Origin of the sequence: Paenibacillus lautus NBRC 15380, assembly GCF_004000945.1 — a bacterium.
GTDB lineage: Bacteria > Bacillota > Bacilli > Paenibacillales > Paenibacillaceae > Paenibacillus_AQ > Paenibacillus_AQ lautus.
This window is the reverse complement of sequence record NZ_BIMF01000007.1, coordinates 115,344-230,686: the sequence shown is the minus strand read 5'-3', so window position 1 is coordinate 230,686 and position 115,343 is coordinate 115,344. Positions and strand designations below refer to the sequence as shown.

Sequence of the window (115,343 nt, the reverse complement as noted above, 5' to 3'; positions counted from 1 at the left end):
GCGAGGACCATGCCGGTCAGCCCCATCACTATAGCAATGATAGCCCCTGCTCGCCCGGCGCCAGTGCCGAAATCACCAGTGAATATGGACAGATGCACCCCAGCGTAGGCTATGACGATCACCCCCAATACCATGGCAACGATGGCCCCGTTTCGCCCACCGTTGCCAATACGACGGACGGAGCGGACCAAAGACAGCCCACCGATGACCGCGCTGATTAGCCCCATCACCGCGTCCATCGTTGCCCAGAGTCGCCCAGAGGTTAATCCGTACACGACATTACCGTTGGTTGCTTCAGCAGAGGCAATAGTTGGAACAGCAAGAAATGTACAAAGTATTATGAATGAAACTAGCTTCATTTTCATTTGTTAATGACTCCTTTTTGTTGTTTTTTCATTATTTGCCTGGATGCTCGAATAGTTCATAGGATTACCTGCTGGATCATCTAGTAAGATTTGCTTACCACCAAAACCTGTGGGAATATCATTGCGGCAAGTTCTTCGCTGTCGTTGATCACTAGCACTGTCGTGCTTCCGTTCTACTCAAACGTTATGGATTTGCTGGATAAATCCACACCCCCTTAGCGTCAAATCCGATCCTCAAGATTAATTGTTCTCTTTCTTCGCGGCTATTTCTCTCCTTTCAAAGCCAGTTTACACAACAAATGTCGAGAACTTATGCAGATCTTCCACTCTTTGTGTGGATTTCTTTAAGAACCTACCTATTCACGGTATAATTTTCGGTAAGCGGTATGAACTCGAATGGAAGCAAACTAAAAGGGAAAGATGTGATGGGAATGGAACCGAAATTGTTGCTTGTGGAGGACGAACCCGGCATGCTGGAGGAGATGCAGACCTATTTGCAACGTGAAGGGTTTCGGGTATTGACCGCCTGTACCGGCAAGGAAGCGCTCGCGATTGCCCGGTCTGAACAGCCAGATCTCGTCGTGCTTGATTGGATGCTCCCTGAGAAAAGCGGAATCGACGTATGCCGCGAAATAAGGCAAAGCTCGCATTGCGGCATTATTATGGTCACTGCCCGATCGGATGAATCAGATAAAATCGTCGGTCTGGAAATCGGCGCGGATGATTATTTGACGAAGCCCTTCAGCTTGCGCGAGCTCGCATCACGCATCAGAGCTTTACTTCGCCGCTTACGCGGACCAGAAGACAGGTCGATGTTCTTAGAAAGAGACAACTTGATCATTTCCGAAGCCAAATGCCAGATATTCAAAGACGGTCAGGAAATCCAATTGACACCTACCGAATTTAAAATTCTGTTCACACTCGCGGGTCGTCCCGGCATTGTCTTTAGCCGTTTGCAACTATTAAAGGCTGCTTTGGAGGATGAGTACATGGGATACGAAAGAACGATGGATTCCCATATCCGGAATCTTCGGCGCAAACTGGGAGACGATCCTACCAATCCTCGATATATTCAAACGGTATATGGTTTCGGTTACCGATTCGGTGAACGTTCATGAAGATGACGGTCCGCATGAAATTATTTGCCTGTATGGGACTGCTCGTGCTCATTGTAAGTATCACTTTCTCCCTGACAACGCAGGTTTACACAGGCGGCTTGATCGATAAATTTCAGAGGGAACATATCGATACCCGCTATTTGAGCGCCACGCCCGAAGAGCAAATCGAAATTTTTAAATCCTATTTCCTTGACAATGTGCAGTTGAACGCATTGCTTAATGTCACGCACGGCGTGCGCTTGTTTTTTTTTGTTACGATCGGGTTGATTTTCAGTTTTTGGATATCGGGGGTGTTGACCCTCCCGCTTAAAAAACTAACAGCCGCCATAGAGCGAGTGGCCCAGGGCGACCTGAACGTCAAAGTACCTGTAGACACGAAAGATGAGTATGGGAAAGTCGCCCAAACGTTCAATGTTATGACATTGCGACTGCATGAAGCCGAAGAAGCCCGCAGGCGATTGGTGGCCGATGTTGCTCACGAGCTTCGCACGCCGCTCTCCGTTATGCAGCTTAAACTGGAAAATTATCAGCAGGCCGGTCATCCTGTCCCGCCGGAAATGCTGCTTCGGCTTCACGATGAGGTAATCCGGCTCAGCCGGCTTGTGAACGATCTTCATGAATTGTCGCTCGCCGAATCGGGCCGGTTGTCGCTCGAACGCAAACCCCTCGATCTGACGGTACACCTAGAACGAATCGTGGACGACGTGAAATACGAAGCTGAAGAAAACGGATTGGAAATATGCCTCTATACGATTTCAAGACCGGTTATCGTGATGGCCGATGCGAGACGGATTACGCAAGTTCTCATTAATTTGCTTACTAATGCGATTCGTTACACGCCTCGTGGAGGGAAGATTACGGTTGAAATCGAAGACCGGGTCGTTGATCGGAGTGTGTTCTTTGCATGTGTCTCGGTGATAGATACCGGTATCGGAATACCGACAGAAGAGCTGCCCCACCTATTTGATCGATTTTACCGAGTTGATGAAGCGCGCTCGCGGCATACAGGCGGTACGGGGCTCGGATTATCCATCGCCCATCATTTTGTAAAAGCCCACGGCGGTTTCATTCGCGTTGCGAGTCAGCCTGATGAAGGTACTATATTTACCGTTTTTCTGCCTTCAGGCAATGGTATTTACTAAAGTTGATAACCCTTGTTCTTGATGTTCGTTTAAGTTACCAAATCTTTCAATTTACTTTGGGTCTGTGTTAGCCACGCTGGTGCCGGGCTAATTTAGCCAATTTCCCTCTGATCACAATGCAACGCATGGTTATCGCAAGTTTTTCGTTTGCTGTTCCATCTTTCGGCCAAGCAGCAACTTTCCGTTCAGGATCCCAAAGCATTCAATGCATAAAGGGAGCTGAGCCTTGAGGCTGCTCCCTTTATCGGTTTAACTAACTCCTATTAGTTATTTGAGAGATTATTTATTTACGATTCCCTTAAGGTCTGACATGAGACCTTCAGATGAATGACTTCCTCTTCCATCAAAAACTTAGGAATTCGCTTATCCAATTTAGGCTCACGCAGTTTAAGTGAAGGGTAGTTAGGTAAATAGGTTTCTTCATATGCAAATCGGAATAAGGATCGCACAAAACGGATGCGGTGTCCTAAGCTACTCGGCTTCAAGCGACCGGACTGCTTCGCTAAGTATTCCTTCAGCAGATTCAGTGTGATCTCAGAGATCTCGCTCCTCTTGAGTTGCTCCTTTCTGTTCAACATTCAGGTCACTTAGCCTAAGTTATGCAAGAAATCATAAATGCATATTTTCACTCCCTGGTCCCTTTTTAATTTTAGTTGCAAATTTGGGGTAATTGCTGCGTTATCCTGTTTAAAAGTTTAGCATTCACAGTCGGGTCATTTGCTTAAGAACATCACTGCTATAAGCGGAAATCTTCGAAGGTTCTTTCATATAGAAGGGTTTTAAAGGCTACTGACGAGCCTTCGCCAAAGCATTGGGTGATACATCACGTTGACTTACCAACGATTCCTCTTTATAATTCGGACATCGAGAGCCAAGGCGATCCCCGTTCGGTTATCGATTTTAAAGAAAGCATTCGAAGTAAAAGCTCAGTGCTGATTCAAAAGCCTTTTTCGATTGCAGGTGCTCCGATCAGTGGGGGACAGCACTGTCACAAGCCCAGGTGAGACAGACACTGCTTGCCATGAATGCCTCTACGATGCCGGGTCTGAAAGGTTCTCAGCGGCAGCATTTTATGAAAAACTGAATGAAATCGCCGGGGAATTGGAAGACGAATCAACGCTTCGCCATCTGGAAAGATTTCTGACAGCTTTCGAAGAATTGATCTTGGACTTTAAACAAACTCAAAAGGAAAGATGTGAAGAAATTATGATTAAGCAGAAAGTATATTACGGTAAAGATATCGAGGTAATGTTTAATTCGGAGGTATGCATTCATTCCGGTATTTGCGTAAAGGGCCTCCCTGGTGTTTTTGATTTAAGCAAGCGTCCTTGGGTTGATCCCGATGCTGATACTACGGAGGCAATTGCCCGACATATTGACACATGTCCAAGCGGAGCACTGACGTATAGACGTCTGGACGGTGAATATTCAACAGAGAAAGAGGGATGAACATGCATATTGTAGAACATGATACCGCTAATAAAAGATTTCTTATTCGAGATAACGGCGGCGTTGCTGCGGTGATGACGTATGTAATCTCAAGTCCGGAGCTTTACATTATTGATCACACTTTGGTCGAAGATGCTTACCGAGGTCAAGGGCTTGGCGATAAGCTTATCAAAGCTATGGTGGAATACGCGCGGGAAAACGGTATTAAGATTTTACCCTTATGCCCGTTTGCCAAGGGACGATTTGAACGTATCTCCGAATACGCGGATGTTCTCAATAAATAATCACTAATAATAAAATTATGACAATAATACGAGAGAAGAGCCTAAGAGTACGAGATTTCTTCGTTCCTCTCAGGCTCTTCTTGATTGCCAGCAGGCTCATTATGTTGCCGCGTAGAAATCCCATCACATCCATATGTACTTTTCATTGCAAACGCTGTAAGCTGAGCCGCGCGGTGAATTTCAACAGCGTAATCCGCAGGGAGTTCAAAGATGTTCTCGAAATGTTGATTAGGAACAACAAGAACATGTCCTTTATTGTTTGGCCACCATTTGCTCGCTATAAATGCCGTTACCTTTTCATTCTGATAGATGATTTCCTTTTGTTTTGTTCCCTGATTAGGTCGCTCGATACCCCAAACACGACAAAATGGACATTCGTAACCTTCGGGCTTATGTGAAAATGATGCTGGCATCTTTTACATTCAACTCCTTTCATATTTCTCCAACCAGCTATTAGACGCAGGCAACTTCTGTTCGTTAACGGTATTCTGCCCGTTTGTTCAGCAACGAGAAACCATCTACTTCGAAATACATGTTTGATGTTTGATTCTAAACTCGGGCTTATTTACGTAGTCCGCGTAGTTTACGGCTCCGTTAAACTCCAAATAAGCCTGATAGCGAAAGCGAACACTTGGCTGTGTAATCAAATCGAGAACTCTATCCTTCGCTACCCAACGGCTGTCGGTTGTTTCTTCAGAGAAAGATAATAATTCCCCACCAATAGGCTGACATACGAAATCAATTCCAACTTGCGTAGGAACATCAGTCACGCCGTCATACCATTTCTGTATCCCTGTATTCGAATAGACACCAACTAAACTGCCAACAGAAACATCCATTCCGCTTTCCTCTTTGATTTCACGAATCAAACCATCTATCAGATTTTCTCCAACTTCCACTTGTCCACCAGGGTAAACCCAACCACCGTCACGAGTTTTTACTAAAAGTATATTTCCTTGCCCATCTTCAACAAATCCACCAGTGGCTACGATATGCGTTGGAAATGGCATATTACGACCTCCTTATGCAGTAACATTTGTATATTTATTCCACATCCTCCTCGCACTTCCTGCCCGTTAGCTTAACAGGCTGCCGATGTAGAATAACTTTAGATTAGACAATCATCTAATCGGATAAGTGTGCAAGTTCTTGTCATTTTCGGCAAAGTAACCGAATTCTTGTCATTGAGTTAGGACAAGAACTCGATTACTTATAATAAAAACTGCAATTATTTGCTTTCATTTAGCTGGTTGTTTGCTCCCAAAAGGGGCCAAATTGACCGATATAACCTCAATGATTATGCCCAACTGATAACGAGTGCCGTAGCTTTCAATTTTTCTTGCGAAAAGCCCTGTGTGTCCACTTCATTTAACCGTTTAAGCAGAAGTCGATGATGATCCTGATGCATGGCATTTTCAAACATCGCCTCAAACTGCTTGTCTCCCGGCAAACTACATTGTTGAACCAGCAAAAGAAAATCGAATTGGGTTTGAATAAGGATTCGCAAATTGTCCGCATTGCATCTTGTTTCTTCCTCAGGATAGAGTAATAGCTACAGGACCTATCCCGGCAGTTCTTTGGCTCCGTTCATCACTAAGGGCATAGTCTGTTCAACGAATGATTCCGCACTTATTAGACGCCCCTCATTGTTCCAAACGTAAGCCGCCCCATACATCCCCCAACTTAACATGATAGAAGCTGTATTTATTAAGAATTGCGCGTTTGGACTCGATAGCATCTTGTCTTTGTCTATAAAGGAAAGAAGTATCGTTTGAATTTTTTCCTTTATTTGAATTTCGAATACAGCTCCAAGCGATGAATACCTTCTTTTGCACATAGTGCTTAGACTCTTGTGAAAATCGCATACACCCAGAAAAATACTCTGAATGGTCTCTTCATTTAATACTTCGTGACCGCTTATTCTACGATTTATGATGGTCATAAATGATTCCATTAGTCTGGCCTCAAGAATTTCGAATTTATCTACAAAGTGCGCATAAAAAGTCGCTCTGTTAACAGTAGCCCGCTCTGCAATATCCCTAACGGTTATCGATTCAAAGTCTTTTTCTTGAATTAACGAAGCAAAAGCGTCTTGAAGGAGCCGCCGTGTACGTATCACACGAGGATCAGCTTCATTCTTTTTAATTGTCATGGTTAAAATCTCCCCTAATAAAACGACATTATAGAAATGGTGTTGTCTATACAACGGTTTATAGTTATTGATGATTGCGTACCATTCGGTTGGTATTATAACATATGAATACAACAAGTGTTGTTCAAACAACTAATGTTGTATTGAAACAAAAAGCAGAATGCCGCTTTACCAAAAGGAGGAGAGAACCATGTCGGTTTCACAACCGTCGCAAAACGATAGAGCACCAACTTTTTTTTAATGTTATTCGAGAACGCCGGTCGGTTCGTAGCTATGATCTCGAGATCAAGATTTGGCGGGAGGAATTGACCGAAATATTGCGGCAAGCCACGCTGGCTCCTTCAGCCGCTAACTTGCAGCCGTGGCGGTTTCTCGTTATCGACTCACCGGAGCTGGAGCAGAAACTGCTTCCGATTGCATTCAATCAACAGCAAGTGGTCGAGGCTTCGGCTTTCATTGCGGTACTCGGAGATTTGGAGTGTTATAAATTGGCCGAGAAAATTTACGGAATGCCGGTCAACGAGGGTTACATGCCTGCAGAGACAGCTAAATCGTTCGTGGAACGCTATACCGGCATGTATTCGAGCATGCAGCCCGAGGCCATCCGCCAAAAAGTTTATACCGACAGCGGGCTAGTATCGATGCAACCCATGCTTGTCGCCCGCGCTAAAGGCTATGACACGGTACCGACAGGCCGCTTCGATAAACAAAAGTTCATGGAAGCTTTCCGCATATCAGAACGCTACGTTCCGATTATGCTGATCGCCATCGGCAAGGCGGCGAAGCCCGGTCATCCAACGGTGAGGCTGGCAGTCGATGATGTAGCACTTTAACGAAATGCCTAAGGAATAACAAAATGTAAAAGATTGTGGCACCCGCATAACAACGGCGAGTTAAGGTCTTTTACAGGTTCTAAGCATCAGATTCTATCAAGGCGTCGTACAGCTATGTTATCTGGATGGTGCTAGATTCGATTTGGCGAAGGTGCAGATTATGTTGGATGGAGACCCTGCCTGCAGTAGATAGAGCCGCTGAACAATGCTATGAATTGGCTGAAGCAGCGAGGAGCCAGTCAACAAGCTGGGGGCTTCTTTGATTTGGTAATTACAATTAACCAATATATGAGTATATGCTGATATACGCACAAAGTTCGATTTATATTTATATTTCGATATTTTTAAAAACATAGTTATTTAAAACACATCAGGAGAGTGAATTATGAAGAGCACATGGAAAATTTACGTTCTAGCCTTAGTCAGCTTTTTAGTTGGAACATCCAATTACATCATTTCCGGGATATTGGACAAGATCGCAGAGACGTTGGGAACAAGCGTCGCGGCAGCAGGACAGCTTATTACAGTCTATTCCCTGGCCTATGCGGTCGGTACGCCTATTTTGATGGTGCTGACGGCCAAAATGGACCGGCGTAAGCTCCTCCTTTATTCGCTGGGCCTCTTTATTGCCGCAAATCTGCTGACTTTTATATTACCTGGCTTTGGTCTCTTCATTGCCGCGAGAATCATTACGGCGTTAGCCGCCGGGGTGGTCACCGTTAACGCGCTCAGCATCGCCGCCAAAATCGCTCTGCCAGGCAAGCAGGCCAGCGCCATCGCCAACGTCACCATGGGCATTACCGCATCGCTCATCATCGGCGTCCCGCTCGGCAGAATGGTAGCCTCGGCTTTTGGCTGGAAAGCGGTATTTCTGGCCATCGCAATTGTCGGGGTCATCGCCATGCTTGTGATTGCTGCGGTTATTCCACGTATGCAGGGCGACAAGCCTGTCCCTTTGATCAAACAATTTGCTTTGTTAAAAAAACCTCAGGTTTTGGTTGCTTTAGCGATTACTTTTTTCTGGTTGGGAGGATATTCCCTCGCCTATACCTACATATCCCCTTTTCTGCTAGAGGTGACTCATTTAAATGAATCATTGATTAGCGCAGCTCTGTTCGTGTTCGGCATTGCCAGTTTGATTGGCTCGAAAGTCGGCGGATACAGCGCGGATAAACGAGGCATTATATTCACGCTCGTTTCAGGTATGGTGCTTCACGTCATTTCGTTGATTTTGCTATCCTTAGTCGGACAGTCGGTCATTGCCGTTTTCGTCATTTTGATCCTCTGGTCTTTTGCCGCCTGGTCATCCGCTCCGGCGCAGCAATTTAACCTGGTCAAGCTTGTTCCTGAATCCTCGGGCGTCATGTTGAGCTTGAACAGTTCCATGATGCAGCTTGCCATGGCTGTCGGCGCAGGAATCGGCGGGCTACTCGTTAACCGTGTTTCTTTGGCATCCATTACCTGGTTCGGGGTACTCGGCGTACTCATCGCCATCATTGCCGTGTTTGTATTGTCCAGCATGGCATCACGGCATTCGGCGGTGCAGTCACCGAATTAAGGGTATGCTAAACATGGAATATTTGATAAAGGACTCTGCTCACTAAGTTGATTTTTCGGATCTTATCCATCCGAGAACTCTATCCTTCGCTACCCAACGGCTGTCGGTTGTTTCTTCAGAGAAAGATAATAATTCCCCACCAATAGGCTGACATACGAAATCAATTCCAGTTAGCTTAATCCCTTATATAATGTTAATTCAATATAGGTCTAGTCACAGTAAACGTAGTGTGCTCAGGTATGCCAGATAACACCACAAACGGAAAACGGCCATCTCCGCCCCATCGGACGGAAATGGCTGTTATGACTATGACGGTACCGGGGCGCCTTTGCCGTCAGTTCACCTTCGCGAGTTTCGTGCTGCGAACCGATGCCGCAGCGTATACGACGAGCGCTGTCCAGATGAGTGCGAAGCCGACGAGCAGAACCGGCGAGACCGATTCCTTGAACACGAATACGCTCAGTAACAGCATGATCGTCGGCCCGATGTATTGTACGAAGCCGAGCGTGGACAGCGCCATCCGGGCGGCCGCCCGAGCAAAGAAGAGCAGCGGCAGCGCCGTTACCACACCGGAAAGAAGCAGTTGGACGAACATGGACGCAGGCAGCGTCCATGCCGTCGTCTTTCCCACGGCGGCCAAATAGATCCAGTAGGCGAGCGCGAGGGGCAGGACTACAGCCGTCTCCGACAGCAAGCCTACAGAAGCGTCTTGTACGATCTTCTTCTTCGCGAGGCCGTACAAGCCAAACGACACGGCCAGCGAGATCGCGACCCACGGGAACCGCCCGTAGTCGATGGCGATGATGAGCACCGCAGCGCCAGCGATGGCAATCGCGAGCCATTGGCCGCGGTTTGGCTTCTCACGAAGGAAGACTACCGCTAGCAGCACGTTCAGCAACGGGTTCAAATAATAGCCGAGACTTGTTTCGACGACATGGCCGTTGTTGACCGCCCAGATGAAGATGAGCCAATTAGCAGCGATCAGCAGTCCGCTTGCGGCGAGCGACAGCAGGAGCGAGCGGCTAGCCGCAATCCGCTTCATGTCACCCCAGCGGCGCTGGATGGCGACGAGAATACCCATGAAGACGAACGACCAGACAACCCGATGTGACAGAATTTCACCTGCCGGGACATCGTCAAACAACTTCCAATAAAGCGGGAGAACCCCCCACATGATATACGCGATAATAGCGTTGACCAACCCATTGTTCATAATCGATTCCTCTCTTCTCGCTACGATGTCTGAACGAATTATACGCCTCGATCCTCGCTTAAGTAAAGGAAATAATTGTTCCGCTGGCAGGCAGTCACGCTCTTGCTCGATTTTGAGCTAGTACACGTTAGTTAACCCATGAGTTACTATTTCAGAATCATTTTAAACTCAATAGCTCATCACGGAGTTCGTAATAAGAATCATTCCATCCCATCTTCGAATAAAAGCGTAATCCTATCAATCCATTATAATATTTAGCACCAATTAATCTCTCTTTAAAATTCGGTATGGTAATACCCATTTCTTGCTGAACATTTTGGTATATTTGGACCACATCGAGATTCAAGTGTGTTTTGATGTGCCAGTCTAATGTTGCAAGATCGATAAGAAAATCTCCATATTTGCCATTGCTATCAATGACTCCAGTTATTCGTTGCCCATCAGATAAAATGTTGTACTGGTGGAAATCACCGTGAATAAAGTAACGATATGGTTCATTGTAGGTAGAATAAGCTAACAATCGGTTGTAGAATTCATCAAACACATCTTTCTCTAGACAGGATGTTTTGAATAAGTTGTGCCAGCCTTCCCAGAAGCTATCCGCTTGTTCTTCAGCATAGGTAGCAATAATATGTTCTCTCCAGGAATTATAAGTACCATCACCACTAGAATTTATCATCCCGTATCCTTTTGTTGTTCCTAACTTTACCTGGTTCATTCGTGTTAGAATCTGAATGACCTCCGGAAGCATTCTCTGTTGTTGCTCATATGTGCAACTGTTCAGAATCTGTCCGGCTATCTTTTCAGAAATCAAGTAGTTCAATGATTTAAAATTCCCTAGCTCCATACAGCGAGCAGACGGAATTCCGTGTGAAGATAAGAGGTTTGAAATAAATTTTTCTGTTTCAAAACTCCCAGCTATATCGCAGAATTTAATTATGTAATCCTTGTCAACAAAAGTGAAGGAGAATACAGTGCTTATATTCCCACCTTCTAATGGCGTTATTGCAATTATATCTGAACTAAAATGCTTACGTAATACAACTTTCACTTCTGAAATTTCTACTGTTGCTTTTTTGTACGCAGCCATCTATTTCAATCCTTTTTATATTCGTCTCTTTTCTTACATATAACGTTTATGAAAATCATCTCATTTTGTTACTATTAAAATATAGGCAAAGTATAATATCTGCCCGTTAGCTTACCGGACCCATGTTATCGACATGAATCAATCCATGTTCATATAAAATGATTCGAATTCAGCAACTGAGTCGAACTTGTTTAAAGATACACCTTCTGTTCTAAGGTGATTCTCTAACTTTTCTATAAGCTGCAGAACTGCAATTCGCAACGGTTCGAGATCTTTGGGATCCAGAAACGAAGTGAGATCTGGGTACCCGAAGCGATAATAGTATTCCCGATACTCCCCCAAATCGAAAATACCAGGCCAACGTCCTTTTTCGGCTGCGTATAAAATACGTGCCAAACCATCTTGTACACCTGTAGCAACGAAAAACGCGGTTTCATAGTGGCCTTTTTCGCAAGCGGTTAGGAGTTTGTTAAGCATTCCTTTTTCCTCTTCGTAGTATCCCTTCATCCAATCTTGGTAGGAACGTAATCCTTTGAGCTTGTTTCTTCGTTCTGAAATTAGATGAAGAGTGTCAAAAGTCAATTTCTCGCAAGCAGACTTGATTTCATCTTTAGAATGGCTGAACATCATTGTATCAAGATAAAGATCCAGTTGCTCAGGCTTCATTGGGAGATTTTTGACTTGTTCGCGATAATGGCCCCACATGCGTGTATAGTAAGTTTGGTTTAACAATGCAAGAGATCTAAAAATGTTAGCGGCAATTTCTTGTCCCAGTATCCGACAAAAGGATAAATCCATGGAGTCTTCGGCAAGTCGGAACTTCATCAAGCTAGTAAAACAATCGCGCACTACAACCTCAGCTCTGTTGATCAATGTTAGCATGTTGGACGGCTCCCCCATGGAAGATATGGTCTCGCGGAGTTTCATGAATTTCGCTAGGTCTTCTTCTGAACGCACATACAGTAGTTCACAGTCCGCAATAATGGTCGTGCTCCAATCTTCAGAGGTTGACATCCTTTCAGCACGATCCCATCCGATAGGCCAGAAATCAAAACTAATACCGTCGATTATAAACTGTAATTCCACTTGATTTCCTCTAGGTGTGGCCGGAATGAAGAAAAAGTCTAAATCCGATCGTTCTGTCGCCCTCCCCTGCAAATATGATCCGTAATATCCGACAATCGCAACATCCTGGGGGTAATGGGTCTTAATATGCTTGACAATGATATCAGCTACGGCAAAAACATCAACCATCATAGAACCTCCTTGTTCGTACGTCCTCTTTAATTATGTGATAGGGAATACTGGTCAAGGCATATGTTGATCGTAACGCTCATTCTAGTGCTGTACTACAAGATTAGGTTGTTATCCAGTAAGTGTAAATGGAAAAGATAATTATAAACAAATAGCCCTTGATGTTCTCGTGTGATATGCCCCGTATTGTAAAACCTTTGCATTATTCCTCTTGTTGAAACTTTTCAAATTCATTTTTCAACCAGTGTTGATTCTGATCAATTGACCACAACTGTATTGCCTCAACCATTTCCCGCATAAACATAAGTACCCATCCATGTTCGCAACTTGTACTCAACTCGGGACAAGAACTTGTACCGATAAAACAAAAAAGCCGCTAAAATAGCGACTTTCAATGGAACTATGTTCTTGTCCACCGACAGTTCTTGTCGTCTTAAACCAGTTTTCTATAAAACTGCGACTGTTACAACCTAAATGGCGCATATTTTTACAACAGCAGCCGGCAAGTATTTGGCTGCTGTTGTTGTAAGGTGCTTTGTATTCAGGTCAATTAAATCAACTTGATGATTTTGTTGGACGTCAATTATTCTGTGGGATGGTGTTCGGTTATGTCCCCAAGAAGAATCACCCCCTACCGCTGAACCGTTTGATCGCTTCCTCGGTCACCGGCTGGAAGAGGTTAATGAGGTTGCCGTCGGGATCACGGAACAACACAGCACGGTTCCCCCACGGCATCGTGGTCGGTTCCTTTACCCACTCGTCGACAAACGGCTTCAAGCGCTCGTATTCGGCATCGACATCGTGGACGCGGAACTCGAGGATGACAGTGCGATTATCGGCCGCCACTGCGGAACCAATGCCGAACAGTGGCACCGTCTGGGAGTGACCGATCGCCAGGGTGCACGATGGCACAACGAGTTCGGCAAAGGCAGCCGCGGGACGTTCCGCCGAAACACCCATAACTTTCTCATAGAATCTAACAAGACGATCCACATCGTCGGTAATGATACGTACAGAAGCAAAATTCATAAAATACCATCCTTCCTATAATAAATGATACAGTACCATATCATTTTTTGGGCAAGAACAAGCTCTCCACCCCATTATGTTTACTTAATCGATAATAAATTAACGCTACTGACAACGGTATGTCAGTAGCATTTTAACATTTTAGAGTATTCTCTCTGCTAATGTTGATACCCGCCCCGTTGACGCATGCACCTGTTTTCGATGCGAGCCCCATTTCATCCACCTGCAGACCGCTCTCTTTCAGACGTCAGGCCAATGATTGCCATTCCGCTTGACATGGAATTGCACTCGTCCTATCATCGGTACCACCCTAAAATTCCTGGTGATCATAGAAGAAAAACCGCCTTTGATTATGCGGCTGGATTGTGTGTTCCTCTATTGTTTCCCGTTAGAATTCCTGTAAACCAAAAAATTTGGTAATTGAACAAAAGTTACCCCATCCATAAATCATCATAAAGTCCCCATGATCCCATAGTTTTAACACAGAATAGGTACCTGGCGGTAGTGTAAACGACCGAATCTCCAAGGGTTGAATCTCCTCAGCATTTACCTCAGTCGGGAATGTTATCAAGTTCTTGTCATTGTGTTTTAACAAGTACTTGATAACATAAATATAAAAAGCCGCATAATCAGCGGCTTCTAATGATACTATGTTTTTGTCACCCGAGACTTGTCCTCCGACTCAATATGCTAAGGCTGATATTGTGTAGTGCCGTATATTGGTTTCCTTTGCGTGCCAAAGGTTTTACAGCAACCCTAAATTGATAAAAGGCGCAAAAATACCGGAGAGCGCTTGGGTGCGCCCTCCACAAGAAATGAACTCCATTAAATAAAAAAAGTCCGCAGCATAAAGCAGACTTTTCCTCTAATATGAATATGAAACAGCATTAGAAACGGACTGGAAGGCTCACCAAAGATCGCAGGGTGCTGTAATGATATGTCAAGTCCTCTGGTTTAACGTCAAGACGCAGGTTGGGAAAACGCCGCAATAGAGAGCTGAACGCGATTTGCCCCTCCATGCGGGCAAGGGGCGCCCCTAGGCAAAGATGGATTCCTCTACCAAAGGCCAAATGATCGATCTCTTGTCTTGTGATGTTCAGCCACTCAGGCCCGTCAAATCGGCTTGCATCCATATTCGCTCCGGCCAGCGAAACCACGACCATCTCGCCTTTTCGAATTTGTGTGCCATGTATTTCGATATCTTCAACCGCGACCCGGCTCGTTATCATGATCGGACCCGCATACCGCAACAGTTCTTCAACCGCAGCGGGCATAAGGGCCGGTTCCTCCTGAAGGAGCCGTATTTGTTCGGGATGTTGAAGCAGCGCCAGGGTTCCGTTACCGATCAGATTCACGGTCGTTTCATGTCCTGCCGTAATGAGCAGCCATATGGTGGAGAGCAGCTCGTTCTCGTTGAGCTTATCTCCCTCGTCGTAAGCCTGGAGTAACCCACTGATGACATCGCTCCCGGGGTGCTCTCTCTTTTCGGAAATCAAAGATTGAATGTAGTCAATAAACTCCTGAAGGACTCCTTGAACTAAACTTTCTTGGCCGGGGTTTAGCGCAGCCCGGGCCAGCTTGTGGGTCCACTCGCGAAAACGTGCCTGATGATGGCCGGGGATCCCCAGCATCTCCGATATCACGATGATAGGCAGCGGATAAGCAAAATCCGAAATGAGTTCCATCTTGCCCCGGGTGGCTACCTTATCCAGCAGCTCGTCGGCAATTTGTTGGATTCGCGGACGAAGCTCTTCAATCATACGGGGCGTAAATGCTTTGGAGACCAAACGCCGCAGCCGGGTATGATCGGGAGGATCCACCGTGAGCATATTGGGCATATTCTTGAACCATTCAAGCAATTCATTGACGGAGCTGTTCTGGGGTGAGGCTTTTTGCTGTGAAGAGTACTTTCGCCGATCCGAGAGGAACCGGGGGTCCTTTAAAATTACCGAGACATCCTCATACCGAAAGGCTACCCAAGCTTCGCCCATGCCAAAAAAGTCATCAAGCCGATAAAGTCCTTCCTGATGTTGTGTCAGCTTTTGGTAAAACGCATTAAAATCACGCATTGTGTCCGGCGACACAAAATCGTTGCTTGTTATGCCTTTCACGGCTGATCACCTCTTTACTTTAGTTTTCCATACCGAATCGGATCATGTCACAAAAAGCGTCCAGTTCCTTCATAAGGCTGCGGGTATAGGTTTCATCAATATGGTTCATACCGTTCGTCTCCTCCAGAAACTTCGTTTCGAAATGTCTGGTAACGGCCATGACGAGCTCGAATGCATGCTTGCGGTTTATGCCTTCGCGAAGCGGCACCTTGTCGAAAAGCCTTACGAGCATCGCTTGACGGGTTTCGCTGACCTGACCGTACTTATCCTCGACTTCCTCCTTCAAGCCATCGGGTGTGGCATAAAATGCTTCAAATACTAACTTCCATTCATCAGAATGCTCTCGAAAATAGTCGAGCTTCGCATGGCTTAACTGAGAAATGGCTGTAAAAAAATCGGAGTGTTCCGTCCACTCATCGTAATGGATGACGGTTCGGACTTTCTCAAAGCAGTGGTCAACTAAGCTAAGATACAGTTTCTTCTTACTCGTGAAATGATGAAAGATCAAAGCTTTGGAGATACCAGCAGCTTCCGCCAACATTTCCGTTGATGTATTCTTGTAACCGTTGCGGGCAAACACGGATAAGCAGGCTTGCAAAATCTTTTCCCGTTCGTAGAGCTGTATCGGCAGATTCATCACCTCTTTTTGAATTTGCTGACCAATTGGTTAGTAAGATCATACAGAATGCTGACCTGTCGGTCAATATAAATGAAAAAAATCCACCTGCTGAGAGCAGAAGGATTTATTGAGGTTATGGTTCAATGTCCTCAATCTCAATCATCATTCCTGACCGATAGAAGGATTTCACTATCCTTTTCTTTTTGTCTTTCACTTCACTTTTTTTAAGTAGAATTACGTATAATCAGCGAAGTCTTGTAGGTTTTCGCGATAGGAGCAGATCGCATCCCCTTCAATCTCCGGGTAAGACAATCTGTAACATCCCTGACCATATCGGGAATACAATTGGTTAATGTGGTCAGTTCCGGATTCGTCATCAATCCCACAGGATGGTTATCAAATCCGATGACGGACATTTCTTGAGGCACGGATATCCCCTTTTGCTTTGCTGCTTTCAATAAACCTGTAGCTACAAAGTCACTACCTGTTATCATTCCATCCGGCAATTGTTCAGAAGTAAATAATTGTTCTCCCAAGGCATAACCATCTTCCATCGTCACCAGACCCGTATAACATTGTGATTTCGTACACTCTAGGCCGAATTGTTGGTGAGCCAGTTGAAACCCGTTCCATCTTTTCTCTTGCAATAGTGTCAGGTGATCCATACAGAAAAACAGATGACGGCGCCCCTTGGACAGCAAATATGCTGTCGCTTGAAAGACCGCATCTTCTTCATCCAATCGAAAGACATCGAGAAACTCTCCGTCCATCGCTTCGTTGCATATGATTCCAATGTAAGAACCTATATATTCTTTAATTTCTCTCTCCGAGAAATGGGAATGAGCAATAACCACGGCATCCATTTCTCGACGTAACAATCGGGTATACACATCAAGTTCATGCTCGCGGGATAATTCGGTCTGATAGATGACAAGTTGATACCCCATTGAGCCTAAAGATCGACTTAATGCACTAACAAGCTGACTGAAATAGGGATGCTCCACATCCGGGACAAGCACACCGATATGATTGCTTGCCTGAAGACGCAACTGAACCCCCTGCGTATTGCGGACATATCCCAGCTCCGTAATGGCTTTCTGGACTTTTTGTCTGCTTTCAACAGATACATGTGGATGGTCGTTTAACACACGTGATACCGTCGACTTGGAGAGACCGCTTACACGTGAAATATCAATTATGGTGGGCAAAATTAACACCTCATCTAAAGTATTGACCTGGGAACGTTCCCTGCAACTATGATATCGTTAACAAACTGTAGGAGGAGTCACACTCATGGAAGTCATCTATACCCCCGCTGTAACCGAATATCTGATATTGTTTGATTTTGACGAAACGTATTACCCGCATGAATGTTTGCCTGAACAACTCAACATGGTGTACGAACTGGAACAATACCTCCAGCAGCTTGCCAGAAATCATCAAGTAAAGATAGCTTGGGTCACCGGAAGCAGTGTTCAGCAAATACAAGCAAAAATGAAAATAGCCGGTATGATGCAGCTCCCCCATTTTATAGCGAGCAATCTGGGCACAGAGATGTGGGAAGTCGAGCCTGACGGAAAACTGGTCACTGTTCCTTCATGGGCAAAAATTATAAGGGCATCCGGATTCTCTCGAAGAGATGTAGAAGATTTAATTAGCGAATTAAAATCAACATTCAACATCGTCCTTCACGAACAGACTCAATTTGGTCAATCCGGATATAAAATGAACTACTATTATTATCCGGTATCAGCAGCCAGAACCCAATATGATATTAGTATCATCAGGCACCTGGCTGCAAATTACGGGATCGGAATTAATATCAATATTTGCAATCCCAAGGCGGGTGATCCGGAGCACGCATATGATGTCGATTTTATCCCCGCAGGAACTGGAAAGAAAGCGGCTGTGCAATTCCTGATGGATTATTGTCAGGTACTCCTGTCCAAAACATTGGCCTTCGGTGACAGTGGAAATGACATCGAGATGCTTCGGATGGTTGCCCATGGATATCTTCTCCAGAACGCAACGGCAGAGGCAAAGTCATGCCACAACAACGTTGCCCCTTATCCTTACGCCGAGGGAATTTTGCATGTATGCAGAAATTTTTTTGGGGAGTAATTCATATTATGGCGTTTGCTCAGCTATTGTACAATACAAATACCGCCGCTTTCGTTTATGGAGAAGGGCGGTAGTAAGAGCGATGAGATCATATCTATAGTAAGCATCTGCCTGTCTAAACGCAAGCTGTCCATAATTTCAAATCAGCCTGCAGCCCCTGTATAAGAAACAATAGGACCCCAGCTATATTTAGCCGATCTAAGTCCCGGTAAATCGTGCGAACCGGCACTTCAAAGCGAATCGCTAGATCTTGCACACGAACTCTTTTTCGATTCAATAACAAAATAGTAATAGCCATAAGATTTTCAAGATTCATGAATGATTCCACCGTTTCTCTTCGTCATCCTTTATACAGACAAGTTGCACAACAAGCGCTTGTTGTCCGGGGGATCGTGAATGGATTCGTTTGTTTTTAATTTTCTACACAAAAGCCACCTGCCCGTTAGCTTAATGAAATTGTATGGAAATATAGTTAGATACTAATCTAATCGGCACTTGAGATGTCCCCAAGTTGCTGTTGCTTAAAGCTTGCTCGTTAATTTAATGAAGGCAGCCGATCGTTCTGGCCGGCTGCCTCCTTGTCTATATTCAACTAACGTTCCCGTTAGCTCTATGATCATGTCAGTCTTTCTTCTAATTCGAACTTCCACTTCATTTATACGATAGCGGCGCTATTTAGCTGCAGGCTTTTCCGGCCTGTATCAGTTCCAAATTCTTCTCTATCTCACCGTCAATCGCCGCTTCCCATCCGTTAGGAATTTGTGGTTTGTTAATGAGGTGGAGCATGGTGGATATGTCGGCAAGCTTGGATAGCGCGTACCATTCCTCGGGCAAAGGTTCTCTCGCCTTAAGGTTGTAGCCTTCCCGGAACGCGGCAACGGTCTCTGCGCCGATATAGCGCTCAACTTGCGTCCTTGTCCTGAAAAATTTGCCTATGTCATAAAAGACAGGCGCCGCAAAACAGTATTCGTAATCGATAAAACAAGGATCCAATGAAGGCGTGATCATAATATTAGAGAAAATGAAATCGCCATGCGAGAACACATGCTTGTCAGCAATCCTCTCTACCAATGCGGTGTGATTCGTTAGGAATTGCAAACACTTCTTTTTCGTTGAAGGTTGAATGTGGGCCCCTGCATGACCGTTTAGCAGGGTGTAAAATTGGCTCTCGAAGGATTCAAGATGTTCCGCGATTTGCATATACTCGTCTAACAGCGCCATATGCGGATATTCGGTTTGATGCAGTAAAGCAAGCGAACTGCCGATTCGATGCAAGACATGGTCGGGACATCCCGCGTTCCCTGCAATAAAATCCCCTAGAGTTGAGCCCTCAATAAACACCATGATTAAGTAAGTGAAAGGGACAATTTGCTTGCTGTCATCGAAGAAGAAGATCTCAGGGGTACGAATCCTTGCTTTCGCATACTGGTAGGCCGTTACTTCGATTCGGCTATGGTCGTTGTTCGTGGGATAAATCCTTAACACATATTTGCTACCACCTTCTGTCCGTACAGCATAATTGCTTGTGCTCATGCCTTTAGTCAAGGGCGAGATCTGGGTAATGACTGCCTTGGGATCGAAAGCGGTGAACAGCCTTCTTACTATGTCTTCGTTGAGCGCTTGAAAATCAAACAATCTTGCCGAGGCTTTCACCGCTGGCCACCTCCTTCTCAATTTCTAACCTTTACTAGTGTGACAACGACTTCGTCAATGAACTATCGTTCTCCTTTAGTTCAACAAAAACGCAGCCGAGCGTTTCGCCGGCTGCTGTCGTGTTGCTGAAATATAGTTCCTCGATAGTTTAATCAATCGTCGTAGTCGCTATTGAGCTTTTAATCTCCGTTTTTTGGACAGTATTACATAGCCTAATGAAACAAGGACTCCAAGCCGCTTTGAGGCAGATTCCAACCGCAATTATAAGCGTTCATTAATTCTGATCAACAATTCCTTTAAGGTTTGCTTCTCCTCTTCGGTAAGAACTTGAACGATTTCGTCCTCTACCTTTTGGAAGGAGTCATTAAAGTCTTCTATCAATTCAACGGCCTTTGGTAAAACATAAATATTTTTTTGTCGTTCATTATTGGCTGGGATTTTACGCTCGATAAATCCTCTTTGCTCAAGACCTTGAAGCATACTTGTAATGCTAGCCCCGCGCAGATGAAACCGATCGGCAAGATCCCTCTGAATTAATTCAGTTTCTTGATTCTCGTAGATATAGCCAATTATTCTTCCTTGTTGAGCGTTTAATCCTAACTCTTTTATGCTATCGTCCGCTTTTTTCTTTAACTTAAGGCCAATAATCTGAAACAAATCCAGATAAGGCGTATCCTTGCGAGGTTTCATGATCGTACCTCCCCATATTGTTAGAAAACTAACTGTAAGTAATTAAACTATACAGAGATCCAACTTTCGTGTCAAACAAACATTAGTTTGTTGACTGTTTGTTATCTAACAGTTATACTTCAAATTGTTTAACAGCAAACACTTGGGAGGAATTCAAATGGAGAAGGTAGCTCAAAATGCTGCGTTAGAACAAGTTACGGCGATTACAAATGTACGTATCTTTGATGGAGATCAAATTATTACGCCCAGATATGTTGTCATTAAGGGGGAGTACATTATTTCAGTGGGCGGAGATCTTCCGGCCGATGCAACGATTATAGATGGAGAAAATGCGACTCTAATGCCTGGTCTAATTGATGCACATGTCCACACTTCAATCGGAGGATTACGAGATGCCTTAAAATTCGGTGTGACAACGGAACTCGAAATGAACGGCGATTTTACTAAAAGAGGGCGCGAGATTCAGTTCAAAAATGTGAATGACGTCGCAGACGTCCGTTCTGCTGGCACAGCGATCACCGCTCCGGGAGGACACCCGGATGAATTACTGCCGGATGGAGATGAAATACCGGAATTCGTATTAAAGGAACTAGAGAAGTTATCGGAGGAAGACCGGGAAGCGATGTTGGCTGCATACGCTCACGATCACGAAGAAATACCGCAAGTGACGACGGTGGAAGAGGCAATTAAACATGTGCATACTCAAGTGGAAAATGGAGCCGACTATATTAAGATCATGATTGAAGAAGGAACGGTCATGGGTGCACCTGGCCTGCCTGTTCTTAGCGACGAGATTCTGAAAACAGCCGTGATAGAAGCCCACAAGTTCGATAAGTTGGTCATCGCCCACGTCTTGACGGCCCGTTCATCGCAAGAAGCCATCGACTTTGGAGTCGACGGTTTGGGCCACTTGTTTATCGACAGACCCGAGTATACATCCGAGTTAGTGAGGTCCATAGCGGATTCAGGTGCTTTTGTTACACCGTGCTTGGTGTTGAATTCATCTATTATTGGAAATCCTGCATCTGAATTGGCGAATGATCCGCGTGTTCATTCCAAATTAAGTCCGGATTGGATCGATATATTGAACTCCAGTTTCAATACGTTTCCACAAGGCAATATGGAGAACAGCTTTAAGAATGTGATGGACCTTCACCGTGCCGGAGTTGATATTCTGGTAGGGACGGATGTCGCTCCGGTTCCCGTTCCGAATCTTGGCGGCCTTGCTCATGGAGCCAGCGTCCATCATGAAATGCAATTGCTGGTGAAGGCCGGGTTCACTCCGATAGAAGCGCTTCAGTCGGCTACCGCGAAACCAGCCCGCTGCTTTGGTCTTAACGATCGCGGCCGTATTGCCGAAGGTGCGCGAGCTGACCTTGTACTGGTCAATGGCGATCCGACAACCAATATCTCGGATACCCTATCCATTAGAGCTGTTTGGTTAAATGGTGTGCAAAAACTGAGTTAATTTTTCTACTTTTGTAATATTAGTTTAAAATACTTTTGTGGCAGGGCACTCTACTTCGAGGAGTGCCCTGCTGTTCGTCTTAGTAATTAAACTGCCCGTTAGCTTAATGGATTAATATGGGGATAAGTAGTTAAATACTTATCTAATCGGTAATCGGCTCAAGTTCTTGTACTTTTCGGCGATAAAACAAAAAAAGCCGCTAAATTAGCGACTTTCTATGGGACCATGTTCTTGTCCCTCGAGAATTAATCTCCCTTTACTTCATTATCGTTCGGAATTAATTCATACAAGGCACGAACATCACAACCGATGGAATCGGCGATCGAAATGGCAATTTTGAGTGGCATCACTCTTTTGTTTTCAATAAAGTCGTAAACGCGTTCCGGTTTAAAAAGCAAGTCTTTTGCCAGCCATTCCGCTGACTTTCCGGATTCCATCAATCGTTCATTCAGTAAGCAACGTCCTAGTTCAAATTTCAAGAAGCGATGACCTCCCCATAAGATAATCTTTAACCTTAAGCGTTGTCCATTGCCAGCATGGATATACTTTATAAAGGGCCCCATAACGATGAAGTCCCCCATGCGTCTGCCCAATTTTGTTGGGCGAGTTCCATCGCCGGGCTATCGTTTCCCGTTAGTTTAATGATCCATCCAATGAAAAAGGAAGCAAGTCTATAAGATTTTTACGGCGTTGGCGGCATAACTACGGCTCCATTCGCCTTGCCGTCAAGGCCTAGAACTTCGATTTCATCAAGGAAAACCCAGACGTTGACCGGGAATTCGACCTTGACGTAGCGGGCGTATACTTTATCGGCTCCCGCTTTCCCCGGCACGCCGTCTGCTGACCCGCTCCATCTCACGAATTCAGCAGAGGCAGCATCTTGTGCCGGTGGCGGAGAAACGGTTGCGAGCGTGCTCCAGGTTTGACCGTTCGTTGATACGGAAAAAGCGACGTTCTGAGGGAAATAGATGCCGGGTCCTTGATCCTGAAGAAAATGGGCTCTGATTGATCCGATCGATTTGTTGCGGCCCAAATCCAAAGTGATGGTGCGGCTTCGTTCCTCAGGGTAGGCGCTTCCCGCATGACCCTGCCACTGCTCGTTGCTGAAATCCGTTCCGCCGAATAGGCCGTTCGTCAGTTCATTCCCGGAATCTGGATAGTTGCTGTTAGGCGGTTGCGAAATGGTATAGCTAAGACCTTGAGCCAGATTGCTGAGGCCCCAGTCGTCAGACCAAGTTTCCATGAGAACTTGGGCATAGGTATCAAGCACCGTTGCCGCCGGTGCCGAAATCAACCCTTGCGCTTGCACGGCCGGGTCGTGAATGTGTGCGAGGAAATCCTGCATATACGTTACGGCGTCCTTCGGCTTGTTTTGCTCCAGAAGCAGCTTGATGTTCTGCAAACGATACAATAACTCATTGCCAAAAACCGAAATGATCTCGTTCGACGCGATATAACTCCGTACAAGCTCCTCCATTGTCTCCGGCATCGGGCTGCTGTCAATCGTGTACGTTCCGTTCAAGAACTGGTACAGCCAGTCGTACATTAAACGCAAGCTTGGGTCCTTGCTAACCCCTAAGTTGTAAACGGCATTATTGCCTTGGTAATACGCTCTAAATCCATTCTGCATCAAGCCGGTTTCAACACCGCTGTTCAAGTATTCGATATAACGATCGCGGAATACGCTGTCCGTCAGCATCCGGTCATCGAACTCAAGCTCGATCGACATCCCATATTGCTTGGCCAGGTTCGCGGCATCCTCCAAGCGGTCGGAATCCATTTCGCCGAAGAAATAGTTAGGCTGAAGCGCCACGGCATCAAACCCTACCTCTTTCCACATAAAGCTTTTATAAGCCAAAGAGTGAGGAATCCAGAAAAATTTCAAGTTCATGTCATGAACTTTGCCGCTTACAGCTTTGAGCAAATCCGGGCCCGTATCGCTTGTGCTGATTTGTTCTTCCAGCCAGTACATGCCGACAAGCTCCAGATTGGAATAGTCCGCCTCTTGCCATCTTTGGCGGACCTGATCCAGCCACCACTGCATCGCTTTTATCCGGTTTTCGAGCGCTCTCTCTTTGCCGACAACCGAGTCGTTAAAGCTTTCGGATACCCCGTCACCGTCAACGTCGCCAAAGTCGTTTACGTATTCCCCCGGGTTCGGAATCATGAGCACAACCTTCATTTTATGATCAGGCTGGTTCAGCTTGGCCCCGACTTCCACTGTAGCCTCATTCAACTGCTGCATATCCCCCGCGGCTGCGAAGGTTTTGTCCAAATACCAGTTCCAGTCCTCCAGGATCGTTTGTCCGACGCCGAAGTCACGGCCGGCAGGCGAAGCCAGTCCGAGATATAATATCCCGTCAAAAAGCCAGTCGACAGGCTCGCCATCTTGATTTACATAACTGATATTAGGGATAATCCGTTCTTTGTTCCAATCACCCAAACCATCTGCATATTGTCCGTTATACAGCAGATTCAGGTTCCGAATACCGGCTGTAGCTTCTCCCGGCTCCAAAAAACGAGGCTGTTCGGCAGGAACCTTTACCGCCCCCTGGGCCTTGCCATCCGTCCCTATAATTTCGATTTCGTCAATGTATTCCCATTGCGAAGGATGCATCGTAAAGGTTACTTTAACATAACGGGCATAAGCCAGCTTGCCGTCCGTATTCCCGCCTTTGATTCCATCCCGGCTGCCGTCCCATTCAAAGCTCTCCTCTCTTGGCGGTCCTTCCCCCCAGAGCAGCTGGGTCGTGTTATGGGAAAGCAGTCCCCAATTTTCTTTATCGTCGGAAACATACATCGATACCGTCAAAGGTACGAGGATCGAGTTGGTAGGATAGTCTTGAAGAAAGTGAGCTGTAATCTTTCCGACTGACTTTTCCTCAGCGAGATCGAAGACGACTTCGCGCGTTTTTCCACGCACATGCCCTACCCATGCCGGATCATTCATATCCAATGTGCCATATTTTCCGTCCGTGAGCTTGTATCCGTCATCGAGATGCGAAGCTTCCGGAGCTTCAGACCATTCATACGGGAGGCCGGCCGCAAGATTGCGGAATTGCGTCTCCTCCACTGCCGAAGATGCTGCCGTCTGGTTTGTATTCGGTGCTGATGGCGCCTGGTCTGCAGCTCCCGCCTGCGCAATATTCACTGTCGGAACAAGCGATTTCGCCTGCACCGCAGAAACCGGGGCCATCAGCAATACCACTGCCATGAGGACGGATCCCCATTTCTTATTCGAAATCATCTCGGGTCAACTCCTTTTTTTAATCTCGAGTGTAGAAATACCTGAATTCCTTACCTGCTTTGTGATGAATACCTGAATGGATCCCCCCTTTCACGAAAATCAGGCCAAGCCATTTTTGGAATCGCTTTCAACAATTAAAAAATTCTCATTCCCCATTTCCTTTTTTTGCTCGCGAACTTGTGCGGCATCCGGGGTACTCACTTTCCAAGCCCGGACGCCGCGGATGTCCGCCATCAATACGGCGCAGCAAGTGATTCCGTTCAATTTGGCCTATCCCACATCGTTTTGCAGATTTCTACAATTAAACGCCCGCTTCTTCCTTGTGATACATCTCGGTCAGCTTTATGCTTCTGCCTTGCTGTAAACGGGATCGTTCGGAAGCGAAGGCAATCAAATGGCTTTGCAAGGAAGCTGTAGCCGATGTAAGGCCTTGGGACGGGTTGCGATCGAACTTATGTACATTGTTGAGGAAGGAGCTCACCATACGCTCATCGCCTCCGCCGTGGCCGTCTCCCTGCACGCTGCATTTAATTTCAATCTCTTCGCCCGTCGCATAGCGGTACAGCGTAAATGAGCCCTTATCCATGTCGCCAATGATCTCTCCCTGCGTGCCCATAATCTGCACACGGCGAGTTGCGCTCTGAGTTAATCCCGACATAATAAAGTTAGCGTTGGCACCGCTGGCAAATTCCACATTGACGACCTGATGGTCGACAACATTGTTATCGCAGCGATAGACGCAGCGGCCGAACGGTCCTTCCTTAAGCGCCCGGATAATGCCTTCCTGTGATAAATCATGCGTCATATAGCGCGCCCAATGATCGGCAGGTTGTTCCAAATACATTTTAATCGCTGAAAAGGCACATTCCCTCTCGGCTTCGCAACCGTCGATGCAGCGGTCCGTTGCACCCTCCGGCGCGTTCTCGGCTTTAAAATGCAGCAATGAGCCAAAGGAGCTGACCGCTGTGCACGGCTCATCCATCAGCCAGGAGATGAGGTCCAGGTCATGGCAGGATTTAGCCAAAATCATCGGGCTTGTTTCCTCGGAATTCCGCCAATTACCGCGTACGTAGCTATGAACCATATGGTGATAGCCTACGTTTTCGGTCAGCTGAATGGTTCCGATGGCACCCAGCTCCCCATCCTCGATGCATTTCTTGATGCCCAACCAGAATGGGGAATAGCCAAGCACATGCGTGACCACCAGCAAACGCTTATGCTTAAGAGAAGCTTGCTCCAGTTCTATGCATTCCCGCATATTCGGTGACATCGGTTTCTCCAGCATGACATGGTAGCCAAGCTCCAGCGCTTTCAATGTTGGTATATAATGCATCCGATCAAGCGTGCAGATGATCATCACGTCGGCTATTTTTCCCTGCTCGAATGCTTCTTCCCAAGAATGATAAACATGCTCTTCAGCGATTTGATGAATCTCTGCAAAACGTTGTCTGCGTTCATCATCCGGCTCGGCTACGGCAACAAACTTCAGCTCATTCGGAAATTTTTCCGCATACGGTCCATAAATGTATCTTCCTCTACTGCCTGCGCCTAATAGTACAGCCGTTAATGTTCTCAATGTTAGTCCCCCTTGCATATACAATTGCATCATATTTTCATTGTAAGGGGTGACTCCGCGCATCAAAATAGATCATTGCTTACATTCCATATACATTTATTGACCTTGCTGCATTGTTTCGGTTCGGGCCGTCCGAAAATCCTGCGGCGTCATATCATTTTGCTTCTTAAAGAAGCGGATAAAGGCAAGCGCTGAATTGTAGCCGAGCTTGGCGGCAATTTCATTGAGCTTCATGGATGTATTGAGCAGCATGTCCTTTGCAATGACATTCCGGTAATCATTTACGTATTTAGACAGTCCGATTCCGGTTATCTGCTTGTAAAGCCTTGATAAATAGGATGGATTCAAGCTGACATAATCCCCGATCGCGGTTAGGGATATATCATCCGCAATATGCTCCTCTATATAACGATGCACCTTATTGACGACCTCCGCCGGCAGCTCTGTCCCTCGAATCGCATTCCATTCAAAAAAGCAGTCCGCGATTTGCCAATAGTATGGAATGAGCTCAGTCCATGAAGCGGTCTCCTCCTGACGGAACAGCATATCCAAATTAATCTGGGTATTCATATAGTCTCGGATATCTTTATTTTTGTGCAAATGCGCCAGAAATACCGCAGATAGGAAATGGTACAACTCCACCTTGCGCTCATAAGGAGTATCCGGATCGTTCCAGACGTCTGTCAATTCAACAAATAGATGATTAAACTGCTCGCGGTGATTATTTTCAAGACAGCTCATCAGCAGCTGTACGCGAGCGTGAAAAAAGCTGTCATGATAGCTGTTCGCCTTCTCTTTTTCTTCGGACTTCTGAATATCTTTATCGGTCATGATGACCTCATGGAACAAGCCATGTCCTTGCATAAGACCGTATTTCATCGCATGAAAACGATCCGACAGCCGATTCCATGGGACAGCCTCGCTGCCAATAAGAAAAGATACGGAGAGGCTCAGCAGCTTTTTGCTGGTCGCCTGGATCGTCTCCAAATTGCCGCTCACATAGCGGTATGCCCTAGTCCATTCCATCGTACCGGTATCCGCCGTTACTTCCGGGCCGGCTTTAGGCTGGAAGATCCATACCATTTTGTTCATGTCAAATACGACGGAGAAGCAGCGCACATGGGCGGATAAATACTCATCGCCGATATTTTGCAGAGCGTAAGCGAGCAAAGCCTTGTCCGGCGCCGTGAACATTTCCTTCCAGGCATCGATCCGGCCAATCAGTAAATAGACAGGCAGCGATGCGTCGAGCGGAATGTCCATTTCCGCAAAAGCTTCCCGAAGCTGCTGTCCCGTCATCGTCTTGCCTTGAAATAAGCCCCAAATATATTCCTTCTGCAAGGAAGGCATCGCTATTCTCATTTTGGACTGGGCACGCAAGATCATTTGAGCCTGTCCCTGTTCCTCTTCAATTTCCTCTATCGCCCGTTCAACGGTATGAATGATCTTCTCGTCGCTTTCCACTTTCAGCAAGTAATCAAAGGCGCCAAATGTAAGGGCGTTCTTCGCATAGTGAAAATCATTGAAACCTGTCAATAAAATAACTTTGCAAGCCGGCCACTGCGATTTGATTTCCTGCAGCAGCTCAATGCCCTCTATCCCGGACATCTTAATGTCCGAAATCACAATGTCCATCCGGTGATGTGACAGCACCTCAAGCGCCTCTTCGCCGGAATAGGCTTTCATGACCTCAAGCTCCAAATGCTCCGTCTTCTCGAACAAATCCAGAAGACCATCGACAATAATCGGCAGATCATCCACGATTAATAGCTTGTACATGGCGATTCCTCCTTAGCTCATGCTCAGTTTAATAATAGCTTGAAGCCCGCCAAGCTCAGAGCGTGATACGTCAATTCCATACTCTTCTCCATAACGAAGCTGAATTCTGCGATGAACATTAAGCAGGCCGGTTGACTCCTCCATCTGGTTGGTTGAATAACGCAGCCTCTTGCCAAGCGCTTCGATCTCCTCATCCGTAATGAATTCGCCGTTATCTTCTACATAAATGTACAAAGCATCATTTCGCAGCTTGCTGTGCACCCATAGCTCGCCCGTGCCGCGCATATTGCCGAGGGCGTACTTATAAGCATTTTCAATAATAGGCTGCAAAATCAATCGGGGGACTTCAATCGGCTGGGCTTCGACTTCAAACAGCACGTGGATGCGATCCCCGTAACAGATCGACTGCATCTCCACATAAGTGCGGGAATGCTCAAGCTCCATCTCCAGCGGGATGTCGTCATCATGTTGGCGAGTAATGAATTGAAAATATTGCCCGATGTACAAACAGAACTGGTAGGCTTTTTCCTTCTGGTTATCGGATTTAATCAAGCGGCAAAGCACGAAAAAGCAATTATATAAAAAATGAGGATTGATTTGCGATTGCAATCTTTTCAGCTCCGAACGCTGATTGCGAATTTGCTGCTCATAATTTTCCTCAATCAATGTTTTCAAAGATTTCACGGTATCGTTAAAAGCCTGGTATAAATAGCCGAACTCATCCTTCCTGCGGTCGATCAAGATCGGCTCCAGCTCGTTTTGCTGCATGCGCCGGAAGGAACGCACCAGCTTGATCAACGGACGGTATATTAACCGAATTAAAAAATAGGTAAAGAATAAAAAAATAAAAACAGCAAGCGCGCAAGCCCACCAAAACAAAGCTTTATATACCTCGAGCGATCCGAGAATCATCTCTTCCGGTATGCTCGTTACCATGTATGAATTCCATAGGCTGGAATATTTGAATACGGTTAGATATCGCTTATTTTTATAATGGATCGTATCATAGCCTTCATCCATTTTCGCCGCCTGCTTGTCAAAAGCCAGCTGCTTCATCAGATCATGAAAATCAAGGTCGGAGCCGCTATTGAATTCCCAGCCGCGCTCCAGATTAAACAATACGGTCTGGCCACCCCTGCTATTGCCGATTTGCGCTAAGGTTTCTTTCATTTTGCCGGTTGAGAGCTCTACGCCTACCACATAGAGCGGGTCCTTTTTGCCTGCAGGGTACTGCATCGTTATAAACAGCCGGTCCTGCCAATAAATAAAGGGCTCCGTATAAAGCTTCTTGTCTGGCTGCATCGCTTCATATTCTTCCGCATCCAGATTGGTTTCAAAGCTGTTGCTCAGCACCGTTCGCTCGATATGCGGAATGTACGCCTTCGCCTCGCGAATGAACGGACTGGAATTTTTCATTAAATCCAAGCGGTGCTGAATATCCAATATTTTATACGACCGCTCATAGGAGTTCATCTGCTCGCCTGTCGCCGCCACTTCCATTAAATCCCTGTCCATGACGTAGTTAGGCAAATATCGGCTGATCCGGTCTGCTTCCTGATCCAGGGAGTCTAAATAAAACCGCGTCGTATTTAATATCGAATCGGATATTTCACTGCGGATATGATCGGCCCCTTGCTCATTCATCATCCAGGTAAATGCCATAAGCGGCAGTAAGGCCGCCAAAAAGGCAGCCATTATTTTTCTGAATATAGAGGAATCCTGTAAAAAGAATATACTTTTCATCGTTTGTTCTCCTGTGCCTGAGATCTACGACCTTCCTTGTCTATTCTTTTACACTTCCCATTACAATGCCTTTGATGAAAAACCGCTGCAAGAATGGATAGACAATAAGAATCGGGAATGCCGCTACGAAGATTTGTGCAGCCCTGCTTGTACGGTCAGACAGCTGGAGCATGAGTTCCACATTTTCTGATTTAAGAAATCGAAAATCCATCTTAATAATAACGGTTTGCAAGAAGGTTTGCAGCGGGTAATTTTCCGGATGATTCATATAAAGCATGCCATCGAACCAGCTATTCCAATGCCCTACCATCGTAAACAGCCCTGTTGTCGCCAGTGCGGGCAACGATAGCGGAACATATATTTTCCAAAGTGTTGAAAAATGCCCGGCTCCGTCGATCCGTGAAGCATCCTCAAGCTCTCTGGGCAAATTGCGGTAAAAGTTCAAAAGCAGGATGACGTTGAACACGTTAATCGCCATAGGAAACACCAGTGCTCCGAGAGAATCAATAAGTCCCAGGCTTTTAATCGTCAAATAGGTAGGAATGAGTCCGCCGTTGAACAAAATCGTAAATACGAAAATCCAGGCATAAACGGTTCTTAGACGAAACGTATGGCGATCCTTGGATAAAGGATAAGCCGTAACAATCGTTAACAGCATGCTTAATGCCGTCCCTACAACAACCCGTTGAATAGAAATGCCAAAGGCTCTTACATATTCAGGCTTGCCGAACACGTTATCATAAGCCGCCGTTGTAAACTCTACCGGCCACAGCGCAACCTTGCCGGCTGCCGCCGCCGAACCCGAGCTAAAGGAAATCGCCAAAATATGAATAATCGGCATTAAACATAAAAAAGATATAAACGCAAGAAAGATAAGATTGCAAACTAGAAAAGCCCTTCTTCCGAATGACGGTTTAATGACCATGTTGTGTCTCCTTTCTGAATCACCGACTTTTCCGCTACTAGAAAATACGGTAATTCGCTAGTCGGTAGGCGAGTACGTAGGATACGGAAATGAAAATAAAGGATACGACGGATTTCAATAAGCCGACAGCTGTGGCAAATCCGAACTGGGCTTGCTGTATCCCCATGCGGTAGACGAAAGTATCGATGATATCCGCACTTTCATAAACCGGCGCGCTGTACAGGTTAAATATTTGATCAAATCCGGCATTCAGCACATTGCCGATATTAAGCGTAAGCATAAGAACGATGATCGGCATCATGCCCGGCAGCGTCACGTGAAGCGTTTGTTTCCAGCGGCCCGCACCATCGATTTCAGCGGCTTCATAAAGCGTAGGATTGATTCCTGTTAGCGCCGCCAAATAAACAATGGTCCCAAATCCAAATTCTTTCCATACATCGGAGATAACCATGACATAAGGAAACCAGTTATTGTCGCCAAGAAAGAATATCGGCTTGACGCCGAACCATCCAAGCAGCTGGTTCAATATGCCGGAGGAGGGAGACAAAATATCGACCAAAATACCGCTCAGCAGCACCCAGGATAAGAAATGGGGCAGATAGACCAGGGTTTGAAACGTTCTTTTCATCCATTCTCTGCGCAATTCATTCAACAAAATAGCAATGGTGATCGGCACGAACAAACCGGCAACGATTTTCATTACGGCAATATATACCGTGTTAAAGAAGATACGGCCGATATCCGGATAATCCATTAACAGCTGGAAGTTCCTCAATCCGATAAACGGGGAGCCGAACAACCCTTTATTCGGCACATATTTTTGAAATGCCATCATGATTCCTGACATCGGAATGTAACTAAAAAGAATAATAAAAGCCAAACCCGGCAGCAGCATCAAATGAAGCGGCCATTCCTTCTTCCACATGCGCGTCAAACTCTTCATATCTTCACCTCGCTGATTCACTTATCTGTTGTGCATTCCTTGCCCAAGAACCTGATTGTTCTTGAAAAAAGGAGGGATTGCATCGATTCAATCCCTCCTTTGCGCTGCAGATCCTATTGAAGCGATTTATACCACTCGTTCACTTCTTTCGTGATTTCATCGCCGCCAAGCTTCTTCCACTCTTCAACGAATGTATCGAACTCGTCTACGGATACTTGGTTCATCATGATTTTGATGAATATTTCATCACGTTTCTTCGTTAAAATTTCTTGACGGTCTGCCATTGTCGGCGTAGGCGCGCCGTAGAATTTGTTTTGCAGGTATTGCTTTTTCTTTTGAATTTCTGGAACATGAGAGAAGGCACCATTAGGACCGGAGATTATATATTCCCACCACATGCTCGTATCGCCTTCAACGTATTGCATGGCACGTGCATAACGCGTTTTTTGGTCTACTGTCTCAAGTATGCTTTCGTCTTTGTTTTCAATGGCTTTAGGCAGAATTTCGCCGTTATTGTCAGACTGTTTGCCTACACGAAGCGGGTTAAGCAGCCAGTAGTTGTTGCCTTTTTCCACAGGGTCTTTGCCATACGTGTATACCTTCTGCTCTTCTGTCGGATGATGGTCAACAACGATCCATTGGTTCAGCAAACGGATTACGCCTTCCGGATGCTTGGCTTTTTTAGAGATCACATAGTACTCGTCAACGCCAAGGCCAATTTGATTCAATGTAGGCTTGTTATCGATTGAAGGGATAGGGAATACTCCCCATTCTTGGACAACCTTTCCGTCTTTCACAGCGCCCTGCACAAGCTGCGCAGGTGTCCAGGAAGCGCCAAATACCATGCCGATGCTGCCGTCGTAGATAAGCTCAGCGGCTTTTTCCGAATCTTTGACCGCAAACTCAGGATCGATCAGCCCTTTTTTGAATAGGTCTTGCAGCGCTGCAAGCGCCTGCTTCATCTCAGGCTGGATATCACTGTTCATCAAACCGCCGTTCCCGTTTTCCATCCAGATGTTTTCATAGGCATGATAGCCGTTTAAGAACGCTCTCAGACCGGTAACGCCTGTCTCGGTACTAAAAGGATTCTTGCTGACCGCAATTCCGTAAGCTTGTTTGGTGCCGCCTGGATTCTTCTCTTTGAACGCTTCGGCAATTTTAATGAAATCATCCATGGTCTTAGGCTCAGGCAAGCCAAGTTCCTTCAACCAGTCCGTACGAACGAACAAGAATTGATAGTTGAATGGATTGTATGAGCTTGGAATGCCCATCATTTTCCCGTCGATCATCGCTGTTTTCATTTGCATGCCGCCGTCCATGGTCAGAAACTTTTTCGTCTCTTCCGTAGCATGCTGATCATAAATCTCTGTCAAATCCATAATCATATCCGCTTCCGTTAGCTCTTTAAGCTGTGCAGCGTTTACAAGCAAGAAATCCGGAAGATCGTTTGATGCGATCGCAATTTTTACTCTCTCTTTAAATTGGCTAACATCTGCAATCCACTTGTTTGTAATTTTGACACCGATATCTTGTTCATAAGCGTCATAAACTGAGTTTTTGTCGAAATCTTCACCTTCGTCAAATTTCAAGTAAGGATCGCTTGGCGAAACCGTTGAAACCTCAATGATATCATCGCTGTTTCCGGTGCCTGTTGTTTGGATCGGTTCCTTGGAATTTCCAGGTGGTTGGTTTGGCTCAGACGACGTTTTGAAGCCGCAGCCTGAAATCGCCAATGCAAGCGTCAAGGAGATCATGACAAGTGCCTTTTTGCTATTCAAATTTTACCCCTCCGGTACATTTCGTTTATTTTTTTGATCCAAATTGTACTGCAGTCTTTCATAATTCCAGTATAGAAAGAAGCCCTCCGCCGTTCTATATACTAGTCTTTACTTTCGTATACACCTCTTGACACCAGGCAAAATTACCGTGATTGACGTATACATCGGCGGCGTTTACATTTCATTTAGAAACCCCTCAACATGTATGTATGAAAGTAAATAACAGTATCTGGTTGAAGGCATGCCTTGTCTATATACTTAGCATATAAATTCATGTTTGTCTGGAGGCGTTGGATCATAATGAAACTTCATATTGCCTATGACCATCCCATTGCTATCAATGCTTTCGAATGGACACCTGCCACTTATCGGCAGCCGCCTCATGTGCACGCAAGTCTGGAGATCGGCCTCTGTTTAACAGGCAAAGGCTATTTTTACTTTGGCAACAAACAATATGCAGCGAAACCTGGCGACTTATTTCTGGTCAATAATGAAGAACGGCATATTGCCCAATCTGCCCCCGACGACCCGAGCCGCTATCTTTTTATTAACTTTGATCCCGCGCTGCTGCTAGCGGAGGAGCCCGGTCTGCTGCTGCCATTCTCCTATCGCTCCACTCATTTTTGCAATCATATTATGGGCGGCTCGCCCCTCGCCACACAGCTTACGCCTTGGGTGCTGGCTATAGCGGAAGAATTGCGGGAGAAATCCCCGGGTTATTTGGTCATGGCCAAAAGCGCGCTCATTCAGCTGTGCGGCCGTCTTCTTCGACATTACACCGGTTTGCTGACCCATGATGAGCGTCATCATATGGTACATTCCGTTCGCCAGGCGCAATCGCTGGCCGCTTTGGTCGAGCATCGTTACCGCGAGCCGGTTAGCTTAGGGGAATTGGCTGATGAACATGGTTTAAGCGTCTCGCGCGTGAGCCGGGCATTTCTTGAAACGACCGGTTATCGTTTCTCGGAATATGTCTCCCTGCTGCGTATCCAGGCTGCCAAGCGGGAATTGGCAGGAACGGACAAAACGGTTGCCGATATTGCATTCGAATGCGGCTTTCAAAGCTTGCCGACCTTTTACCGCGTTTTTAAAGAGACTGTCGGTCTGTCTCCGGTCCATTATCGGCAATCTATGGGGATTACGGAATGGAGCAAAAAATGAGAATATTGCTTTCCTAATTTGAGAAGCCATTGACGGCAGTGCTGGTTATAATCAAGGCATATGTTGATTTCATGTATTTCAGGAGGGCAACCGTGATGACGAAATGGATTGGACTCAGGGAAATAGTTAGCGACGAAATAAAACAGCGCGGAGAAGAAGGCTGTCATGTAGAGGGGATGACCGAACGTCTGGAAGCAGCCGGCACAAACGAAGCAAAGCTTATGGAAGTATACCAGGCATTAATGGCTCTTGAACCACGTGCGGATTTCAAGTATATCGAGCCGTCGGAATTGGAAGCCATTCGCGCCGAACGTCCGGATGGACCGAGAATCCTGTCCGGAAACTGGGATGAACTTAAATGGCAGGATAAATTTCATGGTGCATGGCTTGGCCGTTCGGCTGGTTGTGCGCTCGGAAAACCTCTCGAAGCTCCTTCCTTCATGCAAGGCTCCGGCGGAAGACCCGGCTGGCACAATGTTAAGTTGTGGTTCGAAGGCGCAGGGCAATGGCCGATTCGCCACTATACACCGGGCGAATCAACTGCAGAAGCCGAATACGGTATCGAGATCGCAAGGTGGAGCAGCTTGGCCAGCTGCCGGGAAAACATACGTTATATGGAAACAGACGATGATATTCGATATACCGTTCTCGGCCTGCTCATGCTTGAGGAACGCGGATTTGATTTCAACTCCTGGGATGTGGGCAAGCTGTGGCATCGTCATTTGTCCTTCGGGCAGGTATTCACGGCTGAAGCGCAGTCCTATCTTAATTTCGCTCGTGTCACTTCATATATTAACGGCGATCGGCCAGACGACTGGGAGAAACATATCCACTCAGGACGTTCGTATTTGAATCCCTACCGCGAATGGATCGGCGCCCAAATCCGTGTAGACGGCTATGCATACGGTGCTGCGGGCCAGCCCCAGCTTGCAGCCGAGCTTGCTTGGCGGGACGCTTCCTTCTCCCATGTGAAGAATGGTATTTACGGCGCCATGTTTTGCTCGGCTATGATTGCCGCCGCATTCGTTGAACGTGATATGAAGCGAATTGTTGAAATCGGATTAAGTGAAATTCCGAAACACAGCCGTCTTGCAGAAGATATCGCGTTAGCGGTCAACATCGCTGAGGAAACGGAAGACGCATTAGAATTGGTGAGTACAATATGGGAAACGTTTAAGCACTATCACCCTGTTCATACCAATAATAATGCTGCATTATGCGCGGCTGCGCTCATTCATTCCGGAGGCGATTTTGTGAAAGGCATGACGACAGCCGTACTTGGTGGCTGGGACACCGATTGCAATGGCGCCACCGTCGGTTCCATTCTTGGCGCATCGCTTGGAGCGGCGGCGCTTCCTGAGAAGTGGATCTTGCCGCTAAACGATACGTTGTATGCCGATGTCAGTGGCTTCCACCCCATTGCCATCTCCGAATGCCCTCAAAGAAGCTATCGTGTCTTCCGAAAATTACAGCATTAAAATGATTAAGGATGAATGGAGTTGGAGGGGGCGGCTAACCCCTTCCTCTCCGTCGAGTAGCCAGAAGGAGTTTCACCTTTAGGCTCTCACGGAACCGTACGTGAACCTCTCGATTCATACGACTCTTATCATTCAGCCAATCACGGTGTTTATCATTTATCCATTCTCCTATCATCGTATAGGCCCCCCCCTATTTGAAACGAGAGACGAAGCGGCGTTGCCAAGGCGTCTCAACAGCACGTGGAGTGTAGTGCTGCCGAATATAGTCGACAGCTTTATGATTTGGTACTCCATCAATCACAGCGAGACAGGCTAGTGCAGTACCCGTTCGTCCAATCCCTCCCCCACAGGCGATTTCAACCCGTTCAACTTCAGCCCGAGTCCATGCTTCGCGAAGCGCGTCAGCGGCTGCAACCTTGTTTTTTGGCAGCCAGAAGTCCGGCCAAGGAATCCAGCGGCTTTCCCAAGTAACGGGCGCTGGTTGTTGCCCGAGCAAGTAGAGTGCGAAAGTGGGTTGAAGCCCTTGGGGAAGTGGATGTCTTAGTGCTCGGCCGCGGACGAGTCGACCTGAAGGAAGGCGCAACACACCTGGCGATTCGGGGTTCCATGTATCATTCATAATGTCACTCCCCTAAGGTAAAATATTCCTTATTTGATCCCGCTTATTATTTTTTTCAAAGTTGTTTTCTCTTCTGCATCATTATCTCAAGAATCAGGATAACTGCTTCTTTCTTAAGAATTAATAAGTGACACGTTTGATCACCAAAATACTTTCATCAAACAGTCCACTTGTCATTAGATGGGATGGACGTTTGGAACGAATTTCTGGATCAGGATGTTGTTCAGAACCAAATGTAAACTCTACAGGCTGATTCCCTTTAACTTCTACAATGACATCCAAACCTTGTTTTGGAATACCTGCTTGTTTGTAATAAAAAGTTTCCATTGATTTAGGTATGGTAAAGGATTCTTCACCAACCTTTATTTTTTGAGCGCGACCACCAGGTATAGACAGGTACATGTTTTGCACATCTGTTGCACCTGTGAATCGAAAATGAATGATTTTATTCCCTTGTTTTGTCTCTGTCTTTACTAGCTTTATTTGTGGCATTTGATAGTTTCGTGCAGGTGCATTTCCTACCCATGCTTTTTTATCATAGTTAAACGGTAAAATAGATTTTATATTGGATGTATTCGTTGAGGCTATATATTTCTTCGTCCAATCATCTGGCGGTTGGGTTGTAATCCACTGTGCTTGTTTTTTATCCTGATCCACGACATAGAATAAGTTACTATCTATAGGTCGATCTGCGCTTGGGTTAGCTCTGAAGAAACTAATCGATAATATGACTACCGCGATTCCTAACAGGGTATAAGGCACCCACTGTCCTAGTCCGAATAGCTGTTTACATTGCATGAACAACAAAGCTAAGAGCCAAACCAAAAGTAACATGAGATATGGTACAAGACTGACCGGAAAAAAGGTAAAAAGTAACTTGAGCAGTGGGACGAACAGGACCACTGGCAAGAAGGATATAAGGGATAACATCCATGGATTGCTGATTATTTCATCCATTTTATTCTTCCATACTACCCACCCAAGTATCAGGAGTGATACAAGCAAAGGCCAAGCAAACAGATAGCTAGCACCAGGTAGAAATTGTGTTAACAAGATGAGAAATATGACGCCAAGAAAAATCGCGGATAAAGTCATTTCCCATTCATTTACGGTACGGAATTTCCGCCAGATAAGGAAACAGATTGATGCAGTGATTAACAGAAATGCCCACTGATAATAAAGGCTGTCATATATTGCGCCACTAAATAAGGTCATTTTTTCAGCCCAAAGTGCGTTTACACCCATCCAAATCAGTACCGTTGCGAGGATCGAAGAAATGATAGCTAACAGGATAGCTAGCAAACTAATTCCTAACCCTTTGTAAGTGGCGCACTTTTTCTTTACTGCAAAGATCGTAACCATTGCAAATAAAAGCAGAATCAGCCCTGTAAGGGGATAGACCAAGTAATAAGAGTAGGAAATGACTACTCCAAAAAAGTTAAAATAAACGGCATTCTCTTTCTTAATATCATTTAATTCCAATTGACCGAAGTGCCTAGCCATTGTTAATGCGTTTTGCCCTTGGTGCTCTAACGAACGTATATCTAGGTGTTTGACATCATCACGTGGTGTATGGTATCCGGTCCATCCATCACCATAAGCAAAATTCAATCCGGGTATTTTATTTTCATTGGAAACCGTTAAATCCGAGTCGTTTGGCATGATTTCAAAAAGATTACCTAGTAAGGATGAAGTGACAGGATTGGGTGCTGCTTTGGCAAATTCTTTGACCATCCAACCGTTTTGATCACTGGTTTGGAACATGATAGACGGACCACTTGTTCCTCTAGCCTCGAAATTAATGATGAGATCCATTTTTTGTTTATGATTTGATTTCGTCCAGAATTCCTTGGCTCCCATTAATCCTTGCTCTTCGCCATCTGTAAACACAAAATAGATATCATTTTTTAAAGGAGGACCTGATTTTAATACACGTATGGTTTCTAATAAAGCAGCTACTCCGCTTCCATCATCACTAGCTCCTGGTCCTTGTTGAACAGAGTCATAGTGTGCAGACATCATCATTGCATGATCACTGCTGGTACCTTCAAGTTTACCAATCACGTTGTACATATCTCCACCCGTTAACATTTTTGGGTATAGAGAAGCATGATTGGAGTGTTCTATTTCTGGTTTTAATCCCATTAATTTTAGTTGTTCAACAAGGTAATTTCTTACTTTTTCATTTTCTACTGATCCGCTTGGATGGGCAGTCTTTGCTATGTGGTTTAAATGTTGGACAGCACGATCTGCCGAGAAATTTCTCGAGATATCCGCCTTCTTATCTGGGCTTGGTGGAACCATGGTATAAAGGCTGATGAAAGCAAACAAAAATATAAATGATATTATCGTAATAGCTTTAAGATTTTGATGATTAGTCATGATTAATCCCTTCTTATTGTTATTGGTTTGCCTTTGTACATGCGATTTCGAATGAACCAAATTTTTTTGCACACCTCATTTACAGGGTTGTAAGTATCATACGGAAAAAGAAAAAAACAAAACAATGGTTTATCTTACATTACCTTACTTTACTGTAAGGTAGGTTATTTAGAAAAAAGTACAAACTGTCGTCCCTTTGCCAATTCGGATGAGATCCGCGTAAAAAAAGACAACCCTAATGGGCTGCCTTCATTCAATCGCTATGAGACTTTTTAAATCGGGACATGAATTTGTACCCTTAATGCTGCAATTTTTCACCCGATCGATTTTATTTTCCCGGTGTAAAGTTAATTTTCATAGCTTGTGCCATTAACACAGGTAAATCTGTATTTTGATGCAGACCTCTAAAGAGATCAGCACCCGGTCCAAATGCGTAGAGCGGAATATCTACACCTGTGTGATTATAGCTTGTCCATCCTATATTAGCCCGTTCCGAGATCACTTCATTAATGGCGATATCCGGTTTTTCTGCGGATTTAATCTTTTGAACCTCTGCATCGGTAAGATCAAAGGTTGTATATTGCTTGACTACCTCTTTTACGTTACTGCGGGTTGTATTCAGCTTCGTTACCATAAAATCGCCGGTAGCCGTTACGTTGCGAAGGACTTCTAGTTTCACATCTCCCTGACCATAGCCACCAACTGCCATACCGCCTGTATCATGGTCGCCTGCTACAACAATTAAGGTGTTTTTATCCTTCTTAGCAAATTCCAATGCTGCTTCCAATGCTTGCTCGAATGCTTCCGAATCTTTCATTGCCCACGCTGCATCATGATCATGGCCTGCCCAATCAATTTGGCTTCCTTCAACCATTAGGAAGAAACCATCTTTATCCTTGTTAAGAACCTCCAATGCCGTTTCCGTCATTTCTCTTAGGCTTGGCTGATTGGTCGTATCACGATCCAATTCCGGTGCCAAGGCATCTTCAGCAAACAAGCCAATTAGTTTATCAAACTCTTCAGCTTTACCTAAGTCATTTTTGCTAGAAATATACTCGTAGCCCTTTTCTCCCGCCTGCTTTAGAAGCGATTCAGGGAAATACTTCTTTCCTCCGCCCAGGATGACATCCACATCATTATCAATAAGTTGGGGTGCGATCCCCGCCTCATCCGCACGGGTAGCCACGTGTGATGCGAACACAGCCGGTGTCGCATGTGTAATCGTTGAAGTTGCAACTAATCCAGACGCTTTACCTTCTTCTTCAGCGGTTTCAAGAATCGTTTTCAGCTCTTTACCTTCAGGGGAAGTGCTGATCATTCCATTATTTGTTTTTACTCCGGCCGCAAATGCTGTTCCAGCAGCGGCTGAATCGGTGATCTCAGAGTTTGCAGAATAGGTACGGTGCATACCCACCAGCATGGAGTCCAAAAGGGTTTCTTCACCCTTAAACCAACGGTAATTGGTTGCATAGGAAGCGGAAAAACCATCGGGAACCATGAAGATGACATTTTTAGCTTTGCCTTTATCATTTGAGTTGGCTTTCGCATGTGATAACGGCAAATGAGTCCCGGCAAAAGTCCCTACCGCGATTACAGAAGCTGCCGCGATCATTACTACATTCTTTTTGAATTTGTTCACTATTTACCCTCCCTATATATGAATTCCAATTTAATATAACTCTTAAATATAAACTCAGTATTCTTGAAGTGTAAAATATCCAGGGTACTTAAAATAAAAAAAACCGCTGATTTAGCGACTTTCAATGGGATCACGTTCTTGTCCCTCGACATCATCCCTTAACCGCCATCCCTTGGTATCCGTTGTATCCCATTAGTTGAACAAAAGCAGCCGATCTCGTAGACGGCTGCCTTCTCTTGTCTTCATCATTCAGGAGGTTTTTCGTACCGCGAACCATAATTCAACATAATTAAGGCCATTTCTGCCTCCATAGACTTCGAATTCCATCCCATCGACCTGCTCGTATCCTGCTGTTGGAAGCCATTCTGAATAAAAACGGTGGTATAACGACTCGATGGAATCATTAAATTGATCCCATGTAAACAGTTCTGATGGGAATATAGCCCACGTATGTGAAGGGATCGTGATTTCCAAATATCCATCCGTTTTACTGGAATCGCTTTTAAATGAACATAGCATATACGGAAACGTATCATTTTCGGTTTTTCGATAGCTGCACACTGCATGCACTTTATACAAATCCTTACTCAGATATACAGGCAATTCACCCGCATTGGAAGTGAGTCTCTCTACCTCCCCATTGGCATGGCATTGTTGCCATAACCCCCCCGGGGTAGTCGGTCCATCGCCATCTCCGCTTGTTTGAAACACTCTTTCAATGCCAAATACTTGAAAAGATTCCTTGGTTTCGATCCGATAATTCATCGCCTCAACCCCTTTGATTGAAATAAGAAAGGAAAGCCGTGGATAGGCTTTCAACGCGACGCTTTCTTGACGAGCCGTAGTTGGATTGACACCATGCATCGATTGAAAAGCTCTTGCGAAAGAAACCGGTGAATCGTAACCGTACTTAATGGCAATATCAATCACTTTCGTATCGCTATTCAACAAATCAATCGCTGCAAGAGTAAGCCGTCTGCGTCGTATATATTCCGCCAGTGTAACATCCGTAATGAAGGAGAACATTCTTTGAAACTGATAAGACGAACAGCAAGCTTGTCTTGCTATCTCCGTCAGGTCGATTTGTCCAGATATATTCAGTTCGATATAATCCAATGCCCGATTCATCCTCGTAAGCCAATCCATTTCTTTCCCTCCTCTCCATCGAAGTATAGAGTAACAGCGACTTTGTATCGCAACTTTTTATGCACAAGTAAGTTGGCATTATTTCCTCTACTATAATTCAGCAGGGACAGAATTAACTCCTTTATTCAAAACTGCCCGTTAGCTTAATGAAATAGCTGTTGAATTCTAATTAGATATATGCCAAATCGGTAATCGGACCAAGTTCTTCTCCATTACGGTAATAGGTACAAGTTCTTGTCCTAGGCTCGGGACAAGAACTTGTACCCCCGAGAACGGTGGTATCTACCGTTCTCCGGTTTTTGTATTAATCATTGTTGGAAACATTGCCGGCTTTCCGGCCTTTGTTGAGACAGTTCGTTCGACCCTGCGGTCTACTTGGGATAGCAACACTTTCAATCATCTGGTGAATAATGCCGGCCACGGAGAAATGATAGACTATGCCGAAACTACAGAAGCTCAGTTCGACGGCCTGTTTAATGTACACGTCAAAGGCGTATTTTTCTTGACTCAGGCCCTTCTGCCGCTTTTTGCAGATGGTGGTCGTATTGTGAACTTCTCATCGGGCCTCACTCGCGTCTCCTTTCCCGGATTCTCCGCCTATTCTGCCGCAAAGGGGGCGGTGGAGATTCTAACCATCTATATGGCCAAAGAACTTGGTCACCGCGGTATCACCGCTAATACCATTGCACCTGGAGCAATCGAAACCGATTTTCTAGGAGGTTCCGTTCGCGACATGCCTGCTTACAATGACACGTTTGCCGCGATGACTGCCCTTGGTCGAGTCGGTGTACCCGACGACATTGGTCCCGCAGTCGCCAACCTACTTGGGTCCGAGAATCGCTGGGTTAATGCGCAGAGAATCAAAGTCTCGGGTGGTCAGAACATCTGATCGCTAGTAATGGCCGCAAAGACAATCTGTGAAACTGGGGTTCCGGGGATGTCGGCCAAAAAAGCTTTGACATTATTGAAGGATTAGATGAAAGATGTCTCAATCGTAGCGTTTGCAGCTAGCCATATCCCCAAACAGCGCATTATTGAAACTCCCTTCTTCTCTGACTGTCCTAACCGTGAACAGGGGCTGTTTCCGAACGAATTCGACAAAACCTAATCAAGTCGATATTCAGGAGGCTTCTCCGTTTACACGATCTGTATTTGCTATATCTTTAACATTCGTCGAGCCGAATCCTTGAAGAAATTCGATGCCGCCAAGGAATAGAGTCCAATATGCTCCGGTAAGAGGATTTGCTGTTACAGTCTAGTTTTAGTAACGCAAAAAGCGATGAGGGTAAAATTCTCATCGCTTTTTTGTGTAAGCTCACAAAACTCACCATTGTTAGTGGGTTTAATGCTTGGTTCATTGAACCATCGTCTCCGTTAGGTAACAAGGCACGTGATTTGTTTCCTTTAAGGTTAATCATAAAACGTTTAGCTATACCCAACTAGCTTACAGTACTCGATGCTTTTATCAAAAGGAAAGCAAAAGACCGTCTGCATTAATCATGGTTAAAATGATGATTAACACAAGAAACACAACGGGTGTCACCGTTTTGCCGAACTGATCTTTGACCCTGATATGCGCAAGGAACGCCAGCAGCATCGTAATTCCAAGCCAAATCCCGGCCCATGCGACCGCCCCTTCAACCCAGTAGCCTATGATGAGCACTATGGCACCTAATAGCTGGACAAATCCGGTGACGATACGAAACCACTGAGGCAGTCTAAGCGTGTTGAAAATATCGACCCAATATTTTGCGCCTATGACCTTTGCAGAACCTGAAAAGAGGTAGTATAGGATCAATAAACTCTGAAGTACAATCGAAAATATACTCATGAGGTAGCCCTCCCTTTATTTACCGGTCTTCTAACAACTTTTTGAGCTGTCCGACCATTTTCACCTAACCATAAACCACTCCGTTATATAATAGACTTTCACTTTTGAGCATTTGCGAGAATTCGGAACGTGAAGCCGAATTTATCCATTTGCCGGAAGCAGGGCTAAAGAGCGGTAAAAGTCTATTACTTCTTGGTCAATTCCATTAATCTCCAAGGAAAGGGATCAAACGTGTACTCATACCAATCAACTCCTTGAAATCGTTTTGTGTGATACAATTCAGCCATCTGTTAAAAGTATAGAGGAATTGCGAATGGCGGGATTGTAAGATGCGAACATTTTTTTGTACAAAATTACCATTCCATAATTTCCGTAAAAAGAAAAAAACCACAACGAATTGTGGCTAATGATCCTTAAACTATTCAAGTTGACATGTATTCTCTTGGAGACAACCCTGTAATTCGCTTAAAATGGCGATTCAAATGACTTTGGTCGGTAAATCCGAGAATCACAGCAATTTCTCCTACTGTAAATTCACGGCTCTTGATTAGCGTCTTAGCTTTATCAATCCTCAAGTGTAAGAAGTATTGATAAGGACTTAGTCCCGTCGTTTGTTTAAACATTCGAATCAAATGCGTCTGACTTAAATTGACCATTTTAGCCAATTCTTCAAGCGAGATATCCTGATCAAAATGGACATTCATATACTCAATGGCTCTTGCCAGTTGTTGCTCTGATAATTTCCTCGAAACATAAAGCTGCTTATGAGGGGAAGTTTTATTCATCTCCAACAGGTGAAGGGCCATCAGATTGGATAATGATTCGACATATAACTTTCCTCTTGCTCCGTTGTTATTGATTTCATCTTCTAACCATAGACTTAATTGAAATAGTTTTGAATCATATAAAGATATTTTGTTTATTAATTCACCATGACCGACAAATGTCAAGTCAGCTTGAGTTGCCACTTGATGAACCAATGAAGGAGATAGCATAATGCAACTAAAAGAAGCCTCTACCTCCTCCAAACGAAAATATTCTAAATTGCCTGGTATGAATAAAGCGGTCTCACCAACTCTAGCCACTCTCTCGTTGTCACGCCCTTCATAACGCGACACCGCCTTAATTGGTTCGGGGGTTGAATTTACGGTAATCAAATAATAAGGCATTGATTCAACGTAGCTTTCCTGAGGGGCAACTTTACTCCACTTAATATATTGAATGTGTTCCCATTCCAGATGATTGCTATTTAATGCCGGCTTGCCATCTATCATATAACGTATCGTCATGTCAACTCCCCTTCTCAATGGCTCAGCCACTCCTGAATATACTACAATTATAACCCATTGCTGAATACTTGGGGACTTTTTCCTTTCCGAATTTCTTCCCAAAAACCAAAAACACACCATACTTACATGTCTTAAATGTGTAGTGGAGCCAAGGGGGATCGAACCGCTGACCTCCTGCTTGAAGGCAGGTGCTCTCCAGTTGAGCTATACCTCCCCACGTTCTCGATTTTCCGAACTTCTTACCTCATTTATATTGCGCATAACTGCCCGTTAGCTTAATGAAATGGAGCAGTTGCCAACCAGCATTTTGTTCCAGAATCTTCAACTAAAAGTTTCCCGTTAGCTCAATGATGACCACGGCCCGGCGCTGTCTGTAACGGCAAGTTTTAAGAAAAATGGGCCACCCTAACGGATAGCCCCTAAAAAAGGCATGAACCAATAACGTACATATCATGTTCATTCATCCCCCAATCTCTTCATATTCCCTAGAGGGATTATGAAGAATGAAATTTGACCCTTCTGGATCTACTCACTCAGCTCATAATGCAATGTTATTCGTTCGTTTCCGATGTCACAAATCAGAGCCTTTTATCGTCATATGTGCAAAACGCAAAGGAGCTGAAGAAAGATGAACGACTTGACATGCATAATCATTGGAGGCGGCTATAGGGGGCTTGCGGATCTCAAAAAATACAGGAAACGACCCGGGGTTAGGTATGAACTATTACATCTAATGAAAGGAGCTTGAACATTGAACGATGAAGCGATAAAAAAAGAGCCTTACCGAGTGAGATATTGCAGATTGGCGTATTCCATTCTTGCGTTAGTACTTTTGATCTGTATCGTTGTGCAAGTATATCTGGCCGGAATGGCTTTGTTCGGGAATTCGGAAGTTTGGAAATGGCATCGGTCGTTCGTTCCCATGTTTGGATATATCTCGGTCATCCTGTTCATCCTTGGCATCATCGGGAAGCTTAACCGGAAAATGATCTGGGGGAGTCTTGGTCTGTTCGTCCTTATCAGTTTTCAATATATTACGGCTCTCCATATTGCAGGCGCGCTCCATCCCGTTCTGGCGCTTGCCTTGTTTTGGGGGGCTCTTGCGTTGGTGCGAGGTTCTTATCCATTTTTAAAGAAGCGAAATAAATAGAAGCAGGGGGAAACCGGACTATTTGGATGTGTTTTTAATATGGAGTTCCGAGTTCTGCCATGTTCGCTAAGTGAATATTCAACCAACTCACTCCCTAACTTTTAAGTAAGTCATGCACTTTAAAGTGCGTTCTTATCGTCACGTTATTACCGATATACAATAAAGTCAATTCAAATTAAATGGAGGCAAACAAATGAGTAAACTTTATTGGGGACCAAAGTCAGTAACATTTTGGCTCGTGGGTGTTGTTACGCTGTTAATGTTGTATTTAGGTGTAAGAGGTTTTGTCCAGCCAGAAGCTGCAATACGAGATTTCGGTTTACCACTTCACGACACCGCGGATAACTATCTTGTTCACATCAAAGCAGATCGTGATCTTTTTATTGGTATCTTCCTACTAGCTTTGATGATCCTTCGTATGAGAAAAGCATTACTTGTTGTGATGCTAACTTCCATTCTCATGCCTACAATTGATGCAATATTGGTCATTACGAATGCAGCAGATACAACACCTTCTTGGATTCATATTGTTACTGCGTTATATGGACTTGTTGTTGGTTGTATGTTGTATCGAGAAGAACAGCGAGCCAAAACAGTAAGTAAATCATAACGGCAATGGTTGCCCTCATGGGCTCTCCACTCATTATGAGCGGTTCAATGAAAATTAGACAATGTTTCCACCCCCGGAAATTCGAATAGGTCGAATGCAACTTTTTGACCCTCTTTAAGAAACCGAAAACCGTTGATGCTATATGCATTCTTGGCCAGATCGATGCCTTGACGGAGACGATGCTGGAAGACAAGTAAATAAGTAAGGAAACCGCAGGATGCACGACAGGAATGTCATACCTTGCGGTTTCTTTTATAAGATTCGCTTCCGCTGCCAGAAGTAGAGTATAGTAGGAGTAGTTGAAAATATATTCCAGGAGGCTACAGCCATGTCACAGGAGATTTGGATTAACCTGCCGGTCAAAGATGTTGAGAGGTCAACTGCTTTTTTCAATGAGATTGGATTCCATGCGGTGAGCGTTGGTAACGAGAGAGCCAAGCTTGTCATAGGCCAGACAACGATTTTGCTGTTCCCGGATGGGGCGTTTGAGAAATTTACAGGTTCAAAGACTGCAGATACTTCCCATAGCGCAGAAGTAATATTTTCCATTGGCGCTGAGAGCAGAGAAGAAGTAGATGCCTTTATTCAAAAAGTAGAGTTTGCCGGAGGAAGCATCTTTGGCAAGCCGAGTGAAATTGACGGCTGGATGTACGGCGCAGGATTTGCCGACCTGGACGGTCACCGCTGGAATCTGCTGTACATGGATGAGAGCAAAATGCCGAAACGCTAATATGGAAACGCCGTTCTCCAGCTTAAGGTCACCGGCGTTTTTTTACACCCCTTATAATCTCATATCTGCCATTCAAATCAAAATCGTTGAATAGAAGGAAAAAATCGTGCGTTAAACTAATACAAATCACCTGGAAAAGGGGCAATCCCTCAGCCATTTTCCCATGGCATTTGGGACAGCCCCTCTAATCCTTTAACTGATAGAAAACCTGTTCAATTTTGCCTCAGTACCAAGCATGACGGTGTTAAGCTCATTCCCTCGGCTATCTTGTCCCCTTCTGAAATAGAGACTGCGTAAAAAATTCTTGCTGTTCACGCGAGAAATCACCTGACTGCGACTTCTCGGCAAATTGCAGCATTGCGCTAAGTCACTAATCCAATCAGCGATTTCTTGATCTGGAAGTAACTCTTTGTCAATCATCGTATCCACGATATTGACCAACCGCTCATCATCCTCATCGCTAAAAATGTGTCTACCATTATGAAGCATGCCAGAAATAGCGAGAAGAACCTCACGCAGCATTGCGACGCTGCTCTCCTCGCACTGCACCAGCTCGACAAAAACATCTGCACCGTGAGACGCGCTGTGAGCCCAGCCTCCTATTGAAAGGTAACCTCGCAGATCCTTTTCCTCTTTATAATAACGGAGCATTGCATGCATTAATTGCTCAATTTCCGCTTGATTGAAAAATGGATTCTGTCTGTGGCGTTGCACAATCAAAGCGATAGGCAAGGCAGAGAACGTCCTTGTAAAAACTGACGGATCATCCTCGCTGCCAATATTATAGAACAAATGGTTCTCATCAGTCAGAATAGTTAAGAGGCTACGCAACTCCTCTCCACTGAACCTATTCTCTTCCTTAATCCACATATAAAACATCGGATAAATCAGGTTATCCCGTAATTCTGGCTGAGGATCGCCAATATGTTGAAGTAACAAAGGTAAGAAATCTTGATGCTGCTCACCTTCGCGTAACTGATACTCATCCTTTTCAATTCTTTGCAAATCCAGCATCAATTTGGTCCTTGTATCGTTCATTTTTCCATCCCTCTCATCATTCGTTCACTCGCCTCGCCGAGATCATGAGTCAACTTCAAGCGTATTGGTGAACCCACTCTTTGATCCGAGAGACAACTTCGATTACATCAGTATCCGTTTGTATCAATAGTAGGCATCGGCGGGTTATAGACATCTAAATATATCGCCATTCCTTTATACGCAGCTGTGCCAAGTCGTAATTGCAATTATAACATTCCCCAATCGAAAAAAAGAGGGGGGGAACTACTATAACTATTCTGCCCGTTAGCTTAATAGGTTGCCTAATTAGCCGCTCATCTTAATCGCTAAGTATGCAAGTTCTTGTCAAACTCGGCCTTTTCTGATGGCATCAAATAACCGTGATCCTATTGAGCCGATCCAGACACGGCTGGCCATCCTCCTTATTAAAGCTCTTACTCTACCTCGACTTATACTGCTGTCTATATTCGCTCGGCAGCATGCCTGTCTGCTCTCGAAAAGTTCTGCTGAAATATTTCTCGTCTTCGTATCCGGTTTGCTTGGCAATCCAGACAATGGGCCTGGCCGTCTGCTCCAGATATTCCCGCGCTTTATCGATCCGTACCTTGCGCAGATATTCATTGAAGGAAAAGCCTACGATTTCTTTGAAACATTGATAGAAGTAGCTTCGGCTCAGATTGACCCGCTTCGCGACATCGATAGCGAATAACGGACACTCAAGTTCGTCGTGCACGATCTTTACCGCGGTCATAATGCTGCCGCTCACTTCCGGGCTCAGCTGCAGGCTGCCTGACAGCGTTATCCCAATTTCCCTAAAATGTTTGAGCCAGTCCACAACCTCCCGCCAGCACGTAAATGTGTCAGGAAGCTTGATATCATCCGGTTGTATCGCTCTATAGAGCCGGTTCAAGTCAACCATAAAGCCGTAGATCCATTGCATTAGCTTTGAGACGGGGATACGCAGTTCTTTTAATCGACTACAAAGCTTATCAAAGGCTTCATCGTTATGGACCCATGTGAAGGCGTGTAGTAATTCCTTCACAGTGTCCATCTCTTCGTCTCCCGGTTCAGGATGTTCCGCCAGCAGCTCCATGACAGATTTCTCAATCGGATAGGGTTCATTGCCGTCACAGTCGTAGAAAAAATCTCTGCTCCTGTAGGCCCGTATCCGTTGATGCAGATCGGATGGAGATAAATCGGCTGTATGCCGTAGCCGCACCATATGCCATCCGGTGCTGCGCGTTCCGTTTGGATGCGGCGGCAACGGGTCTTCTTCGTAATTGCCTTGAGGCTGAACCTCCTTGGCAAGATCCTTCAACCACATCAGAATAGAGCCTTCCGCTTCGGCTATCCAGCCCAAGGAAACGCAATCCGCAACCATTCTGCTTGTTAATGGCTCATCCGGGAACTTCAATAGCGCATAGGCCGTATCGCAAGAACAAGCCTCTACTATCGAATCCGACTCATTCTTGTGCTTCTGCTTCTCTTCCACAATGCGCGAGTGAATACGCCGAAACACTTCTTCGAACTGTTCTTTTTCAAGCTCTACCTTGGCAATGTAATCAATGGCACCCAGTCGCAGCGCTTCCTGGATGTATTCAAAATCCTGATGAAGCGTCAACACGGCGATCGCGATATTCGGATATTGCTTGCGTACAACCCGAATTAATTCGATGCCCGACATCACCGGCATGGCTAGATCGGTCATTAACAAATCCACCCGATTCGCCTTCAGAAAATCGAGCGCCTTCTCCCCGTTTGCAGCTTCGCCTACAACTCTCATTCCGAACGATTCCCAGGGCAAAAAGGACATCAGTCCCTTACGTACAAGCTTGTCGTCGTCTACGATGAGAACATGGATCATTTCGTTTAATTCCCCTCCCCGATTTGAATCGAAATGATGATGCGGGTACCTATGCCAAGCTCGCTTGATACCGAAAGAATCGCTTTCCCTTCGTAATGAAATTCTAACATTCGTTTGACATAATTCAGTCCGATTCCCATTCCCACTCGATGGTGCTCAGCCTGTTCCTGCTCAAGCAATGCCTCAATCGTATCCTTAGAGATCCCCCCACCGTTATCTCGAATTTCAATCTCTAGTCTGTCATTCTTTCTAACCTCCACCTCGATCATGCCGTTGTCATCTAGCCCGTGATACAGCGAATTTTCTACCAACGGCTGCAGAATGAATCTAGGAACCGTCACTTCAAGCAATGCGTCGTCCACGTGTATATTGACATCGAACTGAAAATTGTATCGAATCTGCTGGAGAATGAGATATTGTTTCAGTGAATCAATCTCATCCCTGATCGTCGCGACACTGTTGCCTTTGCGGAGATTATAGTAAAGCAGTTTGTTCAACGAAGTAACAAGCCTGTCGATCTCCTCCTGACCGTTCATAACGGCAAGCCAGTGAGCGGTATCCAGCGTATTCATTAGAAAATGCGGATTAATCTGATACTGCAGCTTCTCGATCTCCAGATCCGCTCTGCGCTTCTCCTTGGCCTTGACTTCAGAATACAGCTGCGTAATCTGTACCTTCATATGTTGAAATTGATTTAACAACATCTCAAATTCCGGGATGCGCGAATGCGTGGCAGCCGCATTAAAATTGCTGCCCGCAATCGATTTGATCTCCTTATTGAAGTGCGACAGCGGCCGGTACACCATTTTCCATAAAAGCCCGCCAATCGTCAGACTGACTACAGCGAACAGCAGCGCCAGCCCCAGCATCTGCATCATCCAGCGATTTTTCTCGCGGTTGTAGTCGGATTGCGCAATAAGTGAGACCACACTCCAGCCCTGATTGCTGACTTGTCGATACCAATAATAGTTGGAAGTAATACCTGTTACCAGCGAAGGCTCTGGTGAGTCCGAAAAAAATGAATTTTCAGGAAAGATATCTTGAAGTTCGCTGTATGAAATTCTTCCGTTGTTGTCCAGAATTAAATGATTGGTATGCTTGCTGACTTCATCCAAATCAAGAATGCTCTGCGTCAGCTTGAAACCGGACTCAATGTAGACGTAGGCATCCTCCCTCTCCGGCAAATCCACCTTTCGCAAGGCAGAAAGCACATATTGATTGTTGAATCGATCTTTACTGATATGCGGTCCAAAATAGGTGATGCCATAATACTCTGCGAGGATTGGAAGGTTATCGATATCGAATGGTTGTTTCATGCCTGTATTCTCAAAAAGAGTGGTCTGATCGTCGCGTAAATAATACAGCGTTAATCCGACATTGGGATTCGTGAATGTGATGAGATTCAGTTGATTTTTGATTTCGTCCGTCAGATAACTCCGGTCATACGGCTGCTTCGCCATCAAAAACATCTCAAGCTGCCTACCGACATTCCCCTTAAAGGTCAGTTGTTGGGAAACGTGATTCAGATTGTCCAGCGTGTTCTCAAGCGACAATCTGACCTGCTTTAAATTGCTTTGAATTCCGGATTGCAGCTTCGTATTCAGAATGGATGTAATGGTGTTGTATGAAAGATAACAGGTGCAGATGAAAGGGATCAATGTTGCTGCGGCGAACAGTAAAAGAATTCTATTTTTCAAGGTCAATCGCTTCAGGCGGGACTGCCAATCCTTTTCCGGTTTCATCGTTTCATCCCCATCGATTACTTAGTGAAGTGTCTGTAAACTCGAGCGCCCCCCATGTCGTTTCCCAGGGCCCTGAAACTCACTATTGAAATGGACTCCTCCTCTCTTTGAATCAGGTCTAAGACGTGCATAAATAGAAACAGGTGGAAAAATCTTTCTAGAATATAACACAAATAAAAATGATTATTGAGCAAAGATTTCAATAAATCAGGTGCCTAAACTGTTATCTTTCAAATGAAAAAATCACGGGTAGACAAATGTCTTCTCTTTAGTGGGTGAAATGTCCAACCACCCGGAACAGCCGTAAATTTTTGTACATATGACCCCCTCATTTAGAAACCACCTTCTATCCTTGAAGGCGGTTTCATTGTGTTACAGTTAAATAGTCCATGAGGATAGTTATTCCATTCAATCTGAAAGAAGGGGTGTAATTATGAAGAACAAGTCAAATATGTTTGCGCTTTTACTGGCCTGTTTTCTCGTTCTAGGTGCTTGCAGCAATATAACTAATAACACGCCGGCTGCACCGGAGAAAAGCGCGGAATCAAGCGAACCCGCTGATCCATTTGGCCGCTATGAAGAACCTGTCCAGATCAGCATCAGTATTGAAATCGATCCCACCGATAATGAATTGCCGCCTGGCGACACGCCGCTGGACAATCAATACACTCGTCAGATTAAGGAAGCGCTTAATGTGGACGTCGATCATCAATTTGCTGCCTCTGGCCAGAATCTTCGACAAAGAATTAGTCTCGCCATTGCAAGTAACGATTTGCCGGATGCTATGGTCGTCAATGCCGTTGAGCTGCGCCAATTGGTCGAAGCCGGCCAAATTGCCGATCTAACTGAGGTGTATGAGCAATATGCATCCCCGGACATAAAGACAATCATCGAAAACACCAACGGTGCTGCCTTGGATGCAGTAACCTTCGATGGCAAAATGATGGCCCTTCCGGGTGTGCAGGCGAATGCCGACGGCATTCACCTCCTGTGGATCCGTCAGGACTGGCTGGATAAGCTGAACCTTGAACCGCCAACCACGATGGCAGAACTTGAGGACGTCGCCCGTGCTTTCGTCGAAGATGATCCGGATGGCAACGGTCAGCGCGATACGATTGGGATCACCGGACCGGAGAGTGGTGGTAAGCTGTATGCGAACTTCCTTGAGTCGAAGAACAATTTATACGGTTTTGACGCCATTTTCTCCGCGCATGACTCGTTCCCTGGATACTGGCTCGAGGGCGAGGATGGCAGCCCTGTGTACGGCTCGATCCTGCCGGAGACTCGTGAGGCGTTAGCTAGTTTAAGAGACTTGTATTCCAAGGGACTTATTGACCCTGAGATGGGTGTTCGCAACAAAGCGGATGAGCCCATTATCGCCGGAAAATCCGGAATGTTCTTTGCGCCATGGTGGATGGCTTACGGTCCGCTAACCAATGCCGTAAAAAATGATCCCGAAGCCAACTGGCAAGCTTATGCCCTGCCTTTGAATCAAAATGGCGAATTTAGACCACATGCTGCTACACCTTCTACTGAGTTTGTGGTGGTTCGGAAAGATTACGAGCATCCAGAAGTTCCTATGAAATTACTTAACAATTTGTTTAAAAACGAGCAAGAGAACACCTTTGACCCGAGCAAAGGCGGTCCCGGTTACTATCCGCTCCGCGTGGTACACGCTCCATCCGATGAAATTGAATTTACAGTCAAAGCCCTCCGTGATGTGCTGGCCGGCAATAAAACCGCAGAGGATTTTGCGGATGACAAAGCCTACAAACTGCTGCCTTCGGACATCGCCAGTATCAAGACGATCAAAAACGAGCCTCATGATTCTATGGATCTTTCAACATGGAACCCTGAAGCGAACTGGGGAGCATGGACTCGAGCGTACTCCATCATGGTAGGCGGCAGGCCGCTGGTTGATACCGAGTTTGAGGAGGTAACCAGTCTTCTGTATGAGCAGACGCCGTTAATGGAGAGCCGTTGGGTAAATCTGCGCAAGTTGGAGGATGAGACCTTCCTGCGCATCATCATGGGTGCGGCTCCGCTGGAGACATTCGACTCCTTCGTCGAGAACTGGAAGCGTCAAGGCGGGGACCAGATTACTCAGGAGGTTGCGGACGCGCTGGCAAAGTAATCTTAAGGCATATAACGAACCACATAGCCAGAGCTCCGGGCACCTGACAGGAGCTCTGGAACATTCGATGTAGGATTCAGGGAAAGGAGTGCTGTCATGCGAATGAAAGGTTTCGCCAAACATTATTATCTGATGCTGATCCCGGGATTTCTATGGCTGTTCGTCTTCAGCATCGTTCCGATGTTCGGCATCGTCATTTCGTTCCAATATTTTAATCCTGGCAAAGGTATACTGGGCTCGGATTGGGCGGGGCTTGAGCACTTCAAGTATATGTTATTGCTGAAGGATACACAGGAAGTCTTTATCAATACGCTTGTCATCGCGTCCATGAAGATTGTCGCTAATCTGATTGCGCCTCTGCTGTTTGCACTCATGCTCAATGAGCTGCGTCTGATGATTCTCAGACGCTGGATTCAGACCATTGTTTATCTGCCTCACTTTTTATCCTGGGTTATTCTGGGGGGCATTGTACTTGATCTGTTCTCCTACAACGGCCCCGTCAATCAATTGACTGCTTTGTTCGGATTCCAGCCCAAGCTGTTCTTTGCCGATTCCCAGCTGTTCCCGTTCCTCGTTGTCGGCAGTGACGTCTGGAAGGAATTCGGTTTTGGTACCATTATCTATCTTGCGGCGCTGACCGGAATTAACCCGGCACTGTACGAAGCCGCCAACATCGATGGCGCAGGACGCTGGAGAAGTCTCTGGCATATCACGCTGCCCGGGATTCGCACGACAGCCGTATTGCTTACGGTACTCAGCTTGGGTAATGTGCTTAACGCGGGCTTCGACCAGATCTTCAACCTGTACAACCCGCTCGTCTATTCTACAGGTGATATTATTGACACCTGGGTCTATCGTACAGGTCTGCTCAACCTGCAATATGAACTTGCGACCGCCGTCGGCCTGCTGAAGTCCGTTGTGGGCTTCCTGCTGATATCCGTCTCTTATTATCTGGCATACCGTTTTGTTAACTATCGCATATTCTAAGAATTCATCCTGATGCAAAGCTATTTAAACTCATCCCATTCCAACTAGAGTAGGAGGTGCTGACCGTGGTCAGAGATCGGACGTTCGGCAACCGAGTGACTGATATTATACTGATTGTAGTCCTGATTGGCATTACTTTGTCATGCATCCTGCCGATCTGGTACACGTTCTCCCTTTCGCTTAGCTCCAACTCTGCCGCTGCGGCCGGTAAGGTCTGGCTATGGCCGGTCGATTTCAATCTTAACGCATATGCCCAGATTCTCAATGACAATCAGTTCTTCCGGTCCTTCTGGACCTCGACCCAGCGAGTGCTGCTGGGGGTTATACTCAATTTTATCATTGTTGTGCTCATGTCTTACCCGCTCTCGCGGACCGCAAGAGAGTTCAAGGGGCGCAATGTGTTCATGTGGATTCTCATTTTCACCATGTTGTTTAACGGCGGTCTGATCCCGCTGTATCTGACGGTCAAAGAGCTCAACATGCTGAACAGCATCTGGGCACTTGTCCTGGTCGGCGGCGCGCAGACACTCGTCTTCAACGTCATACTCACGATGAACTTCTTCCGCAACCTGCCCAAGGAGCTGGATGAAGCTGCCCTTGTCGACGGTGCGGGACCATGGTACATCCTATTCAAGATCTACATCCCGCTGGCCGTGCCGGTGCTGGCGACCGTCTCGCTGTTCAGTATCGTGTATCACTGGAATGAATTCTTGTACGGTCTGATCTTCATGTCACGTGAGCAATTCTATCCACTCCAGACGTATATCCAGCAGCTCGTCGTCTCGGTCGATCCATCGACGATGTCCGAGGACCAGTACCGTCGCTTGTCTGAGTTGTCCAACCGGACACTCGATGCCGCCAAGATCTTCATCGCGATGCTGCCCGTCCTTATCGTTTATCCGTTCCTCCAGCGCTTCTTCATCCACGGGATTACGCTGGGTTCGGTTAAAGAGTAACTGACCCACCCAGGACAACAGGTTTTAGAGACCCATACCATTTTCTTTACATTTATATAAAACATACTGTAAATAGGGGGCCGTCCCAAATGATCTTAGATCTTGAGAAACGGCCCCTTTTTGCTGTTGTGTGACACCGGGGTACGAATCATTCCCCCATCACTGGAATCCCTTGACGGCTTGCCAACATTTGGACCTTTGACTATTACTGCCGGAGCTTGATCATACCGCTCACGGATCTTTGGAATCGCGCGGTAATGGGACTAAGTTCTTGTCCTTTGCGGCAATCGGTACAAGTTGTTGTCGTTGGCTCGGGACAAGAACCTTGTACTTTTTCGCCATTAGCATCCCATCCTCTCCCATGCATTGAGCTCACGAGCAGCCTTGTAATTACTAACGATACACGAATTGATAAATACTGTCCTGCAGCATATCATTAGGATATTGAAACAGCGGCAGACGGACCGATAAGTGTCCTTGACTGCCGCTACATTGAAACGAAGATCAAGCTTTAAAAAACAACGAACACTAGACTGTGATGTATAAGAAGCTCCCTGCCTCTAAGCATTTGCTGCGATTCGTTTAGCGCTTCGTCTCAGTTGACGAGCATCGGACGAAGAAGATCAGGGTCCGGCAGAGCTTTTTTATCGACTTTCCCGTTAGGGGTAAGCGGCAAACTTTCCATCTGCACCACAAGAGAGGGCAGGAAATATTCAGGCAAATTCCGGGCTAAATACGCCTTGACTTCCGTTTCGGACAACACCTGTTTCGCAACAAAATACGCGCATATTATCGGATTTCCACTTCCGTCGGCTTTGACGGCTACCGCGGCTTTCGAGATTCCGTTGTGTTCCAATAGCCGAGTCTCGATTTCTCCCGGTTCCACTCGATACCCTCGGATCTTCACTTGATCGTCGATTCGTCCAATCATTTCGATATTGCCATCCGGCAGCCACAGGGCCAAATCCCCCGTTCGATATAACCTTTCTCCGAGGAGCGGATGTTCCACAAACTTGGCTTCTGTCAATTCCAGCCGGTTCACATACCCCCGCGCGATACCGTCTCCTCCGACGCAAAGCTCCCCCACTACCCCGATGGGCTGAAGCTTCAACTGTTTATCAAGGATATAAGCGGAGGAATTGCATATTGGTCTGCCAATTGGAATGGCGGATTCGCAATCACGTTCGATCGGGAAAAAAGTGGAGAACGTCGTGTTTTCCGTCGGACCGTACGTATTGACCATCCGCAGACCGGGACACCTCTTACTTACGGCATTTACGTGCTTCGGCGATAACGCTTCTCCGCCGACTAGCAAGGTGTCTAACGTACAAAAGGCGTCTGGATCTTGTTCGGCCAGATTATGGAACAGAGCCGTAGTCAGAAACCAAGCCGTAATGCGGTGGCCGATGATGGTTTCCTTCAATTTGTGAAGGTCAAATAGGTCCGTGTCCTTCATTAAATACAAGGTAGATCCGTTCAAAAGGGATCCCCAAATTTCAAAGGTCGACGCATCGAATGCAATTGTACCGGTTTGCAAAATTCGATGCTCCTTAGAAAAGTTGAAATAATTAGTATTCTTGACCAGTCTTGCGATGTTGCGATGTTCAACCATGACCCCTTTCGGTGTCCCCGTTGATCCAGAAGTATAGATGATATACGCTAGACTTTGTGAGGTTACTGCAGATATCGTATGGGGACAGCTGTCAAGGTAAAGCTGCGCGTTGTCCCAATAAATTACTTTTCCTTCAAATGCAAAGTCAGGCTTCCAACTGGAAGGGGCCAGCAAAAATCCCGCCCGACTGTCCTCGAGCATATATTCGATTCTTTCACACGGAGAATCGGCTTCGATGGGCATATAAGCTCCGCCAGCCTTCAATATGGCTGTAAGCCCGACAATCATACTGACAGACCGATCCGCGACAATGCCAACGACGCTCTCCGGCTTAACGCCATGATCCTGCAGTGCTTGTGCAAGCTGATTCGCGTGTTCGTTCAATTCCCGATAGGACATCTGATGGTCCTCGGTCATGACCGCCGGGCGATCGGGGGTTAAGCGGACCTGTTCCTCAAACAAGTAATGGACCGTTTGGCCGGAAGGATAGTCCGTCTTAGTACCGCTGAAAGCCTGAATCTGTCTCTCCTCTTCTTCGGACATCATGCGTATGTCGGCAATCACTTTCTCGGGGAAATCCGCTACTTCATGCACAATACGGCTCAAGTGGCCACCCATCTGCTCGATTGTTTCTTTTCTGTACGAGCGGGTCGAATATTCAAGGCGTATCATGATAGATTCCTTCTTAAAAGCCGTCAAAGCAAGCTCAAACGTCCCCAAATGATCGGATTTCAAAGGAGTGGTATTGGCGTTTTGCCAAGTAAACGCCGCTTTGATGAACGGGTTGCCGCTCAGATTCTTACGCATATTCCGATCTTCGAGTGCTTGCATCGTGGTATGCTTAACTTCTATCAGAAACTCACCTAATGGCTTATGTACAGTAGGAGAGTAACGTATAGGAAACATCTGGCTTTCCAACATATACCCAATTACAGGATCATCCTCGCCGGTGTATTTGGCAAGCAGGATCGCATAACAAGCCATAAGTGCCATATCCACAGTTATTCCGAAATTGAACGCAAGTTCATGGAGTTTTCGGGTCGTTGCAAAATCAAGGGAAAAACTAACCCGGTTTCCTTCATCGTTGGCCCATCCCCCCCTCAGCAATTCGTCAATTGATACTTCACATGTCGTTTGTTCCATGACCATCAACCTCCCGGATAATCGATTCATTAATGTCTGATTGTTAACGAACAGAAAAATCCTCTTCGCATTCTGCGATGAAGTAATGTCCCCCTTCAACACCGCAAAAATGACACGTTCCGGACGTATGGAGCTTTCACACTCCGATCTTATTGTGCTGAATAGATTATCTTGTTTCCCGTAGCAGACCGATATCCAGTGGATATTAGGTCTTTGTATGTAATCGGAAGTTTCGGCCAGCTTGTAATCGGGCCTCAACAGAGGCAGGGACTCCTTTCCTCGAGTCTCCTCCTGAGCCAATATGACTACGGCTCGTATAGCTCTTTACTTGTTATAGCGAAGCTAGGCGTTGTTTTTTGGAACGTCAAAAAAACCCCTTTCTTCAATTCAAAATAATGAATAAAACGGAGGTTTCCCGTTGTATTCGGCAACTGGCTGGCATCGCGGTCACAGTGGATCCCGCATTAGCCCCTATAGCTTTGCGTCGCCACCTTTCGGTGGGTTTGCTATTGTCGTACAAATAAAGTATTTAAATTGTAAACCATGATCATATTATGTATTCGATTTACAATTACTGTATCTTGTTTCCAAATAAAAATCGATAGGTCTTTTGTTCAATATTGTCTTTCTAGAATTGTTTTGATGCTACTGTTAACCTTTATGAAACCCTAGTCAAGATAGTTAATCTTTACTAATTTTTGCTTTTCACCGACTCCACTCAACTTCACTTAACTACCTATTAAAACTATTTTATTCTAAAGACAGGATACGTTTTTACAGATCAAAATCGATTAAGAACAGAGACATAAACACGTTTTTGTCCCTCGGCAGAATTCCACAAAATCAAGCCATTACTCTAATAGAATCAGTATTAACTGTCCCCAATCTCTGTGTATTCTCCTGTTATTACTTGGATATTGAATAATGGCTGATTAAGGAAATAGTTCTATTTTTCAACTTCACCCCTATATCCATTGCCCTAACCACGACATCAGAAATCATTGGATCCAATAACTTTTGTCTCTTGTCATCTGAGACTAAAATACCGGTTTAAACTGGTAAGGACTTCTCGCTTCCGAAAAGAAATATTTTCAAAAGTTCAGCTCATCATTTTTATTTCTTTCAAGTAGCGGTTAAAACGATTGCAACTGCATAACCGATTACTTGAAACACAGCACTAAACCATCGGAATCGACTTATAGGTATATGTTCTTGTCCCCATGAATCACTGGACAATAAAGCAAAGAGCCGTTGTCCAGGACAACGGCCTCATATTGCTATATGTCATGAACAGTTTTAAAAAGGTCCGGTTATTTTCACCTTGATTTTATTGGATTCAACTGTTACTCCGTTCAATGTATTTCGAATCGACAACTCAGCTTGCCCCGGATGCTTGGCGATAATCCTTCCTTTTGGGTCAATCTCCGCCTTATCCGGACGGCTGCTCAAATACTCAATATGAGCGCCGGATAACTCCTTAGTCGTTCTTCCTCTCTCAAGGAAGACATCAGCTCGCTGCCATATTTGAAATAGAAGTTGCCAAAATCGTCCTGCGCAAGCTTTTCCGCATTGCTCTCCAACAGTCTTGCTCCGAACCCAGCTGACCAAGCCGCAGCGGATTATTCGGTTCTGATGGGTCCGTTCGGTTCCATGGTTTGGCTGGTTCGTATTCAAAGATGGTCGCTCTAGAATAAACGCCGAGATACATCTTTCCGTTCAAGGAACCGAATCCTTCGACTTGGCCGATTTGAGGATAATGCTTGGTCTCGTTACGGATCGGCGAGTAAATTCCCATTCCCCCGCCTGAAATGAAGCCCGAAGACAGCATCTGCCCGTCTGTGCTCTTCCCGATGTTAAACAATTCCACAAACTGTGCCGGAAACGGAAGCTCCGGCGTCTCAATCAAACCGGTTTCCAGATTGTAATAAAATGCCCTGCCGCTATTTCCAGCCAATCCGACCAATGTCCAGCCCGGATACTTTGCCTGATCCAGCTGAACATAACCAAAAGCGACGCCTGCTCCTTTGACATCCACGCCCAGCGAGCCGTAAACCCCCGTATTGACATCATACGAATAAAGCGACCACTGCTTGCTGCACGCCTTCCGGGAGAGTCTCATAATAGGTGTAGAACACCGTTTTGCCATCAGGCGATAATGGTGAGAATCCCCGGGCATTGTAGGCCGTATTTTTATTTACGATCCAGCTGGAGGTATCGGGATCATAGACACACATAACGGGTCCTGGATCCACGCGCACGAATAATTTGCCCCCTGCATACCGGAGATCATAAACCGAAGTCATGCCGTTAAATTCAGGCGGATGAAGCGCGGTGGATGTTCCGCTTGCGAGATCGTATTGATAAAGCTTGGCGACATCGGCTCCCCCCACATAGATTATTTGACGATCGGAATCGTAAGCAAGGCTGCGGATATGAGACTCTTTCGAAGAAGTCTTGAAGGATTTAAGGATTCTGGTCTGGTCGGATGCAGGATCATATTCGAACAGCGTTTGGGAATATCCTGTTCCACCATACACTTTGCCATCTTCCCCGGCTACAAGCGTCCAGATAACGGTATCGGTAGGAACTGGTTTGCCATCGCCCGCATTTTATCCACTGCCGGATCATATTGAAACAACGTCCCGTTCGGCGTACTGCCAATGTATACCTTCCCTTCGGAAGCTGTCACAATCGCCCAAGCTGCCGATACGTTGCTTCCGTCAAGCGCAACAAGTGGATGAGTGGACTTCACTTCGAAGCAACATCCATCACGATGAATTGTGCCGGATCACCCTGTGCGACCGTGAACAAAGCATCCTGGCCATTCCCATCCTTACCGAATGCAGCCGTCATCAAGGTTAAACTCGAAGATTGCGGTCCTAAATTCGTTAAGTATGGGGAGGAAGTTTGCGACTCCAATGTGACGCTGTCAACGAAATAACTGCCGTTTTGGTCACCATTAAAATTGAAGGCTACCCTGATCTCCGCTGCATTTTTTGGTGCGGAAGCAGCTACTCTTAAACTCTGCCATTGGCCCGATGGTTCACCCACCAGGCCGCTCACTACGGAGACAAGCTTTCCGTCTGCATACGTAAAACAGTTTCTTAATTCGTAAGTTTCCAAAGGCTATCACTGTTACCTAATTTTTATTGAAGCAAAAGGGCAAAATTTCAGAATACGAATATGCGCTCTTTCTTTATGTAAAGGATCAGATTGTACCTGACACGTCAGCGGACTTTAACCACCGCCGCTTGTTGCACTTCACGCGCTGGGAAAAAGTGCAGAATCATGGGATCAAGTCGCTGTTGCATTAGAGAAAAATACCGCGTTTTAGCTTTAGATCAACGGGTATTGAAAAGTGCGCCCATTCAATTCAATTTGATTCACACGTGTTTCCATCTCCGCTCATCTCCTAAAGTGAATTTAGTCACTTGAAGCCCGATTATTTAATGCCCAAACTAATAGTCAATATAAAAATGAGAACTGCATCATATCAGCTGCATTCGTTGTCATTTTGCTCGTTAACTAAATAAAGCTGTTGTCAGGAACTTGACTACTTATAACAAAAGGGGTATCCCTCTGTCATCTACTGAATGACTTTTGAGATAGCCCCGTCTATTTTCATTATTGAGCGATCGTTTCCCCTTAGTTAATCAATCAAACTTTTTTGCATATATATCACAACTTCTGTTCCGATTCCTTTATTTCCATTCTCGTCAATCTGTTCCCAACTGATTAAAAAATCCCCATGGCCCCAATCCACATAGCCCAATTTTTCATAAAGTCGTTTGGCTTCCGGATTATTTATTCCCACCTCTAACCCTATACAGGTACAACCCTTTTCTTTTGCTAAACGTTCGGCTTCTTGGATTATGGCTGTTGCAACACCTTGTCTCCGATATTCATATACTGTTAACCCAGCCTCTAAGAAAGCGCTATGGGTAATATCCACTAATTTAGTTACAGGCTCATCATTAGGACCGCTCCAGCGTAGTAAGAAATGGCCAACAGGGGTGTTATGATGCCAAGCGATTAAGTATAGTCCCTCACCTCTCTTTTGTGTAGCATATCGGTTGTATTGGAACATAGGATTACCAGGTGAAAACTGAGTAACAAGGAAACTCAACTGGGATTCTTCTGCTTCTTTTATTTCCAAGCATAATTTGTCTTTATTCATTTCATCTTCCTCTCTCCCAAACAGCCATATATCTTTTCCTCTCGATATTCTTATACTCCTCTGCGTCCCCAGCCAAAGACTTTGACGTGCACGATGGCTTTGGTTACCCAATGCGAGAGTACATACAACACGATGAACAGGATTAACAAAGGCCTAAATAAGAGCACCGCCACAGCCCAGGTGAGCAAAATTTGCCAATTCTTCATTTTCCTCAAAAATTTGACTGGCCACAAAAATATTTTAAATAACATTTCGTTATGCTGAAGCGCCTCTAGATATTCATCCTGGTACTGTTTGTCTTCTGGATCTAAGCGAACGGCATTCCGCATATACGTCTCTTTCAACTTGTATTCTCCACGCTGGCCAGCCGCCAAGCCGAGAAAAAAATATACTTCTGACGATTCCATATTATTTTTGAGGGCGAGTCTTTCTAACCTAGCAGAATCCTCAAAATTTCTCAGCAACGCTTCCGTATAGCTTAACACAGCCAAATATAATGGTGATTCCGGACGCAGTTCAAGTGCATGCGAAAGTGCCGTCTTCGCTTGGCTTGACCTGCCCTTCTTGTTCAACATATTTGCTTGTAGATAATAATAATAAGGCTCATAGGGATCTATCCGTAAGGCCTCTTGCAGAGCTTCTTCGAAAGCCCGATCCTTATCCGTAGCGTAGTAAACGCTGACCCGCACATACCAGGCCAGCTCCTGCTGCGGCTCCCGCCTAAGCGCCTGGTTTGACCAATGCAGCGCTTTGTCATATTCATTCATAAATAGGTGAATATTCGAGATTAGCGCAAAGACATCCGGGTCCTCCGGTTCTTGTCTCATTAGCTGCTCAGCTTCCTTTAACGCTTCTTTATACCGCCTCCATTCGATAAGCTGCTGCGCCTTAGTATAAGCGGCGTAATTATGTAAGTTCTCCACCTGCTCTATCCCCCCATAACCAATTATGACTTGACGCCATGCTTCTTAATGTAATCCAACACGATTTGATAATCGCGGTTTACATCACTGAATGTCGCATAATTCTTTGCGGTAGCAAACCAATCCAGCGTCGTTGCCTTCCGGCCTTTTGCTGATCTCTTTAAATCGTCCTGAGTGATAGGCTGGACCTCACCCTTCTCAAAGGTTCGCTCCATCGCTGATTCTACGGCATCATTGACTAGCTGCTCTAAATCGGCACCGGAATAAACTTTCGTCTCTGCTGCAATTTTGGGCAGGTTCAGCGAACCCAGCGGCTTACCGGATAGCTTCAGTTCCAGAATGGTTTGCCGTTCTGTCTCTTCAGGCGGCGGTACAAAAACAAGATGGTTAAAGCGCCCGGGGCGTCTCAATGCGGAATCAAGGTACCAAGGCGTATTGGTTGCTCCGATGATAAACACGTTATCGTTCTCGGCCTGCAGACCGTCAAGCTCCAGCAATAATTGGTTAACAAGCATGCGGTCATGATGCTGGCGCATTTGATGACGGCTTCCTCCAAGCGCGTCGATTTCATCAATGAAAATAACGCACGGCTTGCTTTCCCGCGCTCTTTCGAATATATCGTGTAAGTTGTGCTCGCTCTGGCCAGCATACATGGAAAGAATAGACTGAAGCTCGACATGTAAAAAATTAGCATCGATCTCGCCTGCCACCGCACGTGCCAAAAATGTTTTGCCGCATCCTGGAGGCCCATACAAGAGCAAGCTCCCTACAGCTTGTTTGCCGTATGCGGCAAATACTTCCGGCTGCTTCAGAGGCAATATAAAATTCATTCTGATTTTTTTCTTAACCTCTTCCAGCCCTCCGACGTCGGCAAATGTCTCCTTTGGTTTCTCCGACTCAACAAGCGTTTGATCCTCTTTGCTGAAATGAATGAGCTTTAAATTTTTTCGTCTTTGTTCCGCTAGTTCATCATGGTCCGACATCCTGCTCTCTCCCCTGTAATATTTTTTCTTAAGAATATCATATTTCCATAAATTAGGGAGAAATTTAGCAAAAAAAGACTACTCACAAGAGTAGCCTTTATAAACTCTTCACCTACTATGGAATGGCCGGCAGCTCCCAAGTCCACAGCGAAGGCAGTATGGTATATGGAACCAGCCTGCTTGATATCTTCGGTGACAGCTGGGTGGACTATTAATGATTGCATTCGGAAATGCTTACGGCTTATATACAGCCTGCCTTTTATCGCTTCTTTCCCGCTTTCTTTTTTCTTTCTGCCCGTCTTCTAGAATCTATCCGGTTTCTGCTCTGTACCTGATTACTGATGTACTTTACAGTTCGGTTCATTCTCATTTTATGCGATCCTTTGACAAGAATCGTCGTGCTCGGCGTAGTCAATCTGAACAAAGCCGCGTGCAGCGCTCTCCTGTCGTTAAAATGTCTGGCCTGGATGGAAGATAACCCTGACCTTACAGCGGCGTTTCGAGCATGTCGGGAGTCTCTGCCGTAGGTCAGAAGATGATGGACCTTTTTCCTTGCCGCATAAGCTCCAACGATTTGGTGGCCCTTCTTGGAGTAACGTCCAAGTTCCAACATATCGCCCAGAACGAAAATCCGTTTCCCCCTGCCGATCCCTGCCAGGACATCGACCGCCGCTTGCACTGCTTGCGGATTGGCGCTGAAGGTGTCATCGATCACTTTGACATGTTTTCTAAGCCGGTAGATGACTAGCCGCCGGTCCGGCTTTTGATAGCTCTCCAGCCCTTTTCTTATCATGTCGGCCGAAATACCGAGCTGCCGTGCCACCCCGATGGCAAAAAGTGCATTGTAGATATTATGCTTGCCGAAAGCAGGGATGTGGAAGCGGATCTGTTTTCGGTTAATTTCAACACTGAACGACATCCCGGTTTCCGTGAAGGCGATCCGGCTGGCCTGGTAATTCGCGTTTTTATAAAGCGAAACCTTGAATAACCTACCTCGAAAACCTTTGGTGGTCAAATACCTCGAATTTCGGTCATCCGCATTGAGAAACAGCATTCCGGATTGATTCATGCCTCGGATAAGCTCCGATTTTGCTTGGGCCACTCTTCTTATGCTTCCCCCGAAATTGCCGATATGCGCGGCTCCTACCATGGTGACGACGCCGATGTTCGGTTTAATCAGCTGGCAGCTTTTTCGGATATGGCCCGCCTTTGACATCCCGTACTCCAGGACGACTGCTCTATGCTTGGACGAGATTTCTTTTCTTTGCTTATCAATGTAAGCGGGGAGATTCATATTATCTTTGGTTTTATAGATTTTCCATTTTCTTCGCAAAATCGATGCGATCATTTCCTTGGTCGTCGTTTTTCCGGCGCTACCCGTGACGGCAATCACCGGACGATATTTGGAGCCCAGAATATCATCCCCTTTGCAATCATTCGATAACAAAACATTGTATGTGGCATATGCGGAGCCGTATGGGCCTACTTCCTACCGATTCCGCCTATTTTATGGATGAGGGATTATGATCGGATTCCGAATCTATGAACTTTACATAACCTTATTTAATCGTCCGGTATTTAAGAGTTACCAGAGGGACTTTGGCTTCAGTGTGTCAAACTGGGGTTCGACATGCTAATTTTATTGTATTTGGAATCCGTGGAGATGATTAGGCAGCTTGTCGGATCGCTTCTGTCCAAATTGATGGGACTTGGACCTTTAACACATTCCAATACGATTATGAATTCATATACTGTTTTAACCGCTAGAAAGGAAGTGTTGGATGCATGCAGGAAATTGGCAGAGTTCATTTTCGGGTGGATCATAACGGGATAGTTAAAGAATTGATATTGTTACAAAATAGAAATGGAAGTATAAACTATATTCAGCTTGAGAAAGAGAGGAACTATTTGAATGCAATAAAGAATCGGAACGCAACAAAAATTTTGACCATTGAACAGATTGGCGATAAATATTATACGAATTACAAAACGCTTCCGGGACGGCACAGATATACAAAAAAAGATTTGAAGATGATAACCGCTTCGATGTTGAAGCGATTGGAGGGTACGGGCCGACAAAAGATCATCATTCTTTTTTAATGAATTGTTAAAAAAGTATAGTTCGACATGGGAGCAGAAGTATTCAGGGATTAGGATTGTACGATGCGGCCTTTGTATTCGTCTGGAAAACTTTTTTTCATGCGGCTATTCGCTATTCGAAATGAGTCTTAAAATTGAAACAGCGACAGCTAAGGACGAAATAATGTCCTAGACTGTCGCTGTTTTATTGAATTAACGCTTCCCGTTAGGTTAATAAAATAGAGCAGTGAAATATAGTTAAATGCTTATCTAATCGGTAATCCGAACAATTTCTTGTCCCCCGACTTAGGCCTCTCCTATTGTCCTGGTAATTAAGTTGCAAAATAAGCTCTGGCAAAATACTTATTCCCAATCCACTTTCGATCATTGACATGATGGCATAATCATCCCAGGTCGCAGTCGATAAACCTTGATCGGCTTCCTACTTGTTCTTATTGAGCTATCGTTTCCCCGTTAGTTCAGCGGATCGTTTGAACCAAATACTTTATTCGATGTATTCCTTGACAGGAATATTCCTGCATTGTTATATTGTATCCAGAAAGGAGATACGTTTATATGGGCGAGAACATGACAACATTGAGTGCACTAGCCCGAGCCCAACAGATTACACATTTGTCGAGCTTTTCGTAACTGCCCCCTTTACTGTAGGCGAGATAGCTGAACGACTTTTGCTCCGTCAAATGCAGGTATCTAAACATCTGCGTGTAATTAGTGATTCGAGGCTTGTTGAGGTTGCAAGAAAAGTAACAGCGAAATGGCGTAATGCGCGACTGCATCATACATCATTGCGAAGGATCATTGAATGCCGGGAGACGGTAATTCGGAAGGATCTGCTAAAGAGAGGAATACAAAAAAGATTATTGGAGGAATCGCAATGTCATCTCAAATCGAAATCACTTATACTTTCAATGCTCCACGAGAACTTGTGTTTAAGGCATTCACCGAATCACAACATCTGCGGAACTGGTGGGGCCCAAAAGGGTGGGCGTTTCATGTAGCGAAAGCAGATTTTCGCCCGGGCGGTGTCTTTCATTACAGCCAAAAACCTTCTGACGGTGACATAATGTGGGTTAAATTTGTATACAACGAAATTATTGCATCGGAGAAAATTGTTTACACCAGCTTCTTTTCTGACGAGGAAGGTAACGTTGTACGTGCACCCTTTGACCCAAATTGGCCACTAGAAATCTTGAATACTATCACGTTCATCGAGGACAAAGGAAAAACAACTCTTTCAACAATTATTGTTCCCATATCCCCAACTGAGGAAGAGAACAAAACTTTCTTTTCTTCACGTGAGATCGTTCAGAACGGATTTACCGGAACCTTCGATCAATTAGCCGAATACCTAAAGATATAAACAATCTAATCGGTAACCGGAACTTCTTCTTATCCTTTTCGGCAATCGGTACAAGTTCTAGTCCTCGACTCGGAACAAGAACTTGTACCGGCAAAACAAAAAAGCCGCTTAAAAAACGACTTTCTATGGGACCATGTTTTTGTCCTCAAGATAGTTTTATTCTCTAAAATCGAATAATCCTCTGTAAATCAAGTTTGCAGTAACCGGCTTCTTTCCGATTTCTCGTGACCATATAGACAATTGACCGATATGGTGAATTTCGTGGGCGATCACGTGCCGCATCACTTCACCGAATCTAAAGCTTTCCTGCTCCCCGTCTTGGTTTGTATCAAACATGATATGGTCTTCCAAGCTACCATTCCAAGCGTAGACGAAAGGTGCAATTTCAGCGTGGCTTCGGGCCGAATAATCTCGTAATCCTTGCACGCTGGCACAATCTTCGAACGAAGGGATATTCAGCTCTCTCCCTTGCAAATCCCCGCACAACCAGGCATATTCGACTGTCACGATGTGATATAGTGTGTAAAGAATGCTTCCTATGCCGCCGGTGCGTCTTATCAATAGCTCTTCCTCGCTCACCATATCGCACCAGTCAAACCAGTCATTGCGAACTTGCCAGTTATACTCGAATAATTTCAACATGTCGCCGCCTCCTGAAATAATCAACTTTGTTACTCCTACCATGATTCGCGATATAATCCTGTTATCCTCCGTTTATAGCATAAACATCTGCAGTGCCCCAACCCAACACGTTGCCGTAACAATCCCATTCACGTTCCCCACCCTCTGCCGGAAGCTGAAACCAGGTACCTTTGTTAAGGGGGATTATTCTTGGCTCTTGCACTCGTTAAAAAAATCACTTCAATTATAGGATTGAAACACTGACAGCATAATGTCAGTCTTTAAATGTCCCCGTTAGTTGAAGCTTCTTATGATACAATTACTGTTCAAGACCTTCAAAATTGCATCGCCAATCAGAACGTCATGACTCTAAAAATAAGTTGCAATGACATTTGGTTGTAAGTACCTGTACCTAATCTATTTTTCTTGGAGGAATTCATGAAACTCGCTACCTTTTTTTCCTTATCGAAATGATGCAAGAAAGATATTGATCCCTTATTTAAATCAATTGACTGAAGTACAGTGGTATGCAATGCATCCGGACCACCCGAATTCCATCGCTTGGATCATTGAGCACATCGCGCGCAGCGAAGACGAATGGATTAACGTGATGGTTCTTAAGAGAGAGCGACGACTTCAACGAGTCTTGGATCACCCTCAGCAAATTTTGCAGGCATATATCGACATTCGGGACCATACAGACCTTAAACTCAACTCTATGGAATACGATGAACACGAGCCCGCCGTACAGCTCCCTCGTTTTTCAGACGGTTGGGAACCGCCTTCACCGCCAACGCTGCGATGGATTTTCCATCATGTTTTCGATCATGAGTCGTATCATGTCGGTCAAATCGGCGTCATCGCTCGTTTGAACGGATTCGCCGGTCCCCTCTTCTGAACGTATAGAAGATTTCGTTTTCTTAACGGGAAAGGTAGAGCCCCTATTGACTCGGGACAAGAATCTAGACAATCTCATGGGTTATGTATCGTTTAATTTTGAAGGAATCCGATTCGCTTTTTAGGTTCTTCTGGGTTTTAGAAATCGAAACATGTAAAAAATCGAAACAAGTAAAAAATTCAGTTGGCTAACGAGCTGCAACAACTCAACCGGAGTTCCGCTATCTGCTAGGAAACCGGTGAAATGAATTAATTGCTTGCCAGTGTGTCCGATCCCGGTAATGGTTTGACTGTCCGAAGCAAGTAGCGAAGAAATACTCACTATAATTCCTTACTTCCTTTCCTGCTGCTTGTGTCAACTTTTCAGCTCCTCTGGTTATTGTTATCTGTACAATGGCCTTGTGGTCCACTCATACAAGTCTAGCCAACCAAGATGTCCTCTTAATGAATGCAATATGAACGGAGCATGAACAAAGTTTTTCGACAATATGCAGAAGAAATTTGTACCGATAAAACAAAAAAGCCGCTAAAAAAAGCGACTTTTAATGGGTCATTACCGATTGATATTATACATAATTGCACTGTACAGAAAATCTGCGAAATCCTCATGGCTATATTGATTAAAATAGTTTCTGAAACGTGCATCGAATTTGTAGGTATCAGCAATGCAAGTCAGTAATTCTGCATCGCAAGTCATGAATTGCATTAGATTTTTTTTCCACTCCTCGATGAATCGCTGAACTTCATCGGAAGAAGGATCCTGATCGACTAAAGGCGCGATTTGTTTGAATATTCCTTCCATGGACCGAAAACGTTCCTCTTTTTCATCGTGTGATATTGTATCCAACGTTTCATTAAACTTTTGATACGCCTCTGTTTCACCATAAATGAATTTGGCTTCATTTGCATATTGTTCTTTCAATGGCAGAACGAAAGAATTGTTGAAGATTTGCAAATTACTAATATCATTCCCCGAAACATATTCCTCGAGAGCGACCATGATGGTTTCTAGTCTTTGTTTTCTTGATTGTAAGGTTTGTCTCTGATTCTTTACTATTTGTTTTTGTTCTTGTCGGGTCAGTTTTAAAATGTCCGCAATTTCTTTCAAGGAAAAATCCAATTCCTTTAAGAATAAAATGGTCTGAAGTTTTTCCAAACTGCTTCGTTCATATAGGCGATACCCTTTTTCCGTCAGGTGTGTCGGTTTGAACAAATGAATACGGTCGTAATAATGCAGGGTGCGAGCGGTAATGCCGGTAATCTGAACGATATCTTTAACTGCTAATAATGGTTTCTTCATTCCAATACTCTTCTACTTCGTCTAGTATTTGCGCGGCAGGCGTTATCGTAGCCTCGAAAATCGTTTTCCCTGTTTTTCGTAAATAATATTGGATTAAATGATATCCGCAAGCGTATCCGGCACTATAAGGCATGTTGACGGGTTTTGAATTTTGAAGTTTTGCGATCTCGTCACCGTAAAGATACGGAGCAAATTGATCGAACCCTGTTAATTGCAGTTGCTCTCTAAGCACTGGCTTTATGCACCTGTTAAGCGTTTCTGCGTTTGTTTTCGTTACCCAAGGACCGAGCAATTCTTCTCCAAACATGAACGTAGCATAGTTTTCTGCCAATCCTTCACTTACAATGAGCTCGCCCAAGTTAACGGTGTGATCCCACTGAATAAATTGATATCGCACATTATGGTTGCATTCGTGCGCCAGGGCAGCCTTCATTCGAGGAATCGTGTACTCATTTGGCAAGATTGTACCCCAAATAAACCCGGGAATGCCCCCAAAACCGCTATATCCTTCGTTTATGGTTAAGGCACGGCTTTCCGGATTTCCTAGTTGAATGGTAAACAAGTATTCGGAAACGGGGAGGTTAATTTCATGTTCTACAAATAGATGTAGGCTTTTCTTTACAGCATGCTCGCACTCTAACCAAAATGATTCGGACGATATCAGCTCGATCTCTGCCGAAATCTGAGAGGTAATTTGATCAGGAGATCGATGCATCATACTATTGAACGTAATAACGTCAAAACCGTTGGCCTCTTCGGCTTTAAAAGGAATCTGTTGAATTTGCCATTGTTTCTTAAAGGGAGCCATCATTTCGTTTCTGAACAATTCAAGCTTTTCCTCGGGCGAAGCTTGGGCCACTTTTTGATAAATATGATCTGATCGCAGTGATTTAATCTTCATTTCTCTCACTCCTAGTTATGGATTCATTGAGAAATTATGCACTATGACCTAACGTCATAGTCAAGAACTTTTTCCCGACTTTTGGTACATCTTCCGCTGATCGAGAGAAGACCTTAACACTTCATCATCATATTTGAAAAAAAGAAACCGATGAAAGGTCGACTTTAGATTTAAAGTCCCTGCTAGCTTAATAAGGAATGTTGGCTTCATTTGAGAAGTTAGCACCAGCCCATTCCCCCTCAATCTTAAACAACACATACACAGCCTCACGGTCCGTAGGCGGTTCATCTATCCAATTTAGCAGCGTGCGAATGACTGATTCTTTTTCTGGGAAGTGGTGAAGAAAGACTTCAGACTGCTCGTGAAGTCGTGTCGTCCAAATCTGGGAACGCACCATCACCATGGAATAGTATGTTCGAATGAGTTTACGGGCGAAGCTTTGAGTAAAGGTTTTAAAATCTTCTCCAGACGCTGTTGTTAACCTTGTTAACGTCCGATTCAGAACCTCATCAATATCGCCATTAAAACGGATTGCTATCTCGGATGTAAGTTTATAAGGACCAAATCTTTCACCTAAATCCTCTCCATATACACAAACACAGAGCTCCTTAAGAAATGCATTTTCGTAATAATTTGAGGGATCAACCGTATAGTCATAATATGCTACAGCTATACCGACATCACGAACGAAAGAGCGATAATTTTCAGATAGTTCTCCAGCAAGTTTTTTTAATTCGGCTAACTTATCAGAACTCAATTGGGTATTGAACATAGCGATAAGATCTAAATCTGATTTCCTTGGAATCGCTTCTCCTCTGGCTACACTACCGTACAGATAAACACTATGCAATTGTTGATGAAATACATGTTTAAGGCTCTCGATCGATTCATGAATGCACGTCACATATACATCATCAATTTTGTCTTTGCTAACATCGCTTACGATAAAACCTTGATGGTCAAGACCATAACCCGCTTTTAAAATCCCTATTTCAATCACCGCCTTATTTCTTAACCCAGCATTTTCCTAATTATAACACCAAAAAATCATCTGGCCCAAAAAGTGAGTTAGGACGCTCCATCGGCTTCTTAAAATGGCTTAACCACCATCAGCACCAATATGGCAATCATCAGCAGCTGCGCTGCCGTCTCGACGGGTGTGATCTTTTTTATGAGCAGTCCGAACTCGGCGGGTATTTCATTACCCTGATCTTGACTTTCAGATATGATCTTTATGATCTTTTTCATACGCGGCTCGATCCATCCGTCGATCATGACGACCATGAGCAGCGATAATAGGATGGATACATTCAGCCACATTTGGGATAACCCCATCTTGGTTATGATCATAAGCCAAACCCCTGTTAGAATAAGTACGGCTCCGCCAATTTTAGGCATTACGGCAAGCTTGGTCGTTATACCCAAAGCAAAGTGCAGCTGGCCGACGGTTCTAGCGAATCTTCGAATGATGGGCATCACGAAAGCGGGGCCAATGATGGCGATCGAAGCCAATATATGCAAAACGAGCAGTAATCCAAACAAACCCATGATCCCCTTTCTCCTCAGTGCACCGTAATATTGTTTTGATAGGCTAGACCGATCCTTTTTCTTTTAAACGCTCCTCCGAGCTCAATATGGTCCAGCATACATCTTGCGACATCGTCATAAGTAACATTCAGCTCTTGAAATCGGCTGAACAAGTGACCGGCGATATCTGCCTCGGAATATTCCTTGATGGTCTCCGGAATCGAAACAGGCAAGGTTTCCGTTGTTACATGCAGATGAACCGGCTCTGAATGCTCACTTGAATCCATCATGGTCCCCGGACACATAACGGACCAATCGAGCCCAGTTTGTTGCAGCCTTTCGTAATTCCGATTGTGATTTTTATACTCAGGCGGGAAGCCGGGTAAATTGTTGCCGATAAGATCGGTATATGGAATATCCAGCAGGCCCGCTCCTCCCATCATCCATACCCGCCCAGAGAAACTAGGCTCCAATTCACATTGGCTTATAATGGTATCGACGATACGAACAAACTCTTCTCCCTGGCCCGCATGGCCGGCTGCAATAATAGCGGCTTCTTGAAACGCGAGCGCCTCACCGACGCTGACCGGGTCCATCATATCGTCCACGATCACCTTCACATGCTTTGCGGAATGCTCACCTAGCTGATCATAAAGCTTCTCAGCATTTCGCACATAGGCGGTCATTTCATGCCCCATTTTTATCCCTTGTACCAGCACTCTTTTCCCTGTATTTCCCGTAGCTCCAAAAACAATAATTTTCATTGTTCTTTCCTCCTCATTCATGGCCCCTAATATTTGGTTAACTCAAGCTTAACATCGCTTCAAAATGATGTTAAGAACCCACTTTAAAGTAGGGTGCTTACTTAAAAGTAAGCATGACGGAAAGGGATGCCATAAGAATACGCAAGAAGCCGGGACGTCGGGAATATTCTAAAGACAGATTGGCGACAATCCTGCACTATAAGAAGTTTTATGATCTCAAACCCGATAATTAATTCAGATCAGGAGTGCGACTGCAGGTAAACAAAAAGCTGCCCGGAATCCCGTGGCAGCTTTTGTTTTGAGTTGATTGAATTCGTGTACAAGTTCATTGAACCAGCTTTATGACGCTGACTCTTGATATTTCCGCTTATTATGATTTTCTCCCCAAGCACACATGGCTTCTGCTACAGGAATCAATGTTCTGCCGTATTCACTAAGAGAATATTCTACTTTTGGAGGGACAGTAGGGTAGACCGTTCGATCGACTATGCCTTCTTGTTCCAAATCTCGGAGATGTTGTGAAAGCATTTTTTGTGAAACATCAGGTATAAGCTTTTCCAGATCGTTAAATCGCTTTTTGGATTCAATCAGATGCCATAAAATCATTGGCTTCCATTTGCCACCTAAAACATGAATGAGTGTCTCAACTGGACATTCACGCTGATGAATCATTGATAAATCATCCCCTTACTTTTAAGTAAGTGCATTACCTAAAATTAACATAAAGATAGCTATACAATCAAGTCAATATTGAAAGTAAAAAGCTACAAGACATTAACGAATGCTATACTCACCTCCGCCCTACTATCCGTGGAGAATGAGATCAAGCTCTTGTCTATATCATGCACAGGTATAGAAAAATGGTTTGGTGGGCTTTCAAATTTCTACCTCTAGTCCTGTTCTTTTTTCTCCTGTACGACTGGCATCATCATACCGTCATCCATTCCCATCAACGTCACGCTGGATGATTCGGGAATCTCATCGTGCTGCGTAATATCCACCGGGGTATCGAATATCGGTTCCGCATAAGCAAGATGCGTCCGGCCTCGCGCCAAAATCTGGCGGTAATTCCCGCTTTCGCCTTCATAACCGTCATGGTCCCACGGAACGAACGACCGAGCGTTACAATAATGGCACACATAGGAGCGGCGATAACGGTCCTTCGTTCGGTTCCGATATGAACGGTGGAACAAATGGGAATCAAAGAACAGCACATCACCAGGCTTCATTCGCACCGGAATCGGAGCCGGATATTTTGACACCACTTTGGATAGCGTGTTGACCTCATCGTCCAGATGACTGACATTCTCAACAGAGTGGAGATCGGTAAAGGCTTCTTTAGCATGAATACTACCGCCGTTATCCCCTGGCGGTGGGTAGATCGGCTCGTGATTGGAACCGGGGACGACCCACAAACACCCATTCTCTTCATCGGCATCCTCTAGGGCAATCCATGCCCCGATTAGCGTGTCGGGGTGGGTCTTGATGTAATAAGCATCCTGATGCCAACCTTGCCCGCCCTTTCCCGGCGGATTAAAGAACATCATCGATTGCAAAGCATATACGTCGGGCCCAATAAGTGCCTCAAGCACATCCAGAATCCGGGGATGAAGCATCAACTGCTCCCCTTCCGGATGGACGCGGGAGATCATATGAACCCTCGTCTTCTCGGCAAACTCCGATTTGAGAGGGTCCTTATCTTCCTTAGACGCCTGTTCACGTTTCCCCTCATTTTCAATACGCAGTCTCTCTGCCCACGCTGCGTATTGTTCTATTTCTTTCGGATCCAACAGTCCTTCAACAATGAGGAAACCATCTCGGTGATAGTGCTTGTATTGCTCTACCGTTACATAAAAACGGCCTTCTCTTAGTTTGACCTTAGGTACATAAGTCTGCCCCATACTGATCCCTCCACATCCATTGATTACCTTAAGTGTGAAGGATTCCGAAAGCGTTCTCAATGGAGAGGACACGGAAAACAGTGGACGGATTTGATATCCCTTATCATATCCGCTCCTGATTCAGAGCGACAAAATGCCGGTTCAGGGGATAAGCGGACTCCTCCTCTTCGATCATGGCCAAATGACGAAATAACGGGTCCGCAAAGCGATCGCGGAATTCAAGTGCAGTAACACCCCGGGTACGTTTGAACATGCGGGAGAAGTAGTGCTCATCGGCAAATCCGACATCGTAAGCGATTTGTTTGATCGTTCGCTCCGCTTGGATTAATAGCTGTTCCGCTCTCCGTAGACGGCGTTCCAGCAACGCCTTCTGGGGAGGGATTCCAATCCAGCGGACAAACATTCGGGTAAAGTGCTCATGAGTCCAGCCGGAACTGGCAGCAATTTCTTCAATGGTAATCTGGCGGTGAAGATGTTGTTCCAAATAATCCAATGCCTTGATAATCGGGGCAGGCAGGGTCGATAAAGAGCGCGAATCGTCTTCAGCGATCGCCCGCCATTCCTCCAGGACACTCAGTAGCAAGATAGCTCCTCTTCTCTGCCAGCCGCCGGGTTTTACATGCACGATCTTGAGCATTTGTTTCAACAGTGAGGGAACAAGACTTCCTCCGGCAATCACCGACCAGTCCTGACATTCCCCTCGGCTATCGCCCTGTTCGCGGAAGGTTTCCCGGAATGCAGCGTATTCGAAGTGGACATATAAATGCCTGGTGGGAACGAACGGATCAAACCGGTACCTATGCGGCTCCCCGGGACAAGTGAATATAATGCCGGGGCGATCCAGCAGAAACTCGCCTCGGTCGTTTTCGTAAACGGTCCGGGACCCCGTCGGAAAGAATACCAATTCGAAATCATCGATCGTTCGCATCCCCAGAACGGATCCCTTGTTGACGGTGATATCCCCCATGACATGAAGTGCGGGTAGCGTAAGCGACAACGGATAACCCTCCATTCCTTTCATACACCGTAATGTTAGTTATTTTCATAGTCCCCTGCATAAAGACGGCGCTGTTCTTTGTTACTCTGTTCTTGTCTAGACATTAGCACAAATGGCCAACAACCAACTAATGAATTTTCGTAGAAAGCCATTAGAGTTATCCTTTTCCCCTTCCCTTCCGTTTCTCTTCTAGACATCTAATGTCATGCTCACCCTGTTTATACCATGGTAATCGGACCATCTTCGTATCATTACCGCGATAAAACAAAAAAAGCCGCTAGTATAGCGACTTTCTATGTGTGTAAAGCCTTAAAACTGTTCCAAAACCTTGGATTTGTCGCCATAAACCTTTTCCAGGTGATCCTCTCCCCAATAGCATAAATGGTCTAGAGCGGGTTTTAATCCCCAGCCGTAAGCCGTTAACTCATACTCCACCTTAGGTGGAATCTCTTTATAAACCTTTCGTACAACAATCCCATCCTTTTCCAGTCCTCTTAGTTGAGTGGTCAGCATTTTTTGCGTAATGTCGGGCATTAACCGTCGAAGCTCAGACGTCCGTTTCCGTCCTGTCATCAAATGATAGATGATTAAGGGCTTCCACTTTCCCCCCATTACTTCTAATGCCGCCTCCACTCCAACTTTATACTTCTTTTGAACGTTATTTTCCCTATTTTCAGTCATCTCTTATTCCTCCGTTAAAAGGCTGTCTTTTTGCTAGGAACATTAAGATTCATTCATTTCAGTCCGTTATTCAGGTTATTCTCTAGGGCATTTACCTAGGGCACTTCCATGTTTCTATGGCACCCGTATCATCCTATAGAACATGAAAGTGCGTACTTCCAGGTTATTTTATTACTGTTTATAATAGCATCAGCCATTGATCGTGGCTACAATTTAGATGTTAAGCGTTGTTTCGCACCCAAGAAAAGATTCCCTGACCTTTAAGGTTGCCGATCGTTTCGTAAAAGGTCTTGCCGAGGCTGGCCACGACTATGAGATATTGGATTTACACGGGATTGGCTTTGACCCTGTTTTAAAAGGAATAGATGAACCGGATTGGTCAACTGAGGAACAGCCCTTTTCCCCTGAGGTAGAAATGGAAATAAGGCGAATGAAGGAGCATGATGCCTTGGCATTTATTTTTCCAATTTGGTGGTGGCATTTGCCAGCCATGCTAAAAGGTTATATTGATCGTGTATGGAACAATGGGTTTGCGTACGGTTCGAACCAGCTTCATCATCAGCATATCTTATGGATTGGTTTGGCGGGCGTTTCGAAAGAACAGATGAAAAAGCGTAACTATGATGAAATGATGACTCATCTGCTCAATGTGGGAATTGCAGATTATTGCGGTGTATCCAATTCCAAGGTTGAATTTTTATACGAGACTTTGGATTCTAATCCCAAGCATTATGAGATTCTGCTTAACCAAGCTCATAACTTAGGGTTGAATTATGCTAAGGATCAGTAAGCTCTAAGTTAAGTCTGCACTATCTGATATGCATTATTATGCATTTAAGTACATGAAACATCCTGATTTGTGGATTTTTTATGTATTTGCATAAAATATATGCGCCTATATCCTGTTGTGTACGGACGAATAACCAATTCTACGAAAGGCTGTTCCGAACTTCGCATCTTCGTACCGGATAACAAACAAACCTCCAGCCCTCTGATAAGAGGGTTGGAGGTTTGTTTGCAGTCGTTAATAGATGAACCTTTTTATGTTATAGCACTGCATTTCATATCATTCTCGGAAATAGATGGAACTTAATGGTGAATAATAGATTTTGACGGAGGAACATTATTCCGGCAGCCTCTTGTTCATCGTTGTTGAGCTCTTAATCCTCGGATGGATCCTCATCCATGCCGACGGCTGAATCAAATACACTGTCCTGCGGAACGCTCGTTAGATCCAGCTTTTGCTTCACCTGGTGGTTGATATTCCCATACCAGGCCTCAAAGGAGTCATCCAACTGCTCTTCTCGATTACGATCTTCGTTCACATCCGAATCCACTTCGATTTTATTGCCTAATACCCCATAGTCGTCTTTGGGATGTATCATACTCTGCTTCAGCTCCTTTGTATACGGATACTTTAAAATCCCCTGTAAAACCAATTCTATACATGCTCTTGCTTGTCCAGTTCCGGCAAACAGAGATTATCACTAGATTGATTGTGGATCCCAAATATCAACACATGACGGGCGGATACTTTAACGTTGGAACCGGAAAATCAATTGAACCTGTGTCCCCCGGAGGGAATGCCACTATGCAGTACAAATTGTGGACGACCACCGAAGATTTGCTAGAGAGAAAAGGATTTCTACCCTGATTAATTCGACCTGTTACTTAATAAAAACAGCAGCTGATCATTAGGTCAGCTGCCGTCAGCTTGGTTCAACCAACGTTTTCGTTAGTGTAACAATATTATCTACTTATCTACTACTGGGCCGTAGCGAACTGCGAGTGATGTTCCTATACTTTGTAGGCGAAATGCCTTTTTTAGCTTTAAATTGCTTGATCAAGTAAGTATCGTACTCAAATCCAGAAGCACGTGCAATTTCATTAAGGTTCATGCCTGTATGTGTTAAAAGATCACAAGCAACTTTCAAACGATGTGAAAGCAAGTACCCGATTGCTGTATTTCCACATCTTTCTTGAAACATACATGAAGATACCGAAACTTTGTGTTTTACTGTGATGTCCACATTGTCGGGAGCAACGCAGCTCTGCCTAACGATGCCAAAATTAAGCGGGGACAATTATGCCGCGCTGCATGTCTATTATTTTCAAAATCTCATATTTGACACTTCATGACTTTCACTTTCTACATTACTTTGTTTTATCCGTAACCTTTTTCATGCCTTGTTACCTTTTTGGTCTACAGATTCTTGATAGATGTCCGCGTAAGTTTTTGAATCTTTGATTAGATCGTCGCAGAAAGCCGCTACGTCACTACCCGTCACTTCGAGCACGCCTTTCCCCAATGCCGCGCCCTCTTCAAAAAGATCGATAATCCCCGAGAGCAAACCCGTTCCGCTGGTTAGCTCAACAGGGCCGACCTTAAAGAGATACTTTTGAATCTCTTTATAAACAATCTGATAATCTTGCGGGAGCTCTTTGACACGCGCCACATGCGCTCGCCACTCTCTTTTGCCTTCGATGATATCTTGTATTCTCATTTTATCCTCCTATTTACCTAATTTTTTAGCGATGTTATTGTTGAGTTGCTCGCGCCACTTGTCGCGAAAAGACTTTGCTCCTTCTTCGCCGGCCAGCGCTGAACAGAACCCTTTGATATCATCACCCAAAACCTCTTGGACACTCTGACCGTCCGCCGCCGTTTCTTCGAGCAGGCCAAGTACACCGTCAAGAATTGGCATGAGGTTGCGACCGGTGAAATCGGAGTGCGCCCAAAGATTGGCATTAATTTTTTCCCATGCCGCTTGATAATCAGCCGGCAGCTTTTTTGCACGCGATTGAAAATTTTTCATTTCTTTAGTCATGTCGCTGCCGGTGATTCTTTCCCAAAAATTCATTATTTTTTCTCCTTTAACTCGTTAATTTTTGATGATACAAACACCCATTTTTCCCAGAACCTACCCAGCACCTCGCTCCCCACGTCGTTGATCGCCAAAAACTACCGAGGGCGTTCAGCCGCCGCGTGATTTCGTAGCCGTAGGTTTCTTTGCGGCATATAAATTTAAGGGCACAGCCCTCAAGCACCCATTGCTATTCTGTAACACTGGTATAAAGTGTTACTTACTACAGCTATAAAGTAACACGTAGTAGATGGATTGTCAATAGCGTTTCCATTGACACGGATTTTATGTTTTCAACTACCCGTTTAGATCTTCCATGGAAATGTCAATGCTTTAAATGGGGTCGGCTTCGGAAACGGTGTAATTTGCCGCCGCCGCCCCTGTATCCGCATTGCCGGACATACTTATAACAAAAAAGCCGCATATGATGCGACTTTCAAAGTAATCAAGTTTTTGTCGTCCGACACAAGTTCTCCTTGCCCTCATCGTCGCCCATCATGTTTTCGATCATGCGTCGTATCATGTCGGTCCGCTCTATTCGGTTAGGTAATAGCTTGCAAATTAGAACATGGGAACTTCCCCGCCCGGATACAATGTCGAGTTGGACAAGCGTTTCGGCTGCGGCAGCGGAATACCCGAAGGGAGCTCGCTCAGATCCGCAGGTTTGCTCGAATATATGGACGCTGTTTCGCTGCTGTAAATAATGACTTGCTCCGTACCGCTGCCCCATAGGTCGGCATGGACGGCATAACCCTCGGAAGGAAACTCCACGACGGCGTTCATATGACCGTCATACAATGTTGGGAAGATGCCCCCACCGCGACGGTATGCCAAAATATAGTCTGGGGCGCCTTCCACCCACCCGCTCAATGGCTCGATAATCGTAAGCCAGCCAGGTGTCTTTCTGTCTTCTTTCCACACCTCTTGTCCGCTGCTATCCAGCAGGAATAAGGCGTCTTTGCCAATGAAGCCCTTGCCGTCGTCTTCTCTCACGAGCCGATCCAATCCGGCAATTTGCATTCCCGGCAAGTCGCTTCGGAAGCGCCCGAGCGCTATATGTTGTGACTCGACTGAGCCTTCGTACCGCCATAATTCCGTGCCGTTACGGTCATACATGACCGTAACGCTGCCTCCGATCACAAGCTCCGGTTCTCCGTCGCCGTTTACATCACCGATCCAAATGCAATCGGCGTGATCGTCCAATTCGCGGCAGCTCCATAACGGCGTCCCGTCATGGTCCAGCAGCGTATAACCGGCCATCACTTCGTCGTATCCATCGCCATCCAAATCGTATGCCCAAGGGAAATGGCCCGGGTTGCCCTCGTGCGTCCAGAGTAAATTGAAGTTCCGGTCCATTGCCCACATGCGGTGATAACGATCTTTTAGAATGAAATCTCGTCCATGCGGGCCGCCCGTCAAATTCGCAATGATAATGCAGTCGTGCGCCTCAGGGTCCGGGAGCTCATGGGAAGACCTAACGCATCCGTCGTGCCCGTTAATGACGATGAGCCGGCTGTCCATAACGCACAGCACCTCCAAACGTCCGTCTCCGTCGATATCGACAATTTGTGCGGGATAATCCGAGCCTTGACTGCCTGCTCCTGGATCCGGCTTTCCCGTCTGCCAGAGCAGATTCCCCTCTAGATCGAACGCAGTGAGGCACTGCACCTGATGGGGAATATAACGCACGTCCTGGCGGTTGTCGGGCTGCACGAGCAGCATCTCCATCCGGCCATCTCCGTTTAAGTCGCCGAGCAGCATTTTACAGCGCGGACCTGCCGCCCGTATATCCAGCATGCCGATGAGCAAAGGTTCTTTTCTTATCACTTGGTTCATCTGATATCCCTCCATTCCTCTCTTCTCATTACAACTTGATTTGCTCGCCGCCTTTCACTTCGACGATCTCTCCGTCCACGTTCAACCAAACGCTTAACGCTGTAGGGTTGTAGACGAAATCCAAGTCAGCTGCAAACTTCAGTCCTTCGAATGCCTTGGCGTAATCAACAAACTCAATGTTCGTACAATACCAAATATCCGGATGTCCTCCCATATAGGTGCCGAACTGTTCCATAAGCTCCCAATTGTTATCGTTATCGAATTCGTAGCTGTGGCCCCATACGTACATCAGATACAGGTATTGCTTTTTGTGCAAGCTGACGAAAGTTTCCGCATGCTTCATCAGATCACGATTATGATGGCATGTCGGCTGCCATTCCAGAAAATCGTCCGGCATTCCGAAATGCCCTGAACCGGCAACGACTCTCGCATATTCTATGCCGAGACCCGGCAGCATCTCTTTGATTCTGCGATTGTAAGAGCCGTTCGGATACGACATCCCTCGCACCGCATAGCCCACGATACGTTCCAGATTACGTCGATCTTCCATGATTTCATACACGATTTGCTCGTTCGGGCAGCGAGCGATCGTCGGGTGGGTCAGCGTATGCGCCGACACCTCATGACCTTCATAGAGCGTTTTGACCTCATCTGCACCCACCCTGTCCGGCGTTCCGAGCAGTCCGGAATTGATATGAAAAGTTCCTTTAAGCCCATACCGGTTAAACATATCTACCAGCCGCCGATCGGCGAATCGACCGTCGTCGTAGCTCATCGTTAACGCTTTGTGCCGCCCTTCCGGAAAGCACATCAAAATGTTCGGCATCCTGTTTCCTCCTTAGCGTATATGCTCCACTGCAGACACACTTCTACAAATTTCTGTATTCGGCAATGAGCCGAGCCAGTTGACGGATAACCTGGTTTCAGTGAGAAGCGGCCCAAGTTCGAAACATCTTCCCTCCAGCTATACGAACCAATCGTACCTCAACAAACATGGGTGACCACTCATGGGGGCGTTAGTTGCGATTACGTATTCTTACACGGGGGAGATATAGACTTGGGATAGGAACCTTCGCCCAATCAATGTCGGATGCAAAATAAAAGCTTGTGTAGCAGGGCTGGTTATATACGACATTCTGCCATGCGATACCGGTTCTGTACTGAGCATCATGCATTAACGTATACAATTTGCGGTCTGTTACCTCGGTGCTCAGGTAGATCCGAATCGCCGAGCTATCCTTTGTTCGGACCAGCAGCTCTTCTCTCCAATCTCCGAAAACGTCAGCGACAAGGCAAGGATTTCCCTTCGTTCCGTTATTGGAAACCGCACCTTCCGCTGTAAGCAGCCTGCCTTGTTTCCAATCGTCGATCGTAACAGGCTCGTCGAAGCTGCCATTAATGATCTGTATGGTCATGTCGGCCGACCACTTGATACTCATGTTCGTGCCCGGAATCTGTTTTACAATTCGGTCTCCTTTACATGTCATCAATCCGAAGGCTTCATCGCTTTCATAACCCTCGCTGCACCATGTTTGAAGACCCCTTTGGTTCGGATCAACCTGTCCGATCATCCCGCGCCCCACGTCATTGATCGCGAAGCCGCCGTACAATACCTCGCCAGTATCCGCATCGCGCAGTGTATATCCGTAAGGTCCCGAGTCGCCGCTTTCATGCACCATGAAAATCTCCAGTCCCTGCCGGTCTGGATCAACGTTCGCTACATGAAGGGCATCGCCGTGACCAAGCTTGGCGATTTGTCCAGGTGCCTTGCTTTCCGGTGGCATTACGCCCCGGGAGCTGTATAAAATGGATCCGTCATGGTCAATGGTAGCGGCTCCGTAAATAATTTCGTGGCAGCCGTCTCCATCCACATCTGCAATGCTTAAGGAATGCGCCCCTTGTTTAGCGAGGCTGCCAAAGTTCTCATCTCGGCCGTCCTCCAGATGAAGCGTATCATGAAAAGGATTATTCATCGAAACCCAGCCGCTGTCAACGAACCAGTTCTCCTTGAGGCGCGTTCCATCCCAAGAGTAGGCTGCGAGGGCAGCCCGGGTATAATAACCGCGAGCAAAGATCGCATACGGTTTTTCACCGTCCAAATAGGCTACGCCTGCTAGGAATCGATCCACGCGGTTTCCGGGCTCGATGCGATTCCAAGCATAATCCCCCCACATCAGACCGTCATCATGCCGTCCGGGTTTATAGTGGATCGTCTCCAATTCTTCGCCTGTTTGTCCATGAAACACGGTTAAATACTCTGGCCCATCAAGAATGAATCCCTCAAATGACCGCAAGTTGTTGCGCCCGCTCCGACGGGGAGCATAAACGTCGAGGAAGTAATCAGCAAGCTGCTTTGCATCCTCCCTTGACAGTGGATAATTGTAACGACGCTCGATCCCAAAGCACTCTTCAAGCGTGGAGGGCCATCGCTTCGCCACGACCTCCTCATGCGAGTGCCAGCGCATGAACATATGGACAATATGCTTATAGTAGTCCATGCTGCTCATTCGATAGTCGTCCTGATGACTGTACCCGGCAGCTATATCCTCCGGAGGCATGGTTATATAGGTTTCGGAGGATACTCTTCCTTCCTGATCGTACCTTATGACCTTTGTACCGGGTGCTGTCTTAAACATCAGCTCGGCTTTCCCGTCTCCGTCAAAATCATAGACCAGAAACTGTGTATAGTGAGCACCCGCCCGAATGTTCACACCAAGCCCAATCCGGTAGAGCAGAGTTCCGTCCAGCTTATAGCAGTCGATGTATACCGGACCGGTGTAGCCGGAATGCGATACATCCTTTGCATTGGACGGGTCCCATTTCACAAAGTACTCATATTCACCGTTGCCATCTACATCCCCGACGCTCATATCATTTGCCGCATAGGTATAGATTTGGCCAGTCGGCGTAACTCCGTCAGCCGGTTTTCGCAAAGGTAATTCATAGTATGGACCCACCCAGGGAGTGACGTCGGCACAGCGGTCAACTTCCCGTCCATCCACAACCGCACAAACATAATAAACCGATGTTAGCGTCCCGCCGGGGTCCAAATAGTTGGTACTGTCGTGGATAGCTGCGATATAGGCGCCATTGCGATACAGGTTAAAATGGGTGCCGATCATTCCGTTACCGATATAGCCGGTCACTTCATTCCCGAGCAATCTCCAGCTGAGAAATATTCCTTCCGTTGTCGCAGCTGCAACCAACCCCCGGTTCAGATATTCCAGCTGCACCCCGGATATCTTCTTTGTATCATACTTGTGCTGCTCATGGCCGGGTTTCATAAATAGACATCCCTCCTACTATGAACATGTATCCGTTTTCCTGTTCTCCCGTGTTGGTCTTTTCGATTACTGCGGAAAGTAAGGCAAGGCGCAAGACCCTGCCCCCAGCTCCGGGCCCATTTCCTATCCACGCCGAGATAACCCCCGATATTGTTCACGACGGCGGTTCCACCGGATCCATTAAGCACCCGTCCACGATCGGAAATATTGGCCAAGACCCTGCTGAGATGCAAGTGGCTTTGACAGCAATTATGGAGATCACTGTGAAAATTACGGTTTGCCTTCGGCATAAACGGTTAAATTCGCATATTCTCCAATCATAGGCGCCATCTGGCGGAAACCAAGCTTTCCGCCAGCGATCGGAAGCCCGTACCTCTCACCGTCGTCTTCCCACGAGAAAACGGGAAGGTTGTTGAAGGCAAACGTAATGCGATGGCCGTCCTTGACGATGAGCATCTTGTATGGTCCGACAGCGTCCATGACGCTTGGAATCGGGTCGGCACCTTGCGCGACCAGGTGGAAACCGTAGCTTTTTCGTAAATTGCAGGTTTGAAACTTCCGCTCCTCCGCCCACTTCCTCCGGAAGTAAGAAACATGGAAGGCATTCATTTCGCCGTGATGATACTGGTCGTATTCTCCTGTCCGTGGCTTGATTGAAGAATCGAATAAATCCCTGCCTTCCGTGCCGCTTGCGCTAAAAAACATAATCGCCAGGCCTGGCTCGCGGACCGGCCAAAAATCCCACGAGATGGCAGCGTCCGCCGGAAAATCCTCCGGGCACCACAGCACGAAATTGGCGCGCTGTCCCTCCGCCTCGTCGCGGATGCTTTCTAGCCGCATCCGTCCCAAAGGAAACGTAACGGCTGCTTCTCCCTCCATCCGAAAATCCGCGACATGCTCGGGCTTGGCGAGCGGGTTTGCATATATCGCACGCCAACTTTCGGGAATAAGCGGGCTTTTAGCAGCATGCACGGCCCCTGTTTCGGTTGGTTGACCTGTTGTCATCGTATTCTTGCTCCTTTCTTCCCATGTCTGGGTTATCGCGCTTCGGCGAAGAGCGGTAACCGCGCTGCGTTACACATTAGCTTCCTTGCGAGCCAAGCCTGCATGGTCAGGCAATGCATCGGGGATCAGCTCCAAGCTAATGATCGTGTTCAGCGACCATTGCGACGCCTCGTTCGTGTTCATCCAGTCAATCTCCTTCAGCTCCTCGACGTATGTAACGTCAGCTGCGTCTTTCTCGAGGTCGGTGGTGGCAAAAGGATGTTCCAGCAGTGTCGACCAGGCAAAATCGGCTGTGCGTCTATCCCTACGGTACCAAGCGCCGTAAGCGACGAGGGCCAGCGTCAGGACGGGATGCTCAAACCGTTTCGTGCTGATCGCACCGCCCGTGATCTGATCCTTTTCTTCCTGCGAGAGATTATAGAAAACACCGAAATCGCCCATCATTTCATCCCACTGCTTATCCTTCAGCATGCCGGACAGCTCGAACCACACCTGCGGCGCGCCCATACATAACGCCAGATGACGGCCCCAATTGTCGTCGCCCATCGACGTGAGCAAGCCGGTATTTGGGTCATAACCGTAAGTCGGACCGGAGATCAGACCGAAATTCGCCTGTTTAATGCATTGAATGCCGGCAAGCAGTTTGTCGCGGTAAAACGTATCCTCTTTGCGCTCCCAGCGGGTCATCCAGTTGGAGCTGAATGCCGCCCAATCCGGGCCGACCCGGATATGCGTCTTATGCTCGTCCTTCGGAAAATAGGCGCGCATCGGGTCGATATGAACGGTCGTATAATCAGCGTCCTTCGCCTCGTCCATCATGTCACCGATCCGTTCGTCTCCCGTCAAATAATAATAGTATCGGTGCAGGCCGGCCATGCCGATCCTGGCTTCCTTGCAGCCGCAGCCCCAATGGAGGACGTTATGCCGGGAGCCGAGCCCGGCGTATTCACCGAAATGATAGACGTCGACCTCGCTCGTATGGCGCGTCATCGCCTCCGCCATCCGGAAAATATCTTCGCGTCCCGAGCGCAAAAACATCAGCCACAGCCACATGTTCGGGACCAGCTCGGTATTCTGCCATGCACAGCCGCCGAGGTCGTAATTCCAGACATGCCGCGCAGGATCGTAGCTGTGCATGAAATCGCCGTAATCCCAGAAGCCGTACCAGCGCCTCTGCTCCACCTCCCTTTGGTAAAAGGCGATGATGCCGTCCAGCTTCTCTTCAAGGCGGGCCTTGGTGGGCGTTCCCCGGTCCGGCAAGCTCCAGATGCCAAAAGCTCCCTGGCTTCGTAAATAAGTAGGCCCGCATACAAGCTGCGGCGGCGATTCGTTATAGCTCGCATATGCCTCTAACTCAACCAGCGACGGCGTCGACGTCCGGCACCAGATCGTCAGCTCGCTCGTATTGCCGATGCCATACGGTGTTGCGCGCAATTCTTCTGCGCCTTCGTAGGAAGACTCAACATGCGTATCCGTATCGTAATGGCGCATGTCCATGGCCGACGCTTCCGGAGACCAGAACCAGGCGGTCACCTGCGCCTCGTCTCCCGTCAGGCCGTGTGCCTCCATGCTGGAAGGATGCTTTTGCCAGAAATTGCGGATCGCAAGAGCCAAACCACCGCCTGGTCCGCCGACGTACGCGACCCCGCGTGATCTGCGGCCTTCGGCGGCTTTGAGCCAGCTGCAGCCTGCCTTGGTCCGCTTGGCCATCAGGTAATGGTCGGCTGAGAACTGTGTCACCTTAAAGCCGTCCCAACATGCGGAGTCGCCCAGCAGGCTCATGAAGTATGCGTCGTCCATGTCTTCGTCGGTCAGCGTTTCCCCGTTGAGCTGACGCTTGAACAGCTCCAAATATTTGCCTTTTGTGCGCCGCGAATGGAGCGTTTTCGGCGATTCGCTTAAAAAACCGGTATCACCTGCGAACCGAATGTGGCGGTTGTACAGCGGCCCAAGCATCGGCAGCCTGAAACGGATACCGAGTCCCTTCACGAAATCCTGATTCGGATTGCCGTCATAAAAAAACGTATGCACGATCCGGATCGACTCCAGACCGGCGTAAGCGTACAGGCGAAGCGAAAAAGGAAGCCATTCACCGGTTCCGTTTACGGCCCGGTGTCGGCCCGTCAACTTGACGACCGCTCGTACCGGACCTGCCTGCTCCAGCTTCGCCTCGTAGATTTGGGAATGATATCGTTCTTCCCGGATCGTTCGGCTGCCGGTCAGCTCGCTTATGCTTTCCTTGATAGCAATCAACTCGCCGCAGGAGCTGATGCTGACGCCGTTACGGTGAACATCCGCGATTATTTGGCTGCCCTTTTTCGGTACCCGAAAGGACAGAACGCCCGTGTCGATGGTAAAGCCATCCTCCGTCTCACGTACAGACAACGAAGCTGCAGTTGGCGAATGTTCGGGATCTCCCATCACGATGGAGCATCCCTGAGGTGCACCAGCCTGAAAAGCGGCGGCATGCGCCGTCCATTTGACGCTGCCGTCTGGCCAATAAGCAGTCGGCCAGCTTTGCAGTGCGGGGGCGGTGCCGTCCTCCATGTGCAACGACAACCGATCGTCCCGCGAAAGCTCTCCCTCCTTCCACGGCATTCCCCATGTCACCCCAGCCGGAATATCTGCGGCTGCCTTTAACCAACGCAGTGTTACTCGTGTGTCGTTCATGGAATCATCTCCTAAACGTTTTGTTGGTTTCCGTCTTGCTGCAACGCCCTCATTGTAGAGAGCTGCAGCTTTCCCGGCAATGGCACTTTCTTGATGACATCCGCCGGCCTAAATTGCACGATTTCGCGAGAATTGCACTTTATTGCCCGATAAGGTTCTTCAGGTGCCCTAGTGCTTCGGGGTCTTACGCATCACAATAAAGCCGGCAGCGTTTGTATCAAGAACCTGCTGCCGGCTGCTTCTCCGATTTTATTTCTGCAGTACACTTCCTACTCCGCCCGGCTTAGCTCACGGTAACGGGTGGGGGTCATGCCCTCGAGCTTTTTAAAGATCCGGTTAAAATAGCTGTGCCGATATCCGACTTGTTCGGCGACCGTGTTAATTTTCATCTCCGATTCCCGCAGAAGCTCCTTCGCTTTATCCATGCGCAGCTCGGTCAAATAATCGATAAAGTTTTTGCCGGTTACCTGTTTGAATGATTTGCTCAGGAAGAACGGGTTCGTGCCGATGTGTTCGGCGCAATTGTCGAGCGAAATGTCTCGCATATAGTTTTGCTGCAAATAAATCATGGCTTGCTCGATCAGCCGTTTCACTTGGCCATCCGTCCTGCTCGTCAGCTCCTTCATGAAAGGGGCGATTACCTTCACTTGGAACCATTCCCTTGCACCTGCAGGCTCTTTGATCTGGGAAAGCTGCTCATACAGGTTGGCACCCTTGAACAGGCGATTCGGTTGAATGCCGGTTACGAGAATCGCATGCTGAACGGAACCCAGCAAATGAAGCATTCCCTGCTGAACGTCTATCGCTTTAGCCCCTTTAGCGGACAGCGCTTTCTGGAATTCGACGAGCAAGGCGTGGGCGTCCGCTTCCTGCCCGGTCCGAAGCGCCTGAAGAAATTCTCTTTCTAACGTAAACGGATACTGCGGTTCGGACGAATCCTCAAAATTCAGCTGCTCCATTTCGATGATCTGGTTGTCGTTATCGAATTTGCGGAAGCTGGCTGCGTGCTTCACACCCTCAAATGCGAGCGGGATGTCGCTCACACGAGTGGTAGCCCTGCTGATCGCCACCGTCACTACCATGTTCAGCAATCGATTAACCGTCTGTGCCAGCTCTTCGCTGAACGATTTGATTGCTTCCGCACATGGCTCCCCTTCCGGCAAGATCAGCAGCACTCCCGATCCAAGATCATGGAAATTGATTGTGCTGCTTTGCTCGAAATACGAATCCGCCAGCTCTTCGATCATGTTGACGGAGGCAAAGGTGACTAGTCCCTCGTCGCCAAACTTGAATTTCCCTTCCATGCTGGCGATTCCGGTAAGCTGTACGTACAGCACGACAAACTGCTTGCCGCATACCTGCCATTTATAACGCTCCATCCTTGACCGCAGATCCTCCTCCGTATATGCGTACAAATAGCCCTGCAGCAGTTGATGGAGAAAGCTTTCCTTCACGTGCGGCAGCTGCTCAAGCAGCTTAGCGTTCAGCTCTCGGCTCTCCCTGTTTAAGTGCTGCCATTGACGCTCAATTAGCGTGAACTCGTCTTCTCGGCCTCCTCCCGCCAAAGAGGCACTCGGCAGCAAATCCATCATCAGCCGTTTGACCGGCAAGTACATGCGAATCGATGCAAGCCAAGCAAGCAGCATTGCCAGCAAGAGAGCGCTCAAGCTAACGGTCAAAATGACTTTGGAGATAAAAACGACCGGCGCCGTAATATTGGTGATCGGCGAAGCCGACACGTAAAGCCAGTTATCCATGATTCGTGCGAAATAACCGTACGTGACCGCATAGGTTTTGTCGTTCCATTCATAAAGAAACGAGCCTTCCTTGTTCCCGTTTGACTCGACCTCGCTTCTGACTGCCTTTACAAACGTCGAGTCGATCGAGCTCCCGTTAGCGGATACGTATATATCTCCGCCCGGCTCCATGAGAAAGTTTTCGCCGTCGGCATAAGGTGTAATGGTCTGCAGCGCCTCCGCAACTTGTTCGTTGTCCAAGCGGACGATCAAAGCCCCCATCGGTTTTTGGCTGCCACCGGGAACAAGATGTACAAACGTCAATTCCCGTTTTCCCGGCTGATCGGGATCAAGCGTTAGCTGTGTCCAATACGTCGTTTTTCCCGCGTCGAGCAGACGGTCGTATAGCGATATGACACTTGCGTCATTCAAAGCGGAATATTCCGGATAAAACAATACTGGCTGGCTTCCGTGCAAATAGAGGCTGACGTTACGAATCATCGTATTGGAGCCCTGCATGACGAGCAGCGTATTCGTAATATCGCGGGTCTTCTCGAAATCGCGCACGAAGTCGCGATCGCTGAGCGAATAATCGAAGCTCGTATCGAACGCCCAATGCGCCAGCATCATTTCGAGATTGGACAGCTGTTTATTCAGGTTCTGCGACCGCTGCTCAATTTGGTTATTATGGAGCTTCAACAGCTCCTTTTCCAGCTTACCACCCGCCATCGAATAAACGAGAACCCCCGTTATGATGCCGGGAATGCCGGCAACGAACAGGAACATGATTAAGCTTTTCCTATAAAAGCTGCCGGATCTGCCGGATAAGCGGGCCAATAACGTCTTCCATCCATTCATCGTCTGCTCACCAACCATATCTAAAATTAGTTTTGCCTTCCTCGTCAGGCTTATCTTTGCCCTTTCAGATATGTAAGCGTATTCAAAAACCTTGAAATAAAACGACTTCCTTAATTAGGATAACGTGGTCCTATCCATAACACCTGCATATTTTCAGAGTAAATTGTTCAAAAAACAGAGGAAACCAAATCAACACCACAAGGTGAGTCTTGGCTACTTATCTGATACATTCACTTTGCTGGGGCCCTGGAAAGATAAATTTTCATAGAGAAAAAAGAGGCCCCAGGCCTCTTTTTCCGCTGAACGACACTGCTCAAATGACTTCGCCTAGGATTTGGATGCGGCGTACAGCTCGTTGATTTCCTTTACGTAATCGTTGCCGCCTGATTTTTTCCATAGTTCAATTGCATCGCGCCAGCCTTGCTCGTCGATTTGGCCGACGATAAATTTAATGCGGGCATCGTTAATCATATTGCCTAGCTGTTGTCCTTTTTGCGAGTACACCTCAGAAATAAACGGCTCCGCCGGATTGGCGACGATCGTTTCCCGGTTTTTCATTTGAACCTCTGTTTGCTTTAAGCGAAGCGGCGTCTGGGCCACTTGCAGCCCTTTGCCTTCCGGAATGTAAGGTACCATTTGGTTTAGCCCTTCGACTTCCGACTCGAGGAGCACAGAGTCCGTGCTTCTTTCGAGTGTTGTATCATCGATCTTGGTATAATGCACGCCTTCAAGTCCGAAGCTGGTCAGTGTCTGCAGGTCAGGCTCGTTCAGCTGGTCTAGGAATTTCAAAATGCGGTCGACCTCCTCTTCTGTCTTTACACTCGACTTTGGAATCGCCAATAGGCCAGCAAAACCGGAGGTAGGCAGCGTACGAATTTGTCCATCCGTACCGGTTACGGCGCCGAACACGTCCATGTAATGCTCTCTTGAGTCTTTGCCCGCTGCCACGTTCGCTGCCTTGATTTTGTCATCGACTCTAGCCGCTCCGTCCACGACGTCGATAATCACGCCGGCTTGCCCGTTAACGAGCGGATCAGTCCACTTCGCCGAGTCCATGACGGCAAAATCTTGGTTGACGAGTTTTTCGTCATACAGCTTTTTCATGAACTTGAGCGCTTCGAGATATTCGTCGTATTCGAAATCCGGTACGAGCTGGCCGTCCCTTTCACCCCATACGTTGGGTGCACCGAACCACAGTTTGATCTGGTCGAAGCCCGCTCCCCAGCCGGCCGTCCATTTGACCATAACCAGTCCGTAGGTGTCGTCCTTGCCGTTGCCGTCCGGATCCTTCTCTTTGAACGCTTTCAGCATGTTGTAAAAATCATCGATCGTTTTCGGCTGCTCAAGGCCGACGTTCTCCAGCCAATCCTGGCGGTAATAAACGCCGTTGCGACCAAGCTCGCGCCCGCGATATACGCCGTACGTTTTGCCGTTAATCGAGGAGTTGTTCAGAATGATTTCGCTGGCCTGGCTGAGGTTCGGATAATTTTTAAGCTTGTCGGTCAAATCCCAGAACGCTCCCGATTTTACCGCGCTAACGAAGCTGGGACCCTTCGAGTCCGGCACGTAAATGATTTTCGGCAAATTGCCCGATGCAAGCGTAATATTGAATTTATCCGCATATGAAGCGTTAGGCACCCATTCGAAATGAATGTCCGTGCCGGTCAGCTTCTCGAGCTCAGCCGCTACGGGACTGTCGTCCTTCGGATAGTTCGTTTTAAAAATCGGGAGCATGATGTTCAGCTTAAACGCTTCTTGCGATCCTGCGGAAGCGCTTGCAGGAGGAGCTGCCGTCGAAATGTTGGAAGAGTCTGTGCCCCCGCTGTTTTTGCCGGACGTGCAGCTTGCCAGCAATACGATGCAAACCGTGCCTAGAATTAGAAATGAGGAAGCACGTTTCGCTTTCATTGTCTTTTTCTTCATTAAATAGCCTCCCTTTATAATTAGAGTCATATTGCAAAACCGCGCGAGCTCCAAGCAAAACAATCCGTGCGTCTCGGTATAGACAACAGAGCCAGGCGGAATCACACATTTAGAAAAACTAACTTTAGCCTTTCACCGAGCCAAGCAGAACGCCTTTGGCGAAATGCTTTTGCAGGAACGGATACACACACAAGATCGGAATCGTGCCGACGACGATCACGGCCATTTTGATCGATTGATCCGGCGGCTTCACAAAGTTAGGGTCCATCGAGTTCAAATCGCCGGCAGCCGCTTGCGACAGCAGAACGATCTGGCGCAGCATGACCTGCAGCGGCCATTTTTCCGGATTGTTAATATACAGCAGTGCCGAAAAGAAGTCGTTCCAATGCCCGACGGCGTAAAACAACGTAAATGTAGCAAGGACAGGCATTGAAAGCGGCAGCACGATCCGCCCTAAGAGGCCAAGCTCGGAGCAGCCGTCGATGCGTCCGGCCTCCTCGATCTCCTTCGGAATTTCCTGAAAAAAGTTTTTGACGATGATCAGGTTAAACGCGCTGATCGCGCCAGGCAGCATAAGCGCCCAAAGCGAATCGAGCAGCTGCAGCTCCTTGACGACCAGATAAGTCGGTATCATTCCCCCACCGAACAGCATAGAGAAGATGACGAGATTCAACACCAGATTCCGGCCGTACAATCCTCTCTTGGCTAGGGAATAGGCCATCGTGACAGTGAAAAACAGGTTGACGAGCGTGCCGATGACCGTTATGTAGACGGAGACGCCGATGCTTCTCATGATCGTATCCGTCGAAAAAATAAACTCGTAAGCATTTAAAGTAAATGTTTTGGGTATGAAAAATACCGCTCTCGACGTTAGCTCCGCGTCCGATGCAAAGGAGCCCGCAATCACGTATATGAAAGGGAGCACGGCAGCCAGCCCGAACAACGTTAGCACGATATAGTTGGCAGCGTCGAACGTGACACCGGCCGCGGTTCTGTATTGCTTGGCCATGGATTGATTCCCCTTTCTTGCTTATTAGTAAAGCCCGGATTGGCCGAACTTTTTCGCCAGCCAGTTCGTGCCGAGCACAAGCGTGACGCCCACGACCGATTTAAACAGCCCGACAGCCGTGCTGTAGCTAAAAGCGCCTTGCGTGATGCCCATCGCGTATACGTAGGTGTCGAACACTTCGCCTACCGAGCGGTTGAGCGGATTCAGCATCAAATAAATTTGTTCGAAGCCATTGTCCAGCACGCTGCCCATCCGCAAAATCAAAAGAATCACGATCGTGCTGCGGATCGCCGGCAGTGTTATATGCCAGATTTGCCTCCAACGGTTTGCCCCGTCAATCGTCGCTGCCTCGTACTGCTCCACGTCAACGGCCGCCAGCGCCGCCAGGAATATAATCGTACCCCAGCCGCATTCCTTCCAGATCGTCTGCAAAATAATGACGGGGCGGAACCATGACGGATCGGACAGAAATTGGATTTTGTTCCCCGTATATTGGAAAAGCAGCTCGTTGACGGTGCCACCTTCCGTGGTTAGGAACACGTACGTTAGGCTTGCCACGATTACCATCGAAATAAAATGCGGAACGTAAATCATCGTTTGAATCGTGCGCTTGAAGAAGGAAAGCCTCACCTCGTTTAACAGGAGTGCCAATATAATCGGAGCGGGAAAAAAGAAGATGAGATTATAGAACGATAACAACAGCGTATTGCGCAGCAGCATCAAAAACTCGGGATTGTTAAAAAACAGGCGAAAATGCTCGAAGCCCACCCATTCACTTTTCAAAAATCCAGTGAACGGCTGATAGTTTTGAAATGCCAGCATGACCCCCCACATCGGCACGTATTTAAAAACTAGAAAATAAAGCAAGCCGGGGAGCAGCAACAGGTATAGCCATTTGTCCCTGCGAAGCCTTGCCGCGAAACTCGTGCGGTAATCCGCCTGCTTGGACGTTTGCGGGAAATCCCTTTGAGCCGTAGCTTGCTTCATCAGTCTCCACCTCCATATGTCGTTCATCGCCTCGCGAGCGGTGTGGCCTTATTATGCAGCAGCGTTTTCTTTTCCGGCAATGAGACATTTTTGTAGAGTAAAGAAGCCTCGGTTTTCGGCATTTTTAAAGAAAGTGCAAAGTCGGCAAACGAGTGGTAAGACGCGTATAGCCCGGTATGAAAATGTTGGATTGCGTCCGTTCGGGTCAATCGTGGTTCGAACATCTGCCCCTCTTCGAGCAGTTGATATACCCCTGTGTCATATTAGTCTTGTCCTCAGCTCGGAAAGCTCTTATCACTGAAAAAAAATAAGCCGCCTGATGGCGACGCGATAGTATTTGATTGTCCTTTCTTTACGAACGCTAATTATTGCAGCTTCCTTTAATATTCTTAAATGATGGGATACGGCTGGACGGGACAAATGTGTCTCTTCTTCATCTCCCCTACACGCATACCTGGATGTTGCCGCCCTTGAATCAAAGTCATGAGGATGGCTTGCCGGAGCGTTTATGGATTATAAACACTGTATAGCGTGTCAATCCTTTCGAAGGGCGACATGGAGAACAGCCCCCCAGTGGCGGCGAACTGATTTTTCTGGACGGCTATTAAGGCGAATTCGGATTTCGTGGAAGAGCTTGTCTCGTTTCCATTCTTCCATAAGTATGTGTCCGGAGAAAGTTTCGAGGAGTTTAATGTACTCATCAACATGATAAATGCGCTCCCAATCGAAGTGTCTAACGTGAACAACCTCAAACAGCCCACTTTTCTCAATCTCACATCGTTGCTCTTGTAGTTCCCCTGGTCGCGGCCATTCGTTATTGTCGACTGATTTACCCTCGCCGATTTCATAGTAAACGGTTTGAATTTCACGGAAGAATGGGTCCCCACCCTCTCGAAAAACGTGATCTGCGTTCCAAAATGCCAAGTGTCCGCCTGGACGAAGGGCTTGCCATGCCTTGATGTATCGAACTTCGGGATCAACCCTCACCTGGATGCAAATTTGCCGCATGAATTAAATCATCGAACAATCCTTCCGGGTAATCCGGACGCGCCTTTTGATAATAGCTCGCGGATTGCTCAAATGATTTGCGCAATATCTTGTTGTCCTTCTTCAAGTTCATTATATTCCTCCTTATTCGCTACTCATCATAATGCGACTTATAGAGTATGCATGTTCTTGTCGTCCGATATATGCAGCCACACGAATAAGCGCTTTTGCATCGCAACAGCGCTTATCCACAATATAATAGAAATTTATAGTCCAACATCATTATATTCTCTGGCTTATTAACAGCTTCTCAGGACCAGCCGGATCGCTTTACAAGGTTTGTTACAAGTTCATCGTCGAAGACGATTCCGAAACCAGGCGTGGCCGGAATATGAATCTCTCCGTTTTCGATACGATAGCCTGATACATCCATTCCTTCAATTGTGATGTCGTCATATTCCACAAATTCGAAGTTCCGCACTGCGGCTGACAAATGTCCTGACGCGTAAATACCATAAGCATTGCCGTAACAATGAGGCGCAGACCGCAAACCATGGGCATCCAACTTATCGCCTAATTCCATCCAATGCGTGAAACCGGGCCAGATGATATCATACTGCAGCACATCGACACGGCCGCGGGTCGCCCACTCAATAAGATGGGGTGAGGCAAGCCCTTCCCCATCCGCGATAAGCACATTCTGCCCACGTTGTCGGAGCCATTCCTTCAGATCCTCGTATAAGGCTTCATCCTCATGGAACGCTTCTTCCAGCCAATACAGATTCACATCCGCCAAAGCCTCTAAGACCTCTTTGGTTAAGTTCAAATTATATGCATTATTCGCATCGATCATGATCTTGCCTGAGGGACCTGCCACTTCCGAGATCCCACGAACGATCGCGATATCTCGTTTCGTCCCTTCCCAGAGTGGCATATGACGTCCGCCTCGGCCAACCTTAATCTTAAAATGACGTTGGCCCTTCGCATAACCTTGCATCGCTTCTTCTTGCATCAACGCTACTGCGGACCTCTCATCGGGCAAATGCAAATCGTCAAAGTATAGAGAGGTATCATAGCAGGGGACAACCAATGGGACTCCCCTTTCCATGTGGGCACCCGACACAAAGTCATACACTGGTTTGTCTAGTCTCTTTCCTAACCAATCGAACACGGGATATTCCAATTGCAAACGATACGCTTCGCGCAGTCTGCCCCGGTCATCGAATAAGTCAAGCAATCGGCGGCCTATTATGTCTTCGGCCCATTCCGGTGTCATATGAATCGAGCTGCCGTAACCTGTTTGTCCATCGATCGTAATTCTCGCGATATCCACTGAGCAGCTTTTGCCATGAATGCCGATTCTGCCATTGGCCCCCGCGCTTCTGGCTCGTTCTCCCGTTAACCTCGCGAATTCGATTTTTTCCACTTTCCAATCAGATTGTATACCCGTAATGTTCATAGGATCCTCCTTAACCGACTCGACGGTTTCATGTCCCGATTTGATTCGTAAGTAGAATACCATACTATAGAATTATACAGTTAGTGGATAAGAAAATTCCTCATCAATTGGAAATCTGTAATAAAGTTGAATTGGTCCACTTTTGCCAAAATCAATTGCTGTTTCCCACTGTCCCCAACACAATCCGCCTCGTATGCACGGATAGTTAAATTTTCGATAATGTGTTGCTCTAGATTTGATCCATGAATCCGGCTTTTTGTGGTTCAAAACTCCGGAACTCGACTGTGTTCTCTTCGTTACGGCAAATCAGACTCCTCTAAAATCATCTTGGATCTTTTTCAATCGTTCAAGATGTGGTTTCAACTGCCGTAGCATCTCCGCTTTATAAGGCTCTACTCGCTCTTGGAAAAACATCTGATGTGCCTCTCCCGAAACGACGTAATCGTCTTATTTAACGCATGGAGCTCAGTCGCCAGCAAGCGCAAGGTTTCTCTAGTCTTGGTGTCTCTTTGGCGATTTCATTGGCATGAAACATCAAAATGGACCCATTATCCAGCTTAGGTATCACCCGCTCCACAAGCTCCCCGCTTGGCGGTCCCGATCAGTCGACGGTATCCTCCCCCTCGATGACCAGATAGCTCCACTCCCGAAGCCATTCCATATTCTCTTCCAGATAAGAGGCGTAAGGAAAACGCATGAAGGTCGGAACCGGCCTTCCCGTTGCTTCTTGATAAGCGAGCTCAGCCAACTTCAGCTCTTCGAAGAATATGGCTTTGGTCACATCTGCCATTCTGCGGTGATGGTAGGTATGCGTTGTAAGTTCATGGCCCCTGGCTATCATTTCTCTTGCTTTCGCCGGGAACCTATCGAACCATTCGCGAGCGACCTCGCGGGGCAAACCATTTTAGTCAAAGAACCGACTTGTGTCTATCGAGAGCTTTGGGAAACGGCGATTTGTGGGTCTGGGCAAAACCTGTTTTCTTGTATGGAGGTTGGAAGCTTTATTGTCATTCAACAAATGGTTAAGGCAGAGCTCGGCATCGGGATTGTTCCGATTTACAGCGCTCTGGAACAGGAAGGCTCCTTGGTCATAAGACCTATAGCCGATTTGAATCCTGTCATCACGATAGGCATCGCTTATAAAGACAAAAACTTCCTAGGCAAGGCAGCATTATGGTTAATGGAAGCAATTAGGGGTATCCGTGAACCCAACACGCTACAAAATTCGACAGGGCCTGAAGGGAAAAAGACGGGGACGTAACATCTATGATAAAGAATGGCAGAAAAATGTATTATGGATTTATGGAGGTCCTTTTGGATCTCTATTTATTTTTAATATTTCACGGAATCAAATCATTATAATGATATAATGTTTTAGTCGGCAAATCGTTGTTGTTGATGAAATCGGATTTTCGCATGACATGAAAGCATACAATGGAGGATTCACCCAAATGACAATTCACAAGCTCAAATCATTCATCGTATCCACTTTCCAAATAAACTGGAATCACTTTAAGTCGAAACTGCTCTTAAGATACGTGCTGTCTTATATTCTGATCTTCCTGATTCCCCTGACGGGGGTAACGATCTTTGTTTATGATAGCGCTGTCAACGGGCTTCGTTCCGAGATTGAACAATCCAACATTAATCAATTGAACCAGATGAAAGTGACCATCGACTCCCGTATCGCGGAGCTTCGAGAGATTTCCGGCCGAATCGCTTATGACAGACGCTTAACCCCTTATATGGTTCGTGATTCTTATTATAGAGTTGAAGCCATTCAAGCTTTGGCTAATTATAAGGCAAACAGCAGCATCATTGAAGACATCTTCTTATATTATCATAACGACCCAGTTGTCTATTCTTACCGCGGTCTGACAAATGTTAACGTTGCGTTCGATTCCTATTATCGTTATGAGAATTGGAGTTTGGAAGATGTCATCCTTGCTCTGAACGAAACAAATCAGATGGTAATACGGCCTGCCGAGAATGTTACGATCAACAGCTCCAGGCAGGAGGCCATGCTGACCGTAATCGTACCGATCAAGCCCAATGCCCCCTATCCTTACGGAAGCGTCGTATATATGGTGAAAGAGTCCAATCTTACCGGGGTCATGGATTCCATCCTTAGCGATTTCACCGGGAGCAGCTATATTTTCAATCAAAAGGATGAAGTGCTTACAGCCAACAATCACGGCGTATCCCTGTCTCAAGAGCATCTCGGGTCATTAGCTGCGCTTGATGCCGGCATACACAATCTCTCCCTGAACAATGACAAGTATTCCGTCGTATCTGTCAAATCCCGGGAGAATGGATGGAACTACATGACCATCATGCCAAGCTACCAGTTCTTCGGCCGGGTCGCTCATGTACAGACGCTCATTCTGCTGGTGTTTGGTATCGCAGTCATAACCGGAGTGCTCGCCGCTTTTGTGCTGGCTAAACGCCAGTATCACCCGATTAAGGATTTGATGGAATTCGCCAAGCTCAGAGTCAATGATACCCCAGAGCCAAAAACGCGCAATGAATGGGAATGGATTCGTCAGACCCTTCATGATTACAGTGCCCGAATCGATATGCAGGAGCCCTTCGTGCGCAACCAATGCATGCTGCTTCTACTGAAGCACGGCAAGCCGGATGATCCCGAAATCGAGCGAATGATCGCCGGAGTTGGGCTGGAACCTCCCCAAGAACAAGTCATTTATTTCTGTGTGATTCTGTCCTGGGAAGAAAACGATGCGGCCGAGGATGTCCAGCATGATCGTCAACAGGTGCATGAAATTCTCAGCCATGCTGAGCCATCAGGGCTTCAAGCAAATATTTATGGCGTTGAATTCTCAGCCGATAATCAGTTTGCGCTGATTGTATCCCTTCCTGACCCTGGTCAAGATTTGCTGAAGATCCGGATGGAGCAGATTATTCATGCGGTCCAAGCATTGATCACCGAGAACACTCGGCTCGATCCGAGCATGGGCGTAGGTACGCCTTACCGGGATTTGGGGCAACTGAACCAATCCTTCATCGAAGCCGCAACCGCACTGGAGCACCGAATGGTTGGCAGCAGCCGTATCACCTATTTCGACCAGTTGGCAGAGCAGAATCATCCTGTCGCCAAAGGCGTGTGGCTTCCAAGAAAGTCGCTGCTCAAGCTGGAGCAAAGCCTAAAGCAAGGCAACGAGTCGGTGGCTGTGCAGATGATCGCCGAGATGATGGAGACCATCCGGAGCGAACCGCTGCAGATTCATCTGCTGCGCTGCATTTGCTTCGATCTGCTGAACGCACTGCTTCGGTCCGCCTCTGAGGTCGGAATGAACGAAGTATTCAGCAGCATCTCGGACTATACGTCGTTTGAGACGCTGGAGGAATTTGAGGATAAGCTGTTGTCGCTGACGGCAGAGGTTTGCGAGAAGGTTGAGCGTAACCATGAGCAAGCAGCGCCTAAACTGATCGATGATATCGTTCATTATGTGAATCAGCAGTTTGCCGACTATACGCTCAGCCTGGAGCATGTTGCCCTTAAATTTTCCGTCTCTACCTCTTACTTGAGCCGCAGCTTTAAAGAGAAGACCGGGATCAGTTTCTCGCAGTATATCTGGAAGAGGCGTACGGAGGAAGTCATTCGGCTGCTTGTGACAACAAGCGCTCCCCTGAAGGAAATCATCGAGCAGGTGGGCTACCTGGATGCACCCAATTTCATTCGCAAATTCAAGAAAGAAACCGGGCTGACGCCCGGTCAGTACCGCAAACAACATCACTCGAACAGGCTGGATATATAATAAGAAGGCCCTTTCGGAGACATTGTCTCGAAAGGGCCCGGCTGCTTCTACTTCACTGACTACGGTTCGTTCAAGATATACTCTACCAGCTCATCGACCGGCACGGTAGCCAGTGCAATTGCAGTGTCGGTAACACCATAATAGATATAGAGCAGGCCGTCTTTGACCACGTTTCCTGTCGGGAACACAACATTCGGAATTTGATAACCGAATTTCTCATAATAGGTTTCCGGTTCCATAATGAAATTCTTCGTTCTTGCTATGACCTTCTCAGGGTTTTTCAGGTCAAGAAGCATCGCCCCGACACGGTAAACGACCTGATCATCAACACCGTGGTAAAGGACCAGCCAGCCTTTATTTGTTCGCACAGGCGGCGTTGCTCCGCCGATTTTCCTGGATTCCCAAGAAGGATTCTCAGCCTTGGCCAGAAGCTTCGGCTCTTCCCAATGAACAAGATCCTCCGAGTACGTAATCCATATCGCAGCGCTGTCCGTTCCGTAAGATTCACCCACGTATTCCTCCGGACGGCGCAGCAATACATACTTTCCGTTAATCTTCTCAGGGAACAAAATGTTGTCACGGTCATTGATGTCGAGCGGTGTCGTATCGGCAACGAATTCCCAATCGATCAGATTATCCGACTTTAAAATCGAAGAGCGAGTGAGCCAGTGGCCTTCCTCCTCCCCCCAGCCGTCCGGATATTCCGGAATCGAACGCTCCGGTATGCCCGCTCCTGTTGGATAGTAACTCATGGCGCATGGCCTAAGGGCATAGTTTAAATAGTACGTGCCATCCATTTTGACAATCCGCGGGTCCTGGACGCTTCCATATGGAAAGCCCAGCATGTCAGGTGTCACAATAGGCTCGTCTTTCACGTGCGTAAAATTCACTCCGTCGTCACTCTCCAGCAGTCCCAAAACATTCTTGCAAGGCGTTAGTGAGCCTGCGGTGCGTTCGATCATGTAAAACTTGCCGTTGTCTATAATAACCGCAGGATTGAATACGGTGACTTTACGCCATTCGTACGTTCCTGGAACGACGATCGGATTGTTCGGATGTCTCGTAATTTTCATAGGCTACGCCTCCACATTTGCATGATATTCAGGATTTATCAAGCCCTCTTGAATTCATAGGTGCGCCTGAAGCAGGCATCACACCTCCCCAGGCCACCTTTTCCTTGAAAGCTTCTGTCATCTCGAGTACTTCATTTTGTAGGCACCTTTCGGTTAAACACAATTTTATGTTTAGCTCGACTTCCAGCGGTCATATGCACCTTGGTAGATTTCGACGACCCGGTCGGCACCCATTTTCTTCATCGTGTTCAGGTAGTTATCCCAATTGGACAATGGTTCTGCTCCCGTAACGAATTTCGCCTCCATCTGCTGTACATACGTGCTCAGATCCGAGTTCAGGCTGTTGATCTCGGTTTGCTCTTCAACGGTCAGGAACAAGGCAGGGAACGGCGGTCTTGCTCCGCGGTCAAGCAGCTTTTCCTTCGTTTCCTTTTCAACCCACAGATCAAAGTCGGTCTTCAATCCTTTATTGATATCATCCGTATTGATGGTTGGAGCCGGAATGCCGTAGTTTGGCGTCAAAGTCGCACGGTAATCCTCCATTTCCATGCCGTCCGGAACAGGCAGATAGCGCTTCACACGATTGGCTTCATCCGTGTACTCCCACATCTTGCCTTCTGGTCCTTTATTGAAAAAGAGCGCTCCTTCATATGAATAAAGGTAGTCCACCCATCGCATCGATGCTTCAGGGGCAGGATTGGTAACCGAGATGGCAAAAGCCCCTGTCGTAATCCCTCTGTTCTTGGCGATGGCCGGCTTGTCTACCAAATCGCTTTTTACCGGAGCGAACATCGGATCTTTGGTGGAAGGTTCTCCGCCTTTGGTCATGTAGGCATGCCAGTCGGAGAACAGGGCCACCTGATTGTTCTGTGCCTTGGCCTTTTTCTGTTCTGCGGTTTGCGAATAGCTCTCGTGGTCTAGCAGATCATCTTTCCATAGACGGTTCATATAGACCAGATATTCTCTGAAGCCCTCTTCTATCGGGGTATAATGAACAATATCCTCATCGTCTACATAAATTTCGTCTTCATAGACGCCGAAAGCGCCAAGTAGCCAAGTACGAATATCCCGAGCATTGGTCGTAGCTGTCGATACAGAAGAAATCGGAATTTCATCGGCGACTCCATTGCCGTTCGGATCCTCTTCTTTTACCCGCTTCAGGAAGGTATAGAGCTCCTCAGTCGTCTCCGGAAGCTTGTCGATATTCAAGGCCTCCATGAAATCACCGTTGTACCACATCGGGTTGCGATACCAGTGTTGGCTTAAATCGATCGCAGGTAAGGAGTAGATATGTCCATCAGGAGCTGTGATGGATTTACGGATCTCCGGAATCTCGTCCATCAGCGCCTTAAAGTTCGGAGCATATTCCTCGATAAGCTCCTCAAGCGGGATCAGAATTCCCTGCTCGCCATAGTTCATCTGTTCAGCCGCCGTCAAGCCTGCAGCATAGAAGACATCCGGGTAATCGCCGCTGGCAAATACGAGGTTCTTCTTTGTATCAAAACTATCCTTCGGTGCGTTCAAGTATCGGAATGAAATGCCCGTCTTTTCCTCCATCTGCTGCAGTACGACCATATCCTTCCAGTTTTGAACACCGACATCTGGTGCCATCATGGTCAGCGTAATCGGTTCATTCATAATCGGGAAGCCTTCTTTATTCACAGCGGCGGCTTCTGTTGACTTCGTTCCAGAAGAATTTGTATCGTTGGCCGAACTGCATCCGGCGAGCAGGGACAGGACCGTTATGCCCGTCAACACCAGCTTCCACGGTTTGCTTGTCATCTTCATTCATGTTTCCTCCCTTTGAATACTCAAGCTCTTTTGGATAAAACGCTTACATTATCCTTTTACAGAGCCGATCATGACCCCTTGGACAAAGTAACGCTGTAAAAAAGGGTAGAGCGCCACAATTGGCAAAGTAGATACGACGATAACCCCGTATTTGATCAATGATGCGGTTTCGGCTTTGGAATTCATTGCCCTAGCCGCATCCCCGCTGATTCCGGCGCCAGTCGTTTCCGCCGTCATTTCCTGAAGAACCAGAATCTGCCGCAGTACCATCTGCAGAGGATACTTGCTCTCATCGTTGAGATAGATCAGCGCCGGAAAATAGCTGTTCCAGTGACTAACCCCATAAAACAAGGCCATGACTGCAATAATCGGCGCGGACAACGGCAGAATAATGCGGACGAATAGCTTCAGGTTGGTACAGCCGTCCATATATGCTGCTTCCTGCAGTTCCTTCGGGATCGTCGTCTGGAAGAACGTCCGGGCAACGATGATATTCCATACCGATGCGGCTACGGGAAGAATGAGCGCCCCCATCGTGTTGATCAGCCCCAAATTCCGGACGACGAGATACGTTGGCACAAGCCCTCCGGTAAAGAACATCGTGAACAGGATAAATCCTAAGAACAGTTGACGTCCGACCAAATCCGACCTGCTGAGCGCATAGGCTGCAGGCAGTGTGACGGCCAGGTTCAACAGCGTTCCTATCCCAGTATAAACTATCGTGTTCAGGTATCCGTTCCAAATCTTCGGGTTTTCGAAGACCAGCTGATATCCGGCCCAGGTAATCTCCTTGGGAAACAGCCACATCGCACCGGAATTCACCTGCTGCGGGCTGCTGATCGATGCGCTGAGAATATAAACGAGCGGATAAAGAACAACAATCAGAGCGATGCATAAATAGATATAGACGCTGCCGAGAAAAATCTTGTCCCACTTCGATTCCTTCATAGCGGTAACCAATGCACTTCCCTCCTTTCTACTACCATAGGCTGTTCTCACTGGTGCGTCTGGCAATCCGGTTGACCGTTACCAGTAGAATGACGTTGATAACGGAGTTGAACAGGCCAACGGCTGTCGAGAAGCTGTACTGCGCGTCTACCAGACCGGTTCGGTAAACATAAGTTGAAATGACATCGGAAGACTCCATATTCAATGAGTTTTGAAGCAGCAGTATTTTTTCGAAGCCAATCGTAAGAATATTGCCCATGTTCAAAATCAACAAAATGGTGATCGTCGGGAGTATGGCCGGCAGGTTGATGTGCAACAATCGTTTGAAACGACTCGCTCCATCCACTATCGCGGCTTCATGCTGCTGGGGATCGACACCGGACAGCGCAGCCAGATAGATAATGGTCCCCCATCCGGTGCTTTGCCAAACCCCGGACAGAACGTATACGGTCTTGAACCAAGCCGGATCCGACAGAAAGTTTGGCGCATCGATGCCCATCCATTTGATAAATTGGATCAGTATGCCTGTGGACGGCGATAAAAAGGTAATAATCATACCCGCCATGACAACAACGGATATAAAATGAGGCGCATACGTAACGGTCTGGACGATTTTCTTGAAGGGACCCGTCCGGATTTCGTTAAAAGCGAGCGCCAGGATGATCGGCAGCGGAAACCCGATTAACAGCTCGTAGAAGCTGAGGCTGAACGTATTCCAGAGCAGATCCCAGAAATAGTAGGAATTGAAGAAACGTTCGAAATGATCGAAGCCCACCCATGGGCTGTCCATGATTCCTTTGCTAGGGATAAAGTTCTTAAAGGCAATCTGGATACCATACATCGGCGCATAGTGAAATACAAGGAAATACAGTAATACCGGCACCAAGAACAGATAGAGCTCCCAGTTCACCCTGATTCTTTTACCAAGAGACGTTTGGTTTACACCTGGATTAGGCGGCTTCGTTTCGCGATGGATGGAACGTCTTCCGGATATCACAGCAAGTAGTCTTCTTCCCCTCATGTTTCCCCTCCTCTCTTACATATCGATTCATGTCAGGTTATCTGGTTCACTCACGTACATCACGTTTCAGTGATTAACAGGTAACGCTTACATTCCAAAGTGTAGAGAAGACAGCATGACATCGTAAATGTGTAAGATGTGCATTGTCATCCGTCTGTCCGGCGAAATCCCGCTGCTATCATTTTTTCTCATCCAAATCTTCGCGATCCTTGCTCATATATGATGTGGAAAATATGTAACATATGAACCTATTATCAAGTTTCATAAGTTACATATTGCGCTCCATCTAGCTGCCCGAGCCAGGAGGATATTCCTAATGAACCTGCCAGATCGAACGATGTTTAGATCTTAGATGGTGTCACGTCAACAATGTGCTGAGTCATCAGACCAGGCATAGAGAGACCAAAGACTTAGACATATAGTTGCATTTTTTTATAATTAAATCATTTTTAGTAATTTTTGGTTGTTATGACATTCCAGGTGTGTTACATTATCTCTGATTTCATACATTGAAATAATAAGGAGGACGATGGATGTGAAGGATCGGAAAAAAATGGGTGTCGGTTGGTTGCGCGTTATGTTGGCCACCCTGACGCTTATAGTCGCGGCTCCCGTCTCCACGATGTTTGCCGACGAACCCGAATTGGAATCCAGAGCTGTGGAAGGAACTGTTGAATCTACCCCTAACATCACGATTATTCGTGCCAACGGGGATGTCGTCACCCCGATGGGAGCAGGTGAGTGGGATTACCTCGGTAAACTCTCAACGGTTTCCTCACAAAACCCGGCAAACTACGTTCACTCTGGCGGCGGTGATTTCAAGTTCCAGGTTGAGAGTGGTCCGGGCGGCGGGGCCTGGTATCAGCTGCGGGAATATGATCCGGGCAGCAATACCGACGAAATTGTGACTGGCTATGAATACTTTCTGTACCCTGGCGACACACTGATATATCGGGGAATTAGCAACTATGTCGACGGGGACAACAAGAAGGCAGAATTTTACGTTTATGAAAGCTTCAGCGGATCCGGTTCTGTGAAGTTTTGGGATTAAACAACCGTGATTGAAATGATAACTAAGTCATTGTGAATGCTCTCATTAGCATATTAAAAGACCAACTTATCATTAGAGTTGGTCTTTAATATGCTTTAATTAAATGACTCCACATAATAATCTTGATAGGGATACATTTGTAAAACATCTAGGAACGGTTTGAACCTATTCATCTCATCATGTCGTCTGACACCGCACTACTAGTCAGAATTTCTCATAAAATTTATTGGGTGTGGGCATCAAGAGCTTCTATAGCTGCTTCAATAGAAGCAATGCGTCTTTCAAGTAACGTTTTTTGAGGACTACCTTCTTTAGCGTTACCATACTGTACTTTAATGTTTTCTCTTAAGATGGTTGGTCATGACTCAATGACAAAAACTTATCTACTTAAAACAAAAAAAACCGCAACTTATGCGGCTTTCATTGTTTATATGTTTGGTTGTTCTCGTTCATAGCCCCCTCCACCCATAGATCTTCTGGGACAAGACAATCTGTTGGTGGTACGAAGGGATCGCCGTGAATTTTCTACATCATCTTATTGTAAGCGGCTCTTCGGTGGCCGCAGCGCCCACGAGAAGATATTTAGTGCAGCATAAGAAAGCGGGAGGATCAGATTAAACCCGTAATCACCATAATCGTTAGCAAATGCATGGGATAATGCCGCACCCGTCATTAAAAAGAAGATACCAGCGTGAACCCATTCTTTGAGTCGAGGTAAACTTGGCACGACAAGAGCGATGGCTCCAAGCACTTTCCAAATCCCGAGAATGGTCAGGACGTATAATGGGTAGCCCAGATTCGTCACCAACTCGAGGTTTCCTCCAAATTGCATCAGTTGTCCGATACCACTTAACATCATAGCTGCTGCGAGTAGCACTGTGACTGTCCAATAAGTTATCATTTTTCCGAGAGGACGGGTATTTACTTTCATAGTTGTTTCCACACCGATCATCTTATTCATTGGTTTCCACCTCATCAATATAATTTCTCTTCATTACAAAGAATGAGCCCCGAATGGTTCCGGCTAATTTCGACTTCTGCCTAGCAAACTTAAACTTCCCTTCTAACTCCTCTGGTACCTCCATCCCCTCCGAAAGCTTAAAACCAACGGCTCGCTTCTTAGGGTCATCAACCGTATACATGACATTGACATGTTCATCCCTCCTTATTTCCTGACAACGGGAATCCACATTTCCCCAAATACGAGGCCGTTTCGTTGCCCCATCTCAACCGTTGCATTTGGCCCGCCAACATAGGCGAAATTCTTGGCTTCCGGCAATACTTGACCAAAGGCAATGCCAGCAAGTTTATTACTCAACTCATCAGCCGTCTTCCCTTCCCCTTTTACAACGAGGTATTCCCCTTTAGGAAATTGGATAACGCGGGTTGCTTCGGGTACCGATTCCTCTGTCACAACGCCAGCGTAGTACATCATCTTGTTATTTACCGCTTCGTTTACGGCAAAAATGTAGTCATTTGCAGCGATGGCCTTTAACGTGTCCAGCCTTCCATCTTGTTGCACGGCCTCCCAAAAGTCGGTCTTCTCCTTGTTTATGCCAGCATAGTCTGTGTAATCGCTCTGAAGCTCCGTTCCAATTCCTAATACGATAAAGCTGTCTTTTTCCTCAAGCGTATAATTTGTCATATTCAATCCCTTCCTCTTCTTTAAATTTTCTTTTTACTTGATGGGTTTATCATATTCTTAAATCATGTCAAAAAGTGATACTGTTTATGGAGTCGATGAAAAAAGGTCAAACGGATCAATACCACCATGCGGTATATCAACAACCATCCGCCAATTTAGACCATCATCTAATGGGCTAAGTAATCGAGTTCTTGTCCTCAACTCCGGTATAAGAACTACATCGTTAAAGTAAAAAAAGCCGCTGTTTTTGCGACTTTGTATACTTGTATGTTCTTGTCCTCCTACGTACATTGCAACAGCCGTCCGCTTGAATTCGATATCGTATGTCTTCCGTATTCCGCCCATGAAAAATCCCCTTCAAGTAAACCTAATGCGCTTTTTAACACACTGTCTACTTAAAGGGGATTATCAATATGACGACTTCTTTCATACGACCAGACTGAATAAGTTTTTCGTTGCTCTGTGACTCTAAATGTTCACTTGTGTTCTTTTGCTTTTCGTGATCACCTCATTTCCGTTTGTTTTTTAGATATATATTTCTGTAACTAATTTTATAGCATCCTTAGCTATAATGAACGTATCACAATTAAGAATATCATATACATTCAGCGAGTTTGCTTCAGTTGTCTGCACCTCTTATTGGCATTAAGAGCTTTAAGCATGGCGACGATCGATTTTGTCCTGTAACTTTCAAGTGTAATACGTTCAACTACGATGAGTTCGTTATCTTGCACTTTGGCGATAAAGCTGATTTGATCGCAAGACGTTTAACCTTTTTATTGAGACGATATCCATAGTCACGAGGTTTGGGACCGAACGCAATACCTCCGTGACGCCAGTGCGGGATACGAATGGAACCCGCTCTAGATCTATTTATTTTATTTTGTTTATAGGGTTTTCTGCCTCCACCTCTAACTTCGCCACGAGTTACAGTCGAGTGTGTCCCGCTACGCTTGTTCGCATGATGGTTAACAACAGCTTCATGCAGAACCGATTCATTGGGGATAATACCGAAGATGGATTCTTCAAGTTCCATTTCACCCCTCCTGGTGCAAATTTAAATGGTTTATAACCCATGTTCCCCTACATCTACACGATAGCAGATTGAAAAATCATGATCTATATACAAAACGATGCTGTAGTATTTTATATTAGTTTACATATAACTGTTGCTAATTAACTTGTAAGTGGATACTCAGAGTTCCGGAATTCTTCTTTTTATTATAAAAACCCCTTCAAGTAGTGCTCGATTTTAGCACACTTGAAGGGGAACGTAGGTATCTATTTCTGATATATTATTTTTCGGATAGCATAGGTTGATAAAAAGAATGATTCTGAGAGCTCCTCGACGGAAGCGCCAGATAAATAGGCATTCAGAATATTATCATTTCTTTTGTTAATCTCTTTTCGTGCGCCAGACAGCTCTCCCCAGACTTTATATTCATTTTTTCTAGCTGGTATATAGAGGTTTTCACCTTGAACATATTCCTGTAATTTTTCAACTAATTCCTCCGGCAAGACGACAGAAGCATTAATATATTTCACGAACGACTCACTCCTTGAAATTATAGTTCAAGTAGCAAAGCCAGTTTAAATGCTATTGGCTACTCCATGCAAATACCCAAAACCGGCTCTGCATGGAGTAACACATGTGTTATAGATGTATTTTTAAGGAACATTGCATTTTCCTCCTAGCAGCTATAATTTTCCCAAAACCTTATCTTGATCCATATAGTTGACCGCATGCTGCGTTGATGTCCGATCCAAATTGGGTTCTGACGGTGACATGGATTCCTTTTGACTTCAAGATTTTAAGGAACGTATTTATACGGTTCTGATCCGACTCTACAAAACTTTGTGGTGTGGCATCAGTGGAATTGTAAGGGATTAGATTGACATGATATAAATGTTCCCATGACCCTCTTCCACGCAACAAATCAGCAACAGCTTCAGCATGTTGTGTTGAATCGTTTATTCCCCTTAGAAGTATATAAGCAATGTAGACCTTTCGCTTCGTTTGTTGAATATGCTCATCCAACACGGTCAAAACTTCTTCTAATGGAAAATGATTGTTAATTGGCATTAACTCACTTCTCTGATCATTAAATGGTGAATGCAGGGAGAACGTTAAATTAATCTGAGGAAATTCCTTCGTCAACTTTTTTACTCCAGGTAATAAACCTATTGTAGAAACTGTAATTCTTCGATGTCCTAAACCGAAAAGTTGAGGATCCGTCAGCACATGCAATGCATCAAATACATATGGGTTTGCAAGTGCCTCCCCCATTCCCATAAAGGACACACTGTCCAATGGAAAGTCATTCAAAGTAAAGTAAAGAAGTTGATCCGTTATTTCATCCGTTGTGAGATTCCTTTTCAAACCAAGTGTTCCCGTAGCGCAAAATGTACAGCCAAATCCGCAACCACACTGCGAAGAGATACAATACGATTCCCATCCCGTTTTATAACTTAACCTTACGGACTCAATGTATTCATTACCAGGAATGACAAACAGAATTTTACTAACTTGATTGGATTTCTGCTCCATTTTTGGTGTGATGCTTAACATTTCGTTTCCAAGCTCTTTGATTAATTCATTTCTTAATGGCTTAGGCAAGTTGTTCATTGCTTCAAAATTTCCAATCTTGTTCTTGAAGATTGCCTCTGTTATTTGCGAATATCTATAATTAGGTTGTTTTAGAGCCGATAAGATCTTACGAATTTTCTCATACTTAGATAAATGCTTCATATCTATCTCCCTTTAAACGGAGAAAACGCAAAAAAGCACCAGCTTACCGGTGCTTTTTTGCGTACATTAACCTTACTATACTTATACAAAAGTAAGAGACTAACTGTAAATGAGTCACGAATTGTATATATGCATAGAAGGATAAAGTTCCGGTATCTGATTTGTTATTTTGTGAACCTTGTCAAACATCGCTTTAAAAGACAGGTTCACATTTACATCTACAATTTCAGAAGCAGTCATCACTTTATCCCTCCCATCATTATTCATCATTATTACATGAAAAACTTAACACAATAACTATATTTCGGTCAAGAAGAGTCATTTACAGGTATTGTATTCTTTAGTTGTTCTACGTATTGATATAGATCCGCGAAAAAGTCTTTAATGTCATTTATTGAAAGTGACCTTCTCCGAGCCGCCCTCAAGAATGATCGACGTGTCCCGCGGCTTCGTTTCCGCGATTTTACGGCCGCCTCTGAACGAATAAAGCACTCCGGCCTGTTTTCGTATAGCCTCATATTCGTTCTCTGCTTCAAGTACGATGAAGTTGGCAGGCTTACCTTCTTCAATACCGTACACATCCTCGATATGCAACGTTCTTGCGCTGTTTTTCGTAATGAGATCGATCGAATTCACGATCTGATCGTATCCGAGCAGCTGCGAAGCATGAATGCCCATGTGCAGTACCTGAAGCATGTTGCCCGTGCCTAGCGGATACCATGGATCAAAGATGTCATCGTGACCGAAGCACACATTAAGACCCGCTTCCTGCAGCTCTTTGACGCGAGTCAGCCCTCTTCTTTTCGGATAGGTATCGAAGCGTCCCTGCAGGTGGATGTTAACCAGAGGATTGGAGACGAAATTTAGGTCAGCCATCTTCAGCAATCTAAACAATTTGTACGTATATGCATCATTGTATGACCCCATCGCTGTCGTGTGGCTTGCCGTTGTACGGGAGCCCAGCCCGCGTTCGTAGGCTTCTTTGGCAACGACTTCCACGAAGCGGGATTGCTCGTCATCGATTTCGTCGCAATGGATGTCGATCAGACGGTCGTATTTTTCGGCGAGGTCAAACGCAACCTTCATCGATTCGACGCCATATTCCCTCGTGAATTCGAAGTGCGGAATACCACCAACCACGTCAACGCCCATTTTCAGCGACTCTTCCAGCAATTCGGCGCCGTTCGGGTAAGAGTGAATGCCTTCCTGCGGAAAAGCGACGAGCTGGATGTCGATGTATGGAGCCATTTCTTCTTTCACTTCAAGCATCGCTTTAACTGCGGTCAGGCTTGGATCGGTGACGTCCACATGCGTCCGTACATGCTGGATGCCTTGCGCCATCTGCCACTTCAGTGCCGTTTTGGAGCGTGTTTTGACGTCTTCATGCGTCAGGAACGCCTTGCGTTCTGACCAACGCTGTATGCCTTCGAACAGCGTTCCGCTCAGATTCCATTCCGGCTCGCCAGCCGTTAATGTGGTGTCCAGATGAATATGAGGTTCAATGAACGGCGGCAGTACAAGTGAGCCGTTGACGTCAATGACTTCCTCATTCGCTGTCGCTTCCAGCGCCTTCGTTATTTTTACAAACTTCCCGTCGTTCACGACGATATTCCATAGACCTTCTTTACCCCGCAATTTTGCGTTCTGTATAATCATTGTTTTTCCCCTTTTCTTTGGATTCTTTGGCAGGAACGATCAGCATTAACACGATGTAGGCCACCGCCGTACCAATTAGTGCGTTCAATGGCGTTATTCCCGGGGCAAGCTGGGCGAACGCTACGCCGATAGCCCAAGCCACCATCGCTATCCAGTTTACCTTCTTGAAAGTCATGTCGGCAAACGGCTTATAGTTTCTGCGCTTCACGAAGAAGTAATCCGCGATGATGATGGCCCCGATGGACGGTACCGC

General features: G+C 46.2%; 100 protein-coding genes, 7 pseudogenes and 1 riboswitch (2 of these 108 cut by a window edge). Of the genes and pseudogenes, 24 read left to right on the top strand and 83 right to left on the bottom strand.

Annotated elements, in window-relative coordinates:
• A protein-coding gene (locus PLA01S_RS15435) for a DUF6223 family protein (protein ID WP_127592958.1) crosses the window boundary here: on the bottom strand, positions 1-365 show its 5' portion. It extends 37 nt beyond the left edge of the window; 365 of the gene's 402 nt are visible here — the first part of the coding sequence; the start codon lies at positions 363-365; its stop codon lies off the left edge, out of view.
• 431 nt (positions 366-796) lie between these two features.
• On the opposite strand from PLA01S_RS15435, the gene PLA01S_RS15425 reads away from it, so the two are divergent.
• From PLA01S_RS15425 to PLA01S_RS15400, 4 genes are all read left to right on the top strand, one after another.
• Positions 797-1,483, top strand: a complete 687-nt coding sequence (locus tag PLA01S_RS15425; protein ID WP_127592957.1) for a response regulator transcription factor — start codon at positions 797-799, stop codon at positions 1,481-1,483.
• The gene (locus PLA01S_RS15420; RefSeq protein ID WP_127592956.1) at positions 1,480-2,625 is read left to right on the top strand and encodes a sensor histidine kinase; all 1,146 of its coding nucleotides are present in this window, start codon (positions 1,480-1,482) and stop codon (positions 2,623-2,625) included. Before PLA01S_RS15425 ends, PLA01S_RS15420 begins: the two co-directional genes overlap by 4 nt.
• A 972-nt stretch (positions 2,626-3,597) precedes the next feature.
• A complete protein-coding gene (locus tag PLA01S_RS32600) occupies positions 3,598-4,074 on the top strand; it encodes a (4Fe-4S)-binding protein (RefSeq protein ID WP_246059565.1) in 477 nt (158 codons plus the stop codon).
• A 2-nt stretch (positions 4,075-4,076) separates the two neighbouring features.
• Positions 4,077-4,358, top strand: coding sequence for a GNAT family N-acetyltransferase (locus PLA01S_RS15400; protein WP_127592955.1), 282 nt, complete (start codon positions 4,077-4,079; stop codon positions 4,356-4,358).
• A 41-nt stretch (positions 4,359-4,399) separates the two neighbouring features.
• Here the strand turns inward: PLA01S_RS15400 and PLA01S_RS15395 are convergent, their stop codons facing one another.
• The 3 genes from PLA01S_RS15395 to PLA01S_RS15385 form a co-directional block, all read right to left on the bottom strand.
• Entirely contained in the window at positions 4,400-4,771 is a 372-nt protein-coding gene (locus PLA01S_RS15395) for an HIT family protein (protein ID WP_246059563.1), read from the bottom strand.
• A 105-nt stretch (positions 4,772-4,876) separates the two neighbouring features.
• A complete protein-coding gene (locus tag PLA01S_RS15390) occupies positions 4,877-5,368 on the bottom strand; it encodes an NUDIX hydrolase (protein WP_127592954.1) in 492 nt (163 codons plus the stop codon).
• Positions 5,369-5,919: 551 nt separating this feature from the next.
• Complete coding sequence (locus PLA01S_RS15385; RefSeq protein WP_127592953.1) at positions 5,920-6,510, bottom strand: TetR/AcrR family transcriptional regulator; 591 nt, start codon at positions 6,508-6,510, stop codon at positions 5,920-5,922.
• 190 nt (positions 6,511-6,700) lie between these two features.
• On the opposite strand from PLA01S_RS15385, the pseudogene PLA01S_RS15380 reads away from it, so the two are divergent.
• Both PLA01S_RS15380 and PLA01S_RS15375 read left to right on the top strand, forming a co-directional pair.
• Positions 6,701-7,362: pseudogene (locus tag PLA01S_RS15380) on the top strand (nitroreductase family protein).
• Between the two features lie 366 nt (positions 7,363-7,728).
• Positions 7,729-8,901 (top strand): MFS transporter, encoded by a 1,173-nt coding sequence (locus PLA01S_RS15375; RefSeq protein WP_127592952.1) that lies wholly within the window; start codon positions 7,729-7,731, stop codon positions 8,899-8,901.
• Between the two features lie 334 nt (positions 8,902-9,235).
• Here the strand turns inward: PLA01S_RS15375 and rarD are convergent, their stop codons facing one another.
• From rarD to PLA01S_RS15335, 7 genes are all read right to left on the bottom strand, one after another.
• Positions 9,236-10,114, bottom strand: coding sequence for an EamA family transporter RarD (rarD, locus tag PLA01S_RS15365; protein ID WP_127592951.1), 879 nt, complete (start codon positions 10,112-10,114; stop codon positions 9,236-9,238).
• Positions 10,115-10,271: 157 nt separating this feature from the next.
• On the bottom strand, positions 10,272-11,204 hold the full coding sequence (locus tag PLA01S_RS15360; RefSeq protein WP_127592950.1) for an aminoglycoside phosphotransferase family protein: 933 nt from the start codon (positions 11,202-11,204) through the stop codon (positions 10,272-10,274).
• Between the two features lie 138 nt (positions 11,205-11,342).
• The gene (locus tag PLA01S_RS15355; RefSeq protein WP_127592996.1) at positions 11,343-12,458 is read right to left on the bottom strand and encodes a kanamycin nucleotidyltransferase C-terminal domain-containing protein; all 1,116 of its coding nucleotides are present in this window, start codon (positions 12,456-12,458) and stop codon (positions 11,343-11,345) included.
• A 624-nt stretch (positions 12,459-13,082) separates the two neighbouring features.
• Complete coding sequence (locus tag PLA01S_RS15350) at positions 13,083-13,487, bottom strand: VOC family protein (RefSeq protein WP_127592949.1); 405 nt, start codon at positions 13,485-13,487, stop codon at positions 13,083-13,085.
• An 887-nt stretch (positions 13,488-14,374) separates the two neighbouring features.
• Entirely contained in the window at positions 14,375-15,598 is a 1,224-nt protein-coding gene (locus tag PLA01S_RS15345) for a cytochrome P450 family protein (RefSeq protein ID WP_127592948.1), read from the bottom strand.
• Positions 15,599-15,617: 19 nt separating this feature from the next.
• Positions 15,618-16,235, bottom strand: a complete 618-nt coding sequence (locus PLA01S_RS15340; protein WP_246059561.1) for a TetR/AcrR family transcriptional regulator — start codon at positions 16,233-16,235, stop codon at positions 15,618-15,620.
• A 206-nt stretch (positions 16,236-16,441) separates the two neighbouring features.
• Positions 16,442-17,434: a LacI family DNA-binding transcriptional regulator gene (locus tag PLA01S_RS15335; protein WP_246059559.1), complete on the bottom strand. Its 993-nt coding sequence runs from the start codon at positions 17,432-17,434 to the stop codon at positions 16,442-16,444.
• 76 nt (positions 17,435-17,510) lie between these two features.
• Here PLA01S_RS15335 and PLA01S_RS15330 point away from each other — a divergent pair, with 76 nt between their 5' ends.
• Positions 17,511-18,338, top strand: coding sequence for an HAD-IIB family hydrolase (locus PLA01S_RS15330; protein WP_127592946.1), 828 nt, complete (start codon positions 17,511-17,513; stop codon positions 18,336-18,338).
• Between the two features lie 115 nt (positions 18,339-18,453).
• Here PLA01S_RS15330 and PLA01S_RS32595 read toward each other — a convergent pair whose 3' ends face one another.
• The 3 genes from PLA01S_RS32595 to PLA01S_RS15315 form a co-directional block, all read right to left on the bottom strand.
• Positions 18,454-18,636 (bottom strand): HTH domain-containing protein, encoded by a 183-nt coding sequence (locus PLA01S_RS32595; protein WP_246059573.1) that lies wholly within the window; start codon positions 18,634-18,636, stop codon positions 18,454-18,456.
• 377 nt (positions 18,637-19,013) lie between these two features.
• Positions 19,014-19,991, bottom strand: coding sequence for a phosphotransferase family protein (locus tag PLA01S_RS15320; protein WP_127592945.1), 978 nt, complete (start codon positions 19,989-19,991; stop codon positions 19,014-19,016).
• Between the two features lie 261 nt (positions 19,992-20,252).
• Positions 20,253-20,681: a MarR family winged helix-turn-helix transcriptional regulator gene (locus tag PLA01S_RS15315; protein WP_127592944.1), complete on the bottom strand. Its 429-nt coding sequence runs from the start codon at positions 20,679-20,681 to the stop codon at positions 20,253-20,255.
• A gap of 157 nt (positions 20,682-20,838) precedes the next feature.
• On the opposite strand from PLA01S_RS15315, the gene PLA01S_RS15310 reads away from it, so the two are divergent.
• Positions 20,839-22,149 carry an amidohydrolase family protein gene (locus tag PLA01S_RS15310; protein ID WP_127592943.1) on the top strand — a complete coding sequence of 437 codons (1,311 nt, stop codon included), beginning with the start codon at positions 20,839-20,841 and terminating at the stop codon, positions 22,147-22,149.
• Between the two features lie 245 nt (positions 22,150-22,394).
• On the opposite strand, the gene PLA01S_RS15305 is transcribed toward PLA01S_RS15310, so the two are convergent.
• From PLA01S_RS15305 to PLA01S_RS15270, 9 genes are all read right to left on the bottom strand, one after another.
• Complete coding sequence (locus PLA01S_RS15305; RefSeq protein WP_076106729.1) at positions 22,395-22,628, bottom strand: transcriptional regulator; 234 nt, start codon at positions 22,626-22,628, stop codon at positions 22,395-22,397.
• 203 nt (positions 22,629-22,831) lie between these two features.
• Positions 22,832-25,396 carry a DUF4855 domain-containing protein gene (locus PLA01S_RS15300; protein ID WP_246059557.1) on the bottom strand — a complete coding sequence of 855 codons (2,565 nt, stop codon included), beginning with the start codon at positions 25,394-25,396 and terminating at the stop codon, positions 22,832-22,834.
• 99 nt (positions 25,397-25,495) lie between these two features.
• Complete coding sequence (locus PLA01S_RS31980; RefSeq protein ID WP_164817429.1) at positions 25,496-25,660, bottom strand: hypothetical protein; 165 nt, start codon at positions 25,658-25,660, stop codon at positions 25,496-25,498.
• 37 nt (positions 25,661-25,697) lie between these two features.
• Entirely contained in the window at positions 25,698-26,972 is a 1,275-nt protein-coding gene (locus tag PLA01S_RS15295) for a Gfo/Idh/MocA family protein (protein WP_127592942.1), read from the bottom strand.
• 96 nt (positions 26,973-27,068) lie between these two features.
• Complete coding sequence (locus PLA01S_RS15290; protein WP_127592941.1) at positions 27,069-28,751, bottom strand: response regulator; 1,683 nt, start codon at positions 28,749-28,751, stop codon at positions 27,069-27,071.
• 12 nt (positions 28,752-28,763) lie between these two features.
• Positions 28,764-30,494 carry a sensor histidine kinase gene (locus PLA01S_RS15285; protein WP_127592940.1) on the bottom strand — a complete coding sequence of 577 codons (1,731 nt, stop codon included), beginning with the start codon at positions 30,492-30,494 and terminating at the stop codon, positions 28,764-28,766.
• Positions 30,495-30,534: 40 nt separating this feature from the next.
• On the bottom strand, positions 30,535-31,419 hold the full coding sequence (locus PLA01S_RS15280) for a carbohydrate ABC transporter permease (protein WP_127592939.1): 885 nt from the start codon (positions 31,417-31,419) through the stop codon (positions 30,535-30,537).
• Positions 31,420-31,456: 37 nt separating this feature from the next.
• Positions 31,457-32,362: an ABC transporter permease gene (locus tag PLA01S_RS15275; RefSeq protein WP_174819221.1), complete on the bottom strand. Its 906-nt coding sequence runs from the start codon at positions 32,360-32,362 to the stop codon at positions 31,457-31,459.
• A 113-nt stretch (positions 32,363-32,475) separates the two neighbouring features.
• Complete coding sequence (locus PLA01S_RS15270) at positions 32,476-34,140, bottom strand: extracellular solute-binding protein (RefSeq protein ID WP_127592938.1); 1,665 nt, start codon at positions 34,138-34,140, stop codon at positions 32,476-32,478.
• A gap of 300 nt (positions 34,141-34,440) precedes the next feature.
• Here PLA01S_RS15270 and PLA01S_RS15265 point away from each other — a divergent pair, with 300 nt between their 5' ends.
• The gene (locus PLA01S_RS15265; RefSeq protein WP_127592937.1) at positions 34,441-35,301 is read left to right on the top strand and encodes a helix-turn-helix transcriptional regulator; all 861 of its coding nucleotides are present in this window, start codon (positions 34,441-34,443) and stop codon (positions 35,299-35,301) included.
• A gap of 95 nt (positions 35,302-35,396) precedes the next feature.
• A complete protein-coding gene (locus tag PLA01S_RS15260; protein ID WP_127592936.1) occupies positions 35,397-36,779 on the top strand; it encodes an ADP-ribosylglycohydrolase family protein in 1,383 nt (460 codons plus the stop codon).
• 190 nt (positions 36,780-36,969) lie between these two features.
• Here PLA01S_RS15260 and PLA01S_RS15255 read toward each other — a convergent pair whose 3' ends face one another.
• The 4 genes from PLA01S_RS15255 to PLA01S_RS15240 all read right to left on the bottom strand — a co-directional run bounded on the left by PLA01S_RS15255 (position 36,970) and on the right by PLA01S_RS15240 (position 42,565).
• A complete protein-coding gene (locus tag PLA01S_RS15255; RefSeq protein ID WP_127592935.1) occupies positions 36,970-37,398 on the bottom strand; it encodes a protein-tyrosine phosphatase family protein in 429 nt (142 codons plus the stop codon).
• A gap of 120 nt (positions 37,399-37,518) precedes the next feature.
• Positions 37,519-39,780 (bottom strand): M20/M25/M40 family metallo-hydrolase, encoded by a 2,262-nt coding sequence (locus PLA01S_RS15250; RefSeq protein ID WP_127592934.1) that lies wholly within the window; start codon positions 39,778-39,780, stop codon positions 37,519-37,521.
• Between the two features lie 328 nt (positions 39,781-40,108).
• Entirely contained in the window at positions 40,109-41,419 is a 1,311-nt protein-coding gene (locus PLA01S_RS15245) for an alkaline phosphatase (protein ID WP_307719756.1), read from the bottom strand.
• A 249-nt stretch (positions 41,420-41,668) separates the two neighbouring features.
• Entirely contained in the window at positions 41,669-42,565 is an 897-nt protein-coding gene (locus PLA01S_RS15240; protein ID WP_127592933.1) for an AraC family transcriptional regulator, read from the bottom strand.
• A gap of 175 nt (positions 42,566-42,740) precedes the next feature.
• On the opposite strand from PLA01S_RS15240, the gene PLA01S_RS15235 reads away from it, so the two are divergent.
• Positions 42,741-43,454, top strand: a complete 714-nt coding sequence (locus PLA01S_RS15235) for an SDR family NAD(P)-dependent oxidoreductase (RefSeq protein ID WP_307719757.1) — start codon at positions 42,741-42,743, stop codon at positions 43,452-43,454.
• A gap of 576 nt (positions 43,455-44,030) precedes the next feature.
• Here the strand turns inward: PLA01S_RS15235 and PLA01S_RS15230 are convergent.
• Together PLA01S_RS15230 and PLA01S_RS15225 are read right to left on the bottom strand one after the other, a co-directional pair.
• Entirely contained in the window at positions 44,031-44,396 is a 366-nt protein-coding gene (locus PLA01S_RS15230) for a DoxX family protein (RefSeq protein ID WP_127592932.1), read from the bottom strand.
• A gap of 422 nt (positions 44,397-44,818) precedes the next feature.
• On the bottom strand, positions 44,819-45,685 hold the full coding sequence (locus PLA01S_RS15225; protein ID WP_218033652.1) for a helix-turn-helix domain-containing protein: 867 nt from the start codon (positions 45,683-45,685) through the stop codon (positions 44,819-44,821).
• 751 nt (positions 45,686-46,436) lie between these two features.
• Between PLA01S_RS15225 and PLA01S_RS15215 the strand changes: the two genes are divergently transcribed.
• From PLA01S_RS15215 to PLA01S_RS15205, 3 genes are all read left to right on the top strand, one after another.
• A complete protein-coding gene (locus PLA01S_RS15215; RefSeq protein WP_127592931.1) occupies positions 46,437-46,835 on the top strand; it encodes a DUF6220 domain-containing protein in 399 nt (132 codons plus the stop codon).
• A 193-nt stretch (positions 46,836-47,028) separates the two neighbouring features.
• Entirely contained in the window at positions 47,029-47,445 is a 417-nt protein-coding gene (locus PLA01S_RS15210; protein WP_127592930.1) for a DUF4267 domain-containing protein, read from the top strand.
• Positions 47,446-47,773: 328 nt separating this feature from the next.
• Positions 47,774-48,175: a VOC family protein gene (locus PLA01S_RS15205; protein WP_127592929.1), complete on the top strand. Its 402-nt coding sequence runs from the start codon at positions 47,774-47,776 to the stop codon at positions 48,173-48,175.
• A gap of 192 nt (positions 48,176-48,367) precedes the next feature.
• Here PLA01S_RS15205 and PLA01S_RS15200 read toward each other — a convergent pair whose 3' ends face one another.
• From PLA01S_RS15200 to PLA01S_RS15190, 3 genes are all read right to left on the bottom strand, one after another.
• Positions 48,368-49,213 carry a DUF2785 domain-containing protein gene (locus PLA01S_RS15200; RefSeq protein ID WP_127592928.1) on the bottom strand — a complete coding sequence of 282 codons (846 nt, stop codon included), beginning with the start codon at positions 49,211-49,213 and terminating at the stop codon, positions 48,368-48,370.
• A gap of 418 nt (positions 49,214-49,631) precedes the next feature.
• On the bottom strand, positions 49,632-51,056 hold the full coding sequence (locus PLA01S_RS15195) for a response regulator (RefSeq protein ID WP_127592927.1): 1,425 nt from the start codon (positions 51,054-51,056) through the stop codon (positions 49,632-49,634).
• 5 nt (positions 51,057-51,061) lie between these two features.
• Positions 51,062-52,798: a sensor histidine kinase gene (locus PLA01S_RS15190; protein ID WP_127592926.1), complete on the bottom strand. Its 1,737-nt coding sequence runs from the start codon at positions 52,796-52,798 to the stop codon at positions 51,062-51,064.
• A gap of 433 nt (positions 52,799-53,231) precedes the next feature.
• On the opposite strand from PLA01S_RS15190, the gene PLA01S_RS15185 reads away from it, so the two are divergent.
• From PLA01S_RS15185 to PLA01S_RS15175, 3 genes are all read left to right on the top strand, one after another.
• Positions 53,232-54,932: an extracellular solute-binding protein gene (locus PLA01S_RS15185; protein ID WP_127592925.1), complete on the top strand. Its 1,701-nt coding sequence runs from the start codon at positions 53,232-53,234 to the stop codon at positions 54,930-54,932.
• 96 nt (positions 54,933-55,028) lie between these two features.
• Positions 55,029-55,919 (top strand): ABC transporter permease, encoded by an 891-nt coding sequence (locus PLA01S_RS15180; RefSeq protein WP_100537312.1) that lies wholly within the window; start codon positions 55,029-55,031, stop codon positions 55,917-55,919.
• Positions 55,920-55,984: 65 nt separating this feature from the next.
• Positions 55,985-56,875: a carbohydrate ABC transporter permease gene (locus PLA01S_RS15175; protein WP_127592924.1), complete on the top strand. Its 891-nt coding sequence runs from the start codon at positions 55,985-55,987 to the stop codon at positions 56,873-56,875.
• 595 nt (positions 56,876-57,470) lie between these two features.
• On the opposite strand, the gene PLA01S_RS15170 is transcribed toward PLA01S_RS15175, so the two are convergent.
• The 9 genes from PLA01S_RS15170 to PLA01S_RS15140 form a co-directional block, all read right to left on the bottom strand.
• Positions 57,471-59,630 carry a non-ribosomal peptide synthetase gene (locus tag PLA01S_RS15170; RefSeq protein WP_164817428.1) on the bottom strand — a complete coding sequence of 720 codons (2,160 nt, stop codon included), beginning with the start codon at positions 59,628-59,630 and terminating at the stop codon, positions 57,471-57,473.
• 423 nt (positions 59,631-60,053) lie between these two features.
• A riboswitch (cyclic di-GMP riboswitch) is annotated at positions 60,054-60,148 on the bottom strand.
• 989 nt (positions 60,149-61,137) lie between these two features.
• Positions 61,138-61,749 (bottom strand): hypothetical protein, encoded by a 612-nt coding sequence (locus PLA01S_RS32590; protein ID WP_246059550.1) that lies wholly within the window; start codon positions 61,747-61,749, stop codon positions 61,138-61,140.
• Entirely contained in the window at positions 61,697-62,167 is a 471-nt protein-coding gene (locus PLA01S_RS32585; protein WP_246059548.1) for a Kelch repeat-containing protein, read from the bottom strand. Before PLA01S_RS32585 ends, PLA01S_RS32590 begins: the two co-directional genes overlap by 53 nt.
• 17 nt (positions 62,168-62,184) lie before the next feature.
• Positions 62,185-62,382 (bottom strand): hypothetical protein, encoded by a 198-nt coding sequence (locus PLA01S_RS32580; RefSeq protein ID WP_246059546.1) that lies wholly within the window; start codon positions 62,380-62,382, stop codon positions 62,185-62,187.
• On the bottom strand, positions 62,379-62,681 hold the full coding sequence (locus tag PLA01S_RS32575; protein ID WP_246059544.1) for a hypothetical protein: 303 nt from the start codon (positions 62,679-62,681) through the stop codon (positions 62,379-62,381). The genes PLA01S_RS32580 and PLA01S_RS32575 overlap by 4 nt, the downstream gene beginning before the upstream one ends.
• Positions 62,682-63,279: 598 nt before the next feature.
• Entirely contained in the window at positions 63,280-63,807 is a 528-nt protein-coding gene (locus PLA01S_RS15155) for a GNAT family N-acetyltransferase (RefSeq protein ID WP_127592922.1), read from the bottom strand.
• 50 nt (positions 63,808-63,857) lie between these two features.
• A complete protein-coding gene (locus PLA01S_RS15150) occupies positions 63,858-64,730 on the bottom strand; it encodes a tetratricopeptide repeat protein (RefSeq protein ID WP_127592921.1) in 873 nt (290 codons plus the stop codon).
• Positions 64,731-64,753: 23 nt separating this feature from the next.
• Positions 64,754-65,713, bottom strand: coding sequence for an ATP-binding protein (locus PLA01S_RS15145; protein WP_127592920.1), 960 nt, complete (start codon positions 65,711-65,713; stop codon positions 64,754-64,756).
• Between the two features lie 259 nt (positions 65,714-65,972).
• Positions 65,973-67,160 carry a UDP-N-acetylmuramoyl-tripeptide--D-alanyl-D-alanine ligase gene (locus tag PLA01S_RS15140; RefSeq protein ID WP_246059541.1) on the bottom strand — a complete coding sequence of 396 codons (1,188 nt, stop codon included), beginning with the start codon at positions 67,158-67,160 and terminating at the stop codon, positions 65,973-65,975.
• 338 nt (positions 67,161-67,498) lie between these two features.
• Between PLA01S_RS15140 and PLA01S_RS31975 the strand changes: the two genes are divergently transcribed.
• Together PLA01S_RS31975 and PLA01S_RS15130 are read left to right on the top strand one after the other, a co-directional pair.
• The gene (locus PLA01S_RS31975; protein WP_164817427.1) at positions 67,499-67,813 is read left to right on the top strand and encodes a hypothetical protein; all 315 of its coding nucleotides are present in this window, start codon (positions 67,499-67,501) and stop codon (positions 67,811-67,813) included.
• A gap of 802 nt (positions 67,814-68,615) precedes the next feature.
• Positions 68,616-69,173 carry an SRPBCC domain-containing protein gene (locus PLA01S_RS15130; protein ID WP_246059540.1) on the top strand — a complete coding sequence of 186 codons (558 nt, stop codon included), beginning with the start codon at positions 68,616-68,618 and terminating at the stop codon, positions 69,171-69,173.
• Positions 69,174-69,329: 156 nt separating this feature from the next.
• Here the strand turns inward: PLA01S_RS15130 and PLA01S_RS15125 are convergent, their stop codons facing one another.
• Positions 69,330-69,815 carry a DinB family protein gene (locus tag PLA01S_RS15125; protein WP_127592918.1) on the bottom strand — a complete coding sequence of 162 codons (486 nt, stop codon included), beginning with the start codon at positions 69,813-69,815 and terminating at the stop codon, positions 69,330-69,332.
• 445 nt (positions 69,816-70,260) lie between these two features.
• Here PLA01S_RS15125 and PLA01S_RS15120 point away from each other — a divergent pair.
• Positions 70,261-70,692 (top strand): annotated as a pseudogene (locus PLA01S_RS15120) (DinB family protein); the annotation flags it as partial.
• Between the two features lie 120 nt (positions 70,693-70,812).
• On the opposite strand, the gene PLA01S_RS33035 reads toward PLA01S_RS15120, so the two are convergent.
• The 10 genes from PLA01S_RS33035 to PLA01S_RS15075 form a co-directional block, all read right to left on the bottom strand.
• Positions 70,813-71,013 carry a DUF6173 family protein gene (locus tag PLA01S_RS33035; protein WP_371860419.1) on the bottom strand — a complete coding sequence of 67 codons (201 nt, stop codon included), beginning with the start codon at positions 71,011-71,013 and terminating at the stop codon, positions 70,813-70,815.
• Positions 71,014-71,244: 231 nt separating this feature from the next.
• A complete protein-coding gene (locus PLA01S_RS15115) occupies positions 71,245-71,991 on the bottom strand; it encodes a MerR family transcriptional regulator (protein ID WP_127592916.1) in 747 nt (248 codons plus the stop codon).
• Positions 71,966-72,892 carry a DUF2268 domain-containing putative Zn-dependent protease gene (locus tag PLA01S_RS15110; RefSeq protein ID WP_127592915.1) on the bottom strand — a complete coding sequence of 309 codons (927 nt, stop codon included), beginning with the start codon at positions 72,890-72,892 and terminating at the stop codon, positions 71,966-71,968. The genes PLA01S_RS15115 and PLA01S_RS15110 overlap by 26 nt, the downstream gene beginning before the upstream one ends.
• A 187-nt stretch (positions 72,893-73,079) precedes the next feature.
• On the bottom strand, positions 73,080-73,892 hold the full coding sequence (locus tag PLA01S_RS15105) for a nucleotidyltransferase family protein (RefSeq protein WP_246059537.1): 813 nt from the start codon (positions 73,890-73,892) through the stop codon (positions 73,080-73,082).
• Between the two features lie 89 nt (positions 73,893-73,981).
• Positions 73,982-74,440 carry a DUF2269 family protein gene (locus PLA01S_RS15100; RefSeq protein WP_127592914.1) on the bottom strand — a complete coding sequence of 153 codons (459 nt, stop codon included), beginning with the start codon at positions 74,438-74,440 and terminating at the stop codon, positions 73,982-73,984.
• 14 nt (positions 74,441-74,454) lie between these two features.
• Positions 74,455-75,183, bottom strand: coding sequence for an NAD(P)-dependent oxidoreductase (locus tag PLA01S_RS15095; protein ID WP_127592913.1), 729 nt, complete (start codon positions 75,181-75,183; stop codon positions 74,455-74,457).
• Between the two features lie 339 nt (positions 75,184-75,522).
• Complete coding sequence (locus PLA01S_RS15090; RefSeq protein WP_127592912.1) at positions 75,523-75,855, bottom strand: winged helix-turn-helix transcriptional regulator; 333 nt, start codon at positions 75,853-75,855, stop codon at positions 75,523-75,525.
• A gap of 218 nt (positions 75,856-76,073) precedes the next feature.
• The gene (locus PLA01S_RS15085) at positions 76,074-77,084 is read right to left on the bottom strand and encodes a phytanoyl-CoA dioxygenase family protein (RefSeq protein WP_127592911.1); all 1,011 of its coding nucleotides are present in this window, start codon (positions 77,082-77,084) and stop codon (positions 76,074-76,076) included.
• A 103-nt stretch (positions 77,085-77,187) separates the two neighbouring features.
• Positions 77,188-78,105, bottom strand: coding sequence for a helix-turn-helix domain-containing protein (locus PLA01S_RS15080; protein WP_246059536.1), 918 nt, complete (start codon positions 78,103-78,105; stop codon positions 77,188-77,190).
• A gap of 285 nt (positions 78,106-78,390) precedes the next feature.
• Complete coding sequence (locus PLA01S_RS15075; RefSeq protein WP_127592909.1) at positions 78,391-78,762, bottom strand: winged helix-turn-helix transcriptional regulator; 372 nt, start codon at positions 78,760-78,762, stop codon at positions 78,391-78,393.
• A 217-nt stretch (positions 78,763-78,979) separates the two neighbouring features.
• On the opposite strand from PLA01S_RS15075, the gene PLA01S_RS15070 reads away from it, so the two are divergent.
• On the top strand, positions 78,980-79,552 hold the full coding sequence (locus PLA01S_RS15070; RefSeq protein ID WP_127592908.1) for an NAD(P)H oxidoreductase: 573 nt from the start codon (positions 78,980-78,982) through the stop codon (positions 79,550-79,552).
• Between the two features lie 370 nt (positions 79,553-79,922).
• On the opposite strand, the gene PLA01S_RS15065 is transcribed toward PLA01S_RS15070, so the two are convergent.
• From PLA01S_RS15065 to PLA01S_RS32550, 19 genes and pseudogenes are all read right to left on the bottom strand, one after another.
• Positions 79,923-80,147 (bottom strand): hypothetical protein, encoded by a 225-nt coding sequence (locus tag PLA01S_RS15065; RefSeq protein WP_100537333.1) that lies wholly within the window; start codon positions 80,145-80,147, stop codon positions 79,923-79,925.
• 372 nt (positions 80,148-80,519) lie between these two features.
• The gene (locus tag PLA01S_RS15055; protein ID WP_246059535.1) at positions 80,520-80,750 is read right to left on the bottom strand and encodes a helix-turn-helix domain-containing protein; all 231 of its coding nucleotides are present in this window, start codon (positions 80,748-80,750) and stop codon (positions 80,520-80,522) included.
• 166 nt (positions 80,751-80,916) lie between these two features.
• A pseudogene (locus tag PLA01S_RS15050) lies at positions 80,917-81,266 on the bottom strand (DUF1048 domain-containing protein).
• A 9-nt stretch (positions 81,267-81,275) separates the two neighbouring features.
• The gene (locus tag PLA01S_RS15045) at positions 81,276-81,623 is read right to left on the bottom strand and encodes a DUF1048 domain-containing protein (protein ID WP_127592906.1); all 348 of its coding nucleotides are present in this window, start codon (positions 81,621-81,623) and stop codon (positions 81,276-81,278) included.
• A pseudogene (locus tag PLA01S_RS32555) lies at positions 81,623-81,810 on the bottom strand (hypothetical protein). The gene PLA01S_RS15045 and the pseudogene PLA01S_RS32555 overlap by 1 nt, the downstream one beginning before the upstream one ends.
• A 377-nt stretch (positions 81,811-82,187) precedes the next feature.
• Complete coding sequence (locus PLA01S_RS15035; RefSeq protein WP_246059534.1) at positions 82,188-83,462, bottom strand: FG-GAP-like repeat-containing protein; 1,275 nt, start codon at positions 83,460-83,462, stop codon at positions 82,188-82,190.
• A 28-nt stretch (positions 83,463-83,490) separates the two neighbouring features.
• The gene (locus PLA01S_RS15030) at positions 83,491-84,288 is read right to left on the bottom strand and encodes a polysaccharide deacetylase family protein (protein WP_127592904.1); all 798 of its coding nucleotides are present in this window, start codon (positions 84,286-84,288) and stop codon (positions 83,491-83,493) included.
• Positions 84,289-84,478: 190 nt separating this feature from the next.
• Positions 84,479-86,746 carry a rhamnogalacturonan lyase gene (locus tag PLA01S_RS15025; RefSeq protein WP_127592903.1) on the bottom strand — a complete coding sequence of 756 codons (2,268 nt, stop codon included), beginning with the start codon at positions 86,744-86,746 and terminating at the stop codon, positions 84,479-84,481.
• A gap of 270 nt (positions 86,747-87,016) precedes the next feature.
• Positions 87,017-87,751, bottom strand: coding sequence for a DUF1961 family protein (locus PLA01S_RS15015; RefSeq protein WP_127592902.1), 735 nt, complete (start codon positions 87,749-87,751; stop codon positions 87,017-87,019).
• A 69-nt stretch (positions 87,752-87,820) separates the two neighbouring features.
• Entirely contained in the window at positions 87,821-90,421 is a 2,601-nt protein-coding gene (locus PLA01S_RS15010; RefSeq protein WP_127592901.1) for an exo-rhamnogalacturonan lyase family protein, read from the bottom strand.
• A 269-nt stretch (positions 90,422-90,690) separates the two neighbouring features.
• On the bottom strand, positions 90,691-93,015 hold the full coding sequence (locus tag PLA01S_RS15005; protein WP_127592900.1) for an AraC family transcriptional regulator: 2,325 nt from the start codon (positions 93,013-93,015) through the stop codon (positions 90,691-90,693).
• A gap of 327 nt (positions 93,016-93,342) precedes the next feature.
• The gene (locus tag PLA01S_RS15000; RefSeq protein WP_127592899.1) at positions 93,343-94,938 is read right to left on the bottom strand and encodes an extracellular solute-binding protein; all 1,596 of its coding nucleotides are present in this window, start codon (positions 94,936-94,938) and stop codon (positions 93,343-93,345) included.
• Positions 94,939-95,062: 124 nt separating this feature from the next.
• Positions 95,063-95,947 (bottom strand): carbohydrate ABC transporter permease, encoded by an 885-nt coding sequence (locus tag PLA01S_RS14995; RefSeq protein WP_127592898.1) that lies wholly within the window; start codon positions 95,945-95,947, stop codon positions 95,063-95,065.
• Positions 95,948-95,971: 24 nt separating this feature from the next.
• Entirely contained in the window at positions 95,972-96,934 is a 963-nt protein-coding gene (locus PLA01S_RS14990) for an ABC transporter permease (RefSeq protein WP_127592897.1), read from the bottom strand.
• Between the two features lie 315 nt (positions 96,935-97,249).
• Positions 97,250-97,434 (bottom strand): annotated as a pseudogene (locus tag PLA01S_RS14985) (ArsR/SmtB family transcription factor); the annotation flags it as partial.
• A gap of 34 nt (positions 97,435-97,468) precedes the next feature.
• Positions 97,469-97,942 (bottom strand): hypothetical protein, encoded by a 474-nt coding sequence (locus PLA01S_RS14980; protein WP_218033651.1) that lies wholly within the window; start codon positions 97,940-97,942, stop codon positions 97,469-97,471.
• On the bottom strand, positions 97,911-98,054 hold the full coding sequence (locus PLA01S_RS32275) for a hypothetical protein (protein ID WP_218033650.1): 144 nt from the start codon (positions 98,052-98,054) through the stop codon (positions 97,911-97,913). Before PLA01S_RS32275 ends, PLA01S_RS14980 begins: the two co-directional genes overlap by 32 nt.
• A gap of 177 nt (positions 98,055-98,231) precedes the next feature.
• Positions 98,232-99,380, bottom strand: a complete 1,149-nt coding sequence (locus PLA01S_RS14975; protein ID WP_127592896.1) for an enolase C-terminal domain-like protein — start codon at positions 99,378-99,380, stop codon at positions 98,232-98,234.
• 601 nt (positions 99,381-99,981) lie between these two features.
• Entirely contained in the window at positions 99,982-100,221 is a 240-nt protein-coding gene (locus PLA01S_RS32550; RefSeq protein ID WP_246059533.1) for a polysaccharide deacetylase family protein, read from the bottom strand.
• Here PLA01S_RS32550 and PLA01S_RS14960 point away from each other — a divergent pair.
• Both PLA01S_RS14960 and PLA01S_RS14955 read left to right on the top strand, forming a co-directional pair.
• On the top strand, positions 100,204-100,641 hold the full coding sequence (locus tag PLA01S_RS14960) for a substrate-binding domain-containing protein (RefSeq protein WP_246059531.1): 438 nt from the start codon (positions 100,204-100,206) through the stop codon (positions 100,639-100,641). The two genes, PLA01S_RS32550 and PLA01S_RS14960, sit on opposite strands and share 18 nt — an antisense overlap.
• Positions 100,642-100,831: 190 nt before the next feature.
• Positions 100,832-103,156: a helix-turn-helix domain-containing protein gene (locus tag PLA01S_RS14955; RefSeq protein WP_127592895.1), complete on the top strand. Its 2,325-nt coding sequence runs from the start codon at positions 100,832-100,834 to the stop codon at positions 103,154-103,156.
• Positions 103,157-103,215: 59 nt separating this feature from the next.
• Here the strand turns inward: PLA01S_RS14955 and PLA01S_RS14950 are convergent, their stop codons facing one another.
• From PLA01S_RS14950 to PLA01S_RS14935, 4 genes are all read right to left on the bottom strand, one after another.
• Entirely contained in the window at positions 103,216-104,229 is a 1,014-nt protein-coding gene (locus tag PLA01S_RS14950) for a glycoside hydrolase family 130 protein (RefSeq protein ID WP_127592894.1), read from the bottom strand.
• Between the two features lie 171 nt (positions 104,230-104,400).
• Positions 104,401-106,017: an extracellular solute-binding protein gene (locus PLA01S_RS14945; protein WP_127592893.1), complete on the bottom strand. Its 1,617-nt coding sequence runs from the start codon at positions 106,015-106,017 to the stop codon at positions 104,401-104,403.
• A gap of 51 nt (positions 106,018-106,068) precedes the next feature.
• A complete protein-coding gene (locus PLA01S_RS14940) occupies positions 106,069-106,980 on the bottom strand; it encodes a carbohydrate ABC transporter permease (protein ID WP_009589981.1) in 912 nt (303 codons plus the stop codon).
• Positions 106,981-106,999: 19 nt separating this feature from the next.
• Positions 107,000-107,989 carry an ABC transporter permease gene (locus PLA01S_RS14935; protein ID WP_127592892.1) on the bottom strand — a complete coding sequence of 330 codons (990 nt, stop codon included), beginning with the start codon at positions 107,987-107,989 and terminating at the stop codon, positions 107,000-107,002.
• A 535-nt stretch (positions 107,990-108,524) separates the two neighbouring features.
• On the opposite strand from PLA01S_RS14935, the gene PLA01S_RS14930 reads away from it, so the two are divergent.
• Complete coding sequence (locus PLA01S_RS14930) at positions 108,525-109,040, top strand: YndA family protein (RefSeq protein WP_127592891.1); 516 nt, start codon at positions 108,525-108,527, stop codon at positions 109,038-109,040.
• A 535-nt stretch (positions 109,041-109,575) separates the two neighbouring features.
• Here the strand turns inward: PLA01S_RS14930 and PLA01S_RS14925 are convergent.
• From PLA01S_RS14925 to codB, 8 genes and pseudogenes are all read right to left on the bottom strand, one after another.
• Positions 109,576-110,001, bottom strand: a complete 426-nt coding sequence (locus PLA01S_RS14925) for a DoxX family protein (RefSeq protein ID WP_127592890.1) — start codon at positions 109,999-110,001, stop codon at positions 109,576-109,578.
• Positions 109,994-110,191, bottom strand: a pseudogene (locus tag PLA01S_RS14920) (DUF8821 family protein); the annotation flags it as partial. The pseudogene PLA01S_RS14920 and the gene PLA01S_RS14925, both read right to left, overlap by 8 nt.
• 14 nt (positions 110,192-110,205) lie before the next feature.
• Positions 110,206-110,685, bottom strand: a complete 480-nt coding sequence (locus tag PLA01S_RS14915; protein WP_127592888.1) for a GyrI-like domain-containing protein — start codon at positions 110,683-110,685, stop codon at positions 110,206-110,208.
• 525 nt (positions 110,686-111,210) lie between these two features.
• Positions 111,211-111,721 (bottom strand): annotated as a pseudogene (rplD, locus tag PLA01S_RS33030) (50S ribosomal protein L4).
• 245 nt (positions 111,722-111,966) lie between these two features.
• Positions 111,967-112,230, bottom strand: a complete 264-nt coding sequence (locus tag PLA01S_RS14905; protein ID WP_127592887.1) for a CD3324 family protein — start codon at positions 112,228-112,230, stop codon at positions 111,967-111,969.
• Positions 112,231-112,402: 172 nt separating this feature from the next.
• A complete protein-coding gene (locus PLA01S_RS14900; protein ID WP_127592886.1) occupies positions 112,403-113,434 on the bottom strand; it encodes a Cfr family 23S rRNA (adenine(2503)-C(8))-methyltransferase in 1,032 nt (343 codons plus the stop codon).
• Positions 113,435-113,821: 387 nt separating this feature from the next.
• Positions 113,822-115,090, bottom strand: coding sequence for a cytosine deaminase (locus PLA01S_RS14895; RefSeq protein ID WP_127592885.1), 1,269 nt, complete (start codon positions 115,088-115,090; stop codon positions 113,822-113,824).
• On the bottom strand, positions 115,059-115,343 hold the final stretch of the coding sequence (gene codB, locus PLA01S_RS14890; RefSeq protein ID WP_100537367.1) for a cytosine permease. It continues 993 nt past the right edge of the window; 285 of the gene's 1,278 nt are visible here — the last part of the coding sequence; its start codon lies beyond the right edge, outside the window; the stop codon is at positions 115,059-115,061. The genes PLA01S_RS14895 and codB overlap by 32 nt, the downstream gene beginning before the upstream one ends.

Excerpts from the sequence above, each read along its gene's own strand:
- PLA01S_RS15355 (WP_127592996.1), bottom strand. The coding sequence starts at position 12,458 with ATGGTTGATGTTTTTGCCGTAGCTGATATCATTGTCAAGCATATTAAG.
- rarD (WP_127592951.1), bottom strand. The coding sequence starts at position 10,114 with ATGAACAATGGGTTGGTCAACGCTATTATCGCGTATATCATGTGGGGG.
- PLA01S_RS15065 (WP_100537333.1), bottom strand. The coding sequence starts at position 80,147 with ATGATACATCCCAAAGACGACTATGGGGTATTAGGCAATAAAATCGAA.
- PLA01S_RS15285 (WP_127592940.1), bottom strand. The coding sequence starts at position 30,494 with ATGAAAAGTATATTCTTTTTACAGGATTCCTCTATATTCAGAAAAATA.
- PLA01S_RS15025 (WP_127592903.1), bottom strand. The coding sequence starts at position 86,746 with ATGAAACCCGGCCATGAGCAGCACAAGTATGATACAAAGAAGATATCC.
- PLA01S_RS15095 (WP_127592913.1), bottom strand. The coding sequence starts at position 75,183 with ATGAAAATTATTGTTTTTGGAGCTACGGGAAATACAGGGAAAAGAGTG.
- PLA01S_RS15045 (WP_127592906.1), bottom strand. The coding sequence starts at position 81,623 with ATGAATTTTTGGGAAAGAATCACCGGCAGCGACATGACTAAAGAAATG.
- PLA01S_RS15185 (WP_127592925.1), top strand. The coding sequence starts at position 53,232 with ATGAAGAACAAGTCAAATATGTTTGCGCTTTTACTGGCCTGTTTTCTC.
- PLA01S_RS15090 (WP_127592912.1), bottom strand. The coding sequence starts at position 75,855 with ATGATTCATCAGCGTGAATGTCCAGTTGAGACACTCATTCATGTTTTA.
- PLA01S_RS31975 (WP_164817427.1), top strand. The coding sequence starts at position 67,499 with ATGCAGGAAATTGGCAGAGTTCATTTTCGGGTGGATCATAACGGGATA.
- PLA01S_RS15260 (WP_127592936.1), top strand. The coding sequence starts at position 35,397 with ATGACGAAATGGATTGGACTCAGGGAAATAGTTAGCGACGAAATAAAA.
- PLA01S_RS32590 (WP_246059550.1), bottom strand. The coding sequence starts at position 61,749 with ATGAGACTCTCCCGGAAGGCGTGCAGCAAGCAGTGGTCGCTTTATTCG.
- PLA01S_RS14975 (WP_127592896.1), bottom strand. The coding sequence starts at position 99,380 with ATGAACATTACGGGTATACAATCTGATTGGAAAGTGGAAAAAATCGAA.
- PLA01S_RS15080 (WP_246059536.1), bottom strand. The coding sequence starts at position 78,105 with ATGAAAGGAATGGAGGGTTATCCGTTGTCGCTTACGCTACCCGCACTT.
- PLA01S_RS14925 (WP_127592890.1), bottom strand. The coding sequence starts at position 110,001 with ATGAATAAGATGATCGGTGTGGAAACAACTATGAAAGTAAATACCCGT.
- PLA01S_RS15010 (WP_127592901.1), bottom strand. The coding sequence starts at position 90,421 with ATGAACGACACACGAGTAACACTGCGTTGGTTAAAGGCAGCCGCAGAT.
- PLA01S_RS14990 (WP_127592897.1), bottom strand. The coding sequence starts at position 96,934 with ATGAAGCAAGCTACGGCTCAAAGGGATTTCCCGCAAACGTCCAAGCAG.
- PLA01S_RS14980 (WP_218033651.1), bottom strand. The coding sequence starts at position 97,942 with ATGCGGCAAATTTGCATCCAGGTGAGGGTTGATCCCGAAGTTCGATAC.
- PLA01S_RS32550 (WP_246059533.1), bottom strand. The coding sequence starts at position 100,221 with ATGATAGCCAGGGGCCATGAACTTACAACGCATACCTACCATCACCGC.
- PLA01S_RS15340 (WP_246059561.1), bottom strand. The coding sequence starts at position 16,235 with ATGAATCTGCCGATACAGCTCTACGAACGGGAAAAGATTTTGCAAGCC.
- PLA01S_RS15240 (WP_127592933.1), bottom strand. The coding sequence starts at position 42,565 with ATGGATTGGCTTACGAGGATGAATCGGGCATTGGATTATATCGAACTG.
- PLA01S_RS15195 (WP_127592927.1), bottom strand. The coding sequence starts at position 51,056 with ATGATCCATGTTCTCATCGTAGACGACGACAAGCTTGTACGTAAGGGA.
- PLA01S_RS15420 (WP_127592956.1), top strand. The coding sequence starts at position 1,480 with ATGAAGATGACGGTCCGCATGAAATTATTTGCCTGTATGGGACTGCTC.
- PLA01S_RS15360 (WP_127592950.1), bottom strand. The coding sequence starts at position 11,204 with ATGGCTGCGTACAAAAAAGCAACAGTAGAAATTTCAGAAGTGAAAGTT.
- PLA01S_RS15390 (WP_127592954.1), bottom strand. The coding sequence starts at position 5,368 with ATGCCATTTCCAACGCATATCGTAGCCACTGGTGGATTTGTTGAAGAT.
- PLA01S_RS14895 (WP_127592885.1), bottom strand. The coding sequence starts at position 115,090 with ATGATTATACAGAACGCAAAATTGCGGGGTAAAGAAGGTCTATGGAAT.
- PLA01S_RS15400 (WP_127592955.1), top strand. The coding sequence starts at position 4,077 with ATGCATATTGTAGAACATGATACCGCTAATAAAAGATTTCTTATTCGA.
- PLA01S_RS15125 (WP_127592918.1), bottom strand. The coding sequence starts at position 69,815 with ATGTTGAAATTATTCGAGTATAACTGGCAAGTTCGCAATGACTGGTTT.
- PLA01S_RS15000 (WP_127592899.1), bottom strand. The coding sequence starts at position 94,938 with ATGAAGAAAAAGACAATGAAAGCGAAACGTGCTTCCTCATTTCTAATT.
- PLA01S_RS14995 (WP_127592898.1), bottom strand. The coding sequence starts at position 95,947 with ATGGCCAAGCAATACAGAACCGCGGCCGGTGTCACGTTCGACGCTGCC.
- PLA01S_RS15170 (WP_164817428.1), bottom strand. The coding sequence starts at position 59,630 with ATGGAACAAACGACATGTGAAGTATCAATTGACGAATTGCTGAGGGGG.
- PLA01S_RS15055 (WP_246059535.1), bottom strand. The coding sequence starts at position 80,750 with ATGTTTCAAGAAAGATGTGGAAATACAGCAATCGGGTACTTGCTTTCA.
- PLA01S_RS15265 (WP_127592937.1), top strand. The coding sequence starts at position 34,441 with ATGAAACTTCATATTGCCTATGACCATCCCATTGCTATCAATGCTTTC.
- PLA01S_RS15300 (WP_246059557.1), bottom strand. The coding sequence starts at position 25,396 with ATGATTTCGAATAAGAAATGGGGATCCGTCCTCATGGCAGTGGTATTG.
- PLA01S_RS32595 (WP_246059573.1), bottom strand. The coding sequence starts at position 18,636 with ATGGCTATTACTATTTTGTTATTGAATCGAAAAAGAGTTCGTGTGCAA.
- PLA01S_RS15180 (WP_100537312.1), top strand. The coding sequence starts at position 55,029 with ATGCGAATGAAAGGTTTCGCCAAACATTATTATCTGATGCTGATCCCG.
- PLA01S_RS14935 (WP_127592892.1), bottom strand. The coding sequence starts at position 107,989 with ATGAGGGGAAGAAGACTACTTGCTGTGATATCCGGAAGACGTTCCATC.
- PLA01S_RS15230 (WP_127592932.1), bottom strand. The coding sequence starts at position 44,396 with ATGAGTATATTTTCGATTGTACTTCAGAGTTTATTGATCCTATACTAC.
- PLA01S_RS15290 (WP_127592941.1), bottom strand. The coding sequence starts at position 28,751 with ATGTACAAGCTATTAATCGTGGATGATCTGCCGATTATTGTCGATGGT.
- PLA01S_RS15130 (WP_246059540.1), top strand. The coding sequence starts at position 68,616 with ATGCCGGGAGACGGTAATTCGGAAGGATCTGCTAAAGAGAGGAATACA.
- PLA01S_RS15280 (WP_127592939.1), bottom strand. The coding sequence starts at position 31,419 with ATGGTCATTAAACCGTCATTCGGAAGAAGGGCTTTTCTAGTTTGCAAT.
- PLA01S_RS14915 (WP_127592888.1), bottom strand. The coding sequence starts at position 110,685 with ATGACAAATTATACGCTTGAGGAAAAAGACAGCTTTATCGTATTAGGA.
- PLA01S_RS15070 (WP_127592908.1), top strand. The coding sequence starts at position 78,980 with ATGTTAAGCGTTGTTTCGCACCCAAGAAAAGATTCCCTGACCTTTAAG.
- PLA01S_RS15155 (WP_127592922.1), bottom strand. The coding sequence starts at position 63,807 with ATGAATAAAGACAAATTATGCTTGGAAATAAAAGAAGCAGAAGAATCC.
- PLA01S_RS15005 (WP_127592900.1), bottom strand. The coding sequence starts at position 93,015 with ATGAATGGATGGAAGACGTTATTGGCCCGCTTATCCGGCAGATCCGGC.
- PLA01S_RS15275 (WP_174819221.1), bottom strand. The coding sequence starts at position 32,362 with ATGAAGAGTTTGACGCGCATGTGGAAGAAGGAATGGCCGCTTCATTTG.
- PLA01S_RS15110 (WP_127592915.1), bottom strand. The coding sequence starts at position 72,892 with ATGAAGATTAAATCACTGCGATCAGATCATATTTATCAAAAAGTGGCC.
- PLA01S_RS15200 (WP_127592928.1), bottom strand. The coding sequence starts at position 49,213 with ATGAACGATACAAGGACCAAATTGATGCTGGATTTGCAAAGAATTGAA.
- PLA01S_RS15015 (WP_127592902.1), bottom strand. The coding sequence starts at position 87,751 with ATGACAACAGGTCAACCAACCGAAACAGGGGCCGTGCATGCTGCTAAA.
- PLA01S_RS14950 (WP_127592894.1), bottom strand. The coding sequence starts at position 104,229 with ATGAAAATTACGAGACATCCGAACAATCCGATCGTCGTTCCAGGAACG.
- PLA01S_RS15100 (WP_127592914.1), bottom strand. The coding sequence starts at position 74,440 with ATGGGTTTGTTTGGATTACTGCTCGTTTTGCATATATTGGCTTCGATC.
- PLA01S_RS15250 (WP_127592934.1), bottom strand. The coding sequence starts at position 39,780 with ATGACTAATCATCAAAATCTTAAAGCTATTACGATAATATCATTTATA.
- PLA01S_RS14900 (WP_127592886.1), bottom strand. The coding sequence starts at position 113,434 with ATGAAGCATTTATCTAAGTATGAGAAAATTCGTAAGATCTTATCGGCT.
- PLA01S_RS15210 (WP_127592930.1), top strand. The coding sequence starts at position 47,029 with ATGAGTAAACTTTATTGGGGACCAAAGTCAGTAACATTTTGGCTCGTG.
- PLA01S_RS15375 (WP_127592952.1), top strand. The coding sequence starts at position 7,729 with ATGAAGAGCACATGGAAAATTTACGTTCTAGCCTTAGTCAGCTTTTTA.
- PLA01S_RS15310 (WP_127592943.1), top strand. The coding sequence starts at position 20,839 with ATGGAGAAGGTAGCTCAAAATGCTGCGTTAGAACAAGTTACGGCGATT.
- PLA01S_RS14960 (WP_246059531.1), top strand. The coding sequence starts at position 100,204 with ATGGCCCCTGGCTATCATTTCTCTTGCTTTCGCCGGGAACCTATCGAA.
- PLA01S_RS15315 (WP_127592944.1), bottom strand. The coding sequence starts at position 20,681 with ATGAAACCTCGCAAGGATACGCCTTATCTGGATTTGTTTCAGATTATT.
- PLA01S_RS15115 (WP_127592916.1), bottom strand. The coding sequence starts at position 71,991 with ATGAAGAAACCATTATTAGCAGTTAAAGATATCGTTCAGATTACCGGC.
- PLA01S_RS15255 (WP_127592935.1), bottom strand. The coding sequence starts at position 37,398 with ATGAATGATACATGGAACCCCGAATCGCCAGGTGTGTTGCGCCTTCCT.
- PLA01S_RS15030 (WP_127592904.1), bottom strand. The coding sequence starts at position 84,288 with ATGCCGAACATTTTGATGTGCTTTCCGGAAGGGCGGCACAAAGCGTTA.
- PLA01S_RS15145 (WP_127592920.1), bottom strand. The coding sequence starts at position 65,713 with ATGTCGGACCATGATGAACTAGCGGAACAAAGACGAAAAAATTTAAAG.
- PLA01S_RS15205 (WP_127592929.1), top strand. The coding sequence starts at position 47,774 with ATGTCACAGGAGATTTGGATTAACCTGCCGGTCAAAGATGTTGAGAGG.
- PLA01S_RS15190 (WP_127592926.1), bottom strand. The coding sequence starts at position 52,798 with ATGAAACCGGAAAAGGATTGGCAGTCCCGCCTGAAGCGATTGACCTTG.
- PLA01S_RS15035 (WP_246059534.1), bottom strand. The coding sequence starts at position 83,462 with ATGAACCAAGTGATAAGAAAAGAACCTTTGCTCATCGGCATGCTGGAT.
- PLA01S_RS15225 (WP_218033652.1), bottom strand. The coding sequence starts at position 45,685 with ATGACGATACGTTATATGATAGATGGCAAGCCGGCATTAAATAGCAAT.
- PLA01S_RS15330 (WP_127592946.1), top strand. The coding sequence starts at position 17,511 with ATGGAAGTCATCTATACCCCCGCTGTAACCGAATATCTGATATTGTTT.
- PLA01S_RS15385 (WP_127592953.1), bottom strand. The coding sequence starts at position 6,510 with ATGACAATTAAAAAGAATGAAGCTGATCCTCGTGTGATACGTACACGG.
- PLA01S_RS15395 (WP_246059563.1), bottom strand. The coding sequence starts at position 4,771 with ATGCCAGCATCATTTTCACATAAGCCCGAAGGTTACGAATGTCCATTT.
- PLA01S_RS14955 (WP_127592895.1), top strand. The coding sequence starts at position 100,832 with ATGACAATTCACAAGCTCAAATCATTCATCGTATCCACTTTCCAAATA.
- PLA01S_RS14945 (WP_127592893.1), bottom strand. The coding sequence starts at position 106,017 with ATGAAGATGACAAGCAAACCGTGGAAGCTGGTGTTGACGGGCATAACG.
- PLA01S_RS32275 (WP_218033650.1), bottom strand. The coding sequence starts at position 98,054 with ATGAACTTGAAGAAGGACAACAAGATATTGCGCAAATCATTTGAGCAA.
- PLA01S_RS15350 (WP_127592949.1), bottom strand. The coding sequence starts at position 13,487 with ATGAATTTTGCTTCTGTACGTATCATTACCGACGATGTGGATCGTCTT.
- PLA01S_RS15425 (WP_127592957.1), top strand. The coding sequence starts at position 797 with ATGGAACCGAAATTGTTGCTTGTGGAGGACGAACCCGGCATGCTGGAG.
- PLA01S_RS15085 (WP_127592911.1), bottom strand. The coding sequence starts at position 77,084 with ATGGGGCAGACTTATGTACCTAAGGTCAAACTAAGAGAAGGCCGTTTT.
- PLA01S_RS15075 (WP_127592909.1), bottom strand. The coding sequence starts at position 78,762 with ATGACTGAAAATAGGGAAAATAACGTTCAAAAGAAGTATAAAGTTGGA.